Origin of the sequence: Bacillus sp. JNUCC-22 (assembly GCF_018861275.1) — a bacterium.
GTDB classification, from domain to species: domain Bacteria; phylum Bacillota; class Bacilli; order Bacillales; family Bacillaceae; genus Bacillus; species Bacillus velezensis.
In genome coordinates this window covers 941,989-1,056,129 of sequence record NZ_CP076408.1, presented here as the reverse complement: position 1 = coordinate 1,056,129, position 114,141 = coordinate 941,989, and the positions used below count along the sequence as shown (strand labels likewise).

Annotated in this window: 118 protein-coding genes and 1 pseudogene (2 of these 119 cut by a window edge); 59 read left to right on the top strand and 60 right to left on the bottom strand. The window is 47.6% G+C overall.

Annotation, left to right across the window (positions count from 1 at the left end):
- Both addA and addB read right to left on the bottom strand, forming a co-directional pair.
- Positions 1-563: the beginning of a helicase-exonuclease AddAB subunit AddA gene (addA, locus tag JNUCC22_RS05410; protein WP_216062319.1), read on the bottom strand. 3,142 nt of this gene lie to the left of the window's left edge; only the first 563 of its 3,705 coding nucleotides appear in the window; it begins with the start codon at positions 561-563; its stop codon lies beyond the left edge, outside the window.
- Entirely contained in the window at positions 550-4,050 is a 3,501-nt protein-coding gene (addB, locus tag JNUCC22_RS05405; protein ID WP_138092062.1) for a helicase-exonuclease AddAB subunit AddB, read from the bottom strand. The genes addA and addB overlap by 14 nt, the downstream gene beginning before the upstream one ends.
- A gap of 140 nt (positions 4,051-4,190) precedes the next feature.
- On the opposite strand from addB, the gene JNUCC22_RS05400 reads away from it, so the two are divergent.
- From JNUCC22_RS05400 to JNUCC22_RS05380, 5 genes are all read left to right on the top strand, one after another.
- The gene (locus JNUCC22_RS05400) at positions 4,191-4,904 is read left to right on the top strand and encodes a DUF421 domain-containing protein (RefSeq protein ID WP_082997809.1); all 714 of its coding nucleotides are present in this window, start codon (positions 4,191-4,193) and stop codon (positions 4,902-4,904) included.
- A 68-nt stretch (positions 4,905-4,972) separates the two neighbouring features.
- Positions 4,973-5,482, top strand: coding sequence for a ferritin-like domain-containing protein (locus JNUCC22_RS05395; protein WP_216062194.1), 510 nt, complete (start codon positions 4,973-4,975; stop codon positions 5,480-5,482).
- A gap of 225 nt (positions 5,483-5,707) precedes the next feature.
- The gene (locus JNUCC22_RS05390; RefSeq protein ID WP_025284527.1) at positions 5,708-6,328 is read left to right on the top strand and encodes a TetR/AcrR family transcriptional regulator; all 621 of its coding nucleotides are present in this window, start codon (positions 5,708-5,710) and stop codon (positions 6,326-6,328) included.
- Positions 6,329-6,343: 15 nt separating this feature from the next.
- Complete coding sequence (locus tag JNUCC22_RS05385; protein ID WP_007409175.1) at positions 6,344-7,540, top strand: MFS transporter; 1,197 nt, start codon at positions 6,344-6,346, stop codon at positions 7,538-7,540.
- Positions 7,541-7,707: 167 nt separating this feature from the next.
- Positions 7,708-8,865, top strand: a complete 1,158-nt coding sequence (locus tag JNUCC22_RS05380; RefSeq protein WP_025284526.1) for an AbrB family transcriptional regulator — start codon at positions 7,708-7,710, stop codon at positions 8,863-8,865.
- A 35-nt stretch (positions 8,866-8,900) separates the two neighbouring features.
- Here JNUCC22_RS05380 and JNUCC22_RS05375 read toward each other — a convergent pair whose 3' ends face one another.
- The 4 genes from JNUCC22_RS05375 to JNUCC22_RS05360 form a co-directional block, all read right to left on the bottom strand.
- Complete coding sequence (locus tag JNUCC22_RS05375; RefSeq protein WP_012117244.1) at positions 8,901-9,422, bottom strand: MarR family transcriptional regulator; 522 nt, start codon at positions 9,420-9,422, stop codon at positions 8,901-8,903.
- Positions 9,423-9,510: 88 nt separating this feature from the next.
- On the bottom strand, positions 9,511-10,989 hold the full coding sequence (locus JNUCC22_RS05370) for a monooxygenase (RefSeq protein ID WP_128974048.1): 1,479 nt from the start codon (positions 10,987-10,989) through the stop codon (positions 9,511-9,513).
- A 146-nt stretch (positions 10,990-11,135) separates the two neighbouring features.
- Positions 11,136-11,651, bottom strand: coding sequence for a signal peptidase I (lepB, locus tag JNUCC22_RS05365; RefSeq protein ID WP_003155158.1), 516 nt, complete (start codon positions 11,649-11,651; stop codon positions 11,136-11,138).
- The gene (locus JNUCC22_RS05360; RefSeq protein WP_015239532.1) at positions 11,648-12,274 is read right to left on the bottom strand and encodes a TVP38/TMEM64 family protein; all 627 of its coding nucleotides are present in this window, start codon (positions 12,272-12,274) and stop codon (positions 11,648-11,650) included. The genes lepB and JNUCC22_RS05360 overlap by 4 nt, the downstream gene beginning before the upstream one ends.
- A 153-nt stretch (positions 12,275-12,427) precedes the next feature.
- Here JNUCC22_RS05360 and JNUCC22_RS05355 point away from each other — a divergent pair, with 153 nt between their 5' ends.
- The 4 genes from JNUCC22_RS05355 (at position 12,428) to JNUCC22_RS05340 (ending at position 14,933) form a co-directional block, all read left to right on the top strand.
- A complete protein-coding gene (locus tag JNUCC22_RS05355; protein WP_012117241.1) occupies positions 12,428-12,787 on the top strand; it encodes a YhjD family protein in 360 nt (119 codons plus the stop codon).
- A 120-nt stretch (positions 12,788-12,907) separates the two neighbouring features.
- On the top strand, positions 12,908-13,108 hold the full coding sequence (locus JNUCC22_RS05350; protein ID WP_007409181.1) for a DUF3311 domain-containing protein: 201 nt from the start codon (positions 12,908-12,910) through the stop codon (positions 13,106-13,108).
- Complete coding sequence (locus tag JNUCC22_RS05345; protein WP_042635037.1) at positions 13,105-14,574, top strand: sodium:solute symporter family protein; 1,470 nt, start codon at positions 13,105-13,107, stop codon at positions 14,572-14,574. Before JNUCC22_RS05350 ends, JNUCC22_RS05345 begins: the two co-directional genes overlap by 4 nt.
- 41 nt (positions 14,575-14,615) lie before the next feature.
- The gene (locus JNUCC22_RS05340) at positions 14,616-14,933 is read left to right on the top strand and encodes a YbjQ family protein (protein ID WP_003155166.1); all 318 of its coding nucleotides are present in this window, start codon (positions 14,616-14,618) and stop codon (positions 14,931-14,933) included.
- Positions 14,934-14,965: 32 nt separating this feature from the next.
- Here the strand turns inward: JNUCC22_RS05340 and JNUCC22_RS05335 are convergent, their stop codons facing one another.
- Positions 14,966-15,235, bottom strand: a complete 270-nt coding sequence (locus JNUCC22_RS05335) for an excalibur calcium-binding domain-containing protein (protein WP_024085094.1) — start codon at positions 15,233-15,235, stop codon at positions 14,966-14,968.
- A gap of 195 nt (positions 15,236-15,430) precedes the next feature.
- Here JNUCC22_RS05335 and JNUCC22_RS05330 point away from each other — a divergent pair, with 195 nt between their 5' ends.
- Both JNUCC22_RS05330 and JNUCC22_RS05325 read left to right on the top strand, forming a co-directional pair.
- Positions 15,431-16,141 (top strand): YrpD family protein, encoded by a 711-nt coding sequence (locus JNUCC22_RS05330; RefSeq protein ID WP_216062193.1) that lies wholly within the window; start codon positions 15,431-15,433, stop codon positions 16,139-16,141.
- 156 nt (positions 16,142-16,297) lie between these two features.
- A complete protein-coding gene (locus tag JNUCC22_RS05325; RefSeq protein ID WP_216062192.1) occupies positions 16,298-17,509 on the top strand; it encodes a GNAT family N-acetyltransferase in 1,212 nt (403 codons plus the stop codon).
- A gap of 139 nt (positions 17,510-17,648) precedes the next feature.
- Here the strand turns inward: JNUCC22_RS05325 and JNUCC22_RS05320 are convergent, their stop codons facing one another.
- From JNUCC22_RS05320 to JNUCC22_RS05305, 4 genes and pseudogenes are all read right to left on the bottom strand, one after another.
- Positions 17,649-18,158 (bottom strand): MepB family protein, encoded by a 510-nt coding sequence (locus JNUCC22_RS05320; RefSeq protein WP_216062191.1) that lies wholly within the window; start codon positions 18,156-18,158, stop codon positions 17,649-17,651.
- 121 nt (positions 18,159-18,279) lie between these two features.
- Positions 18,280-18,651: pseudogene (locus JNUCC22_RS05315) on the bottom strand (iron chaperone).
- Positions 18,652-18,677: 26 nt separating this feature from the next.
- The gene (locus JNUCC22_RS05310; protein WP_012117235.1) at positions 18,678-19,046 is read right to left on the bottom strand and encodes an iron chaperone; all 369 of its coding nucleotides are present in this window, start codon (positions 19,044-19,046) and stop codon (positions 18,678-18,680) included.
- A 145-nt stretch (positions 19,047-19,191) separates the two neighbouring features.
- Complete coding sequence (locus JNUCC22_RS05305) at positions 19,192-19,770, bottom strand: competence protein ComK (protein ID WP_003155179.1); 579 nt, start codon at positions 19,768-19,770, stop codon at positions 19,192-19,194.
- A gap of 315 nt (positions 19,771-20,085) precedes the next feature.
- Between JNUCC22_RS05305 and JNUCC22_RS05300 the strand changes: the two genes are divergently transcribed.
- Complete coding sequence (locus JNUCC22_RS05300) at positions 20,086-20,319, top strand: IDEAL domain-containing protein (RefSeq protein WP_007610478.1); 234 nt, start codon at positions 20,086-20,088, stop codon at positions 20,317-20,319.
- Positions 20,320-20,349: 30 nt separating this feature from the next.
- Here JNUCC22_RS05300 and JNUCC22_RS05295 read toward each other — a convergent pair whose 3' ends face one another.
- Positions 20,350-21,207 carry an SDR family oxidoreductase gene (locus tag JNUCC22_RS05295; RefSeq protein WP_007610477.1) on the bottom strand — a complete coding sequence of 286 codons (858 nt, stop codon included), beginning with the start codon at positions 21,205-21,207 and terminating at the stop codon, positions 20,350-20,352.
- A gap of 124 nt (positions 21,208-21,331) precedes the next feature.
- Between JNUCC22_RS05295 and JNUCC22_RS05290 the strand changes: the two genes are divergently transcribed.
- From JNUCC22_RS05290 to JNUCC22_RS05265, 6 genes are all read left to right on the top strand, one after another.
- A complete protein-coding gene (locus tag JNUCC22_RS05290; protein ID WP_216062190.1) occupies positions 21,332-22,855 on the top strand; it encodes an FAD-dependent oxidoreductase in 1,524 nt (507 codons plus the stop codon).
- Positions 22,856-22,977: 122 nt separating this feature from the next.
- Complete coding sequence (locus JNUCC22_RS05285) at positions 22,978-24,270, top strand: heme-based aerotactic transducer HemAT (RefSeq protein WP_216062189.1); 1,293 nt, start codon at positions 22,978-22,980, stop codon at positions 24,268-24,270.
- Positions 24,271-24,400: 130 nt separating this feature from the next.
- Complete coding sequence (locus tag JNUCC22_RS05280; protein WP_015239524.1) at positions 24,401-24,958, top strand: biotin transporter BioY; 558 nt, start codon at positions 24,401-24,403, stop codon at positions 24,956-24,958.
- Positions 24,959-24,969: 11 nt separating this feature from the next.
- Complete coding sequence (locus tag JNUCC22_RS05275; protein WP_032866168.1) at positions 24,970-26,406, top strand: acyl-CoA synthetase; 1,437 nt, start codon at positions 24,970-24,972, stop codon at positions 26,404-26,406.
- Positions 26,394-27,485, top strand: a complete 1,092-nt coding sequence (locus JNUCC22_RS05270) for an acetyl-CoA C-acyltransferase (RefSeq protein WP_032866169.1) — start codon at positions 26,394-26,396, stop codon at positions 27,483-27,485. The genes JNUCC22_RS05275 and JNUCC22_RS05270 overlap by 13 nt, the downstream gene beginning before the upstream one ends.
- 51 nt (positions 27,486-27,536) lie before the next feature.
- Positions 27,537-28,112, top strand: a complete 576-nt coding sequence (locus JNUCC22_RS05265; protein ID WP_216062188.1) for a histidine phosphatase family protein — start codon at positions 27,537-27,539, stop codon at positions 28,110-28,112.
- Positions 28,113-28,127: 15 nt separating this feature from the next.
- Here JNUCC22_RS05265 and JNUCC22_RS05260 read toward each other — a convergent pair whose 3' ends face one another.
- Positions 28,128-29,006 carry an ABC transporter substrate-binding protein gene (locus tag JNUCC22_RS05260; RefSeq protein ID WP_216062187.1) on the bottom strand — a complete coding sequence of 293 codons (879 nt, stop codon included), beginning with the start codon at positions 29,004-29,006 and terminating at the stop codon, positions 28,128-28,130.
- Positions 29,007-29,494: 488 nt separating this feature from the next.
- Here JNUCC22_RS05260 and JNUCC22_RS05255 point away from each other — a divergent pair, with 488 nt between their 5' ends.
- Positions 29,495-30,643 (top strand): S8 family peptidase, encoded by a 1,149-nt coding sequence (locus JNUCC22_RS05255; RefSeq protein ID WP_007610454.1) that lies wholly within the window; start codon positions 29,495-29,497, stop codon positions 30,641-30,643.
- A 45-nt stretch (positions 30,644-30,688) separates the two neighbouring features.
- On the opposite strand, the gene JNUCC22_RS05250 is transcribed toward JNUCC22_RS05255, so the two are convergent.
- Positions 30,689-31,939, bottom strand: a complete 1,251-nt coding sequence (locus JNUCC22_RS05250) for a M48 family metallopeptidase (RefSeq protein ID WP_007409200.1) — start codon at positions 31,937-31,939, stop codon at positions 30,689-30,691.
- Positions 31,940-32,093: 154 nt separating this feature from the next.
- Here JNUCC22_RS05250 and JNUCC22_RS05245 point away from each other — a divergent pair, with 154 nt between their 5' ends.
- Positions 32,094-32,489: a YhfM domain-containing protein gene (locus JNUCC22_RS05245; RefSeq protein WP_216062186.1), complete on the top strand. Its 396-nt coding sequence runs from the start codon at positions 32,094-32,096 to the stop codon at positions 32,487-32,489.
- A 48-nt stretch (positions 32,490-32,537) separates the two neighbouring features.
- Here JNUCC22_RS05245 and JNUCC22_RS05240 read toward each other — a convergent pair whose 3' ends face one another.
- The 4 genes from JNUCC22_RS05240 to JNUCC22_RS05225 all read right to left on the bottom strand — a co-directional run bounded on the left by JNUCC22_RS05240 (position 32,538) and on the right by JNUCC22_RS05225 (position 36,678).
- Positions 32,538-34,079, bottom strand: a complete 1,542-nt coding sequence (locus JNUCC22_RS05240; protein ID WP_216062185.1) for a fatty acid--CoA ligase family protein — start codon at positions 34,077-34,079, stop codon at positions 32,538-32,540.
- A 131-nt stretch (positions 34,080-34,210) separates the two neighbouring features.
- Positions 34,211-34,855, bottom strand: a complete 645-nt coding sequence (locus tag JNUCC22_RS05235; RefSeq protein WP_076423836.1) for an SDR family oxidoreductase — start codon at positions 34,853-34,855, stop codon at positions 34,211-34,213.
- 80 nt (positions 34,856-34,935) lie between these two features.
- The gene (lplJ, locus tag JNUCC22_RS05230) at positions 34,936-35,931 is read right to left on the bottom strand and encodes a lipoate--protein ligase (RefSeq protein WP_216062184.1); all 996 of its coding nucleotides are present in this window, start codon (positions 35,929-35,931) and stop codon (positions 34,936-34,938) included.
- A gap of 12 nt (positions 35,932-35,943) precedes the next feature.
- Positions 35,944-36,678, bottom strand: coding sequence for an MBL fold metallo-hydrolase (locus tag JNUCC22_RS05225; RefSeq protein ID WP_216062183.1), 735 nt, complete (start codon positions 36,676-36,678; stop codon positions 35,944-35,946).
- 157 nt (positions 36,679-36,835) lie between these two features.
- Here JNUCC22_RS05225 and yhfH point away from each other — a divergent pair, with 157 nt between their 5' ends.
- Entirely contained in the window at positions 36,836-36,970 is a 135-nt protein-coding gene (gene yhfH, locus JNUCC22_RS05220; protein WP_003155209.1) for a protein YhfH, read from the top strand.
- A 233-nt stretch (positions 36,971-37,203) separates the two neighbouring features.
- On the top strand, positions 37,204-38,493 hold the full coding sequence (locus JNUCC22_RS05215) for a glutamate/proton symporter GltT (RefSeq protein WP_007610442.1): 1,290 nt from the start codon (positions 37,204-37,206) through the stop codon (positions 38,491-38,493).
- 40 nt (positions 38,494-38,533) lie between these two features.
- Here JNUCC22_RS05215 and JNUCC22_RS05210 read toward each other — a convergent pair whose 3' ends face one another.
- Positions 38,534-39,574, bottom strand: coding sequence for a M42 family metallopeptidase (locus JNUCC22_RS05210; protein WP_136396246.1), 1,041 nt, complete (start codon positions 39,572-39,574; stop codon positions 38,534-38,536).
- A 122-nt stretch (positions 39,575-39,696) separates the two neighbouring features.
- Here JNUCC22_RS05210 and JNUCC22_RS05205 point away from each other — a divergent pair, with 122 nt between their 5' ends.
- Both JNUCC22_RS05205 and fabHB read left to right on the top strand, forming a co-directional pair.
- A complete protein-coding gene (locus JNUCC22_RS05205; RefSeq protein ID WP_032866175.1) occupies positions 39,697-39,918 on the top strand; it encodes a hypothetical protein in 222 nt (73 codons plus the stop codon).
- 137 nt (positions 39,919-40,055) lie between these two features.
- Positions 40,056-41,033: a beta-ketoacyl-ACP synthase III FabHB gene (gene fabHB, locus JNUCC22_RS05200; protein WP_007409208.1), complete on the top strand. Its 978-nt coding sequence runs from the start codon at positions 40,056-40,058 to the stop codon at positions 41,031-41,033.
- 62 nt (positions 41,034-41,095) lie between these two features.
- Here the strand turns inward: fabHB and JNUCC22_RS05195 are convergent, their stop codons facing one another.
- From JNUCC22_RS05195 to JNUCC22_RS05170, 6 genes are all read right to left on the bottom strand, one after another.
- On the bottom strand, positions 41,096-43,429 hold the full coding sequence (locus JNUCC22_RS05195) for a YhgE/Pip domain-containing protein (protein WP_007409209.1): 2,334 nt from the start codon (positions 43,427-43,429) through the stop codon (positions 41,096-41,098).
- Between the two features lie 74 nt (positions 43,430-43,503).
- Positions 43,504-44,076, bottom strand: coding sequence for a TetR/AcrR family transcriptional regulator (locus tag JNUCC22_RS05190; protein WP_003155219.1), 573 nt, complete (start codon positions 44,074-44,076; stop codon positions 43,504-43,506).
- Between the two features lie 148 nt (positions 44,077-44,224).
- The gene (gene hemY / locus JNUCC22_RS05185; protein WP_003155220.1) at positions 44,225-45,658 is read right to left on the bottom strand and encodes a protoporphyrinogen oxidase; all 1,434 of its coding nucleotides are present in this window, start codon (positions 45,656-45,658) and stop codon (positions 44,225-44,227) included.
- A gap of 27 nt (positions 45,659-45,685) precedes the next feature.
- On the bottom strand, positions 45,686-46,621 hold the full coding sequence (gene hemH, locus JNUCC22_RS05180) for a ferrochelatase (protein WP_007409212.1): 936 nt from the start codon (positions 46,619-46,621) through the stop codon (positions 45,686-45,688).
- A 75-nt stretch (positions 46,622-46,696) separates the two neighbouring features.
- A complete protein-coding gene (gene hemE / locus JNUCC22_RS05175) occupies positions 46,697-47,758 on the bottom strand; it encodes a uroporphyrinogen decarboxylase (protein WP_029325967.1) in 1,062 nt (353 codons plus the stop codon).
- Positions 47,759-47,881: 123 nt separating this feature from the next.
- Entirely contained in the window at positions 47,882-50,023 is a 2,142-nt protein-coding gene (locus JNUCC22_RS05170) for a transglycosylase domain-containing protein (protein WP_020955588.1), read from the bottom strand.
- A 122-nt stretch (positions 50,024-50,145) separates the two neighbouring features.
- Here JNUCC22_RS05170 and hmoB point away from each other — a divergent pair, with 122 nt between their 5' ends.
- From hmoB to JNUCC22_RS05155, 3 genes are all read left to right on the top strand, one after another.
- Positions 50,146-50,646, top strand: coding sequence for a heme-degrading oxygenase HmoB (gene hmoB, locus JNUCC22_RS05165; RefSeq protein WP_059367301.1), 501 nt, complete (start codon positions 50,146-50,148; stop codon positions 50,644-50,646).
- A gap of 117 nt (positions 50,647-50,763) precedes the next feature.
- A complete protein-coding gene (locus tag JNUCC22_RS05160; protein ID WP_059367303.1) occupies positions 50,764-52,149 on the top strand; it encodes a hypothetical protein in 1,386 nt (461 codons plus the stop codon).
- A 69-nt stretch (positions 52,150-52,218) separates the two neighbouring features.
- Positions 52,219-53,406 carry a M20 family metallopeptidase gene (locus tag JNUCC22_RS05155; protein ID WP_069007020.1) on the top strand — a complete coding sequence of 396 codons (1,188 nt, stop codon included), beginning with the start codon at positions 52,219-52,221 and terminating at the stop codon, positions 53,404-53,406.
- Positions 53,407-53,428: 22 nt separating this feature from the next.
- Here JNUCC22_RS05155 and JNUCC22_RS05150 read toward each other — a convergent pair whose 3' ends face one another.
- The 3 genes from JNUCC22_RS05150 to JNUCC22_RS05140 are packed head-to-tail and all read right to left on the bottom strand — an operon-like array spanning position 53,429 to position 56,138.
- Positions 53,429-54,133: an EcsC family protein gene (locus JNUCC22_RS05150; RefSeq protein WP_014417334.1), complete on the bottom strand. Its 705-nt coding sequence runs from the start codon at positions 54,131-54,133 to the stop codon at positions 53,429-53,431.
- 42 nt (positions 54,134-54,175) lie between these two features.
- On the bottom strand, positions 54,176-55,402 hold the full coding sequence (locus tag JNUCC22_RS05145; RefSeq protein WP_007409219.1) for an ABC transporter permease: 1,227 nt from the start codon (positions 55,400-55,402) through the stop codon (positions 54,176-54,178).
- Positions 55,395-56,138 carry an ABC transporter ATP-binding protein gene (locus JNUCC22_RS05140; protein WP_025284506.1) on the bottom strand — a complete coding sequence of 248 codons (744 nt, stop codon included), beginning with the start codon at positions 56,136-56,138 and terminating at the stop codon, positions 55,395-55,397. The genes JNUCC22_RS05145 and JNUCC22_RS05140 overlap by 8 nt, the downstream gene beginning before the upstream one ends.
- A 490-nt stretch (positions 56,139-56,628) precedes the next feature.
- On the opposite strand from JNUCC22_RS05140, the gene JNUCC22_RS05135 reads away from it, so the two are divergent.
- From JNUCC22_RS05135 to JNUCC22_RS05125, 3 genes are all read left to right on the top strand, one after another.
- Entirely contained in the window at positions 56,629-57,066 is a 438-nt protein-coding gene (locus JNUCC22_RS05135; RefSeq protein WP_007409220.1) for an HIT family protein, read from the top strand.
- A 135-nt stretch (positions 57,067-57,201) separates the two neighbouring features.
- Positions 57,202-58,281 (top strand): 3-phosphoserine/phosphohydroxythreonine transaminase, encoded by a 1,080-nt coding sequence (gene serC, locus JNUCC22_RS05130; protein WP_216062182.1) that lies wholly within the window; start codon positions 57,202-57,204, stop codon positions 58,279-58,281.
- 120 nt (positions 58,282-58,401) lie between these two features.
- Entirely contained in the window at positions 58,402-58,920 is a 519-nt protein-coding gene (locus JNUCC22_RS05125; RefSeq protein WP_007409222.1) for a tryptophan transporter, read from the top strand.
- A 57-nt stretch (positions 58,921-58,977) separates the two neighbouring features.
- On the opposite strand, the gene JNUCC22_RS05120 is transcribed toward JNUCC22_RS05125, so the two are convergent.
- Entirely contained in the window at positions 58,978-59,169 is a 192-nt protein-coding gene (locus tag JNUCC22_RS05120) for a membrane protein YhzF (RefSeq protein ID WP_007409223.1), read from the bottom strand.
- A 117-nt stretch (positions 59,170-59,286) separates the two neighbouring features.
- On the opposite strand from JNUCC22_RS05120, the gene JNUCC22_RS05115 reads away from it, so the two are divergent.
- Complete coding sequence (locus JNUCC22_RS05115) at positions 59,287-59,643, top strand: YtxH domain-containing protein (protein ID WP_007409224.1); 357 nt, start codon at positions 59,287-59,289, stop codon at positions 59,641-59,643.
- Between the two features lie 179 nt (positions 59,644-59,822).
- Entirely contained in the window at positions 59,823-60,434 is a 612-nt protein-coding gene (locus tag JNUCC22_RS05110; protein ID WP_003155240.1) for an HTH-type transcriptional regulator Hpr, read from the top strand.
- Here the strand turns inward: JNUCC22_RS05110 and JNUCC22_RS05105 are convergent.
- Entirely contained in the window at positions 60,431-60,772 is a 342-nt protein-coding gene (locus JNUCC22_RS05105) for a YhaI family protein (RefSeq protein ID WP_003155243.1), read from the bottom strand. The two genes, JNUCC22_RS05110 and JNUCC22_RS05105, sit on opposite strands and share 4 nt — an antisense overlap.
- Before the next feature lie 210 nt (positions 60,773-60,982).
- Between JNUCC22_RS05105 and JNUCC22_RS05100 the strand changes: the two genes are divergently transcribed.
- The gene (locus tag JNUCC22_RS05100; RefSeq protein ID WP_007409225.1) at positions 60,983-61,513 is read left to right on the top strand and encodes a DUF3267 domain-containing protein; all 531 of its coding nucleotides are present in this window, start codon (positions 60,983-60,985) and stop codon (positions 61,511-61,513) included.
- Between the two features lie 60 nt (positions 61,514-61,573).
- Positions 61,574-61,792 (top strand): hypothetical protein, encoded by a 219-nt coding sequence (locus tag JNUCC22_RS05095; RefSeq protein ID WP_003155245.1) that lies wholly within the window; start codon positions 61,574-61,576, stop codon positions 61,790-61,792.
- A gap of 56 nt (positions 61,793-61,848) precedes the next feature.
- On the opposite strand, the gene yhzE2 is transcribed toward JNUCC22_RS05095, so the two are convergent.
- A complete protein-coding gene (gene yhzE2, locus JNUCC22_RS05090; RefSeq protein WP_003155248.1) occupies positions 61,849-61,935 on the bottom strand; it encodes a sporulation protein YhzE2 in 87 nt (28 codons plus the stop codon).
- Positions 61,936-62,059: 124 nt separating this feature from the next.
- On the bottom strand, positions 62,060-62,146 hold the full coding sequence (yhzE1, locus tag JNUCC22_RS05085; protein ID WP_017417375.1) for a sporulation protein YhzE1: 87 nt from the start codon (positions 62,144-62,146) through the stop codon (positions 62,060-62,062).
- A 158-nt stretch (positions 62,147-62,304) separates the two neighbouring features.
- Between yhzE1 and JNUCC22_RS05080 the strand changes: the two genes are divergently transcribed.
- Positions 62,305-63,156, top strand: coding sequence for a peptidylprolyl isomerase (locus JNUCC22_RS05080; protein ID WP_038463740.1), 852 nt, complete (start codon positions 62,305-62,307; stop codon positions 63,154-63,156).
- Between the two features lie 38 nt (positions 63,157-63,194).
- Here JNUCC22_RS05080 and JNUCC22_RS05075 read toward each other — a convergent pair whose 3' ends face one another.
- From JNUCC22_RS05075 to JNUCC22_RS05050, 6 genes are all read right to left on the bottom strand, one after another.
- Positions 63,195-63,422, bottom strand: coding sequence for a sporulation YhaL family protein (locus JNUCC22_RS05075; protein WP_007409227.1), 228 nt, complete (start codon positions 63,420-63,422; stop codon positions 63,195-63,197).
- Positions 63,423-63,537: 115 nt separating this feature from the next.
- Complete coding sequence (yhaM, locus tag JNUCC22_RS05070) at positions 63,538-64,482, bottom strand: 3'-5' exoribonuclease YhaM (protein WP_003155251.1); 945 nt, start codon at positions 64,480-64,482, stop codon at positions 63,538-63,540.
- 73 nt (positions 64,483-64,555) lie between these two features.
- Positions 64,556-67,438 (bottom strand): ATP-binding protein, encoded by a 2,883-nt coding sequence (locus tag JNUCC22_RS05065; protein ID WP_216062181.1) that lies wholly within the window; start codon positions 67,436-67,438, stop codon positions 64,556-64,558.
- The gene (locus JNUCC22_RS05060) at positions 67,435-68,658 is read right to left on the bottom strand and encodes a metallophosphoesterase family protein (RefSeq protein ID WP_216062180.1); all 1,224 of its coding nucleotides are present in this window, start codon (positions 68,656-68,658) and stop codon (positions 67,435-67,437) included. Before JNUCC22_RS05060 ends, JNUCC22_RS05065 begins: the two co-directional genes overlap by 4 nt.
- A 110-nt stretch (positions 68,659-68,768) precedes the next feature.
- Complete coding sequence (locus tag JNUCC22_RS05055; protein WP_032871100.1) at positions 68,769-70,028, bottom strand: ABC transporter permease; 1,260 nt, start codon at positions 70,026-70,028, stop codon at positions 68,769-68,771.
- Positions 70,021-70,917 carry an ABC transporter ATP-binding protein gene (locus tag JNUCC22_RS05050; RefSeq protein ID WP_160241845.1) on the bottom strand — a complete coding sequence of 299 codons (897 nt, stop codon included), beginning with the start codon at positions 70,915-70,917 and terminating at the stop codon, positions 70,021-70,023. Before JNUCC22_RS05050 ends, JNUCC22_RS05055 begins: the two co-directional genes overlap by 8 nt.
- A gap of 105 nt (positions 70,918-71,022) precedes the next feature.
- On the opposite strand from JNUCC22_RS05050, the gene JNUCC22_RS05045 reads away from it, so the two are divergent.
- Complete coding sequence (locus JNUCC22_RS05045; protein ID WP_003155259.1) at positions 71,023-71,208, top strand: YhzD family protein; 186 nt, start codon at positions 71,023-71,025, stop codon at positions 71,206-71,208.
- Between the two features lie 24 nt (positions 71,209-71,232).
- On the opposite strand, the gene JNUCC22_RS05040 is transcribed toward JNUCC22_RS05045, so the two are convergent.
- Complete coding sequence (locus JNUCC22_RS05040) at positions 71,233-72,000, bottom strand: enoyl-CoA hydratase (protein WP_007409232.1); 768 nt, start codon at positions 71,998-72,000, stop codon at positions 71,233-71,235.
- A gap of 184 nt (positions 72,001-72,184) precedes the next feature.
- On the opposite strand from JNUCC22_RS05040, the gene JNUCC22_RS05035 reads away from it, so the two are divergent.
- From JNUCC22_RS05035 to JNUCC22_RS05025, 3 genes are read left to right on the top strand one after another with little or no spacing between them, the layout of a single operon-like run.
- On the top strand, positions 72,185-72,538 hold the full coding sequence (locus JNUCC22_RS05035; protein ID WP_012117201.1) for a hypothetical protein: 354 nt from the start codon (positions 72,185-72,187) through the stop codon (positions 72,536-72,538).
- A 27-nt stretch (positions 72,539-72,565) separates the two neighbouring features.
- The gene (locus JNUCC22_RS05030; RefSeq protein ID WP_007409234.1) at positions 72,566-73,063 is read left to right on the top strand and encodes a cation:proton antiporter regulatory subunit; all 498 of its coding nucleotides are present in this window, start codon (positions 72,566-72,568) and stop codon (positions 73,061-73,063) included.
- Positions 73,064-73,070: 7 nt separating this feature from the next.
- Positions 73,071-74,285: a cation:proton antiporter gene (locus JNUCC22_RS05025; RefSeq protein WP_003155266.1), complete on the top strand. Its 1,215-nt coding sequence runs from the start codon at positions 73,071-73,073 to the stop codon at positions 74,283-74,285.
- Positions 74,286-74,309: 24 nt separating this feature from the next.
- Here the strand turns inward: JNUCC22_RS05025 and JNUCC22_RS05020 are convergent, their stop codons facing one another.
- The 3 genes from JNUCC22_RS05020 to JNUCC22_RS05010 all read right to left on the bottom strand — a co-directional run bounded on the left by JNUCC22_RS05020 (position 74,310) and on the right by JNUCC22_RS05010 (position 78,183).
- Entirely contained in the window at positions 74,310-75,599 is a 1,290-nt protein-coding gene (locus JNUCC22_RS05020; protein ID WP_216062179.1) for a lysine N(6)-hydroxylase/L-ornithine N(5)-oxygenase family protein, read from the bottom strand.
- A gap of 102 nt (positions 75,600-75,701) precedes the next feature.
- Positions 75,702-77,204, bottom strand: a complete 1,503-nt coding sequence (locus tag JNUCC22_RS05015; protein ID WP_007409236.1) for a coproporphyrinogen III oxidase — start codon at positions 77,202-77,204, stop codon at positions 75,702-75,704.
- Between the two features lie 112 nt (positions 77,205-77,316).
- The gene (locus JNUCC22_RS05010; RefSeq protein ID WP_007409237.1) at positions 77,317-78,183 is read right to left on the bottom strand and encodes a Cof-type HAD-IIB family hydrolase; all 867 of its coding nucleotides are present in this window, start codon (positions 78,181-78,183) and stop codon (positions 77,317-77,319) included.
- A gap of 383 nt (positions 78,184-78,566) precedes the next feature.
- Between JNUCC22_RS05010 and JNUCC22_RS05005 the strand changes: the two genes are divergently transcribed.
- Entirely contained in the window at positions 78,567-79,706 is a 1,140-nt protein-coding gene (locus tag JNUCC22_RS05005) for a DNA alkylation repair protein (protein ID WP_163113814.1), read from the top strand.
- 39 nt (positions 79,707-79,745) lie between these two features.
- On the opposite strand, the gene JNUCC22_RS05000 is transcribed toward JNUCC22_RS05005, so the two are convergent.
- On the bottom strand, positions 79,746-80,096 hold the full coding sequence (locus JNUCC22_RS05000; RefSeq protein ID WP_007409239.1) for a YlbF/YmcA family competence regulator: 351 nt from the start codon (positions 80,094-80,096) through the stop codon (positions 79,746-79,748).
- 85 nt (positions 80,097-80,181) lie between these two features.
- Positions 80,182-81,315 carry a DUF445 domain-containing protein gene (locus JNUCC22_RS04995; protein ID WP_015417139.1) on the bottom strand — a complete coding sequence of 378 codons (1,134 nt, stop codon included), beginning with the start codon at positions 81,313-81,315 and terminating at the stop codon, positions 80,182-80,184.
- A gap of 237 nt (positions 81,316-81,552) precedes the next feature.
- Between JNUCC22_RS04995 and JNUCC22_RS04990 the strand changes: the two genes are divergently transcribed.
- The 6 genes from JNUCC22_RS04990 to JNUCC22_RS04970 all read left to right on the top strand — a co-directional run bounded on the left by JNUCC22_RS04990 (position 81,553) and on the right by JNUCC22_RS04970 (position 85,597).
- Positions 81,553-82,644: a YheC/YheD family endospore coat-associated protein gene (locus JNUCC22_RS04990; protein WP_012117192.1), complete on the top strand. Its 1,092-nt coding sequence runs from the start codon at positions 81,553-81,555 to the stop codon at positions 82,642-82,644.
- Positions 82,634-83,992, top strand: coding sequence for a YheC/YheD family endospore coat-associated protein (locus tag JNUCC22_RS04985; RefSeq protein ID WP_007409242.1), 1,359 nt, complete (start codon positions 82,634-82,636; stop codon positions 83,990-83,992). The genes JNUCC22_RS04990 and JNUCC22_RS04985 overlap by 11 nt, the downstream gene beginning before the upstream one ends.
- Positions 83,993-84,074: 82 nt before the next feature.
- Positions 84,075-84,290: a YheE family protein gene (locus JNUCC22_RS04980; RefSeq protein WP_012117190.1), complete on the top strand. Its 216-nt coding sequence runs from the start codon at positions 84,075-84,077 to the stop codon at positions 84,288-84,290.
- Positions 84,291-84,514: 224 nt separating this feature from the next.
- A complete protein-coding gene (locus tag JNUCC22_RS04975; RefSeq protein WP_007409244.1) occupies positions 84,515-84,721 on the top strand; it encodes an alpha/beta-type small acid-soluble spore protein in 207 nt (68 codons plus the stop codon).
- Between the two features lie 101 nt (positions 84,722-84,822).
- Positions 84,823-84,948, top strand: coding sequence for a hypothetical protein (locus JNUCC22_RS19485; protein ID WP_007409245.1), 126 nt, complete (start codon positions 84,823-84,825; stop codon positions 84,946-84,948).
- 28 nt (positions 84,949-84,976) lie between these two features.
- On the top strand, positions 84,977-85,597 hold the full coding sequence (locus JNUCC22_RS04970) for an NAD(P)-dependent oxidoreductase (protein ID WP_015417136.1): 621 nt from the start codon (positions 84,977-84,979) through the stop codon (positions 85,595-85,597).
- A gap of 39 nt (positions 85,598-85,636) precedes the next feature.
- Here the strand turns inward: JNUCC22_RS04970 and JNUCC22_RS04965 are convergent, their stop codons facing one another.
- Both JNUCC22_RS04965 and JNUCC22_RS04960 read right to left on the bottom strand, forming a co-directional pair.
- The gene (locus JNUCC22_RS04965) at positions 85,637-87,658 is read right to left on the bottom strand and encodes a multidrug resistance ABC transporter ATP-binding protein/permease BmrD (protein WP_098081237.1); all 2,022 of its coding nucleotides are present in this window, start codon (positions 87,656-87,658) and stop codon (positions 85,637-85,639) included.
- Positions 87,655-89,412, bottom strand: a complete 1,758-nt coding sequence (locus JNUCC22_RS04960) for a multidrug ABC transporter ATP-binding protein BmrC (protein ID WP_015239494.1) — start codon at positions 89,410-89,412, stop codon at positions 87,655-87,657. Before JNUCC22_RS04960 ends, JNUCC22_RS04965 begins: the two co-directional genes overlap by 4 nt.
- A gap of 421 nt (positions 89,413-89,833) precedes the next feature.
- On the opposite strand from JNUCC22_RS04960, the gene JNUCC22_RS04955 reads away from it, so the two are divergent.
- Positions 89,834-90,334, top strand: coding sequence for a universal stress protein (locus tag JNUCC22_RS04955; RefSeq protein WP_007409250.1), 501 nt, complete (start codon positions 89,834-89,836; stop codon positions 90,332-90,334).
- 38 nt (positions 90,335-90,372) lie between these two features.
- Here the strand turns inward: JNUCC22_RS04955 and JNUCC22_RS04950 are convergent, their stop codons facing one another.
- Entirely contained in the window at positions 90,373-90,924 is a 552-nt protein-coding gene (locus JNUCC22_RS04950) for a hypothetical protein (RefSeq protein ID WP_007409251.1), read from the bottom strand.
- 108 nt (positions 90,925-91,032) lie between these two features.
- On the opposite strand from JNUCC22_RS04950, the gene JNUCC22_RS04945 reads away from it, so the two are divergent.
- The gene (locus tag JNUCC22_RS04945) at positions 91,033-91,617 is read left to right on the top strand and encodes a TetR/AcrR family transcriptional regulator (RefSeq protein WP_012117186.1); all 585 of its coding nucleotides are present in this window, start codon (positions 91,033-91,035) and stop codon (positions 91,615-91,617) included.
- A 41-nt stretch (positions 91,618-91,658) separates the two neighbouring features.
- On the opposite strand, the gene dat is transcribed toward JNUCC22_RS04945, so the two are convergent.
- On the bottom strand, positions 91,659-92,510 hold the full coding sequence (gene dat / locus JNUCC22_RS04940) for a D-amino-acid transaminase (RefSeq protein ID WP_014417308.1): 852 nt from the start codon (positions 92,508-92,510) through the stop codon (positions 91,659-91,661).
- Positions 92,511-92,766: 256 nt separating this feature from the next.
- Here dat and JNUCC22_RS04935 point away from each other — a divergent pair, with 256 nt between their 5' ends.
- Positions 92,767-93,615, top strand: coding sequence for a polysaccharide deacetylase family protein (locus JNUCC22_RS04935; protein ID WP_007409254.1), 849 nt, complete (start codon positions 92,767-92,769; stop codon positions 93,613-93,615).
- 33 nt (positions 93,616-93,648) lie between these two features.
- Here JNUCC22_RS04935 and JNUCC22_RS04930 read toward each other — a convergent pair whose 3' ends face one another.
- The 3 genes from JNUCC22_RS04930 to JNUCC22_RS04920 form a co-directional block, all read right to left on the bottom strand.
- Positions 93,649-94,392 (bottom strand): NAD-dependent protein deacylase, encoded by a 744-nt coding sequence (locus tag JNUCC22_RS04930; protein ID WP_012117183.1) that lies wholly within the window; start codon positions 94,390-94,392, stop codon positions 93,649-93,651.
- A gap of 51 nt (positions 94,393-94,443) precedes the next feature.
- A complete protein-coding gene (locus tag JNUCC22_RS04925) occupies positions 94,444-95,559 on the bottom strand; it encodes a mechanosensitive ion channel family protein (RefSeq protein WP_032874303.1) in 1,116 nt (371 codons plus the stop codon).
- Between the two features lie 158 nt (positions 95,560-95,717).
- Entirely contained in the window at positions 95,718-95,822 is a 105-nt protein-coding gene (locus JNUCC22_RS04920) for a YhdX family protein (protein WP_003155299.1), read from the bottom strand.
- A gap of 169 nt (positions 95,823-95,991) precedes the next feature.
- Here JNUCC22_RS04920 and JNUCC22_RS04915 point away from each other — a divergent pair, with 169 nt between their 5' ends.
- From JNUCC22_RS04915 to crcB, 3 genes are read left to right on the top strand one after another with little or no spacing between them, the layout of a single operon-like run.
- Positions 95,992-96,708, top strand: coding sequence for a glycerophosphodiester phosphodiesterase (locus JNUCC22_RS04915; RefSeq protein WP_007610342.1), 717 nt, complete (start codon positions 95,992-95,994; stop codon positions 96,706-96,708).
- A gap of 1 nt (position 96,709) precedes the next feature.
- The gene (locus JNUCC22_RS04910) at positions 96,710-97,105 is read left to right on the top strand and encodes a fluoride efflux transporter FluC (RefSeq protein ID WP_032874298.1); all 396 of its coding nucleotides are present in this window, start codon (positions 96,710-96,712) and stop codon (positions 97,103-97,105) included.
- On the top strand, positions 97,102-97,461 hold the full coding sequence (gene crcB, locus JNUCC22_RS04905; RefSeq protein WP_151295580.1) for a fluoride efflux transporter CrcB: 360 nt from the start codon (positions 97,102-97,104) through the stop codon (positions 97,459-97,461). Before JNUCC22_RS04910 ends, crcB begins: the two co-directional genes overlap by 4 nt.
- A gap of 13 nt (positions 97,462-97,474) precedes the next feature.
- Here the strand turns inward: crcB and JNUCC22_RS04900 are convergent, their stop codons facing one another.
- From JNUCC22_RS04900 to JNUCC22_RS04890, 3 genes are all read right to left on the bottom strand, one after another.
- Complete coding sequence (locus JNUCC22_RS04900) at positions 97,475-98,863, bottom strand: hemolysin family protein (RefSeq protein WP_061581862.1); 1,389 nt, start codon at positions 98,861-98,863, stop codon at positions 97,475-97,477.
- A 230-nt stretch (positions 98,864-99,093) separates the two neighbouring features.
- On the bottom strand, positions 99,094-100,338 hold the full coding sequence (locus tag JNUCC22_RS04895; protein ID WP_042635016.1) for a beta-ketoacyl synthase N-terminal-like domain-containing protein: 1,245 nt from the start codon (positions 100,336-100,338) through the stop codon (positions 99,094-99,096).
- 32 nt (positions 100,339-100,370) lie between these two features.
- Positions 100,371-101,555: a pyridoxal phosphate-dependent aminotransferase gene (locus JNUCC22_RS04890; protein ID WP_216062178.1), complete on the bottom strand. Its 1,185-nt coding sequence runs from the start codon at positions 101,553-101,555 to the stop codon at positions 100,371-100,373.
- 179 nt (positions 101,556-101,734) lie between these two features.
- Between JNUCC22_RS04890 and JNUCC22_RS04885 the strand changes: the two genes are divergently transcribed.
- The gene (locus tag JNUCC22_RS04885) at positions 101,735-102,160 is read left to right on the top strand and encodes a Cu(I)-responsive transcriptional regulator (RefSeq protein WP_007409263.1); all 426 of its coding nucleotides are present in this window, start codon (positions 101,735-101,737) and stop codon (positions 102,158-102,160) included.
- A 61-nt stretch (positions 102,161-102,221) separates the two neighbouring features.
- On the top strand, positions 102,222-103,556 hold the full coding sequence (locus JNUCC22_RS04880) for a hemolysin family protein (protein ID WP_007409264.1): 1,335 nt from the start codon (positions 102,222-102,224) through the stop codon (positions 103,554-103,556).
- Positions 103,557-103,601: 45 nt separating this feature from the next.
- Here JNUCC22_RS04880 and JNUCC22_RS04875 read toward each other — a convergent pair whose 3' ends face one another.
- On the bottom strand, positions 103,602-104,201 hold the full coding sequence (locus JNUCC22_RS04875; protein WP_007409265.1) for a lysophospholipid acyltransferase family protein: 600 nt from the start codon (positions 104,199-104,201) through the stop codon (positions 103,602-103,604).
- 240 nt (positions 104,202-104,441) lie between these two features.
- Here JNUCC22_RS04875 and sigM point away from each other — a divergent pair, with 240 nt between their 5' ends.
- The 3 genes from sigM to JNUCC22_RS04860 are packed head-to-tail and all read left to right on the top strand — an operon-like array spanning position 104,442 to position 106,277.
- Positions 104,442-104,933, top strand: coding sequence for an RNA polymerase sigma factor SigM (gene sigM, locus JNUCC22_RS04870; RefSeq protein WP_003155312.1), 492 nt, complete (start codon positions 104,442-104,444; stop codon positions 104,931-104,933).
- Complete coding sequence (locus tag JNUCC22_RS04865) at positions 104,923-105,999, top strand: anti-sigma factor (protein ID WP_087920756.1); 1,077 nt, start codon at positions 104,923-104,925, stop codon at positions 105,997-105,999. Before sigM ends, JNUCC22_RS04865 begins: the two co-directional genes overlap by 11 nt.
- The gene (locus JNUCC22_RS04860; protein WP_003155315.1) at positions 105,987-106,277 is read left to right on the top strand and encodes an anti-sigma-M factor; all 291 of its coding nucleotides are present in this window, start codon (positions 105,987-105,989) and stop codon (positions 106,275-106,277) included. Before JNUCC22_RS04865 ends, JNUCC22_RS04860 begins: the two co-directional genes overlap by 13 nt.
- Positions 106,278-106,313: 36 nt before the next feature.
- Here JNUCC22_RS04860 and JNUCC22_RS04855 read toward each other — a convergent pair whose 3' ends face one another.
- From JNUCC22_RS04855 to JNUCC22_RS04840, 4 genes are all read right to left on the bottom strand, one after another.
- Entirely contained in the window at positions 106,314-107,669 is a 1,356-nt protein-coding gene (locus JNUCC22_RS04855; RefSeq protein ID WP_012117177.1) for a sodium-dependent transporter, read from the bottom strand.
- Between the two features lie 114 nt (positions 107,670-107,783).
- Positions 107,784-109,187: a branched-chain amino acid transporter BcaP gene (locus JNUCC22_RS04850; RefSeq protein WP_007409268.1), complete on the bottom strand. Its 1,404-nt coding sequence runs from the start codon at positions 109,185-109,187 to the stop codon at positions 107,784-107,786.
- A 333-nt stretch (positions 109,188-109,520) separates the two neighbouring features.
- Positions 109,521-110,390 carry an SDR family oxidoreductase gene (locus tag JNUCC22_RS04845; protein WP_007409269.1) on the bottom strand — a complete coding sequence of 290 codons (870 nt, stop codon included), beginning with the start codon at positions 110,388-110,390 and terminating at the stop codon, positions 109,521-109,523.
- Between the two features lie 79 nt (positions 110,391-110,469).
- On the bottom strand, positions 110,470-111,573 hold the full coding sequence (locus JNUCC22_RS04840) for a citrate synthase/methylcitrate synthase (RefSeq protein ID WP_032866195.1): 1,104 nt from the start codon (positions 111,571-111,573) through the stop codon (positions 110,470-110,472).
- 109 nt (positions 111,574-111,682) lie between these two features.
- Here JNUCC22_RS04840 and JNUCC22_RS04835 point away from each other — a divergent pair, with 109 nt between their 5' ends.
- Complete coding sequence (locus tag JNUCC22_RS04835) at positions 111,683-112,558, top strand: transcriptional regulator CitR (RefSeq protein WP_007409271.1); 876 nt, start codon at positions 111,683-111,685, stop codon at positions 112,556-112,558.
- A gap of 68 nt (positions 112,559-112,626) precedes the next feature.
- On the opposite strand, the gene JNUCC22_RS04830 is transcribed toward JNUCC22_RS04835, so the two are convergent.
- Entirely contained in the window at positions 112,627-113,451 is an 825-nt protein-coding gene (locus tag JNUCC22_RS04830) for a C40 family peptidase (RefSeq protein ID WP_007409272.1), read from the bottom strand.
- Between the two features lie 459 nt (positions 113,452-113,910).
- Here JNUCC22_RS04830 and JNUCC22_RS04825 point away from each other — a divergent pair, with 459 nt between their 5' ends.
- Positions 113,911-114,141 carry the start of an alkaline phosphatase PhoA gene (locus JNUCC22_RS04825; protein WP_108725077.1) on the top strand. The gene runs 1,149 nt beyond the window's last position, so 231 of the gene's 1,380 nt are visible here — the first part of the coding sequence; it begins with the start codon at positions 113,911-113,913; its stop codon lies beyond the right edge, outside the window.

Genomic DNA, 114,141 nt, shown 5'->3' with positions numbered 1-114,141 from the left:
GAATACTCGTACACCCGTTTGACAAGGTCTTGAAGATCCAGATCATGCCTGTCTGTCGTATATCTGTCCGCAAGCTCAAAAAACGCCTGATTCCCTTTTGCGTATTCATCTTCAAACAGCTCATCAAGCACTTCGTCTCCGAGCAATTCGCCTTCCGTCTGGTCAGCCATCCGAAAACCGGGGTCAAGATCAATCATATAATAATATTTTTTAAGCACTTGCAGACAGAAAGAGTGAAGCGTCGAAATGCTCGCCCGATTCAAGAGAGAGAGCTGCCGTCTGATATGCAGAGATCCCGGATTTTTGGCGAGCTCTTTTTCTAATGCTTCCGCGATCCGATGCTTCATCTCCGCTGCTGAGGCGTTTGTAAAGGTCACCACAAGGAGCCTGTCAACATCAACCGGATCTTCTTCCGCGGTTATCTTTCTGATCATCCGTTCCACGAGCACGGCCGTTTTACCTGATCCGGCTGCGGCAGCGACCAGAATATCGCGGCCGGAAGAAACGATGGCGCTCCATTGGTCATCCGTCCATATGCTGTCTTTCGGTTTAGGAATTTGCATCATCATCCGCCTCCTTCTTCAGCCAATCCAGTATGGTGCCGTCTTTTTCCGCTTTCAGGCTGCGGTATTCATTTTCCTTAAGCGACTCATCAAACTGGCACACCGATTGAAACGCACAGTACGTACAAGGCGTCTTATCTTTCAGCTTATACGGAGTAATGGACACAAGCCCGTCCGTTATCGCTTCGCCCGCCTGTTCAAATGTCCGCCGCACATGGTCTGTCAGCAGATGAAAGTCCCGTTCGCTGACCGCGGCTGAGTCGGATCTTAAAGAACCGTCCTTTTTCAAACCGGCATTGACGATATTTGAACGCCCTTCCTCCAAAGTCGTGTCCATCAGGCTGATCGCCTCCCGGTCACCGAGGAGAAGGCCTTTCATTTTAAATTTCTTAAAAATTTCCTGCTCGATTTCATCAAGCCCCATCGGCAGACTGGCCTGAATCATCGGATCGTGGATATGGAAATACAAAACGCCTGCCGGGGTCGCTTTCATGCCGAGCCAATCTTCGGAATGTGTAATCGATAAGTCAAGATATGTGAGCATTTGCAGAGCGAGCCCGTAATACACCTCAGCCAGATCAAGCCCCCTGTCGCTTGATTTATAATCAACGATTCTCAGCAGCAGGCCTTTTGAACTTTCCGCTTTATCCACGCGGTCGATCCGTCCGACGAGTTCCATCGTACAGCCGTTTTTCAGCGTGAAAGTGAGCGGCGGCAGCGGCCCGCTTCCGCCGAAACCGAGTTCAAGACCGACCGGGACGAAACCGCTCGCCTTCGCATGCTCGCTTAATATGCCAGAAACACGCGTGACGATCTTCTGCAGTTTTTCCTTCACATAAAAGTGTCTGTTTGAGCTGAGCAGAATCTCTTTTTGCAGCTTTGGCGCAAGCCGTTCCACCGCTTCATAGGAGAAATTCCGGCACTGATCTTTCGTCAGATCGCGCCATTCCAGCTTCTGCTCACGAAGCCGGTCTGAAATCAGCTTCAGGCTGGAGTGAAACAGCTGGCCGATATCCGGCGCGTCCAGCTTGAAAAACTGCCGCTCTTTTAATTGAAGCCCGTGAGATGCAAAATGAGAAAACTGGCAGGCATTAAACGCCTCCATCCGGGAGACGCTTCCTTTAATATGCTCGCCGTAAAGCTGGCGCGAAACAGGCCGTTCAAGACGCTTCGCCTCATTGCGGAAAAACAAGCTTGAAAACAGCTTTTTCGCACGCCGGTGATCAGGCTCTTTCATCAGCACATTGTATGCGCTCCACCATACGTCACTGATCTCGTACTCTCTTGTCCACAGCCTGAGCTGACTTGCCGTATATGTCTGAGCCACCTGTTTATTGACGAGATACTGAAGCTGCTCTTCTTCGCTTACCTGCTCGGGATCAGCCGCTGACAGCTTTTCCTGATGATCGGGAAACAGCTCGCCAAGCCGGTTTACAACGATTGACGGCAGGAGCGTTTTTCCTTCCGCATCGGCAATCGGGTATGACACATAAAGACGGTCAGACGGACTCGACAGCGCCATATAGATGAGAAAATGCTCATCAAGCAGCCGCTCACGCCCCGCGGAAGACAGCTCCACTCCGACTGCTTTCAGCCACTCCCGGTCATCATCAGACAGCACGCCGTTTTCATCCGGGCGCGCCGGAAGAACGCCGTCATTGGCCCCGATGACGAATGTGCAGGACGTGCCGTACATTCTTGAGAGATCCATATTCCCTACAAATACTTGGTCAAGCGCAGGCGGAATTAAAGAAAAATGAAGCGATTCCGTTCCCGTTTCAAGCATTTGCTGGAACAGCGCCAAAGATATTTCATCTTCACCCATCATGCCGGCAAACTCCTCGAGAAGCTGGATAACGGCATCCCACGCCTGGCCGTGCTGCTGCGCTTCGATCATGTTTCCGGCCTCTTCGGCCCGCTGCCTTTTCCGGTCCAGCTTCAGGGGAACATCGGTATCTTCCAAAAAGAGATAAAGAGCCTCCGCCATGCTTTGAACCGTTTTCGCTTTTTTCATCCGGTTTTGAAGCCGGACAAGGGGCGCGGCCATCCACTCTTTCGTCTCATTCAGCATGTTCTCCATCTCTATTTCCTGATCCGTCTGCGCGAAATCCTCATCGAGCGATACGAAGCGCCTGTATACAAACCGCTCGCCGCTCGTCCAGCGCTCCCCTTTAATGCCGTAGGCGATACAGTAATTTTCAAGCTGATCAACCTGCTCCCTTATTTTCTGCTCCGGCTGATCAAGCGGGAATAACAGTTCGGTTTTCGCACAGCGGAACACCGCTTCATATCTCCAGTTCCCCTTCACGACATCCAGGCTTGAACGGATGAATTCAATAAGCGGGTGATGCTGCATAGAAGCTTTTCCGTCAATAAAATAAGGAAGCCCGTAATCGGCAAACACTTCCTTCAGCAAATCTTTATAATCTTCCGGCTGACGGATGAGAATCGCCATATCTTTGTACCGGTATCCTCCGTCCCGGACAAGTGATTGAATTTCCCGGGCAATACCTTCAAGCTCAGCTCTTCTGTTTTGCGCCTGCATGACGGTAAAAGCTTCCTGTCCGCCGGTATACGCCGCGGCGGGACGCACATCGTACTGCGACTCTATACAGGCAAGCTCCGGCGCATGCTGATGCCGCTTCGTGCCATGCAGTTCCTTGCAGGAAATATCGGCATTCAATTCCTTTGCCGTCTGATAAAGCTTATAGTATGTGCTTCCCGTCATTCTGAACAGATCGAGCTCATCCGGTGCCTGTTCCGCCGAAGGGCTGTCCGCCGTCAGCGAGAATGTGACATGTTCAGCATGCATGATCAGCTGCTCCAGCACCCTTAATTCCTGCGGCGTAAATTGATAGAATCCGTCGACGTAAACACGGGCGCCTTTTACAACGTCCGCCAAAGGAATCTGCTGAGCGAGCAGCGTCAAATAGTCCTCTGAATGCAAATAGTGTCCGGCGAGGCTTCTTTCCATCTGCTGATATAAAATGCCTAAATCATGAAGTTTTTCAGACAGCATCCGCTCTCCGCGATATTCTGACGCCGTTCCGCTTTCCGCCATGCGGCGGACATCTTCAGGCTCAATACAGTACCGCTTAAACTCTGTCAGCATCCGTTCCACCTGCTCAGTGAACCCGGTTTTGTCACTCGCTTTTTGATACACTTTAAACTCGTGCTTATATTCTTCAATCAGTTTCCTTAAAAGCATCTGCACACCCGTCGTCGTCACAAACGGGCGGTTCATGCCCCCGGTATGCTGAAGCACGCGCCACGCCAAACGCGAAAAACTGAACACTTGAGCGCGTATCATGCCGCCGATATCCGGCGTTTTAGCAAGCTCATATTCCATTAAAAACGTCATTTGATCCGGGACTAGAAAAATGATAGGTTTCCCGAACGGCTCCCGGCGCAGTTCATCTTGAATGCTGTCGATAATCAGCCTCGTTTTCCCACTCCCCGATCTGCCTACTAAAAACTCAACACCCAAATTAAAAGACCCCTCTCTTTTTATCTTTCTACATTTTATCGAAAGTTGACGAAAATGACCAATCTCATCTGCTGGTAAAAACGGGATGACTGTTTTAAAAAATTTCGTTTTTGACCAAAATAAAGAAAAAAGGACTAATGATGATGTCAGAATATCCCGAAGTAATTGTACGGACGGCTCTGTCGTTCAGCATTCTGTTTATCGGCGCCCGGATACTCGGTAAACAAACCATTTCACAGATGACGCTTTTTGATTTCATTGCGGCCATCTCGCTCGGCGCCATCACGGCAAATCTGTCGTTTAATACAAAGCTGCCGATTCATTATCATGTCATTGCCTACATTATTTTCGTGGCAATCATTTACCTTGTCGCATATCTTTCTATGAAAAACAGGGTCCTTAGGGGTTTCTTTGCAGGCAAACCGACCATTATCATTCAAAACGGTAAAATACTTGAGCATAATATGAAAACGATGCGTTATACCATCGACTACTTGAACCAGCAGCTGCGTGTAAATGACGTATTTGACATTTCTCAGGTTCAGACTGCCATCATTGAAACAAACGGCAGCATGTCAGTGGAGGTCAAACCGGAATTTGCGCCCGTTACAAGACAGGATCTCGGCATCTTTGCCGGACATGAAAAGAACTTTGCCGTTGAGCTGATTATGGACGGCCGGCTGGTGGTGAAAAACCTGGAAGAAAACCACGTATCGGAAAAATGGCTGAGAGAAGAATTGGACAAGAGAAACCTCAAACCGGAAGACGTTGTATACGCTGTGCGCGGAAGCAACGGCCGGCTTTTTGTCGACACATACGACGACCATATTACATCGCCGCTAGATCAAGAATAAAAATGACATCCGCACATGTCACGGGCTGCCGCCGTATAATACCCTATAAACATCCGGGGGTGAGTCCAATGCACGAGAATTTTTTTCATTATACAGCCATCTGCAGTGACGATTCTGTGCTTATCAAGGATCTGGTAAAATCCATAAACGGTGAATACAGCGCTGTGATTTGCTACTCAATATTAGCCGAAAAAGCGCCGACCGCAGAAATCAGAAGACGAATCGAACATATCAGAGAGGAAGAAGTGCGCCACCTGCACGCTTTTTCTTCTCTGTATACGTCAATTACCGGAAAACAGTTGACGCCGAAACAGACGGAGCATTGTCCGCACACATACAGAGAAGGAATGAGGGCGGCGTTTTATGATGAGCAGAAAACGAATGATTTTTATTTGCAGGCATCCGATAGAGCGGTGCATCCGGAAGCGAAGCGGTTATTTGCCCGCACGGCATTTGACGAGCAGCGTCACGCCGTCTGGTTTTTATACGATATGGCCCACTCTCCTTTCCACCATACAGGGGGAACGGTATCAAACGCGCCGAATACAAGCTACACCGAGGTAAATACCGGAAAATAACGGTTCAGGCAGATCACGCTCCCCCGCCGGGAGTCTTCAGACCGCAGACAAACCCCGTTCTTTCAACATGAGAGAATGGGGTTTACTTTTCGAGCTGCGTGATACTCTCTAAAAAACGGATAACTTCTTCATTGTATAATCAGCAAAAACCCTTTATAATAAAATAAACCAACCGGTCGGTTTTTAAGGAGCCGAACCTCATTTGGCGGAAAGGATCTGTGTGAAGTGACAAATACAAAAGGCGGCGCCGGAAAGAGCGAAAAGACAAAGAACAGGCTCGTATCCGCTTCGCGTGACTTATTTGCAAAAAAAGGATATTCAGAAACATCGATTCGGGATATTTTAGAGGCGGCCGAAATCAGTAAAGGCAATCTATATCACCATTTTAAAGGAAAAGAGTTTCTGTTTCTTCATATCATGGAAGAGGATCACCGCGTGATGATCGAGACGTGGAGGGAAATGGAAGCTGATCTGAAAGATGCTGCCGAAAAGTTGACGGGCTTTGCGGAGCTGCTCAGCCGGATGAGCATCAATTACCCGCTTATGAGAGCAAGTGAAGAGTTTTATGCGAGTGCGTTTACGTCAGAGGAGGTCGTAAAGCGGCTCAACAAAATTGATATTGAATATGACGATGTGATGAGAGAGATCTTAGAAGAGGGAAATCAAGACGGCAGCTGGTCCATTCATCATGTCGAATCAAAAGTAAAAATCCTGCTATCCGTCTTCTACGGTTTAGATGTGTTATATAAAAACGATACCATTCAGCAAAGAATCGAATTGCAAAAAGAAGCCATCTCCGTGTTTATTCACGGGTCGATCAGCGCTGATAAACAGAATGACAGCTGACAAAGGAGAAACAACATGCAAAAACCGATCAGAGAACAAAAGGCTGTACTCATCATCTTATTAAGCAACATATTTATTGCGTTTTTAGGCATCGGATTGATCATTCCCGTTATGCCGCTGTTTATGAATGTGATGCACTTGACGGGCAGCACAATGGGATACCTTGTCGCTGCCTTCGCCGTTGCGCAATTAATTGCATCCCCCATTGCGGGGAGATGGGTTGACCGCTTCGGCAGAAAAATCATGATTCTCGCCGGACTGTTTTTGTTCGCATTATCCGAACTGACCTTCGGATTGGGCACACATGTCTCCATTTTATATTTCGCAAGGGTGCTGGGGGGCATCAGTGCCGCTTTTATCATGCCCGCTGTTACAGCGTATGTCGCAGATATTACGACGGTGCAGGAAAGATCGAAGGCGATGGGCTATGTATCTGCCGCCATCAGCACAGGGTTTATCATCGGGCCCGGCATAGGAGGATTTATTGCCGATCACGGCGTTCGTATGCCGTTTTTCTTTGCGGCGGGAATTGCATTTATCGCAGTGATTTCCTCTGTCTTTATGCTGAAAGAGCCGTTAACTAAAGAAGAACGCGCAAAGCAGCTGGAAAGCGTCAAAGAATCAACCTTCTTAAAAGATTTGAAAAAGTCGATTCATCCAAACTACTTGATCGCCTTTATCATCGTTTTTGTTTTGGCATTCGGACTGTCGGCGTACGAAACGGTATTCAGCTTATTTACAAACCATAAATTCGGCTTCACGCCAAAGGATATCGCCATTATTATTACGTTCAGCTCCATTGTGGCGGTCCTCATTCAAGTACTCGCGTTCGGAAGACTTGTCAACTTCCTCGGGGAGAAAAAAGTCATTCAGCTTTGTCTGATCATCGGCGCTGTGCTGGCTTTCGTTTCTACGGTGATGTCAGGATTTTTGCCCGTGCTCGCTGTCACCTGCATCATTTTCCTTGCGTTTGATTTACTGCGCCCGGCACTGACTACTTATTTATCGAAAATCGCAGGAAATCAGCAGGGGTTTGTTGCCGGTATGAACTCAACATACACGAGTTTGGGCACCATTTTCGGCCCGGCTCTGGGCGGTATTTTATTTGATATGAATATTCACTTCCCGTTTCTGTTCGCAGGTGTGGTTTTATTTCTCGGTCTGGGATTGACCTTTGTGTGGAAAGGAAAAGCGGGCGAGGTTTCGGAGTAGGGTGCACTCACCCATCTCCGGAGCTTTTTTTGCGTTTGCGATAAGAAAAATGAATGGATTATGAGAAATAATTCATTATTTATTTATCTCAAAATCTATACTATAGTAATAGTAAGGTTAACGAGCTTAACAATTTAATATGAATGTTTCAGGAAGAAGGGTTTTCATTGAAGAAAGACAAACATCTCCTTACGGATATCTGGTTTATTCTCATCAGTGCGGCAGGGGGGTTTCTTCTTTCGCTTACAGGGATGTCGATCGCCTGGATGCTCGGAACGCTGGCCGCCGGCTGCATCCTCTCCATGACGAGGCCCCGCTGGCTGTTCATGGCGCCTGACAGAAGAGGGATTCACCGCAGATGGCTTGCAGCGGGTCAAATGATCCTCGGCATCGAACTCGGCCAGAAACTGAACCTGTCCGTTCTGTCGGTTTTACGGGAGCATTGGCTTCCGGTAGGCTTCATGCTGATTTTCTCTATCGTGATGGCGCTTGTTTCCGGATATGTGCTCTTTCGGTTCAGCCGGACGGACATGATGACAAGCTTTGTAGGCACGGCGCCGGGCGGTTTATCCGCCATGCCCGGTATCGCCCAGGAAGTCGGCGCAAACACCGCGATTGTAAGCCTTATTCAGCTGACGCGCGTCCTTTTGGTCGTCATGACAATACCGTTTCTCGTCATTTTCTTATTTACCAAACAAAACGGTGCAGCTCAGACATCAGCCGGAGCCGTTTCGGCAGGAGCTTCACATCCGGGCCTTACTCCCGTCTTGTTAACGGCCGGATTTATTTTGGCTGCCTGGCTTGCAAGCAAAGGCGCAAAACGGCTGAAATTTCCCGCCCCTTGGCTGCTCGGCAGCATGATCGGCGTTGCTGCTGCGGAAATCGGCGTGTCCGCCTTGGCGGGCAAAGACATGCTGGCCTGGTGGCCGCCGGAAGCGAACCAGCTGTCACAAATTTTTCTCGGCGCCACAATCGGATCAAAAATGTACAAAAGCATGTTCACCGGTGTGACGAGAGTGCTGACCGTCGGATTTATTTCTTCCGTCGGATTAATCGCCGCCATGATTCTGAGCGCGGTTGCGGTTTCTAAATTAACGGGCATCTCCATGATTACATCTGTTCTCGCCTTTTCTCCCGGCGGGATCGCCGAGATGGCGGCGACTTCGATCACCCTGCACGAAGACTCGACTTTCGTCGTCGCGGTTCAGGTCATCCGGATCGTTCTCGTCATCGCCATGCTTCCGCCTTTCTATCGGCTGCTGCACCACCTTTCTCAGTTGAAACGGGCACACGGCGAAAGAGGCCGGGCAGAAAGAGGAACATGATCTGAATAAAAAACACGCATATGGATGCGTGTTTTTTATTTGAACAGCTCTCCGCCGCCATTTACAGACCGCCAGTTTGCTGAAAGATCACGGAACAGCCGTTCAGCAAATAACAGTTCTTCATCTGTATAGCGGTCTAAAAACGCCAAGAGCCGCTTTTTTATCAATTCATGATATTCATGATGTAGGGAATGCAGCTCTTTCCCGGCAGGAGTCAGCCGGAAATAGACTTCTTTTTTATTGTCGCTCAGCCGGGTCCTGCGCAGAAAGCCGGCTTCCAAAAACTTCGCGCAGCTTCTCGACACGGTCGGCTTTGTCGTCTTCATTTTTTCCGCTATTGACGTGACATTGATCGGTTCATGATCTCCGATACACGACAAAATGTGAATTTCCGTCAAGGTCAGCTGTAATTTTTTTCCGTTTTCTTCACGGAGTTCGTCCATCCGTCCGGCCAACGACGCCCTGATGTCCTCCTGACACCTCTCCTGCTCGTGAAAAATATCTGTCAGCCCTTCAAGAATCATGTGTTTTGCATGGTCTGGCTGTCTTCTGTCCAACTGCTGAATCACCCTTCCGTATTGATTGTTTCTTTTACTATAACGTTTTGTTACACAAGAAACAATCACACAGGCGCATAAAAGGGTATCAGATGAATCCCCATCTCTCCAAACCGGCCAGAACAGCTTCTTCCGCTTCACGTCCCGAGCCGCCGGCTGCCCATGCCGCGTGGCCGTCCGGCCGGATTAAAACGGTGTGGACGTCATCCCAATCGGCACGTGTTTCAGCAAGCTCCGCCCTGACAGCTGCCACGCTGTCCGTATCAATACCGGCATGAATGCTCCCTCTTAATGATAAAAGCACAAAGGCGCCCTTATGAAGAAAATCATACAGCCGGGCCGGCCGCCCGTCATGAAGGATCAATTCGATATCCGGCAGGCGTTTTCCGTTCAGGATATGCGGCGGCAGCTCCGCATCCGGTTCATAATGCAGATCAAGCGCGGATACTTTTCCCGCCAATAAACGGTTGGACTCCTGAAAATCCAGCAAAGCGGTCATCGTTTCTCTTAATGCCATCCCCGACTCGGTAAAATCCATGAGCTTTATCTGGGTTTTTATATTGTGCAATACTTCTTTTCCTGTGCTGTGCCTTTCCTGATGATAGCTGTCCAGAAGATAAGGCGCCGCTTTCCCCTTCATTTGCGCCGCCAGCTTCCAGCCGAGGTTGAAGGCATCCTGAAGCCCCGTATTCAGGCCTTGGCCGCCTGCGGGAAAATGAATGTGCGCCGCATCACCGGCCACAAAAACCCGGCCTGATCGGTATTGTTCGGCCTGACGCTCGGCATTGCCGAACCGCGACATCCATACCGGATCACCCAATCCGAAATCAGTGCCGCATATCCGCCGCAGGTCTTCTTTCAGCTCATTTTCGGTGACCGGCTCTTCCTTCCGCTTTTGCGGAGCGTGCGGAGAAACGATGAGAACGCGGAAAAGTCCGTCCGTAAGAGGGACAATCACAACCGATCCCTCCAGGCGGCACGTTGAAAAAAAGGAAGATTCGGGCGGATGTTTCAAAGCGGCATCACAGAGCGTTCCTGTTAAGTCGGCATCAGTGCCCGAAAAAGCGATGCCCGCCTGTTTCCTGACAATGCTCCCCGCTCCGTCTGTACCCGCGGCATATAAGCTGTGAAGAGTGCGGATACCGCTTTCGTCCCGGAACACCGTCTCCACTCCGTCATCCGTCTGGGTGACAGCCATCGCTTCCGCCCCGCGGATGATGTCTGCGCCGAGACTTGATGCATACTCCTCCAAAATCCGCTCCGTTTCTGCCTGAGGCAGCATTAACGAATAATTCTGCTTCGTATCCAGCCGAGAAAAATCCAGCCGTGTATCCAGCATGGAAAAATGGCCGGAAGACACCTTCGTCCCTTTTTCCAAAAAGCGTTCCAATATGCCTCTCATGGCAAAAAGCTCAAGTGTTCGCGGATGCATAATAAGCGCTTTGGAATATGGCACCGTCTTCTTCAATCGTTCAATAACAGTCGTTTTCACTCCGGCCAGCGCCAGTTCTGATGCAAGCATAAGCCCGACCGGACCTCCCCCGATAATGGCAGCCTGTGTTTTCATCTCATCAGCCCTCTTTCATATTTTTTGTTACACGAGTAACAAAATCACCAAAAAATAAAACGCCTCCTTTTTGTTTCGCGCGTAACAATTTTCATTATAGTCTTCCCTCTGCTTTTTTACAATCATTTCCGAAAAAAAGACGCCGTTTACTTGGCGTCTGATTCACTGATGACTCCGACAATGTCTTTATCCTTAATCGGACCGAAATGACGGCTGTCGAGGCTGTATATGCGGTTGTCGCCAATAACAAAGTATTGTCCCTTCGGTATGCTTTTGCGCCCGGTCGTTTCCTTCAGCGTATAATCACCGGTCACATGGCTCCCGGCGGACAATGATGACTTTAACGGTTTTAAAAACGGTTCCGCCACCCGTTTTCCATTCACATACAGCTGATCCTCCCTGTATGCGATTGACTCGCCGGGGAGCCCGATGACACGTTTGATCAGCACTTTGCGGTGCGGGCCTTTAAACAGGACAATATCGAAACGGCGGATCGTTTTGTAACGATGGGAAAACTTGTTGACCATCAGCTCATTTCCTTGTTTAAAGGTCGGATTCATGCTGATTCCTTCGACTTTATAATCAATAAAAATGGCATTCTTTAATTGTATGGCCAAAACAACGATAAGCACGCCGGCTATAAACCAAAATCGTTTTTTCAAGATTCCTGTCTCCCTCCGTCTTTCTCATGCTGACTGATTCTCGTCTGTAAACGCCGTTCGATATGCTTTCCGGCATACCACAGCACCGCGATCACCGTAATGGCGCCCGCCATCCTGAAAGGCTGTGTCATGAGCGCGTGTAGATCATATCCGATAAAGCTGATCATAAAAATCATGACCATTTTCCCCATAGCGGCTGCTGATATAAACTGCAGCGCCCCGACCCGTGACAGGCCGGCAACGATATGAACCGCAGCGGACGGCGTAAAGGGGAAGCAAAGCAAAATAAACAGCGGACCGAAACCGTGCCGCTCAACCCAGAGCATCATCCGCCTTATGGTCTGATGCCTGCGGATGAAACCGAAAGCTCTTTTCTGTCCGAAACGGCGGACGGCATAAAACATCAGCATCGATCCTGCCGCAGATCCGAGCCACGACAGAAAAAAACCTTCCCATAACCCAAATGCATTCGTATTCGCCACCACAAATACAACAAGCGGCAAAAACGGAAGAAACGCTTCAATAAAAGGCAGTGCAACCGCAGCCGCCGGGCCGAAAGCTCTATAGCTTTGGAACCATTCCGTCAGCTGTTCCTCAGTCAAATATGATAAAAATTGCTCCAACGTTTATACTCCTTAACGAGTTTGTCTATCCTTATTCTACACATTATCTCCAAAAAACGAAAATGTTTACGAGATTTTCCGACTTGAAATATCGTGTAAGCGAGTATAAAATAAGAACAAACGTTCTCTTTTTTTAAGAAAGAAGGAGTATTTATGCCTGACATCCGGAGCGGCACCCGCGATCTCATCGAAAAAGGGCTGTTTCTGCCCATGGCGGCTGCCATCCTGAACCGGGACCTCGAAGCGCTTGATTCGTGCCCGTTCAAATTAAAACAACCCTATAAACAGCTTATCAGCTGCTCTTTAAAATTAGCACAAAAGGATTTGAGTGATGTTCGAAAAGAGTTAAGAAAGCGTAAAATTAAAATATACGAAGCGGAAAGAGACGAAGCATTTACGCTTTATATATGCACCATTAACGGCTATGAAGAAAAACACCGTTATTTCAACCCGAGAATACGGGAACAGGTAACCGCCTTATTAGAATATTACCTGTCTCTTGCGACCATTTAAAAAGCAGCCGGGACTGCTTTTCCTTTTCAACTGATAAATTTCAGACTATTCACACTATACATTCGACATGATTTTCTTTATAATCGGGACACGCTGTTTTCAATGAAAAGGAGGAATGTTATGAAACTGATTCATGTTCTCGCCGCCCTGCCCTTTTTCGGAATTCTCGCCGGCATTCCATTTGCCAACCGGGTGACGCCTTATGTTTTCGGAATGCCTTTCATTCTCGCGTATGTCGTCATCTGGGCGGTGCTGACTTCCGTTCTGATGGCCGCCGTTTACAAATTGGACAAAGAAAACAAGGCGGGTGAGGCGGAATGAACGCAGCATTTCCCGTAATGGCCGCCGTGCTCCTGTTTTGTGTATATCTCGGAATCCGGGCCCGAAAAGGAAAACATATGGACCTTGAACAATGGACGGTGGGCGGGCGCGGCTTCGGCACGATGTTTGTCTTTTTATTAATGGCGGGAGAAATATACACGACCTTTACATTCCTCGGCGGAAGCGGATGGGCTTACGGAAAAGGAGGCCCCGCCTTTTATATTATCGCGTACGGCTGCCTTGCCTACATTTTGTCATATTGGCTTCTGCCAGCCGTGTGGACTTACGCCAAACAACACAAACTGATGTCGCAATCAGATTTTTTTATTTCAAAATACAACAGCCCGCTCCTCGGCATTCTCGTATCGCTCGTCGGCATCGCATCCCTCATCCCCTATCTCGTCCTGCAGCTGAAAGGGCTCGGATTAATTGTTTCAGCAACGTCATACGGACAGATTCCGCCCTCAGCCGCTGTCTGGATCGGCGCTGTCTCCATCACGATTTATGTGATGATATCAGGAATCCACGGTTCAGCGTGGATATCAGTCGTTAAAGATATCATGATTTTAGGCATCGTCCTGTATTTAGGCATTTATCTGCCCATTCATTACTATGGCGGATTTACGGAGATGTTCAAACAAATTGACGCCGCAAAACCCGGTTTTCTCACGCTGCCGGAAACCGGACAGAGCGTTTCCTGGTTCAGCTCAACGGTTTTGCTGACCGCCCTCGGCTTTTATATGTGGCCCCATACATTTGCCGCTTCCTATTCGGCGGAGCATCCTCGGGTGTTTCGGAAAAACGCAATCATCATGCCTCTTTATCAGCTCGTCCTGCTGTTTGTCATCTTTACCGGATTTGCGGCGATTCTGCAGGTGCCCGATTTAAAAGGGACGGACACGGATCTCGCGTTATTAAAGCTGTCTGTGAAAACCTTTGATCCCTGGTTTGTCGGACTGATCGGATCGGCGGGCATTCTGACGGCGCTTGTACCCGGTTCAATGATATTAATGGCCTCAAGCACGCTGTTCGCCAAAAATGTGTACAAAGCCATTCTGCCCGGCACGACTGACGAAAAAGTCTCACGGCTCGCAAAATACGCCGTACCCGTCATCGCGCTGATATCCGTATATTTTACGCTGAAAGGCGGAAATACCATCGTCACCTTGCTTTTAATGGGCTACAGCCTTGTCACCCAGCTTTTCCCCGCCCTCTTATTCAGCCTGCCGAAGCGGCGTTTCATCACAAGCCACGGCGCTTTTGCCGGCATAACGGCCGGGGTCGGAACGGTGGCCTTCATTACGCTGACCGAATCAACCATCGGAACCCTCTTTCCGTTTCTTCCGCAGATCGTTAAGGATATGAATACAGGCATCATCGCACTGGTTCTGAACATTGCCGTCATGTTTGCAGTCAGCGCCGCAGTCAGAAAAAAACAAATCAGCGCAGCCGAAAAGGCGGCTTAAATGGTAAGATAGCGGTAAGATACACGAAAGGGGAAAAACGCATGATCATGACAACGACCGAAACCGTCGCCGGAAAACAGATTACGGAAGTGAAAGGCTTGGTGACAAGCAGTATCGTCCAGTCCAGACACATCGGCAAAGACTTGCTTGCAGGCTTAAAATCTGTCGTCGGCGGCGAATTGAAAAGCTATACTGAAATGCTGGAAGACTCCAAAAAAGCGGTGAAAGAGCGGCTGATCAGAGAGGCGGAGCAGCTCGGAGCGAACGCCATCGTCGGCCTGCGGTTCGAACTGACCGCAGGACAGAACACATCCGAATTAATCGGATACGGAACCGCCGTCACCGCCGAATCCATTTAAAAAAACAAGCCTCTTTAAAGAGGCTTGTTTTTTTATTTCTCACATGCGATATAGTCTTTATCTTGGTCAAGTCTTTTATTTGCATTGTAAAGCGCTTTTGATACATACGGCTTGTACTTTGTTCTGCCGCCCTTGTTTTTCACTTTCGACGATTTGGCCACTCCGCCCTTATACACCTTATTCAGCGCCTTGCAGTTTTGATACGTTTTCACCTTTGTTTTCGCTTCTGCCGTCTGCCCCGCTCCGTATGAACATCCGAACACAAGACCGAAAGACAAAAGCACAGCTGCCGTCTTTTTCATTTCTATCCTATCCCCTCTCCTGAGTTATGCGGTATTGCTGAACATATCATAGTTCAAATAATATCCATTTACAAGATAAATAGGAAAATAGTTTTAATTTACGTCCGCCCGTATATCTTTTATGGAATTTTTCCCAAAATCTTTTATAATATGAATTGATAGCGCGATCTGACTATGATGATAGGAGGAGAAATGATGATGAAAAAAGGGCTTTTTGCGGGTGTGCTCACTACAGCCGTTCTATTCGGCACATGTACGGCGGAAATTCCGGGGTTGATCAATCCCAATACGGCGGAAGCGGCGTCCCAGCTCAGCAAAGGAATCGGCGGAAGGGCCTACCTGAATAGCACGGGTTCTGTACTCGTCACGAAAATTCAGCTTCCAAGCTCAATTCAGGTGTCAAATGGGACAGCCTATATTTACTCAGGATTTACCGGAGGCACAGAGGCTGATATCGGACTTCAGTACAGTGACACCTATCATGTATGGAAACCGATCATGAAAGTCGGTTCAAAGGGACAAGGCCAGGTCAAGTATCTGGAAGGAGAAAGCCAATTCACCTATACGAAAGGCTTTCGGCCCGGCAGCACCGTACAGCTGACCATCTACAAAAATCTGAACGGCAATACCCGCGCCACATACTGGGGCACGAATAATGACGGATACACCGGCCGCATCATCTCAGAACTCGCCCAAACAAATGTAGGCTCTGTCTCAAAATGGAAAGCGCTCGCCACCGTCGCGGTCACATCAGAGGATCAGCGCCCTTACATCAAATCAAACTTCTCAACAGCCTTTACGAACATCACGATCGACAATAAAGCAGTCACACCTGTGATTGATACACAGGATTTTGCCAAATTGACAGTGTCAGGCAGCAGCGTCAGCATGTCTGTCATCAAATAAAGAATTTTGAACGCACGATTTCTGTCATCGTGCGTTTCGTTATGTCAATACTGCCGCCGGGTGAAAAATTGGAAACGAGGCGGATTTTCATGTACACTTTATGTAAACCACAAAAATGATTGACGTTCAGTCATTATTCATACAGGAGCGAAATTTATGAACAGAGAAAAAAGGCTTGAATTAAAGAAAGTCAAACCGAAACATTTGCAGCAATTTAATCAGCTGCTCCGATATGTTTTCCAAGTCACGAACAGTAATCTGCATGAAGTGGGATGGAAGGAACCCGAAATCGCCTCCGCAAAACTCCCCGTTTTGGAACAAGCGCATGTATTGGGCTGGTTTGACAAAGACAAACTCGTTTCACAGGCGGCCGTTTATCCATTTCAAGTCCGGATTTTTAATAAAACGTTCGAAATGGGCGGTGTGACGGGGGTCGGAACATATCCCGAGTACGCCAATATGGGATTAATGGCGAAACTGTTATACAAAGCATTAGTTGACATGCGTGAGCGCGGTCAGTCCGTATCCTATTTGTTCCCCTACTCCATCCCTTACTACAGAAGAAAAGGCTGGGAAATTATCAGCGATAAAATGACGTTTGAGGTGAAAGACTTTCAGCTCCCGAAAATGAGCATCGTTTCCGGTGAAGTGGAACGCGTCGAGCCGGAACATGAGGTCATTAAAGAAGTATACAGCCGATTCGCGCATAAAAGCCATGCGGCCATGATCAGAAATGAACTGGCATGGGATGAATATTGGCGCTGGGATTTAGAAGAGCTTACGGCTGCCGTGTATTATGACCAATCCAGACAGACGAACGGTTATGTTCTTTACTGGATTGCAGATGAAGTTTTTCATATTAAAGAAATGGTATATGTAAATGAAGAAGCGCGAAGAGGCCTGTGGAACTTTATTTCGGCTCATTTCTCCATGGTGACAAAAGTCGTCGGCGACAATTATTCTAATGAACCGATCGCCTTTCTGTTAGAAGATGCTGAAATTGAGGAAACGATTTCTCCTTACTTTATGGCCCGGATTGTCGATATTGAGCAATTTATCAATCAGTATCCCTTTAAACCGCAAAAAGAGAAGCGGACATGGTCTTTTACACTGGAAGATCCGCTGCTTGAATGGAATCAGGGCGTCTTTACAGCGGAGATTTCGCCTGAAGGAAAAGCCGTTTTAAGCCCGGGCGGCGATGCTGATGCGGCGAAACTGGATATTCAGACGATGACGGCATTATTATTTGCATACCGGAAACCAGAATACCTACACCGCACGGGCCGGCTCGAATGCAGCCCGGACACATTGGAATTCATTGAGGATTTGCTGGAAACGCAAACCCCTTATTTCTCGGATTACTTTTAATAAAATGACTCTGGTAAATTCAAATGTCGATTTCTATATAACAATTAGAGGAACCTCATTTGTTGAGGTTCCCCGTTATTCTCCAACTCATGCACCGGTTAACTTCACATACTGTCAGCCGGCTCAGGGCTGTCCAATTTTAGTTAGAATATAGCTTTAACAGGTCTTGTGCCGGAAAACGATCTGCATCGTTCGCCTCAACAAAATATGCCAACTGCCATTTTTGTGTTTCAATAGCTTGTTTGCTGGTGGGATTTTCCCATTCAGGGTAAACTCTAATTGCCATTTTTCCTTTTGCAGCGGCTGTTTTAAGGATGTTTTGCTTTACTAGAACTTCTTTTGGAAAAACAAATTGTCCAAAATGATTATTACTGGCAAAAGTATTGATAACCAATAAATCAGCAGCCTTTTCATATGAGAAGGCTTGGTTTTTACCATCTCCATCTTTTTCCCAAAAAGCAACAAACTGTCCTATCTTGTTAGGCGTTATTTTTGCGACTCTGAATCGAACTGATGTTGAATTCAGCTGAAACATACCGGCCCCATACTCTGAGTTTTGAGCTTCTTCTTGAATATCATGTATCGTTAAGTGATTTGGTTCATAAAAAATTTTATTTACATATGTTAACGCCTTATAAAATTCATTCACTGCTTCGTACTCCTTATTTTTTATAGTACGTCATCCATTGCTTCTTGATTAAAATGGGCTGATCATGTGTTTCCAATAAAAAAACAGCCCTCCTCAGGGTTGTTTTTTAACATTTCTTTCATTATTTCCGCCAAAATGCTGAGCAGTCCGCCTTATCCTGAATATTGAATTGAATCATGCGTTCAAGCAGCTCTTAATGCACCGGTTCAGTCCATTGAATTCTGAACAAACGGGAAGTAGCGCTGTAGCCGGCACGGGCAATGTCGTCGGCAAAATGCGCAATTCCAGCTTCTTCGGGGGAAACACTTACATGATGCTTTGCTGCCGCAAAGCCGATAATAAAGGTGCCGTGATCGGTAAACATCGGCGTGTTCCACTTGATCTGCGCTTCTAAGTTCGGAAATTGGTCAGCCGTCCACGAGAGGATTTCCTCCATTCGCAGACGATGATCAGGGCTGTCGATACTTGATAAATAGTCTTTGAAAACGTCCATGTCTTCCTCCTTCAACATCACGTCCGCTAGCGCCAAAACCCCGGATTTTCAGCTTTTTCCTTGATGTTAAATTCGATGATCTTCTTAAGCAGATCATAGTGCACCGGATCAGTCCATCGAATTCTGAACAGACGCGAAGAAGCGCTGTACCCAGCCTGGGCGATGTCATCGGCAAAATGCTCCATCGTCTCTTTTTCAGGCAAAATGCTCAAATGATTTTTTGCCGCGGCAAACATAATGATATAGGTGCCGTGATCGGTAAATGTCGGTTTGTTCCACTTGATCTGCGCTTCTAAGTTCGGAAATTGGCCAGCCGTCCACGACAAAATTTCCTCTGCTTTGAGACGGTGATCCGGGTTATCGATTCCTGATACATATTTTGCAAACACATCCATGCCCATCTCTCCTAAAATGAAATATCATTACTCTTTACATCATCATAGCCAACAGACGGACACGATACAACTCTGCCCGGGCATGTAAATCGAAAAAAGCCCTCCCCAAAAGGAGAGGACCCGTCCCTTCACATCACAGCTTTCTCTAATATCTCTCCCCCAGCTCCCGCAAAATAAAGTCATAGATCATTCTTGTCCGCTCTTCTTTCGGATACAGCATGAATTCCTGCCGCTTCGGGATATGACTGCCCATCCTGTCCTGAAAAGTGGTTCTGAGATAGGCGGTTCTGTAAACCTGATTTTCAAAAGAATGATAGGATACTTCCAGTTCCATCGTTTTGCCGTTTGAGAACGTGACCGCTGTGTCATCAAATGCCGTCGGTTGAAAATCTTTAACGTGCACATGCGATATCCAGCCGCATTGAGGCCTTGCAGAAGAAAGTGTAGGGAATAAAAAGATGTGATTTGAAGGGTCCACCATAATCGGCGGCTTGTGAGAAATTTTAATCGCTTCATATGTTCCCGCTTTTCTCCCGGCATAGCTGGAGCCAAAGTAGCGGCAGCTTCTGTCGATGATGTGAATCGGCTTCATGCTGACATACAGAATGCAGTCTTTTTCAATGACCTTCGACCCCATTTTACCGTCTATTTCCTCAGGCAAAACAGCGATGGTTGAACGATTTACTTCATAGCTTTCTAAGGGTGCGTGTGTTTTCTGGCACATGATGTGCAGCCTCCAATCCTTTTCTTGAAAATTTATACTAATAATCTATCATCTGTCATTGAAAAACGACAGGTTTTTTTTGAATATAGCTAAAAATCACCTTTTAAAGATGTAATTTAGTCTTAAATTACTATTTAAATATTATTTTTCTTTTTCATTTCACCTCATTTATACAACGATCATTTTCGTTTTTTCGTCAATTTGCAGGATATGTCGATATATTTCCAAGTATTAGTTGTCTAAAGATTATAAAAATTAATTGATTTTTCCGGCCGTTATCCATATACTATAAAAAAGGCATTGGGGGGATTCTTTATGAAAGAGAAAAAGTCGTACACTGAGCTCATGAAGTCCCGCAACACGCAAAAAGCAAACGAATTCGATGTGACAATGGCCGATATTTACATTCAAATGGTGCTTGATGAATCCTTGTATAAACGCCGGATCGCCATGCTGACAATGCAGATTAATAAGGCGCTTGATGATAAAAATAAAGAAGCGTTCCTCACGCTTTCAAAAGAATATGCAGCACTCAAACAGAGTGAATAAGCCAATCCATATGGATTGGCTTTTTTTACATTATCCGTTTACGATGGTGCCGCCGTTCACATGAATCGTCTGACCCGTGACATAGGAAGAATCATCGCTTGCTAAGTACAAATAGCTCGGCGCCACTTCAACAGGCTCTCCCGGGCGCTGCATCGGCACGTCTGAGCCGAAGACTTCCACTTCCTTCGCCGAGAAGCTTGCCGGGATCAGCGGCGTCCAGATCGGCCCCGGCGCCACTGCGTTTACCCTGATGCCCTGAGTGACAAGAGATTGGGAAAGAGATCTTGTAAACGTGACGATCGCTCCTTTTGTCGCTGAATAGTCAATCAATGTTTTGTGGCCTTTATAGGCGGTAATGGAAGCCGTATTAATGATTGAACTTCCTTTTTTCAGGTGAGGGAGCGCGGCTTTCGTTAAGTAAAACATTGAAAAAATATTCGTCTGAAACGTTCTGATGAGCTGGTGGCTCGTGATTTTCTCAATCCCCGGCTGTACGTGCTGCTCACCTGCGTTGTTGACCAGGATGTCAATGGAAGGAAAGGCTTGGCCCGCCTGGCGGATGACATCGTTGCAAAAGGCTTCGTCGCCGACATCCCCTGCGATCAGCAGACACTTCGCCCCCTCTTTTTCTACATATTGCTTCGTCTCTTCGGCATCCTGATGCTCATCAAAGTAAACGATGACCACATTAGCGCCTTCCTTCGCGAATAAAACGGATACGGCGCGGCCGATCCCGCTGTCTCCGCCCGTGATGATCGCCGTTTTCCCTTCAAGTTTTTTCGCCGCTTTCGGTTTGTCAAAAACGGGGCGCGGGTCCATTACATATTCAAAGCCCGGCTGCCGGTTTTGATGCTGCGGCGGCAAGGTTTTCTTCTTCTGATTAGCCATTTTGATCACTCCTTTACATTAATTACTATATTATGAGTAATTTGAGCATCTTATACGAATTTCATGTATGAATAGAGTCTTATTGGAAAAATTAAGAATATACAACAGAGGAGGTAAATCTGAATTGACTACTTTTTCAAACGAGGAACCGGCTTCCTATTGGAAAGCAACAGCTGACATTCCTACCTTTCCCGCCCTCACTGAAGATACGGAATGTGACGTTGCGGTTATCGGCGGAGGAATTACGGGCCTGACAACGGCATACGAACTGACGAAAAGAGGTTTCCGTGTCGCTGTCATTGAAGCAGACCGGATTTTAAACGGGACCACCGCGGGCACGACCGCAAAAATCACCGCCCAGCATGATTTCATCTATGCCGATCTTATTCAGCAGATCGGCCTGACCAGCGCAAGGCTGTATTTCGAAGCCCATCTCCGCGCCATGGAAGACATGAAGCAGATTATGAAGGACCTTTCGATTGAATGCAGACTGGCTGAACAAGACGCATATCTTTACACCAATACAGAATCAGGCGTCAAAAAAATCCGCAGTGAGCAGGAAGCTTATACCAAGCTCGGCATTGAACACGAGCTTGTGAAAGAACTTCCCGTCCCCGTTGATTGCAGGCTCGGCCTCGCCATGAAGAATCAGGCGCAATTCCATCCGCTTTTATATGGTGCAGCGCTCGTCAAAGAGATCGTTAAAAACGGGGCGCGGATTTTTGAACAGACGGCTGCGATCGACATAAAAAAAGAACCGCAGCCGGAAGTGGTCACGAAAAACAGACACGGCATCAAGTGCAGCTACATTGTCTGCTCTTCCCACTTTCCTTTTTATGACGGAGGCGGGCTTTATGCCGCCAGAATGTATGCCAGCAGATCCTACGTACTCGCGGTAAAACCGAAACAAGCGTATCCGGACGGGATGTATCTCAGCATAGACAAGCCGTCCAGATCACTGCGATACACCGATTTGAACGGTGAAAAACTGGTTCTTGTCGGCGGCGAAAGCCACAAAACAGGCCAAGGAAAAGAAATGTCCGAGCATTACGAAGCGCTGAAACAATTTGCGGAAAACACAATCGGGGTTGAAAGCATCCCATATCATTGGTCTGCACAAGACCTTGTCACCATTGACAAAATTCCGTTCATCGGTCCCATCTCAGGCGATGAAGAACATATTTTGGCGGCGACCGGTTTTAAAAAATGGGGCATGACAAGCTCAGCGCTCGCCGCGAAGCTTTTGGCTGATCATATTCAAAACAAAAAGAACCCGTTTTCCGGCCTGTTTATTCCGTCACGCTTCCACGCAGATCCGGGACTGAAAAAACTGATTTCTTATAATGCCGACGTGGCCAAACACCTTATCTCAGGCAAACTTGAGAGGCCGGACGCTTCACCTGAGACTCTTCGGCCCGGGGAGGGAAAAATCGTAACGGTAAACGGCAAACGGGCCGGCGCCTATAAAGATGAAAAAGGCTGTCTGCATCTTGTCGATACGACATGCACCCATTTAGGCTGTGAGGTTGAATGGAATGACGGCGAACGGACGTGGGACTGTCCTTGTCACGGGTCCCGGTTCACACCTGACGGCGGGGTTGCCGAAGGTCCCGCCATCAAGCCGCTGAAACGCCTCAGCCAAGATTGACTAAACCATTCTGTACGAATGGTTTTATTTTTTTCTGCATTAAAATATTTTTATCAGATTCCTTCATTCAAGTTCCTTCCATACCGATAAAAAGAAAAAGAGAATATCTGGGGGAACTTATATTGTTATTTAAAAAAGACCGCAAAAAAGAAACAGCTTATTTTTCAGAAGCCGATGGAAAAAAACGCATCGCGCTTTCAAATCAATATGCAGATGTCCAAAAACAGCTGAAAATGGTCAGGCTCGGAAACGAAGAACTTCATGTGCTTGAAGAGCTGCAGCCGTTAATTAAAGAACATATCTCAACAATCGTCGATTCCTTTTACCGAAACCTGGATCACGAAAAATCATTAATGACGATCATTAACGACCACAGCACGGTCGAGCGCCTGAAAAAAACATTACGGCGTCATATCCATGAGATGTTTGCCGGCACGATTGATGATGAATTCATTGAAAAAAGACAGCGCATCGCTTCCATCCACTTGCGGATCGGCCTTGAACCGAAATGGTATATGGGAGCGTTTCAGGATCTGCTTCTGTCGATGATGAACATATATGAAGCAGCAATCCCGGATTTGCATGAACTTTTAAAAGCGATCAAAGCGACGACGAAAATATTGAATCTTGAACAGCAGCTCGTCCTTGAAGCATTCCAGAGCGAATATAACTGCCAGCGTGACGAACAAGAGGAAAAGAAAGCCCGTCTTCATCAAAAAATCCAGGAAACATCCGGATCACTCGCTGATTTGTTTTCAGAAACGAGCAGAGCCGTGCAGGAGCTGGTCGATAAATCCGAGGGCATTTCCGAGGCGTCAAAAGCCGGCACCGTCACTTCCGTACATGTCGAAGAAAAATCAATCGGCGGGAAAAAAGAGCTTGAAAGCCAGCAGCAGCAGATGAATAAAATCGACGCCAGCCTTCTGCAGATTGAAGAAGAAATGGACAAGCTGAATGACATCGCCCAGCAGATCGAAAAAATCTTCGGCATCGTGACGGGGATCGCCGAGCAAACGAATCTCCTGTCACTCAACGCTTCAATAGAATCCGCGAGAGCCGGGGAGCACGGCAAAGGGTTCGCCGTTGTGGCGACGGAGGTAAGAAAGCTTTCAGAGGATACGAAAAAAACCGTTTCCACCGTATCAGAGCTCGTGAACAATACCAATACACAAATCAACATCGTGTCCAAACATATTAAAGATGTAAACGGACTTGTAAGTGAAACGAAAGAAAAAATGGCGCAGATCAACCGTCTGTTTGATGACATCGTCCAAAGCATGAAAACGAGCAAAGACCAGACAGGCAAAATCGACGTTGATTTGCAGGCCTTTCTCGGCGGCCTTCAAGAAGTCAGCCGCGCGGTTTCCCACGTTGCATCATCCGTTGATTCACTTGTTATCCTTACAGAAGAATAAAGATAAACCGACCGGCCTTTTTCATAAAGGGCCGGTCTTTTTAATGTTAACTCGAAATATAATAGAGTTGACATATATAAAGACTCGCTTTATTGTATAAACATATTTTGATAAGCTGGAGGAATACATAATGAAATTGACAGAAATGATGCAGATTGCCGTGTTTACCGCCATTATGGGACTTTTGGGGCTGCTCCCGCCGCTTTTCTTATCCTTTACGCCGGTTCCGATTACGCTCCAGACGATCGGTGTGCTCTTATCGGGAAGCATCCTAAAACCGAAAGCGGCGTTTTTAAGCCAATTGCTGTTTTTGCTGATTGTGGCATGCGGAGCGCCTCTCCTTTCAGGCGGCAGAGGCGGATTCGGGGTTTTTTTCGGGCCGAGCGCCGGATATCTCATCGCATATCCGCTGGCGGCATTACTGCTGAGCCTCAGCATCCAAGGCCTTCGCTCAGCTGCTGTCCCCCATCTGTTTATCAGACAGTTCTTGTTCGGCGTGCTGTTTTTGTATGTCATCGGCATTCCCGTTCAGGCTTTTATGATGCACATTGATATCTTGACTGCCGTAAAGCTCAGCCTCATCTATGTGCCCGGAGATCTGCTTAAAGCGGCCGCAGCCTCATTCGCAGCCGTAAGAATCAGAAAAACTCTTCAAGCAAGCCGGCTTTTGCCGACGAAAGGAAGCTGATTTTAGTCATCATGATTACATCATCATATTCAGATACAGCCGGACAAGCGCCGGAACAGATCGCAATTCAGACAGAAACAGAACAGATCACCTATCAAACTTGGAACAGGCTAGTTAACCAAACCGCAAACTGGCTTGGCAGCCTTTCAGGTAAGCCGGAAAACATTGCAATATTACTGCCGAACGGCATCCCTTTTTTACAACTTTTCGCAGGGGCGGCGCATGCCGGCTGCACGGCGGTTCCGTTAGATCCCCGCTCGGCAGCGGCGGAACTCGCGGACCAGCTGAACATCAGCAAAACCGGCCTCGTCATCTGTGACCGCCGGCTGAGCGGCAGACTGGACGGCGTCAAAACGCCTGTCATCCTGTGGGATGAATGCAGGCCTTTGATCGAGGCGGAAAAAACGGAAGGCGCTTTTATCAAAAACGCCGGCCTGCCCTTTTATACCGGATTCACCTCGGGATCGACCGGTAAGCCGAAAGCCTTCACCCGCTCTCACCGTTCGTGGCTGGAGAGCTTTTCTTGTACGAAACGTGAATTCGGCATTTCCCCTGATGACAAAGTGCTGGTACCGGGCACGCTTCGCTCGTCACACTTTTTATACGGCGCCGTCAGCACTTTGTTTATCGGCGGAACCGTCATCCTTCAAAGAAAATTCAACCCGGCCGGAATGAAAGACCGGCTCAGACAAGCTGACGTTCTATATACCGTTCCGACAATGACGGACGCCCTGCTCTCACTAGAGGCGTTTCCGGATACACCGCTCAAGGTGATTTCTTCCGGTGCAGACTGGCCCGCTTCGTCTAAACAAGTGCTGTCAGAGCGCTATCCCCATTTGCGGTTATACGATTTTTACGGAACGTCTGAGCTGAGTTTCGTGGCGTTCTTATCGCCTGAAGACAGCGCCCGAAAGCCTGACGCCGCGGGCCGCCCGTTTGAAAATGTTACAATCGAAATCCGCCGGCCCGGCGGAGAACGCTGCATGCCGGGCGAAACGGGGAAGATTTTTGTGAACAGCCCGATGAAATTTTCCGGATACATCAACGGCGCAAAACCTGATGATTCCGGCTGGATGACGGTTGATGACATGGGATATATTGATCGGGAAGGCTATCTTTATATCGAAGGACGTGAAAACGGGATGATCGTATCAGGCGGCCTGAATGTATTCCCTGAAGAGATAGAACGTGTGCTCAACCGCTGTCCGGGCGTCAGAAAAGCGGCCGTCATCGGCATTCCTGATGATTATTGGGGCAGCATCGCCGTTGCGGTGATCGACGGAGATGCAAATGTAAAGGAACTGAAGAAACAGTGCCGCGAGCAGCTGGCGGCATATAAAATCCCGAAAAAATGGCTGTTTTCAGAAATACCGGAAACAGGCGGCGGAAAGATCGCCCGTGCCGCCGTACAAAAGCAGGCAAAGGACATGATGGAATGGAAGCTGTAATTACGGATGCGAAACGGACAATTTTCGCCCGGGAAAACGGCCTGTTAAAAGACTGTCTCCCAGAAGATTTGGCAGCTCCGCTGATCCGCCATTTGAGCCGGAACATGCCCGAAGACATTGATGAAGTCCTGATCGGAAACGCGACGGGCCGCGGCGGGAATCTCGCCCGGCTGTCAGCCTTGGCCGCCGGACTTCCTTTGAGCGTGTCCGGTACGACCATCGACAGGCAGTGCGGCTCCGGACTGGACGCCGTGAGGGTCGCGTGCCACTTTGCTAAAGCCGGTGCGGGGAGCACATACATCGCGGGAGGAGCGGAGAGCAGCAGCCGTTCCCCTTTCTCATCCCGGGCGCGCTTTTCTCCTGAACACATCGGCGATCCTGATATGGGCATAGCAGCAGAGTATACGGCACAGGCTTACGGCGTAACGAGAAAGATGCAGGACGAATATGCCCTTCTCAGCTATGAACGGAGCGTCAAAGCGCACGAAGACGGCTTGTACCGCCCGGAAATTCTTCCCTGTCACGGATTCGCCGCTGACGAAAACATGCTGAAAAAGCGGAACATGGAGCCTCTCATCTCCCGTGCCAAGCCCGTCTTTCAGTCCGGAGGCTCTGTCACCGCCGCCAACAGCTGCGGAATTTCTGACGGGGCGGCGGCAGTTTGTGTGATGGAAGAACAAAAAGCGCGGTCTCTCGGTTTAAAGCCGGGATTGCGTTTTATCGGAAGCGCGGTAAGCGGCGTCCATCCGCATTATCCGTCAGCAGCTCCGGTTTATGCCGTCAAAAAACTTTTGAAGGAACGGGACCTGTCACCGGATGATATTGATATATACGAAATCAACGAGGCGTTTGCCGTCAAAATATGCGTTTTTTCACAGCAGCTTCGAGTGCCGTATTCTAAAATAAATGTCCGGGGCGGCGCTCTGGCCGTCGGGCATCCGTACGGGGCTTCCGGGGCGGCGCTTGTCACCCGGCTTTTTTATGAAGCAAAAAGACGCCCGGATGCCCGCTACGCAGCAGCAGCGATCGGCAGCGGAGGGGGAGTCGGACTGGCGCTTCTCTTTGAAGTGTTAACGTAACGGCAGTATAATAGATGATATCGATAAAAAATTGATCGGAGTGGAGACTTTATGACTGCCGTTTGTTTAGTAAGACATGGAGAGACTGATTGGAACGCCCAAAAGAAGCTTCAAGGCAAATCGGATATTCCGTTAAATGCGACGGGAGAGCGTCAGGCGAAAGAAACAGGAGAGTACTTAAAGGGGTCCGAATGGGATGTCATCGTCTCAAGCCCGATGAAACGGGCCAGAAAAACAGCTGACATTATTAACGGGTTTTTAAATCTTCCCATTGTCGTCATGGAAGATTTCAGAGAACGGAGCTACGGTGATGCGGAAGGAATGTCTTTACCGGAACGGTCGAAGCGCTACCCGGATAAAAACTACCCGAACATGGAGACAGCAGAAGAGCTGACAGACAGAATGCTTGCCGGTTTAGTGAAAGTTCAGGAGCGGTTTCCTGAGCAAAAAGTACTGATCGTCGCTCACGGCGCAGCCATTCACGCCCTCTTGTCCGCCATTTCTGACGGTGATACCGACATACAAAAAGCTAAGCTTGTCAATGCGTGCCTGAGCAATATCGAACGAATTGAAAATAAGTGGCGCGTCAAAGATTACAATGTAAGCAGCCACCTGTCAGAATCATAACAAAAAGGCCCGAATTCAGTTTTGGGCCTTTTTGGCGAGCATTTTTTTCTGCAGATCATGTAATATGGCGTCCGCACCGTCAATGCTCCGGCGCTCCGTCCATACCGCCCTGTCCGCGCGGTAAACGTGTCCGTTTTTTACGGCCGTCAGCTGTTTCCAGAGGTGATTTTTTTCGGGTTCTTTCTCACCGTCCAACAGCACGATGTAATCAGGATCGATATCCAAAAGCTGCCCGGGCGTCATTTTGATAGAGTCTGATTTCCCGCCGGAATCCGTCTGGACGGCATATGTAAACCCTGCGAGCGTCAAAAGCCGGGACGTAAAAAACTGATCATCCTTTACGGAAATGCTGTCATTTGCAGCGTCAATTAATAAAATCGTGCCGCCTTCTGCATCCAGCTTTCTTTTGATGTCATTCAGCTTTTCTTCCTGAGCCGACAATTGTTTCTCTATGATGCCCTCTTTACCGACCGCCTTTTCAATAGTAAGGGCAGCGTCAACCGCATCCTGATAATCCGCATCTTCATTTTTTAAAGCGATTGTCGGAGCGATCTTTGTCAGTTTTCGGTAGATCCCCCTGTGCAGGCTTGAGTCTGCAATGATGAGATCGGGTTTTAACGAAGTGATCTTTTTCAAATCGGGATGTGACGGGGGCCCGACGGACGGACTGCCGTCGTTTCGCTCCGTCCGGTTATCCGCCGCGGCCGCCGGCTTTATGCCGAGATCATGGAGGGTGTCAATAAAGCCCTCATTCAATACGGCGATGCGCTGCGGGTGCGCAGTCACATGCGCGGTCCCCAGATCGTGCCTGACGGCGGTTTCATGTTCCTGTTCTGAGCATGCCGTTATGAAGAGAACGGATAAGATCATCAGCATACTGAAAATTGGTTTCATCTGTTCCCCCTCTTTCGTTTTTCCGCAATTATATCATTGACAATATAAGTATCAATGATATTCATTATCATTATTTTTATAAAATGGTTTCACAGCTTTTCTCCGTCAAGAAAGCCGAAGACTGATTCATGCCGGCCGCTTTATTTCATTCCGCTTTCGTTTCCATCAGACTTCTGCATTCAACAAAAGGTGACATTTATCCTGTTTTTGCCTCAGCTTCCAAAAATGGAATCAAACCGTTCGACCCAGCAAACAAGAGAGCGATTGCGGCTGTGTACAAATACTCATGTCCTTCCATCGGTTTTTTCCATTAAAATTTAAATATTTCGGGTTCCTATTAAACGAAAGAGAGATGATATACCTAAATAGAAATAAAACAAACTGAAAAAAATTGGGTCTACTAAAATATTATTCCATGCTATACAATTAATCCACAGAATAATCTGTCTATTGGTTGTTCTGCAAATGAAAAAAGGAGTGGATAAAGAGTGAGAGGCAAAAAGGTATGGATCAGTTTGCTGTTTGCTTTAGCGTTAATCTTTACGATGGCGTTCGGCAGCACGTCTCCTGCCCAGGCGGCAGGGAAATCAAACGGGGAAAAGAAATACATTGTCGGATTTAAACAGACAATGAGCACGATGAGCGCCGCTAAGAAAAAAGATGTCATTTCTGAAAAAGGCGGGAAAGTTCAAAAGCAATTCAAATATGTAGACGCAGCTTCAGCTACATTAAATGAAAAAGCTGTAAAAGAGCTGAAAAAAGACCCTAGCGTCGCTTACGTTGAAGAAGATCACGTTGCACAGGCGTACGCGCAGTCCGTGCCTTACGGTGTATCACAGATTAAAGCCCCTGCTCTGCACTCTCAAGGCTTCACCGGATCAAATGTTAAAGTAGCGGTTATCGACAGCGGTATCGATTCTTCTCATTCTGATTTAAAGGTAGCAGGCGGAGCCAGCATGGTACCTTCTGAAACAAATCCTTTCCAAGACAACAACTCCCACGGAACTCACGTTGCCGGTACAGTTGCGGCTCTTAATAACTCAATCGGTGTATTAGGCGTTGCGCCAAGCGCATCTCTTTACGCTGTAAAAGTTCTCGGCGCTGACGGTTCCGGCCAGTACAGCTGGATTATTAACGGAATTGAGTGGGCGATCGCAAACAATATGGACGTTATTAACATGAGCCTCGGCGGACCTTCTGGTTCTGCAGCGTTAAAAGCGGCAGTTGACAAAGCCGTTGCTTCCGGCATCGTAGTCGTAGCGGCAGCCGGCAACGAAGGCACTTCCGGCGGCTCAAGCACAGTGGGCTACCCTGGTAAATACCCTTCTGTCATTGCGGTAGGCGCTGTTAACAGCAGCAACCAAAGAGCATCTTTCTCAAGCGTAGGTTCTGAGCTTGATGTCATGGCACCAGGCGTCTCTATCCAAAGCACGCTTCCTGGAAACAAATACGGCGCGTACAATGGTACGTCAATGGCATCTCCGCACGTTGCCGGAGCGGCTGCTTTGATTCTTTCTAAGCACCCGAACTGGACAAACACTCAAGTCCGCAGCAGTTTAGAAAACACCACTACAAAACTTGGTGATGCTTTCTACTACGGAAAAGGGCTGATCAACGTACAGGCGGCAGCTCAGTAAAACATAAAAAACCGGCGTCGGGCATGGCCCCGCCGGTTTTTTTTATTATTTTTCTTCCTCCGCATGTTCAATCCGCTCCATGATCGACGGGTGGCTCCCTCTGAAAATTTTGACGAGAAACGGCGGGTTGACCCGGCTCAGTCCCGTATCGGCCAAGTCCTGAAACGTCTCAATCGCCGCTTCCCGGTTTCCGGTCAGCTCGATGCCGTAACGGTCGGCGGCATTTTCCTGATACCTGGAGACGGCATTCGTAATCGGATCAGAAGCAAAACTGAGAACGGATATGAGCAGTAATAACAGCGGGAGGGCGGCCAGATCTTCAGGCCCCTTTATATGAAGCATTCGGCCGAAGAATTTGGACAGCCGCTTATAAAGCTTGTCAATGATATAGAACCCGGCTAATGACAGCAGCAGATACCCGGCCAGTCCGATGTACACGTGCTTCATCACATAGTGCCCCATCTCATGCCCCATAATGAACAAAATTTCCCGATCCTTCAGTTTGTTAAGCGTCGTATCCCACAAAACGATTCGCTTATTCGAACCGATTCCCGTCACATACGCATTCAGCGCATTTGTTTTCTCCGACATATTTACTTCATAAACATGGCTGGCCGGAATGTCGGCCTTGTCGGCAAGCGACAAAATTTTGCTTTCCAGCTCCTTATCTTTCAGCGGATAGAAATCATTGTATAAAGGATCAATCACGACCGGCTGCAGGAAAAACAAAAACAGGGTAAACGGCACAGTAAGACACCAAGCGTAAAACCACCATTTTTTTGTATGCTTTGTGATCAGCCAGTAAAACACAAGCACACACACGGCAAACAGCGGAAAACTGATCCAGAAATCAATGACATGGTCTCTTATCCAGCTTGCTGTTGTCTGCGTCGAAATATGATACGCAAGCGAAACCCGATATCCGATCCACTCAAGCGGAAGCGAAGCCGCCGTAACGATGAGTGAAATCACAAATACGAAGCTTACGATTTGCAGCACCCGAAAGCGCACCGCTGCTTCCAGCCAATGCTTTATTTTTTTGGCAAGCCCCGTAATGAGCAGCAGAAAAAATAAAAACCAATCTAACGGCGCTCCGATGAAAAATAAAAAATCCTTTACATTTGAAAAGTTTTCAGCGGCTGCCAGGCGGCCCGGGTCCATAAACGAGGACGGATCGGCTTTCGTTCCCTTTACGGCCTCCGGGACGGCGGAGTCTCCTGTCATAAAGAAATACCAATAGAAAAAAAGGCCGTACAGCACATAGGCAAGCCCCGCTGCCGCTATCCATTTGCGCATGGAAGTCTCCCTCCTTAGCCTTATGACTTACTCCTATTGTAAGCATAAATGCAAATAAATAGAACCAAGCCTCCGAAACGGATGTTAATCTTTTCACAACAGAAAAGAATGGAACAACAGGAAGCGGGAAAGACTAAAAGACGGAGTGATGAATATGAAAAAAATAATCGCGTTTATTGTCGTAATCGCCCTTTTGGTTATTGCTTTCTTCTATGTATACAGCCGGACCGGCGATGTGTTTCCATCAAGCAACGCAGATCTGATTATTCTGTCTGAGCACGGAAATAAAGAAATCAAAATTAAAGACAGGCAGAATGTAAAAGATATGCTCGATATCTTGAACCAAGGAAAACAAGTCAAACTGACCAAAAGCGTATCTCCCGATTATGACGGAACGGTCAAATATCATGAAGACCGTTTTGATTCATTCAGCATGTGGCTCGAAAGCGGCAATTATATGATGTACAAGTATAAAAACACGTATTACAAACTGACCCGGCATGATACGAAGCTTGTGCAAAGCATCATTAAGGAAGAATCACAGAGCTGACCGGATCAGCATGTAAAAGCGAAGCCGGGGGGCTTCGCTTTTCGTCCGTCATTTCGGAAGCATGTCCCGGACCGCCCGTCTCAGCAGCTTCCCGGTCGCGTTCTTCGGAATCTCATCAAGAAAAATCACTTCCGCCGGCCGTTTATATTTTGCCAAATGTGTTTCACAGTAATCAAAAACCGCCTGCTCTGTCAGCTCACCGTCCCCAGGCACTATATAAGCATGCACCGCTTCCCCCGTTTTGGCGTCAGGAACGCCGATGACCACGGCTTCTTTAATGCCCTCATGGCTGTAGAGCACTTCTTCTACTTCGCGCGGATAGACGTTGTATCCGCCGACGAGAATCATATCTTTTTTTCTGTCGACGATATAAAAATAACCGTCTTCGTCGCGCTTCGCCAAATCACCCGTGTACAGCCAGCCGTCTTTCAGCGCGTGCTCCGTCTCCTCGGGCATCTTGTAATAGCCTTTCATTACATTCGGCCCTTTCACGATCAATTCTCCCACTTGATGGTCGGGCAATTCGCGTCCGAGTGTATCGACGACTTTATTTTCGACATGTAAAATATTCGTCCCGATCGAGCCGGGCTTTCTCCCCCGGTCAAACGGATTAAAACAAGTAACCGGAGACGCTTCAGAAAGTCCGTACCCCTCCAGAATGGTGACGTCAAAGGTTTGTTCAAACGTCTGCAACAGAGCGACCGGCATGGAGGCCCCGCCTGAAATGCACAGTCTGACGGACGCAAAATCATCCGCCTTGCCGTGCTCGTATTGATACAGATAGTTATACATCGTCGGAACGCCGGCAAAAATGGTTGCCTGACGGCTTTTAATCAGTTTAAACACAGAAGCCGGGCTGAATTGCGGCTCAATTAAGACACACGCTCCGCTCATCAGAGGCGCATTCATACAAACGGTTAAACAAAAAACGTGAAACATCGGCAATGCCGCCACAATTTTGTCTTTCTCATTCATTCCTAAGTATCCGGCGACATCATTTGCATTGGAGAAAAGATTCTGATGGGTGAGCATGGCGCCTTTCGGTTTTCCGGTCGTCCCTGAGGTGTATAAAATGACGGCAGTATCATCTTTGGACAATGTCGGATAAGTTCTGCTGCGCTCCGTCGGGCGGAGCATTTTTGTAAACGTTGTCATTTTTAAGCGCAATTGAGGGTCTTCTGTCGATGGAGCGTTCTCTGCTGTCTGGCTGATAATGATATGCTCCAGCAGCGGCAGCGAGCCGTGCAGGCTTTCAAATACGGGAATTAAAAGGTCGATGCCGGCGATCGCTTTGACATCGCCGTTTTTCAGCATGTATGCGATTTCTGAAGGTGTATATGCCGGATTAACAGGTATGACGACAATTCCCGCTTTTAACGCGCCGAAAAACGCAATAACAAAATCAGGCGTATTTCCGAGCAGCAGCGCGAGATGATCCCCTTTTTTCAGTCCCCTGTCCTCCAAGCCGTTTGCAAATGCTTTGATTTTACCTGCCAGCTCCTCATACGTCATGTACTGATCTTGAAACAGACAAGCTGGTTTTTCCGGTTTCTGCGATGCCGTTTCTTCCAATTTGGAAACCAGATTCATTTTCCCACCCCTTTAAAAAAGTAATGAATGAATAGTCATTCATTTATCCGGAATAAACGTTCACTTTTATTATAGAAAAATATAGAAAAACACTCAAGGGCAAAAAGCCCCGAGTGCCGTAAAACCGGAAACTATAATTGTTTCAGCGCTTCACTGACCGGCGTGCCGCCCGCCGTCAGATCGAATGCTTTTTCATACGTATTCGGTTCATCAAGGGATGCGATAACGGTCTTGGCGACATCGTCTCTTGAAATGGAGCCTCTTTCTAAATCGGCCGCGGCTTTGATATTTCCCGTGCCGGGATCATTTAATAACCCGCCCGGCCGGATAATCGTATACGTCAGACCGCTCGCTTCAAGAATTTTATCCGCATAATGCTTTGCGGCGTAATACGGCTTCAGCGCTTCATTCCAATTGTCGCGGTTATGAGCCTGAAGGGCGCTTACCATAATGAACCGCTTGATGCCGGCTATCTTTGCCGCTTCTATCGCTTTCGCGGCTCCGTCAAGATCAATCAAAAGCGTCTTATCGTATCCGGTGCTTCCTCCTGATCCGGCGGTAAACACAATCGCGTCACAGCCTTCAGCGGCTTTCGCGATGTCTTCCGGGCTTCCTTCCAAATCTGCAAGAACGGCTTCTGTTCCCGCGGCTTGAAGCGCTTCTTTCTGCTCTTGTTTCCGGACCATCGCCCGCAGCGTATGCGTGCCGTCTTTTTGAAACAGCCCGGTCAGCCGCTGTCCGATCTGTCCGTTTGCTCCGATGAGAAATACTTTCATCATGATCCCTCCCCATTCATTATGGTTCTATCATTTCACAAAAACGGGCGCTGATTCAAATCATGCGTTCGGCAAATGTTCTAATAAATCAGCTCGAGGAAATCTTCCAGCTCTATTTTGCCGAAATACTGTTTCAGATCGATTCCGGCCAGCGCCTCCTTGATACCGGTTCGGTCATACTGTTTTCCGGTCAGCGCCTGTTCGACTTCACTCACATCTTTCGCACCGAAGAAATCACCGAAAATTTTGCAGTCCTGAATGATTCCTTTTTTCACTTCAAGACGCAGATCAATCGATCCGACCGGATAACGTTTCGAATGCTGAAGGTTAAATGCGGGCGACCTGCCGAAATTCCAGTCCCAGTTTTGATAGCGCTCTTCGGAAATCTTCCGGATCGCTTTCCAGTCTTCATCGGTCAGTTTATATTCCGGCACTTCGGAAAGATCATTTGTATTAAAAATATGGTGAAGCAGGTGCTTTTTGAATTCATCCGCCGTCATTTTGTCATCAAGAAACTCGCTGATGTTGGCGACACGGCTTCTGATCGACTTAATGCCTTTTGATTCGATTTTGTCTTTTTTCACTTTCAAGGCTGACACAACATGATCAATGGCGGAATCCAGCATTAATGTTCCGTGGCTGAAAATACGCCCTTTCGTCGAAAATTGAGCGTTGCCGGAAATTTTTCTGCCGTCCGCCACGATGTCATTTCGGCCGCTTAATTCAGCTTCCACACCGAGCTGGCGCAGCGCCTGAATAACGGGTTCGGTGAATTTTTTAAAATTGTGAAAGCTGTCGCCGTCATCCTTCGTGATAAAACTGAAATTCAGATTCCCGAGGTCATGGTAAACCGCACCGCCTCCTGACAGCCTGCGGACGACGATAATTCCGTTATCTTCTACGTATTTCGTATTGATTTCTTCTATTGTGTTTTGGTTCTTCCCAATGATAATCGACGGCTGATTGACATAAAACAGCAGGTATGTCTGTTCAGGGTCGAGATGCTTCACGCAATATTCCTCGATCGCGAGGTTGATCCTCGGGTCGGTTATGTTTTGGTTGTCGATAAATAACATGGTGCTCCTCCTTTATTTCTCCCACTTCAATCCGGAAGCGGCGATTGTCACTTCGCCCCCGAACACGGATTCCGCTTCTTCTTTCAGCTTCCGGTGCTCGCCGAAATGAGGCAGATGCGTGAGAATCAGCTCCCCCGCTCCGGCCTCCTTCGCGATACGTCCGGCTTCCAAACTGTTCATATGGCCGGCTGACGTGCCGTCCTGGTCTGCGTAAAAATTGCACTCGCAGATCAGCAGATCGGCATTTTCCGCAAACGGGATAAACGCGTCCTGGTAGCTTGAATCAGCCGTATACACAACAGAAGCTGAACTGTCAGTAATCCGCATCGCATAACAAGTGACCGGATGCACTGTTTTCAGAAAGGTAATGGTGAACGGACCTAGAGAAAGCGGGCGGTCCGGCTGATAGGCCACTCCCTTTGTATGCGTTTTATATGTAAGGCGCTCAAACTGTTCTATATCAGCATCATGCCCGTAAATCGGCAGTGCATGCGTCCCTTTTCCGAGAAAGGAGCCGACCTGTTTGGCAAATTGAAGCGGCCCGATATCAGCGATATGATCATGGTGATAATGGGACAAAATGACGGCATCAAGCTCTTCTGCCGGAACATAGGCAAACAGCTTTGATAATACGGCGCTTCCGCAATCGACGAGCAGAGAATAACCGCCGGACTGAAACAGATAGCCTGAAGTTGCTTCGTTTGCGGCCGGAAACCCGCCGCAGCATCCAATAACTGTAACTTTCATATAATCCTCCGAATGTTTATGATAAAAAGATCCTTTCCTCCAATATACCTATTTTTCGTACAAATTGCATGTTTTAAACATTGTGTCAAAACAGCCGTTGATTTTCCAAAACTGTTATAATACAATGTAGAGACAAAACAATGAAAGAGGGATGGGTATGTTGGAAAAGATGTCGGATTTTTTCAGAAATTTACCCGGTAAGAAATGCGAAGAATGCGGAAATGAGATTGTTGAGCAGTATGAGTGTCACATTAATCTGTGCAATGACTGCTTGAAAATTAAGGATATGTGACAATAGGGCGCCGCACAATTCTAAGTTGTGCGGCGCCCGTTTTTTCGGCCGTCATCATACTTTCTGAATAGGGCGTTATTCACCATTATTAGCAATTATCTGTACGTTTTAAAAGATTCAGTATTTTCAATCTATATTTTTCTATAGACGGATTGTTTTCTTTTCTATTATAATTTGTTCTAATAGCTATCTTTTTAGATACTTATTGCACTTTTTTCTTCGGGAGGTAATCTATGAAAAAATTACGCTTTGGACTAGCGACGCAAATTTTCGTCGGACTCATACTAGGGGTTGTAGTCGGTGTCATCTGGTACGGCAATCCCGCCATTCCAACATATTTACAGCCTATCGGCGATTTGTTTTTACGCTTAATCAAAATGATAGTGATTCCAATTGTCGTCTCCAGCTTAATCATCGGCGTTGCCGGCGCGGGAAGCGGAAAACAAGTCGGAAAATTAGGCTTCAGAACGATTTTGTATTTTGAGATCATTACCACTTTTGCCATTATTCTCGGGCTGGCTTTGGCGAATCTGTTTCAGCCGGGAGCAGGCGTTAATATACATGAAGCTCAAAAGACAGATATCAGTCAATATGTTGAAACAGAAAAAGAACAAAGCGGTAAATCCGTTGCGGACACATTCCTGCATATCGTACCGACAAACTTCTTCCAATCATTAGCCGAAGGAGATCTGCTTGCCATCATCTGCTTTACCGTGCTGTTTGCACTCGGCATCTCGGCAATCGGTGAAAAAGGAAAGCCCGTATTGGCCTTCTTTGAAGGTGTTTCTCATGCGATGTTCCATGTTGTGAACCTCGTCATGAAAGTTGCGCCGTTTGGTGTTTTTGCGTTGATCGGTGTTACCGTTTCCAAATTTGGGCTCAGTTCCCTGCTTTCACTCGGTAAACTGGTCGGTTTAGTATATGTAGCTTTGGCTTTCTTTCTCATTGTTGTATTCGGAATCGTCGGAAAGCTTGCCGGTTTAAACATTTTCAAATTCCTCGCCTATATGAAGGATGAAATTTTATTGGCGTTCAGTACGTCAAGCTCCGAAACCGTACTCCCCCGCATCATGGAGAAGATGGAGAAAATCGGCTGTCCGAAAGGTATTGTTTCCTTTGTTGTGCCGATCGGATATACCTTTAACTTAGACGGATCTGTGCTGTACCAATCAATCGCCGCTTTATTCCTCGCTCAGGTATACCACATTGACTTGACCATTTGGCAGCAGATTACCCTTGTGCTTGTCTTGATGGTCACTTCCAAAGGAATGGCTGCCGTGCCCGGGACTTCTTTCGTCGTCCTGCTTGCGACACTCGGCACAATCGGCGTTCCTGCAGAAGGCCTTGCATTCATCGCCGGTGTTGACCGGATTATGGACATGGCCCGTACGGTCGTCAATCTGACCGGAAACGCGCTGGCATCTGTTGTGATGTCAAAATGGGAAGGCCAGTATGATCCCGTTAAAGGCGCGAAGGTCATGAGCCTCGCCAAAACAGAACAAAACACAACCATCTCAGGTTAAAATGAAAACCCTGCACGGAATGATTTCCGCGCAGGGTTTTTTATGCCATCGGCGATAAAACGTACCGGTGCAAAAGCTTCGCCGTATTAAGAAGCGATAATTCATGCGTGCGTTCAAAAGCGTGTGAAGCGTCAATTCCCGGGCCGATCAGCCCATGGACGATGTCATGGCCCGAACGGATGGCTGCTGAGGCATCAGAACCGTAATACGGATAAATATCAAGCTGATAATCAATGCCATAGCGCTCCGCAAGCCCGGCCAGATGTTTTCTGAGCTGATAATGGTACGGGCCGCTCGCATCCTTCACGCAAATGGAGACGGTATATTCATCCGTAGACTGGCCGTCGCCGATCGCCCCCATATCAACAGCCAAGTATTCAACGGTCTCAGGAGGAATGTTGGAATTGCCGCCGTAGCCGATTTCTTCATTATTAGAAATCAGAAAATGCGTCGTATACGGAAGTTCGATTTTCTCTTCCGTGATGCAGCGGATTAAATTCAAGAGCAGAGCCACGCTCGCTTTGTCATCAAGATGCCGGGACTTAATAAAGCCGCTCGGCGTAATCTGCACGCGCGGGTCAAATGAGATGAAATCGCCGACCCTGATGCCGAGATCGGACGTCTCTTCCTTCGTCCGGACAGGCTCATCAAGACGGACTTCCATATTCTCCTGATTCCGCTCTGCCTTGCCGGCGTCCTTGTAGACGTGCACTGAAGTCTGATGCATTAAGATGGTGCCTGTATAGGTTTTGCCGGAAGAAGTTTGGATCTCGCAATATTCCCCTTCAATCGAGTGATATCGGAAGCCGCCGATCAAGTCAATCTTCAGCCGGCCGTCCGCCTTTATCTCCTTTACCATCGCGCCGAGCGTATCGACATGCGCCGTCAGCAATCTGTGTTTCTTGTCATCACGGCCGGGAATTGTGACAAAAAGACCGCCTTTGCGGTTTCTGTAAGAGGAGACGCCCCATTCTTTTAAAAGACTTTCTGTATAGGCGATAACCTCGTATGTATTGCCCGTCGGACTCGGAATCGACACCAATTCTTTAATCAGTTCCATCGTATGTTTCATATTTTCCACAGGTCATTCCTCCTATCAATTATATTCTTCTTAAAATATACTCTTTTGATCCACAACCCGTCCAATCTTTTCCTTCTCTTTTTTCATAGAATGAAGGGAGCATGAGCATAGGAGGGAAATGTATGATCAGCCGTAAACCGCACAAGCGGAAAAGATTTCATAATGATTGGTTTGAGGATTGGTTTGAGGATGATTGGTCTGGTGCAGCCTTCTGGGGCTGTAAAAAAGAAGAAGATCACTGTAAAAAGAAAAAAGAAGACCCTTGTAAAAAGAAGAAAGACAAAAAGAAGAAAGACAAAAAGAAGCATCATCATTCATGCCGCCGCTGCTGCCGTCATTGGTAATCGTTCACACAAGCCCGTTTTACAAATAGATATCTCATGCTCCCCAAACAGCGGATGCTGCTTGGGTTTTTTTATTAAAATTAGTACCAAGTAATAATATCAGGTGTTATAATCTGATATAAAGGAGTGATTTTTTCATGTCAAAATCTAAAATTACAGCAATCGGTACATATGCTCCGGCACGCCGATTAACAAACGCGGATTTGGAGCGCATCGTCGATACATCTGATGAATGGATCGTCCAGCGCACCGGTATGAAGGAAAGACGCATTGCCGGCGAACATGAATTCACATCGGATTTGTGTGTGGAAGCGGTGAAAAACCTTGCAGAACGATACAGCGGAACTCTTGATGATGTCGATATGATCCTTGTCGCCACAACGACGGCGGACTATGCGTTTCCAAGCACCGCGGCACGCGTGCAGGCTTACTTCGGCTGGCCGCACACGGGGGCGCTTGATATTAACGCCACATGCGCCGGACTCACTTACGGCCTTCAGCTCGCAGACGCATTAATTACCGCCGGTTCCCATCAAAAAGTGATTGTCATTGCCGGTGAAACATTATCAAAGGTAACGGATTATACTGACCGGACGACCTGCGTTCTTTTCGGAGACGCTGCAGGCGCCCTATTGGTGGAACGCGATGAATCAGCGCCGGGCTTTTTGGCAGCCGTGCAAGGAACAGCGGGAGGAAGCGCGGACGTGCTGTATCGCACGGGACTGAGCACAGAATTAAACGGCGAGCCGCTTAAAGGTGGAGGAAACATGGTGCAAAACGGGCGCGAAGTATATAAATGGGCGGCCAGAACCGTGCCTGAGGAATGCAATGCCCTTTTAGAAAAAGCCGGCTTTTCAAAAGACGATCTGGATTGGTTCGTTCCTCACAGCGCCAACATGCGGATGATCGAATCCATCTGCGAAAAACTGCCCTTCCCGCTTGAACGGACGTTGACAAGCGTTGAATATTACGGCAACACTTCATCGGTTTCTATTATTCTCGCATTGGATGAAGCTGTGAAAGCAAAAAAACTGTCGGAAGGCCAGACGCTGGTATTATTCGGGTTCGGCGGAGGATTGACGTATACCGGACTGTTGGTGAGATGGGGATTTTAATAGTACGACGATTGAAATCTAAAAAAAAGAGGCCCTGAGCATCTGCTCAGAGCCTCTTTTTCTTATGCTGTTATTTCTTCTTCCGTTTTGTGTTCTTTTTTGCTTTGCACCGTAAAATACACGATGGTCAGCGCGATCATGACAACGGCGATGCCCAACAGAATGGATGCCTGCTGCCACATATAGCCGTAATCGCCATTTGAAATGACGGCGCGGAACCCGTTGATGCTGTAAGTCATCGGCAGTGCCCCGTGAATCACTTGATAGAATCCCGGCAGGAGTTCAAGCGGGAAGGTTCCTCCGCTTGCCCCGAGCTGGAGCACCAGAATGATGACAGCGATAAAGCGTCCCGGATTCCCCATCGTTGTCGCCAATAATTGAATCATGGACAGGAACGCGATGCTGGTAATCATCGTAAAGAGATAGAATCTCCACGTGCTTTCCACATCAAGCCCGATTCCTTTTAACAGAACCGTGGCGACAATAACGGATTGAATCAGTCCGACAAGCAGAATAACACTGAATTTGCTGAGGAACCATTCAAAACCGTTTCTCGGACGCCCTGAAGCTTCACTCAGAGGGAATACGACCGTCAGCATCAATCCGCCGACATACAAGCCCATAGAGAGAATATAAGGCGTCAGTCCGGTACCGTAGTTAGGCACGGAATGAATCGCGTTATCGTCCGTTTTTACCGGATCGGCAAACATGCTGTACGTTTTGTCATCTGTCTTAATGTCCCCGGTTTGATCGGCCGCATCTTTCAGCTGGCTGGACAATTGTCCGGTGCCGTCTAAAAGCTTGCTTAAACCGGTGCCGAGAGACGCTTGACCCTGCTCAATTTTGGACGAGCCGTCATGGATTTTGTTTTGCGCGTCCAGCAGTTTCGTTAAGCCGCCTGATACTTGGCCGCTCCCTGACACTAACGCTTCTGATCCTGATTTGAGCTGTCCGAACTTGCTGTTGTATTCGCCGATGCCGGCTGTCAGTTTGTTTTGGCTTTCAAAAACGGTCTGCGCTCCGCTGTATAATTTATCAGTTCCCGCTGTCAGCTGGTTAATCGCGTCTTGTACCGCCGCTGCGCCGTTATACAGTTTCGATGTGGACTGAGGCAGTGCTTTCAGCTGATCAGCCTTCGCTTTTACATCTTTGAGCGCGCTTTTTATGACTGACATATCCGGAAGCTGAATATCTCCGCCGGACGGAAGCTGGCTGACGATATTGTCTAAATCCGGAAGGTCAGCCTTCGGAAGCTTCTCATTCAGAAGCTGAACAAGTTTCGCTTTTTGCTCATCCGTTAAGAAATCACTGTCCTTAATCACCTTTTTGACCGCGTCATCCCGGGCATCCAGACTGTTTTTCAGATCAGAAAGCTTCTTCTTAAACTGCTGCAGGTCCTTTTCAGTCTGTTCGAGCTGCCCAACCGCGTTTTCAATGTCTGACAGGTTGACTGAATTGATCGCATCTTCAAATGCCGCCGCTTTTTGCGACACTTCCTGCGCCTTGCTGTTTAACGCGCTTAATCCATTCGTTAAATCCGGAAGCTTTTGCTGGAGCTGCTTTTGTGCGTCAAGGCTTGTTTTCAGCCCGCTGGCCACTTGGCCTCCTCCTGAAGCAATCTGTCCTGATTTATCTTGAATTTCGGCGCTTGCGCTCTGAAGTTTTGCGATAGAGCTGTCAAGCGTTTGAATTCCGCTTGTCACTTTCGCCGCGCCGTCTGCAAGCTGCTGTGTTTTATCGCCGATGGTGGCGGTGCTTTCAGTAAGCTTCGCTAAATTTTCCTTCAGCTTGGCGCTGCCGTCTTTCGCGTTTTTCGTGCCGTCGTCTATTTTCTTGGCTCCGCTGCTGGCTTTGCCGAGCCCTTTGGCAATATCTTTAAAGTTATCAAAAATGACTTTTGCGTATTGCTCTGTCACTTCTTTCGACACGGAGGCTTTCAGTTTGTCGATCGCCTTTTCCCCGATTGTCGCGCCGACATAGTTTGATCCGGCATTCGTATGATATTTCAGATCCAGCTTCTTCGGATTTTTATCCATTACCGTGCTGGCGTTTTTAGAAAAATCTTCAGGAATCTCGACCAATAAATAATATTTAGCATTTAATAAGTCCTTTAACGATTGATCAAGATCGCTTGAAAAATGCCAATCAAAATTATCATTTTTCTTTAACTCTTTCACAAGATCGTCACCGATCTGAAGATGTTTCCCTTCGTAGTCCGCCCCTTTATCCTGGTTGACAACGACAACCGGCAGCTGATCCACCGTGCCGTACGGGTCCCAGTACGCCTTCAAAAACACTCCGCTGTAGATCAGCGGAACGAATAATATGGCAATGATGGGGATTAACAGTTTCTTGTTCGTTACAATGTCTTTCCACTGGCTTTTTATTGTATTCAACCCTGTTGCCTCCTTCCGCAAACTGACTCATTTGACAAAACGGTCACGGCACCTAAAAAGTGAAGGATCATCTATTATTTAGATAATCCTTGACCAACATACATTTCCAGCAATTCAGCGATCGTCTCTTTTTCAAGAGGCGGATGGTTTTTTTCCCAGTCAAATATCAGCGCGATGTAGAGCTTGAGCATCACAAAAGCGGTCAGTTCCGGATCACACGGTTTAATGCTTCCGTTTTCAATGGCTGTTTCTATCTTTTCTTTAATGTATGACAGAATGGCCCGCTCCATTTTCGCAATGACATCCTGAACGGCTATTGTACCAATCTCGGCGTTCTCCTGAAAAATTTTAATAGTCAGCTGGTGTGTTTTTCTGAATTCCAAAATCGCGACAAGCGCCCGGTGGACATTTTCGTGAAATGAAAGCTCCGGTTTCATCGCTTCGTCTGCGTGTTCCTTCATTTCTCTTAAAATAGTGGTGAAAATATCATCAAACAGTTCTTCTTTGTTTTTGAAAAACGTGTAGATGGTTCCCTTCCCCACATTTGCAAGCTTTGCCACCAGATCCATTGTCGTTGCTTTGTAGCCGAATTGTGTAAAAGACTTCGTTGCCGCTTCCAGAATGAGCTTTTTCCGATCGACGGACATGTTTCCCACCTCGTTAAATTGACCGTTTGAACGTTTTAGTCATTTTGTACATAAGATAACTTATCACAGTCGCAAAGAAGATTCAAATGTTTTCTCTCTTTATTGGTGTTCCCTCTACAGAACGGGAACATGCAAAAAAACCTCCGTTTTACGATAACGGAGGCTGGTACGTTTCAAATAAATAAGCCAGTGAATCGTATACGGCGGCTTTTCCCTGGTCGATACAGTCGGGGATGCCCACCCCTTCGAAAGACGCGCCCGTCGCGTATACGCCCGGATAGGAAGCTTTCAGCGCATCTCTGAACTCTTTGATGCGCTCCTTATGGCCGACATGGTATTGCGGCATGCTTTCGTTCCAGCGGGTCACACAGGTCATTTCCGGTTCGCCATTTATTTTCATTACTTTTTTCAAATCTTCCATTACGATTTTAATGATCTCGTTATCTGAAAGATCTACGATGGATTCATCTCCGGCCTTTCCGACGTACGCTCTGAGAAGCGTTTTGCCCTCCGGCGCCGCGTGCGGCCATTTTTTATTCGTCCATGTGCAGGCCGTGATGGAGAAGTCGCTGTTTCTTGAGATAACAAATCCCGTACCTTCATGCTCCATCTTGACGGCACCCTCAGGAAAACCTAAGGCAACATTGGCAACGGACGTAGAATGCATGTCTTTGAGACATGAAACCGCCGGCAGATCAGAAAGCATTTTCGCCGCGGCTTTATGCGGGGCTGTCACTATGCATCCTTCCGCATAGAGCACTTTGCCGTTATCAAGCGTCACGGAATATCCTTTCTCCTCGCGGCCGATATGGGTGACTTTCGTGCCTTTCATCACCTTTGTCAGTGTAAGCTGCTTTTCCAGCTCCTCCACCAACGTTTGAAGCCCTGTCGTCAGCGTTAAAAACTGGCCCTGCTTTTTGGCCGTCAGCTGCTGTCCCGAAGGCTGCGGACGCGATTTTTTCATACCGAGAATCAGGCTTCTGTGCTTCTGCTCAGTCTGATAGAATTGCGGAAACGTGGACATGAGGCTCAGCTTATCAATATCTCCGGCATAAATCCCTGATAATAGCGGTTCTATTAAATTCTCAACGACTTCGTCACCGACGCGTCTGCGGAAAAATTCACCCAGAGACTGATCTTCCTTCGGTTTGCTCGCAGGCAGGACAAAGTCAAGCGCCGCCCGCGCCTTTCCGGGAACAGAAAATAAACCGGTGGAGATGAACGGAGCGATTTTGGTCGGAATGCCCATCACCGCGCCCTTCGGCATCGGATGGAGCGTCTCGTTGACGAGCACGTAAGACTGGCCGGTCGCATTGTTGACGAGCAGATGCTCAAGCCCCAAATCCTTGACGAGCTGCGGCGCGCTTTTTTTCCTTTCCAAAAAAGAATCCGGCCCCCGCTCAATGATGTAGCCGTCTTTATGCGCCGTCTGAATTTTGCCGCCCGCTCTCGGGCCCGCTTCAATCAGAGTGACCTCAAGCGGCAGCTGTTTTTCTTTGATTTCTTTTTCCATGTAGAAGGCGGCGGCTAATCCCGTTATGCCGCCGCCGATGATGACCAGATGTTTTTTATCGCCACTCATTTTTATCGCCTTCTTTACCGTTTAATTCTACTTGTCCAGCTCTTTCAGCACGACCGCTGCAAGCGCGTCGATAAATTCAGGCTGTGCGTTCGGCATAGCCGGACGATAGTAGCTTGCGCCGACTTCTTCGGTCACAGCTTTGCATTCATAATCATTATCGTAAAGCACCTCTAAATGATCGGCAACGAAGCCTGCGGGCACGTATACAAATGCTTTATAAGGATGCTTTTGGTACAGATCGCGCGTGAGATCCTGCACATCCGGCCCGAGCCACGGATCAGGGGTATTCCCTTCGCTTTGCCAGCCGACTGCGTAATCGGTAATTCCGGCGCCTTCGGCAATCAGTTTTGCGGATTCCTCCAGCTGGTCAGGATACGGATCGCCGTATTCTTTTATTTTTTCAGGAAGGCTGTGCGCTGAGACGATCAGCATCGCGTCATCCCGTTCTTCTTTCGGCATTGATTCATACGTTTTCTTCACCTGGCTGACCCAATAATCAACGAATTTCGGTTCATCATACCAGCTTTCAACAGACTTGATGGTCAAGCCGCCGAGCTTCTCCGCTTCTTCTTTCGCGCGTTTGTTGTATGACTGGACGCTGAATGTTGAAAAATGAGGGGCGAGCACAAGGCTGACAGCTTCTGTAATGCCGTCTTTATGCATGTCCGCCACCGCGTCTTCAATAAACGGTTCAATATGTTTTAATCCGATGTACACTTTGAATGTTACGTCATCCTGGATTTCATTTAAACGCTGTGCGAGCTTCTCCGCCTGCTCCTGCGTAATTTTTGCAAGCGGAGAAATGCCTCCGATCGCTTCATATCTGTCTTTTAAATCTTGAAGCATATGAGGCTCCGGCTTTCTTCCGCGTCTGATATGCGTATAATAACGTTCTATGTCCTCTTCTTTGTAAGGCGTTCCGTAAGCCATGACAAGAAGTCCCATTTTCTTTTTGCTGCTCATTTTGTTACACACCTCTTTTGATGGTCTGTCCACCTTGATTTTGACAGGAAAATCTTCTTATAACCAACGATCTGCTCAGGAAGATTGTTCCGTTTTTTTGGCCGCGGAATATTCATGTACAAACGCCGTCAGCTTTTTCAGCGTTGCCGGATTGACATCAGGGAATACACCGTGCCCTAAATTGAAAATAAACCCGTCCGTTTTCATGCCTTGATCAAGTATCGCTTTCGCTTTTTTCTCGATGACTTCCCAAGGCGCAAGAAGAAGCGACGGATCAAGATTGCCCTGAACCGTTTTTGTAATGCCTTGTTTTCTGGCGTCATCTATGCCGAGTCTCCAATCAAGACCGACGACATCAAGAGGAAGGTCATGCCAATCCCCGGCCAGATGGCTTGCGCCTACGCCGAACATGATCAGCGGAACTTGCTCTGCTGAAAGCTCCCGGAATATTCTGTCCATCACCGGTTTTATAAACTGCCGGTAATCTTCGCGGTTCAGCGCGCCGACCCATGAATCAAAGATCTGAATGGCTTTTGCGCCGGCGTTAATCTGTGCTTTCGCATAAACGATAATCATGTCCGCGAGCTTGTCCATCAGCATTTGCCACGCTTGCGGCATACTGTGCATAAACGCTTTTGTTTTGTTGTAATTTTTAGAAGGCCCGCCTTCAATCATATAACTGGCCAGCGTAAAAGGCGCTCCCGAAAAACCGATGAGCGGAACATTCAGCTGTTCGTTTACGAGTAATCGGATCGTTTCCAGCACGTAAGGAACATCCTGTTCGGGATTCAGTTCGCCGAGCTTTTCAATATCCGCAGCAGAGCGCACCGGCTGATCGATCACCGGGCCGATTCCGTTTTTTATTTCAACATCCACTCCGATATAAGGAAGCGGCGTCATAATGTCTTTATATAAAATGGCAGCGTCCACTCCGTACTGCTCGACCGGGAGCCTCGTCACATACGCGCACAGCTCGGGCTGATGCGTAATTTCGACTAAGCCGTACTTTTCCTTCAGCTTGCGGTATTCCGGCTGAGACCTCCCCGCCTGTCTCATGTACCAGACAGGGACGTGATTTGTTTTTTCTCCCCGTGCCGCTTTTAAAAACGTATCATTAAACGCTTCTCGTTTACTCATCTGAATTTCCACCTTTCCTCCTGCAACCATACGTTCGTGTTCTTCGCCCATTACACTATACCTTGTTTTTTCAAAAGCGTATAGAATTGAGGCTTAATGTTCAAAAAATCGCCGAATTCATGATTAAGAAGAAAAAAGCTTCGGCTGAACGTATTCCGTTCCCTCTCCTTCTTGATCCGTCTGTGAATTATATGGAACGACTTTGTATGAAGCCCCTGAAAACAGATTGGCGTACGGTATGTCAAAGCTGCCTTTTCCTTTCACCGAATCCAGAAGTTTGTCTTTTCCGTCTTTCTTCTCATATATTCGGTAAACAACCCGATCATCCTTTTGAATATCCCATTTTAATTGAACCGTAATCAGTCCCATCGCCTTAAATGTATAACGGGCCGACAGGGACTTTACCGCCTCCAGCTCAATCGGGCTGCCCAGTTCCTTCACATTTTCAGGCTTTTTGAATGTCCGGCCGTTTTCCCCCGCTTTTGTGACGATATCTTTAAAGAGTCTGACCGGGTATTGGCTTCCGCCTTTCAGGTAATGGGTTTTATCCGTTTTGTCATAGCCCATCCAGACGGCTCCCGTCAGTCCGGGAGTGTATCCTGCAAACCAGGCGTCCTTTGTCGCGCCGGGGACGCCGGGAAATGTGGTCGTGCCGGTTTTCCCCGCCAGGTCACCTTGATAGCTGCCTTGTGAAGCGGTTCCTTCTTTTACGACCTGCTGAAGCATTCTCGTCATATTCCATGCCGTCTGTCCGCTGAAGACGCGCGTTTTGCCGTTTTTAGGCCCGGATAACGTTTCTCCGTCTTCGTCCGTGATGTTCTCTATAAAAAATGGCTTCGTATACATTCCGTTTGCCGCAAAGGTATGATAAGCTCCGGCAAGCTGAAGCGGGGTGACGCCTTCTGACAGACCGCCAAGCGCAATCGCGAGTCCGTTGTCAGAAATGTTCATGCCGTTTTTCTCAAGATACGATTTTCCCGTATCTACGCCGATCTGCTTCAATGTCCAGACAGCGGGCGCATTTATGCTGTAAGTGATCGCATCCTGCATCGTCACTTCCCCCTTGTACTGTCCGTCATAATTTTTCGGTTCATACCCGTCGTAGGACGTCAGTTTGTCTTGGAGAAGCGAATACGGTTTGAACTTGTCTTCCTGCATGGCGGGCCCGTATACGGCAATCGGCTTAAACGTTGAGCCCGGCTGCCGCTTCGCCGTAACCCTGTTGTATCCTTTTGTCACGTAGTCGCGTCCGCCGACTGCCGCGCGCACGCCTCCGGTTTTATTATCAATAAAGACGGCGCTTCCCTCTGCCGCCTGATCCGTCCCCGGAAAATAGCCGCTTTCCTTCATGAGGGTGTATGCCGTTTTCTGCAGCTTGGAATCAAGTGACGTCCGGATCGTATAGCCGCCTTGAAGCAGCTGTTCACCTGACATCGAATAACGGGATTCCGCCTCTTTGATGACAAGATCAATATAACTGTCAAACCAAGGCGTTTCTGATGTTTTCTTGACATTAAGCCCCAATGTCCGGCCCTGGGCTCTGACGGCTTCCTTGGCGCTGATATAGCCTTGGTCGTTCATCATTGCAAGAATCGTATCGCGGCGTTCTTTATTTTTATCCGGATGCTGAATCGGCGAATAAAGAGATGGCGCCTTCGGAATCGCTGCCAGAACGGCTCCTTCCGCAACGGTTAAATCTTTTACTTCTTTATTAAAGTAGTAGTGGGACGCGGCTTGAATGCCGTAAACGCCATGGCCGAAATAAAGCTGGTTCAGGTACATTTCAAGCAGCTTGTCCTTGCTGTAATCACGCTCAAGATTGATGGCGATAATGACTTCCTTCGTCTTGCGCAAAAATGTTTTATCATGAGTCAGAAAAATGTTTTTCGCCAGCTGCTGGGTGATCGTGCTGCCGCCCTCCACCTTGCCGCCTGCTAAAACATCCCGGAACACCGCCCGGCCGACAGACTTCACATCAATGCCGTGATGTTCGTAAAACCGTTTATCTTCAACGGCGATAAAGGCATCTCTCACATCTTCCGGAACCTGCTGAATGGATACCGGCTCGCGATTTTCCGTATAGAGGCTCGCGATTTCATCACCGTTTTGATCGACGATTTTTGAAGATGCGTGCAGTATTAATTTCTTTTCATCGATGACATAATGGCCGAGAAATATAATGATAATGTATCCGATTAACGCGAGAAAAGCGGTTGCCGCCGCAATTACAGCCGGAATAAAGAATCTTTTTTTCTTTTTCAGCATAAGTCACCTCGCCTTTCTTAACTTGTAGTATGGGAAATATTGTTTCGAATTATGTCAGAATGAGTCGCCAATAGAAACTTATACCACTCTTTTGATATACTAGCAAGCAGGAGGTGGCTGATATGAAGGTTTATATTACATACGGGACAGCCGATTTTTTAAAGACGATTGCAAAGAAACACCCGAGTGAGAATATGGTGCTGATGCAAGGGGGGGATAATGCGGTTTTAATTCATGAAACAAATGGAGAAACCGTTTTTCAGGCGCCCCATTCCTATGAAAGCATCGACAGCGTCGGGGAAATCAAAAATCCGGGCTACGCCGTCCTCAACAACATCGCCGTTACCCAGGAAGGCCGTCCGCTGTTTGAAAACCGGTTTAAAAACCGCGCCGGCAAAGTGGAAAATGAACCCGGTTTTGAAGCCATCCGCGTATTAAGACCGCTCGAAGGCGATACGTATGTCATTTTGACCCTGTGGGAAGAGGAAAAAGCCTTTCAGGGCTGGCAGCAGTCAAACTCTTATCAGGAAGCTCATAAAAAACGCGGAACATCTGCAGGCATCGACACGACGTCTATTTTCTCCCGCCCGTCTTATGTAACCGCTTATTACGCAATAGACTGAAAACCGCCGGAGATTCTCCGGCTTTTTTGATGTCCCGATTTTACGCATCCTTCTTTGCACCTTCCGCCCGCCTATGAATAACCTGTAGCAATCCTATTTATAAACGGAGTGGTTCAATTGGGGATCGGCGTCTACTCGGTACATCTGCTTTATGTTGCTTTTATCGCGGCCATTATCGTTTTTATGCTCCTCAGGAAAGATACAACCTTTATTTCACTCGCCGGCATTTTTGTGATTGCGCTATGGACGACGCATTCATTCTCCGCTTCGGTCAGCAGCCTGTTTCACAGCTTCACGTATGCCGCCGGAGAATTGCTGCCGACGATTTTTATCATTTGTTTTATCGTGGCGATGAGCGGCATTTTGACCAAAACCGGTATTAATGAAGAGATGATTTCTCCGTTTGCAAAGCTGATGAAGGGGCCGGCAGTCGCGTATTGGGTTATCGGCTGTCTGATGTTTGCCATCTCTCTTTTTTTCTGGCCGTCACCAGGGGTGGCGCTGATCGGCGCTGTGCTGCTTCCCGCAGCGATCCGGGCGGGCCTTTCTCCGATCGCCGCGGCTATGGCGATGAACCTGTTCGGCCACGGATTCGCTTTATCGGGGGATTACGTCATTCAGGCGGCCCCGAAATTAACGGCCGATGCCGCGGGCATTCCCGTGAGCGATGTCATGCAGGCAAGTATTCCGCTCGTTTTGATCATGGGGTTAACGACGACAATCACCGCTTTCTTCCTCATCATGCGGGATCGAAAAAAAACGAAGGCCCCCCTCTCCTTGGACAGCTCCGGTTCTTTGGACACAAGTATGTACCTGCCGAAAAAACTCAGGGTGATCCTGGCGGTTTTCATTCCGCTTGTTTTTCTCGCCGATATTATCTGTATGATCGTATACCGTCTGCAAGGAAACGATGCGACGGCACTCGTCGGAGGAACCGCGATCGGTATTCTCCTGATCATTCATTTCATTGTATATAAAGAGCGGCATTTAGAAAAGATCACCGAGTATTTTATCGGCGGTTTTCAATTCGGCTTTAAAGTATTCGGCCCCGTCATTCCGATCGCGGCCTTCTTTTATCTCGGTGACGCGGGGTTTAAAAGTATTTTGAACACCCCGCTGCCGAAAGGATCTGCGGGGATCGTCAATGACCTCGGATTGGCCCTGTCCCATTCTTTTCCGATGTCCGGAGAATTCGCCGGCATCGCCCTGGCCGCAGTCGGTGCCATTACCGGGCTCGACGGGTCAGGGTTTTCCGGTATATCTCTTGCAGGCTCGATGGCAAAGCTGTTTTCCGCCGCGCTTCATACGGACCCGGCCGTTTTAACGGCGCTGGGCCAGATTTCAGCGATCTGGGTCGGGGGCGGAACATTGGTCCCTTGGGCACTGATCCCCGCTGCGGCTATTTGTAAAGTTGACCCGTTTGAGCTTGCCAGGAAAAACTTTATCCCGGTTGCGGCCGGGCTAGTCGTCACAACGATCGCCGCCATCATCATTCTCCCGTAGCAAAAGGATTGAAATCTTCTGACATTTTCTATACAATCATGGGAAAAGCAGACGAGGGGGACATCGCTTTTGACGTTAACGACACTTCAAAAAAGCTTAAACGCTCAGCTTGACGGGCTGTATGAGGAAATGGTTGAAATCAGGCGTCACCTTCACATGAATCCCGAGCCATCCTTTAAGGAGAAAAAAACGCCGGCGTTCATCGCCTCATTTTATGAAAAGCTCGGCGTTCCCATCCGGACGAATGTCGGGGGCAACGGTGTCACAGCCTATATTGAAGGGAGTGAACCGGGACCGGCCGTGGCACTCAGAGCTGATTTTGACGCTTTGCCGATACAGGATGAAAAAGATGTGCCCTATGCTTCACAAATTCCCGGCGTCATGCACGCCTGCGGGCATGACGGACATACGGCGGCTCTGCTTGCGGTCGGAAAAGTGCTGTACCGCAACCGGGAAAAACTGAAAGGGTCATTTGTGATGATCCATCAGCACGCCGAGGAATTATCTCCCGGCGGAGCAAAAGCAATGATTGAGGATGGCTGCCTCGAGCATGTCGATGCCATTTTCGGCACTCACCTTTGGGCGACTGAACCCGTCGGGACGGTCTTATGCCGCCCGGGCGCAGTGATGGCCGCCGCTGACGGCTTTACGATTAAAGTCATCGGCAAGGGCGGCCACGGCGCGATTCCTCACGATACGAAGGACGCCGTTTTAATCGGCTCACAAATCGTCACGGCTCTTCAGCATATCGTCAGCCGGCGGGTAAATCCGGTGCAGCCGGCCGTCATCTCAGCCGGCTCGTTCACCGCTGAAAATCCGTTTAATGCGATTGCCGATCAGGCAGTCATATCAGGCACCGTCCGCTCGTTTGACGAAAGTGTGCGCAGCCTGCTCGAAGCAGAAATAGAAGCCGTCGTAAAAGGAATCTGTTCCATGCACTCCGCTTCCTATGAATATCGTTTCAAGCGCGGTTATCCCGCCGTCGTTAATCATCCCGAGGAAGCGGCGCACGCGGCGGCAGCCGCAGCGGAAACAGACGGCGTCACGAAGGTCATTGAAGGAGAGCCGCAGATGGCCGGAGAGGATTTTTCCTATTATCTGCAGCATACAAAAGGCGCATTTTTCTTTACGGGCGCCGCTTTAGAAAACGCGGAAACCATTTATCCCCATCACCACCCGAAATTTGATTTTAATGAAAAAGCGATGCTGACGGCCGCCAAGGTGCTTATCGGCGCCGCGGTAAGCTACCCCCGATAGGGCATAAAAAACAGCCGGTACATTACGTACCGGCTGCTGTGATTCTTAAATGAAAAACGTGCCTTGCCGTCTCACCGAGCTGTGACAGCAGTTTATAATTGGCCGCTCCGCCCACGGCGGCTCCGACGACCGGCAAAAGCTGAAACAATTTCACTACGTCCAGATAATCGCGGTATTCCTGCTGAAAAACTCTCCAATCGACATCATGCTTTTTCGAATCCCATTGTTCAATCATTGAGTATATGCGTTTCCGCTGTTCACCGCTTGAGAAAGCCAGCTGAAAAATAAACAGCAAAAACAATCGCTCATCCCTGTCTTTCACATCATAGCCGTAAATGGAGGCAAGATCGAACAGACATTTCATTTTAATGGATAACAGCAAAGGGAAATCAGCCATCCCTAAAAAAATTCCGCCGGCCCCCGTACCGATACCTTCGGCTGCCGCGACCTTTTGGTACGATGCGACGGTTTGTCTGGCGAGGGCATCTTTTTCAGCAAGCGTCATACCGTTTGTATCCCGCTTGCTTTTCACCAGATTTGAACCCGCCATTGTTGCTTCGGTCATTTTTTTAATGCTTTCTGTGATGACGGCATGAATTTTATCGGGAATCCGCTCATTTATTTTCGCCTGCATTCCTTTAGAAAAACGTTCAAGCATAGAATCTTTGCGCAAAAAACGCGCTTTCCATTGCAGTGCTTCCTGTATCAGCTGCTGATCGTCGGTCATCTGTGTCTCCTTCTTTCATTGAGGTTTCAAAAACCCGATTGATTACAGCTTGCCGTACTTTTTCAATCTTCCGCCCATATACGAAGGCATGATCACAAAAATCAGAACGGCTGAAGCAACGGCCGCATACAGCGCCCCGCTGACTCCCGCGGCATAGGCTGACGCTGCACAGAACAGCAGCGCCTGCACGGTTAATGCCGATTTCATCAGCGAAAAGAAACTTTGCAGCTTCGCTTTCTGATTGACCGGGTAAAGCTCCTGCAGAGAAAGATGATGAAAATGCCCGAACAGCGGGAGAAGCTGTATTCCCGTAATAAAGACGGTAAATACGGTTAACGCCGCCGTTATCCACGGATTGGCGGAAACGAGCATAATAATCAGGATAAAAATAATCGTGAGCCTGACCTGAATGCCGAGATAATCATTTGAACGCAGAAAAGCCCGCGCATACATATAGGAGAACGTTTTCCGCTGTTCGAACGGAATCATTCTGAGCAAAAAGTCGAGATACGCCCGGCGTTTTGCCTGTTTTTTCAGGTGAGGCACATCGGTAAACAGATTGGCGATTCTGTAAAACCGCTGCTTCCTTCTTAATTCATATTCAATATGGGCTTCCCATTTTAATGATTTATGTTTTGCGGCCGATGTGAAATACACATAAAGGCCGGCCATCACAATGTAGACGGCGGCAGCGTACACATAAAACGACTGTAAGACGAAGTATAAAAGCAGCATATTGCAGATAAAGCGTATGACCGCATCCATCATTTTCATGCTTCTGTCATTCATAAACGTCATCCGCCACTCCATGGCCTGATTCCACGCTTTTACCGCCAGCATCTGAATAAATACGGCGGCATACGACGCAAGCGACGCCCCCGGACTTACAGCGAAAAACAGAGGCATGCATACAAGCGACAGAGCAATAAGCGGAAACAGCTGTGACAGATAGCTGTACTTAAATGAATGCTTAAAGTATGTCCCCATTTTCGGTTCAAGCGGCAGCAGAAACACGAGGTCCGCTTCCTTTAGCAGCGTCCGGACGTATGAACCGGTCAGCACAAATGAAAAGAGCACCGCCATCACCCAAAATGACGGAAAATGAACGGGAATGTCTTTGACCCACTTGCTGTACCAGCTCGCCGCGCCGGCAATAAAAAAGATCAGCACAATGACGAGATGATCATTGAGCATATATTTCATATACATTCTGGTTTCCTTTATATGCTCTTCAAGCCGGGACTGCCAAATCGTAGACATATTATTCATGGCCGGCGTCTTCCTTCGTCAGTTCAATATACAAGTCATCAAGAGCTGCGTCTTCCATGCCGAACTGCTCTCTCAGTTCTTCCAGTGTGCCGCTTGCCCGCACTTCGCCGTTATGTAAAATAATGAAAGCGTCACAGTAGCGCTCTGCCGTAGCCAGGATATGCGTTGACATCAGCACGCTTGATCCGGCTTTTTTCGCGGCGTCCATCCGCTCCAGCAATGCATTGATCGCAAGCGGGTCAAGGCCGAGAAACGGCTCGTCAATGATATAAAGCGAAGGCTCCGCGAGAAACGCGCACATGATCATGACTTTCTGCTTCATCCCTTTGGAAAAGTGAGCGGGAAACCATTTCAGCCTTTTTTCCATTCTGAATTCTTTCAGAAGCGGAGGAAGCCTTTTTTCAAGCGTTTCTTTGGAAAGGCCGTACGCCATGGCCGTCAGCTCCAGATGCTCTTTGAGCGTCAGTTCTTCATACAGCACCGGCGTTTCGGGGATGTACGTAAATTGCGAGCGGTAGCTTTCCTTATCCTCCGAAAACGTCTTGCCGTTCAGCTCGATCGAGCCTTTATGCGGGTCCATTAATCCGATAATATGCCGGATCGTCGTGCTTTTGCCCGCGCCGTTTAATCCGATGAGTCCGACAATCTGGTTCGGCTCAAGGGTGAATGAAACATTTTTTAAGACCGGGTTTCTCGTATAACCGCCGGTTAAGTCTTTTACCGATAGCAGAGACATAATTTCTCCCCTTCTGATTCGTTTTTCTTCATAGTACCAAAAATAAAGTCTGATTTGAAACGATTCCCTTTTTTTCTCACGTGAAAAGTGTGCATAGTTATCGTTTTGGCGGACATCATAATGTATGTAGAAGGAAACAGCTTTAATCAACTGAAAATGAGGTGTTTATAAAAGACGTCTTAGAACAGTTGGATGAAAATCAACATGTCCTGTGCTTACAATTTCTTCACACACTGCTTTGATGATGTTCTTCATTCATGATGAAATAATCAAATGAGGTGTTTGTCCCAGGAATGATTAAGCAGACCCATAAGTCTTCATTTTAAAAACAAATGAGGTGCTTACAAAAGGCATATTCAATTTTCTGTGATAAAGCTCGTACTTCTGCATCAGGGTGAACGCGCAGCCGTTCATCCTGTTTTTTGTTTTGGCCGTTTTTGTGGTACGATGAGAATATACATATATTTCTTTTCAGGGAGGAAACCCATCTATGCACAAAGCGGACGATTGTATTTTCTGCAAAATCATTGCCGGTGACATTCCGTCTTCAAAAGTATACGAAAATGAACACGTCGTGGCGTTTCTTGATATCAGCCAGGTCACAAAAGGCCATACGCTCGTGATTCCGAAAACACATATCGAAAACGTGTACGAGTTTACGCCTGAACTTTCTAAAGAATATTTTGAAGCGGTGCCGAAAATCGCACGCGCCATCCGCGATGAATTCGAGCCGATCGGGCTGAATATTCTCAATAACAACGGTGAAAAAGCGGGCCAATCGGTGTTCCATTTTCACATGCATATCATTCCGCGTTACGGAAAAGGCGACGGTTTCGGGGCTGTCTGGAAGACCCACGCCGAAGACTATACGCCTGACGATCTTCAGGAGATCGCTTCAACCGTCAGAAAACGGCTTGCCTCATCTTAAAGATGAGGTTTTTTTGCGTCCGGAAACACAAAAAACATAAATTATATTTTTTTATATCAAAAAAATCAAAAAATTGTGATAGGATAATTGTATTATTTCTTACACTAAAGCGGAAAACAGGGAGAGATCGTAAACATGGAACGTACAACGAATTTCAATGCAGGACCCGCAGCCCTTCCACTGGATGTGCTGCAAAAAGCACAAAAAGAATTTGTCAACTTCAAGGATACCGGCATGTCCGTCATGGAGCTGTCCCACCGGAGCACGGAATATGATGCGGTGCACCAAAAAGCAAAAAGCCTTCTGAAAGAACTGATGGATATTCCCGACGATTATGATATTTTATTTCTTCAAGGCGGCGCAAGCCTTCAATTCTCCATGCTGCCGATGAACTTTTTAACACCGGAAAAAACGGCGCACTTCATCGTAACGGGCGCATGGTCTGAAAAAGCACTCGCCGAGGCGAAACTGTTCGGAAACACATCCGTCACGGCAACAAGCGCAGATTCAAACCACAACCACATACCGGAAGCGGACCTCTCAGGAATCAAAGACGGCGCCTACCTGCATATTACGTCAAACAACACGATTTTCGGAACGCAGTGGAAAGAGTTCCCGAATTCACCGATCCCGCTCGTAGCCGACATGTCAAGCGACATCCTGAGCAGAAAAATTGATGTCAAAACGTTTGATGTCATCTATGGCGGAGCCCAGAAAAACCTCGGGCCGTCCGGCGTCACGGTCGTCATCATGAAAAAATCATGGCTTGAAAACGAAAACGCCAACGTCCCTAAAATGTTGAAATACTCCACTCACACAAAAGCCGATTCACTGTATAATACGCCGCCTACATTTGCGATTTATATGCTGAGCCTCGTCCTTGAATGGCTGGCTGAAAACGGCGGTGTCGAAGCGGCTGAACGGCGCAATCAGGAAAAGGCCGACGTCCTGTACGGCACAATCGACGCAAGCGGCGGGTTTTACGCGGGGCATGCCGCAAAAGACAGCCGCTCTCACATGAACGTCACGTTCACCCTCCGCGACAGCAGTCTCACGAAAAAATTCGTTGAAGAAGCGAAAGCGGCTAAAATGACCGGACTCGGAGGCCACCGCTCAGTCGGAGGCTGCAGGGCGTCTATCTACAACGCCGTCAGCCTGGCTGATTGTGAAAAACTGGCTCAGTTTATGAGAAAGTTCCAGCAGGAAAACGAATAAATTTCTTCTAACATAACGGTTCCTTTGATATACTGTTTGCATATCAATTTTTCCGGCCATCGCAATAAATGACGAGCATATTATTGGATGGCGAAAAAGCTTAGCAGAGGAGAGCTTAGTATGAAAACAAAAGAATTAGTCATTATGGCCCTGTTTGCGGCAATCGGAGCGGTGCTTCATTCCATTATGCCGCCGGTATTATTCGGAATGAAACCCGATATGATGCTTGTGATGATGTTTATGGGTATTCTGTTATTCCCCCGTGTGCAGAACGTGCTGATGATTGGGATTGTAACGGGAATCATTTCCGCACTCACGACATCTTTTCCGGGCGGACAGCTTCCGAATATCATTGAAAAACCGGTAACGGCGTTTCTGTTTCTCGCGCTGGCGCTTTTGGTGAAAAAGAGCGTGAAAACAGCGCCCGCCGCCGTCATTACGATAGCCGGCACCTTCATCTCCGGTTTGCTCTTTTTGGCGCTGGCCCTTCTGATTGTCGGCCTGCCGGGCGGATTCACCGCATTGGTGCTCGCGGTCGTCCTTCCGGCGGCTGCGCTGAATACGATCGCCATTATCATTATGCATCCGATTGTGCAGACGATCTTAAAACGGTCCAATATGATTGAAACGGTGAAATAACCGCATACCGAAACCTCTTCCGGCCGGAAGAGGTTTTTTAATGTGTTTCAGCATGTTTTATACGAGAAGTTTTGTGAAAAAGATAAGGAACAATGCGAGGGCGGTTCCTGCTGAGCAGACAATGGCCTTTTGGCGGACGACCCGCTTCGGCGGATAAGAAGCGGCCTGACCGAGCAGTTTCAGGTAATAAACGGCGCCCGCCGCAAAGACAAGAGCCATACAAGATAAAACAATCATAAAGACAGACAACCTTCTCCCTCCTTTTCCCTTAAAAAATATGCTAAAATAAAGCAAGCTATGTATAGAAGTTTATTCTTCTGAACAAAAATGATAAAAGTTATGAGAAAAAAAACGGGGTGATTTCAAATGGCTGACGGACGTTCCCTTTTAACAGGCCTTTTCGTAGGCGGATTGATCGGAGGCGCAGCGGTGTTACTCTCGGCTCCTTCATCCGGAAAAGAGCTGCGGGGCAAAATCAAAGCGAATTGCAATTCAATTGAGGACACAATCAAACGGTTAAAAAAAGACGGAATGGCGCTTAAGGACCAGCTTGTCCAAACGGCGAAAGAAAGCGCAGAAGTCATTAAAGACGTAGGCGGAGAGCTTCAGACCAGCATTAAAAGGTGGCAGGAGGAAATCAAACCGCACCAGCAGGATCTCCAGAAGGAAATCGCTGATATTGAAGAGAAAATCAGACAGCTGGAGAAAACCTTACAAAACTAATATCCTATACAACCAAAAAAAGTGCGGACATATTGCGTTCCGCACTTTTTTTTGCGGTTTAAAGCCTTTCCCAGCAATGGATGAAGAATTTATTATAAAATTCTTAAATTTTCATCTTTATTAATCTTTATTTTATTGGCATAATAGAGGAAAAGAAAATGTGAAGCAGGTGATCTGTATTGAATCGTGTTGAACCGCCTTACGATCTAAAAGAAGCTTTAATCTATACCCAAAAAATGGCGCAGCTGTCCAAAGCGCTGTGGAAATCTATCGAGAAAGACTGGCAGAATTGGCTGAAGCCGTACGACCTTAATATTAATGAGCATCATATATTATGGATTGCCTATCAGCTTAAAGGAGCTTCTATTTCAGAAATCGCCAAATTCGGCGTTATGCACGTATCAACTGCATTTAACTTTTCAAAAAAGCTTGAAGAACGGGGATATCTGAAATTTTCCAAGCGGCTGAATGATAAACGGAACACGTACATTCAGTTAACAGAAGAAGGGGAAAATGTATTCGAAAGCCTGCTTGAGGAGTTTGATCCGTCGAGAAACGCTGTGTTTAAAGGCTCACAGCCGATCTACCACTTATTCGGGAAGTTTCCTGAGGTTGAAGAATTAACCTGTGTCATCCGCCACATTTACGGCGAAGATTTTATGGAGATATTCGAGAAATCATTGACAAACATAAACAATGATTTTGATAGTGAAGACGGAAGGCTGAAGAAAAAAACGGACGAATCGGCTGTCCATGAAACGGCTGAAGAGCTGGAACCGATCAACAGTTAATCAAAGTGCTTCATAATCTCAATAAATTCTTCCATCAGCGCTGTATAAAGCCCCTGCTCATACAGAGCAAAAATCGTTTCATGAACATCTAATTTTTCGTTCAGCTGTCCCGCAAAAAGCGCAAGGAGCTTGTCAAACGTCACAAAGCCTTGCGCTTTTTGCGACTCCAGCTCGTCCTCCAATTCGCGGCAGATCCGCCCGACCTCTTCTCCTTCTTCTTCGGTCAGCCCTTTTTCAATCATCATCGCATAAAAAGGGTACTTATCCATATCCACCGTTTTCACCAGCAATTGTATGTAATATTCTAAACGCCCGATACGCTGATCCATTGAATCCATCCGTTTCACTTCTTTCTATCTTTAATCTTATTTTAGCTGATAATGAATGGAGAAGAAAGGTTAAACCGTACATTTCCATGTTTCACCGAGCTCTTCTGTTCTTCTCTTTCCAGGTTTATTTTTTTCTTTAAAAAAGGATTGATTTTTTCTCCTGAAGAGAGTAAATTATTTTGAGATTGTATTCCATCTTTGTACGGAAGGATGACTCTGATGAATTGCTGGAAAACCATTAATCTGATCAAAGATTATGGTGCGGTTCGTTTATTATTGACTGCTGTAGGTTTTATGATCCTGTTTTTTATATGCAACTTCTTGGCATTCGGGCTGCTGCGTCCGAATATCAGTTTAAGTGACGGGCACGTGTTTGCTTTTTGTGTTCTGCTCGTTGTTACTTTATTTGTACATAAAGTCATACATGTCCTGCCGATGATCTGTAAAAAAAGAAAAAAGGAAATGAAAATGTACTTCTTGCGGATGCCGACATGGAAAGGCATACCGAAAACGACGATGCTGATTTCAACGATCAGCCCGTTTTTATTCATTACGCCGTTATTGTTTTATGCCGGACTGGCATTTCCGAGACACGCTCATTACTTTTATATGATTTCGAGCATCCATGCGGGGTATTGCCTGCCTGATCTTCTGTTTGCCCTGCATCTGGTCAAAGCGCCCAAATCATGTCTGATTGACCAGGAATCCGACGGTTTTGATATTTTAGTAAAAAAAGTGCCGGAGTCTTGATGTCCCGCTGATTTTTCAGGTTACATTCTATCTTTTTTAATAAATATTTGGTAATGTAATATGGGAGCAGTTCAGAGAGAGGGGGAATCTCCCATCATTTTATTCTATTTTATCGTGGCTGCCCTGTTTATTCTTTATTTCATAAACAGGCTCACAAATACATTATGCCTTGTCAGAGAGATTCCTGAAGACCGGCAGGATAAGGTATTCCGTTTTATTAATGTATCTATTTTAATTTTACTGATCTCTTCATTCGTCGAGATCTCCTTTACTGTGTAAACAGGCAAAAAAATATGGCTGACGGAGGTCTGACCCCCGACAGCCATATTTTTTTCTTAATAAAGCCAAGAAGCGCCGATGATGATCAATAAGATGAACAGAACAACCAATAATGCAAAACCGCCTGCAAATACTTCACCCATCTCCAAAAGCACCTCCTACAAAACGTTTTATTTTTCCAATTACATCATATGCAATTTACTTCTGAAACGATTAGGCGCCCGGGTAAGAAAACGGACCGCTTTTAGAAAAAGCGATCCGTTTCGCTTAACAAATGTAAGCTGCACCTACGATGATAAGCAATATGAACAGTACTACGAGCAGTGCGAAACCGTTTGAATATCCTCCGCCCATGGTTCATTACCTCCTTTTCATGATCAATATATTTGTATGTATCAGGAAAAAGTTTGACTAGACGAATGCCCTTTATTTAAAATCTTTTTACAGAAAGCCACAATATGTTATGATACGCATATGCAATTTAATTTGGATGATTAGGAGTGTTTAAAGGAATGAAGAAAATCGCGATAGCAGCTATTACGGCAACGAGCGTCCTGGCTCTCAGCGCTTGCAGCAGCGGCGACAACGACGTGATTGCCAAGACGGATGCCGGAAATGTAACAAAAGGCGAGCTCTACACGAACATGAAAAAAACCGCGGGCGCAAGTGTGCTGACACAGCTCGTACAAGAAAAAGTATTAGCAAAAAAATACAAAGTAACGGATAAAGAAATCGATACCAAGCTGAAAGAGTACAAAACGCAGCTCGGCGATCAGTACAGCGCCCTTAAACAGCAGTACGGCGAAGATTACCTGAAAGATCAGGTGAAGTACGAACTGCTTGCACAAAAAGCGGCGAAAGACAACATCAAAGTGACTGACTCCGATACGAAAGAATATTACGATGGCTTAAAAGGTAAAATCCGCGCGAGCCACATCCTTGTCGCTGACAAAAAGACAGCTGACGAAGTGGAGAAAAAGCTGAAAAAAGGCGAGAAGTTTGAAACGCTTGCGAAAGAATATTCAACTGACAGCTCAAAAGACAACGGCGGCGACCTTGGCTGGTTCGATAAAAAGTCAATGGATGAAACATTCAGCAAAGCTGCATTCGGCCTGAAAGTCGGACAAGTCAGCGATCCGGTCAAAACAAAATTCGGTTATCATATCATCAAAAAGACAGAAGAACGCGGCAAATATGATGACATGAAAAAAGAATTGAAAGAAGAAGTTCTTAAACAGAAATTAAACGACAACTCAGCTGTACAGGCGGCAATTCAAAAAGTCATGAAAAAAGCTGACGTAAAAGTGGAAGACAAAGACTTAAAAGACACGTTTAACACTTCAACTTCTTCTGAATCTAAATAAAAAAACTGTGCGGGCTCTCGGCGAGCCGCACAGTTTTTTTATGCGATGGAATGATTGGAGTTTTCTTCCGCATCCGCGTTTTCACTTGCGGGCGCCGCCATACGGCGCTCGCGTTCCTGTTCCATCCGTTCAATATACACCCTTCCTTCTTTTTCAATAAACGACTGGTCAAGCTTTTCCTCTTCTTTAGCTGTTGTGAAAAGCTTATAAGCGCTGAAAATAATTCCGATAATGCAAAGGTATACCCACCAAGGAAAAAATAGCACGTCGGTTTCCTCCCTTTTTCACCCAGAGTCTTTATTCTAAGCTATGCTTGATAAAGACAAGTTATGAGAGCTGAACGTAAAAAAGACCGATCATAGAGAATCGGTCTTTTTTATCTTATTGATGGAAAGTCGGTTTGTAGAAAGAACGGTTTTCAAGCGCAAATACACGCTCTGTGTATTCGCCCGGCTTCACCCGTTCCAGCGCTCTGTCCATCATGATCATTTTTGCATCCAGATTGTCAATGTAGTGCAGAATTTCCGCTTCTTTCACCATCGGCGGTTTCGGGCTTCCCCATTCCGCTTTTCCGTGATGGCTTAAAATCAAATGCTTCAGAATCAGCACTTCTTCAGCGTCAATCTGAAGCTCTTCGGCTGCTTTTGAAAGCTCTGTCACCATGATCGAAATGTGCCCGAGCAGATTCCCTTCCACGGTGTACGTTGTGGAGACGGGGCCTGAAAGCTCTTTTACTTTGCCGAGATCATGCAGAATGACTCCGGCATAAAGTAAATCCCGGTCAAGAGACGGATACAGATCGGCTATCGCTTTTGCCAGGTTCAGCATGGACACTACATGATACGCGAGCCCGGAAACGAACTCATGGTGGTTTTTAGCCGCCGCCGGGTAATCCATAAACTCAGCCGCATATTTTTTGACCAGATGTCTTGTGATCCGCTGGATGTTTGGATTTTTCATTTCAAAAATGTATTGAGTGACGGTTTCCATCATTTCATTTTTCGGAATCGGCGCCGTTTCCAGAAAATCATCAATGCTGACATTTTCGTTCTCGCCGGCCGGCCGGATGTTTCTCAGCTTAAGCTGGTTTCGTCCGCGATAGTGATGGACATCTCCGATCACCTTCACGATCGTCTGCGCCGCGTACGTTACTTCATCAGTCGGCTTGGCATCCCACAGCTTCGCTTCGATATCTCCCGATTGGTCCTGCAGCATTAACGTCAGGAATGGTTTTCCATTGCTTGCGATTCCTTTAGTCGAAGATTTAATCAGAAAGTATTGATCGACCTGCTCGCCGACCTCGTGCAGCATAATACCTTTTGCCATTCTATTAAAAGCTCCCTCCATATCTTACATAATACCAGTATAGCACATACCTCTTTTTTGAAAATAAACTCTTTTATGACAGGAGCCGCATGACTTGTCCGCTGTGAAAAGACCGGCTGACATGCTCATGGCAGGTGAAATAAAGTATCTGCCGCCCGCCTTCTGAAAGCTGATTCAGCACATCAAACAGCCGCTGCAGCCGCTGCCTGTCAAAATGGACAAAACTGTCATCAAGTAAAAACGGCAGTGATACCGCAGATTCCCTCTCTGACGCAAGGGCAAAACGAATCGCCGCATAAAGCTGCTCGCATGCCGCCTGTGACAGTTCGCCTGCAGAAAACACCGTTCCGTCTTTCCGCATGACCATAATGGAATCATCAGCCTCGGAAAAATACAATTTGTGATAGCGTCCGTCCGTAAGCGGCCCGTATAATGCACCGGCGGTTTCTAACAGACGGGGAAGCGTCACTTTTTTATGCCGCTCCATTTTTTCCCTGATAATGTGTCTGACCGTCTGTAATGCGGCCCACTCTTTAGCGGTTTTTTTCACGCGCTCCTTCTGCATTTCTGTCTGCTGTTTTAAATCGGATACAAGCCCCGAGGACTCCAGCTGCTCTTGCTTCACCGTTAATAAAGCGGTTTGCTCACGGAGCTGGGCGCTTTTTTCCTCAAGCGTTTTTTTCTCTGTTTCCTTCTGAACGACTGTATGTTCAAGTTCGGACACTGTGCGGCTCATGTACGGCTCCAGCTGTTTTCCGCCTATGCCGGACAAGTGCGTTTTGATTTCGCGCAGCTGCCGCTCTGTTTCCCGGCGGCTTTCAGTCAGCCTGGCGAGTTCACAAAAGTGTTCGCGGTTTTTTGCGCCTGCCGCCATGAAAAGCTGTTTGACCTGCTGTTCGTAGTAATGAACTTCTTCATTTAATTCACGCATTTGCTCTTGTGCATGCAGCAGATCCGTTTCGAGCGCCTGTTTTCGTTTTGCTTCCTCACGGGCCCGTTCCGCCTGCGCCAGCAAAACGTGCAGTCTTTCTTTTACGGACAGCTCCCTTCCGTCTGAAGGACTCAGCTTTTTGACCCGGTCCTCAAATGCTCTTTGCAGCTTTTGCAGCCTGCCCGCTTCAATGGTCAGCTCATGCTTGTTAAGGATTTCTTTTTTGACATCTTTCATTACATGATATGCGTCAAGAAGATGGGAAGGACTTCCTGAAAACCCCAGTTCATTCATAAAAAGTTCCGCCTGTTTTTCAGACGGCGCCATTTCGGCCTCCCATTCTTCATATTGGCGGATGACTCTTTCATATGCCGCTTCTTTCTGTTCAAGCACGGCTTGATCCGCAATCAGCTGCTGCCGGTGCCGGCCGTCACGCCAAAGCTCTTCCTGCAGAAGATCAGCCGTTTCTTTAGAGATCGCCGGCTTCTTTTTCTTGTGTCCGGGCCCTCCTCTTTCTGACGGCAGCGGTTTTTGCATGCCGGACAGCATATACAGCAGCAGAGCACCGGTAAAAAGGGCGGCGGGCAGCCATTCCTTTAACATAGCGAAAATCGCAATGAACAGAATGCCCGCACCGAGAAAGAGCTTTTTTTGTTTGGCGCGCTGTTTTTCCAGATGCTGAACATGTGCCTGCCATTCGTTTCCTTCTGTATCAGCCGTTTGCTTATATGATTGTAAAGCGGCTTCTTTTTCTTTCCTGACAGCGGGGTCCAAAATGTTTTCCGCCGTCACGGCATGTTTTCGTTCGGCTTCTTCCAGCTCCAGCCGCGCTTGTTCGAAAATCGCATCAAGCTGTGTCTTTCTTTCTCTAGCCTGTCCGGCGCTCTGCACGGCTTCCTGCAGCCGCCATTCATATTCATAATCGGTGTTCAGTGAAAGAATGCCGTCTTCCTCATGTCTTCCGAGCTGCTGCAATCCTGACGAAACGCGGGCAGATGTCTGCCGGATCTGTGATTGGATGGCTGCAAGCTGTTCGCCGCGCGATTCATACATATGCTGCTCGCCGGAAAGCTCCTGCAGCTGCCGCTCTTTTTGCAGCAAGTCCTCATTTGGAGCGAGCAGATCAGTCTGCCGCCTGAGTTCAGCCGATTTTGCCCGAAGCCCCTCAAGACGGGCCGCTTTCGGATGGAGATGCGATTCGTATTTTTCAAGCTGATGCATTCCGTCCTTCGGGAATTGCTTCAATGCTTCCGGATAAGAAGAAAGTTCGCTTTCCAAGGCTGTTTTTTTGTCTGCGAGCGGCTTTGCTTCTATCGCCGATTTTACTGTTTTGATTTCTTCAGTTATGTCTTTCAATCGTGCTTCGGCATCCTGCAAACGGCCGCCGACGCTTTTTTTCTCTTCCAGAAGGCTGTGATAGCCCGCTTCCGCAGCTTCCGCCTGTTTCAGCTGGGCGCTGAGCCGCTTTAATGTATCCAACTCCTGATTTAAGCGGGGGTTCCGCCCGTTCGGCTTATACATCCTGTCAAGTTCTTTTGCCAGCCGCCCGTCAAGCTTTGCCGCCGCTTCCGACCCGAATAAGCTCGAATACAGGAGAAACTCGCCGATTTTGTCCCGGTTAAAAGCTTGAATCTCCTGCAGTCCGAATACATCGAACGAATAGATCGCTTCGTACAGCGCCCGGTCTGTATCGGAGAGAAGCTGTTTGAGCCATTCTCCGTCCTTGATTTCGCCTGAAGCCGTATACACTCTGACTTTTTCGGCAGCGCCTTTTGTCCGTTCGATTTTGACAGCGCCGTGATCGCCATGCTTCAATTCCACAGTGCCGCCGTAAACCCCGCCGTTTTTCGGTTCGTATTTTTTTGATTTCGGAAAACCGAACAGCATGCTTTTGATAAAGGACATCAATGTCGTTTTGCCCGCTTCATTTAATCCGTAGATCACTTGCACGGGAGAATCTGACAGCTGAAAACTTCGGTCGGAAAATTTTCCGTATTGGTAAATATGCATCGCCGTTATTTTCATCTCTGAAGCTCCTTCATCTGGCGTCTTAAAACGGCTTGAGCCTGCCGCTTAATATCCAGTATCTCTTCATCTGTAAATGAAGCCATCTGACGCCGGTATACGGGATGACGCTCAAGAGCTTCAAATACACCGCTCATGTCTGCGCATTGTTCTATGTCCTGAAGGAGCCCTTTAAAAAACGGATCGTGCGGCACGGTTTCTGTTTCATCCGTCCGATCCTCAAGCGCAAGCGGCCAGACGAAACATTCCTCTTCGGCCTCTTCCTCCTGTAAAGCGGAAAGAAGCTCCTCCGCGATGCCTGCGGGCGCCTCCGTCCAAAAGCGGGGCGCTGCGCCGCGAAGCACCAGCCTGACACATGCCGGGCGGCCCGCCGCGCGCAAGCCGGAGAATGTATCTGATGCGGCTTTCAGAAGTGAAGTCATATGTTCAGCTCCGGAGATATCAAGATCAATTTCCTCCCATAACACATCATGCGCTTCTTTGAATTCCCAAGACATCTCACCGTTTGCCGCCCGGACGAGATAATATCCCTTAGGCCCGGTTTCTTTTAAATGCCGGGCTTGAATATTCCCGGGGTAAATGGCGGCGGGATGCTGGGCGGACAGAACCTGCCGTTTATGAATGTGTCCGAGCGCCCAGTAATCCATGCCGCTTTTTTCAAGGTCTTCTTTCGTAAACGGGCAGTACGGGTCATGCCCTTCCGCTCCTGATAACATGCCGTGGAGCATGCCGATATGATAAGGCGCGCCGGTCATTTTCCGGTAACGGGCCGCCTGATTGACCGTTACGCTTCTTTCCTGATAGCTGCATCCGTATATGCTTGCCGCAAGCTCTCCGTTTTTAAAGAAAGATTTTTCCTCCGGTGTATCCGAGGTGAATGTATGTACATTTTCAGGCCATTCAATCGGCGTCCACTTACCGCCCAAATGATCATGGTTGCCGAATATGACGAACACTTGGATATCCGCTTCCTGTAATCTCGTAAACTGTTTTCTCAAAAACAGCTGGGCTTTTAAACTTCTGTTGGCTTCGTCAAACAGATCCCCCGAAAGCAGCACGAAATCTGCCTGCTCCCGGAGTGCCCCGTCCGTCAGTCGGCGGACGCTGTGAAATGTGCTTTCTTTAATACGCGCATATACCGGTTCAGGCAGATTCGAAATGCCGTAAAACGGGCTGTCCAGATGCAGGTCAGCGGCATGAATAAACGTCAGATCAGCCATCTCGCCCTCCCCTTTCTGCAAATTGAATTACCCTTATTTTAGCACCGTTTTTATACGAATGCACGTTCTGTAAAATAAAAAAACAGCCCGGCTGTTCCGGGCTGTTTCACTTATTTTTTGGAGATGCGCAGCGCTTGTTTGATCGCTTTGAATCCGCTGGCGTTTCCGTAAATCAAAACGCCGCCTTTGTAAATTTTCGCGCCGACCGCCGCAAAGATCACGATAGTGAGCAGTGTCAGGGCGATTCCGGCCGCAGCCTGCCAAAACGGGATATCGAGCATCCCGACGCGTAAAAACATAATCATCGGCGTGAAAAACGGAATGTAAGATGTAACGGTAATAAAACCGGCGTCAGGATTGCCGATGCCGAACATGGCGATCATAAAACCTGCCACGACTAAAAAAACCATCGGCTGAATCGTCTGCTGTACGTCCTCTATCCGGCTGACAACACTGCCGAGAAACGCGGCAAGCGTCGCGTAAAGAAAATAGCCGAGCAAATAGAAAATGACAGCATAGACTATCGTCGAGACGGGAACATCCGTAAAATTGAGAAATGCACTGATCGGCGACGACGCATCATTTTGAGGGTTCAGCTTCAGTGAGAGATAACCAGCCGCAATCAGCACCGCAAACTGTGTGATCCCCACGAGCGCGATACCGAACAGTTTGGCAAACATCTGCTGAATCGGCGGCATGCTTGAAATTAAAATTTCCATGACGCGGGACGATTTTTCCGTCGCCACTTCCATCGCAATCATGCTTGCGTACATGATAACTGAGAAGTAGATGACAAACAGCATGATGTATACAAGCCCCATTACCTGACCGAGCTCTTCCTCGGATTTCGCCCCTTTTTCCAGCGCGTCTTTGCTGACTTCCGGCGGAGTGTAGAGGCTGCTGACTTTTTCTGCCGAAATGCCGAGCTTGGCGGTTTCGACAGCGGTTTTTGTCTGGGTTAAAGCCTGCTTGAGCAGTTTATACGCTGATTCATCGGAAATGGTCAGCGCCTTGTATGCTCCTGTTATCGTTCCTTTTTGATCTTGTCTGATGATAAACAGTCCGTCCCATTCACCGTCTTTGACACGCTTTACGGCATCTTTTTCGGACTCCTTCGTCTCCATTGCCTGCAGATCATTGTCTGTATCCGCCGCTTTAAGCTGTTTTGCAAACGCCGGGTACAGCCCGCCCGTTTCATCAATCACCGCAATTTGCTGCTTGCCGTCATCCGATTGAAACACGGATATAATCGATTGCAGGTTGGTCACCGCTAATACTAATAAAACGGTAATGGCGGTCGAAATAATGAATGACTTTGTCGTGATTTTGTTTTTATATGTATGGAACAGCATAATCCAAAATTTATTCATAAACGGCCCCCACCTTTTCTATAAAAATATCATGCAGTGACGGCTCTTCCAATTCGAACTTCCGTATAAAACCTTTCCCTTGCAGCGCCCAGAAAATATCCTGAGAAACCGGTTCATTCGCGACCTGCAGTCTGATCCCGTCATTTGTTTCCTTCCATTTCACGACGCCTTCATGCGTTTTTAAAAAGCTGAGGTCATCATCTGAATGAACGGTGACATTTTTTTTGCCGAAAGACCGCTTAATGTCTTTCAGATTGCCTTGAACGACGGGTTTTCCCTTCTGGAGAATGCACAAATTCTCGCAAAGTTCTTCCACATGCTCCATTCGGTGGCTTGAAAAAACGATGGAAACGCCGCTGTTTTTCAAAGAAATGACCGCTTCTTTCAGCAGCTCGACATTCACCGGATCAAGACCGCTGAAAGGTTCATCGAGAATCAGCAGTTCAGGCTTATGCAGGACGGCCGAAATGAACTGGATTTTCTGCTGGTTTCCTTTCGACAGCTCTTCGACTTTCTTATTCTTGTAATCTGTAATGCCGAACCGCTCGAGCCATGTCATGAGCTCTTTTTCCGCCTCTTTTTTGCCCATTCCTTTTAATCTCGCCAGATAGACAAGCTGGTCACTCACCTTCACTTTCGGATACAGCCCCCGCTCTTCCGGGAGATAGCCGATTTTTTCACTGATGGAATAATTGACCGGCTGCCCTTTCCAGGTGATATGCCCGTCAGTCAGGCTTAAAAGACCTAAAATCATCCGAAAGGTCGTCGTTTTTCCCGCGCCGTTTGCGCCGAGCAGCCCGAACATTTCCCTTTCAGGTATTTGCAGGTTCAAATTGTCAACAGCGGTAAAGCTGCCGAATGTTTTCGTTACGTTTTCAATTGTAAGCACGAATCCAACTCCTTCCTTGACCCATTATATACTAATAATAGGTAAAAATTAATGGAGGATTTTAAATTCTTTATCAGAATATCATTCTATAAAGGGGGTGACATGATGGGACAATATGTATTGACCGCATTCCATGCGTCGGGAGAAACGCTGCTGGATGAACGGATCGAAGCAGATAATGAGGCGGAGGCGAAGGCCGCCGGAGAGGCTTTGTTAAAGGAAAAAAAGCTTGAGAACAGTACTCACCGCTTGGTAAATGAAGCCGGAAAGCTGATTTTATTCCACAGATAACAGAAGCTTTCCGGCTTCTGTATGTTACCGGTTAAATTGCGGCGTCCGTTTTTCTAAAAAGGCGCGGATGCCCTCTTTATGATCATCCGTTTTTCTCATATTTTCCTGGGCCTTTCGTTCAAGAGACAAAACATCTTTTAACCGGCTGATATGGAGGCTCTGATAAATAGCCTTCGTTTCAATCATCGCTGACAGCGGCGCATGCAGCAATCGGTCGATATACGGTTGTGCCCCCTCCGCAGGGCCGCCGCTGAACAGCCCGTCGGCAAGCTTGAGCCGCACCGCTTTTTCAGCAGGCAATTTTTCACCGCTCCAAATCAGTTTTTTCGCTTCGATCTCACCGACGCGTCTCATTAATAAATAATGGCCTCCTCCATCGGGAACCAATCCGATGCCGATGAAATTCATCGCGAGGCGGGCGTTTTCTTCAGCGAGCACCACATCGGCGCACAGCGCGAAACTCAGCCCGAGCCCCGCCGCAGCTCCGTGGATGGCGGCTATCACAATTTTTTTCATATCATAGAGCGTCAGTGTAATGGATTCGATCATTTTCATGAGCCGTTCATATTCTCCTGAATCATGATCCGACGTCATCATCTGAATATCACCGCCCGCGGAAAATCCCCGGCCTTCCCCCCGTAAAAGCACGATAAGCGCCTCACTGTCGGCTGCCATCACGCATGCGTTTTCCAATTCCCGGAGCATTTGTTCATTCAGCGCGTTGTAACTGTCAGGCCGGTTCAGCACAATCTCCGCAATCTTTCCCTTTTCTTCATAGCGAATATACTGCATGTTTACATCCTCCTTGAATCCGCTTACATATTTTGTTCAAATGATATATTCCTTCCGCCGAAGCGAAATTCCTTTATTTTTCAAGGTCAACAGATACCGAAAAATGCATATCATTTGAAACTGAACATACATTTTTATATAGTGAAATTGATATACAAAACAAAAGGGGGGAAAAACGCCGATAATGAAATATGTGATACTCAGCTTGTTACTGAGCTTTTTTATGGTGCTGTTCCCCCCTTCGGATGTCGCTCTTCCTTCCCAATTGGTGACAGAAACAGACAGCCATGTACAAATTTCGGTTTACCCGCAGGAAACGGATTCGGCAAAGACGCCGGTTCACACCAAAACCGCTCCGCAAGGCCTGTCAAAAGGATACGGTGCGTTATCCCGGATGATCTCCCTGTTATCTGTCAAACCTCTTGATCAATTCATTGATTCCACAATGGAAAGGACATGCGCCATTCCGATACAATACCAGTCAAATTACCTCCGGCATCAGACCATTTCTCATTGCCAATCTGTATTTACGGTGTAAAAACAGTATATTCCGGAGGGATTTTTTATGAATATTAAAGAAAACGATCTGCCCGGTATCGGGAAAAAATTCGAAATCGAAACGAGAAATCATGAAAAAATGACGATCATCATTCATGATGACGGCAGGCGGGAAATTTACAGATTTGATGACCGCGACCCTGATGAGCTTCTGGCAAGCATTTCACTTGATGATGCGGAAGCAAGACAGATTGCCGCGATTATCGGCGGTATGGTGTATAAACCGCAGGCGCTTGAATCGATTGAAATGGCGTTCAACGATCTGATTATCGAATGGTTTAAAGTTGAAAAAGGGGCAAAAGCGGCAGGGCGGACGCTCGGCGAACTGGATGTGCGGCAGAACTATGACGTGACGGTCATCGCCATCATTAAGCATAACCGGAAAAAGCTTTTAAACCCGGGCGCTGATTCGCTCCTTGAAGCAAACGATACACTCGTCCTCTCAGGTGAAAGAAAGCATCTGAAAAAGCTGATCCAAGACTTCCTCTCCAGAGACGGAGTGTGATCTGTTTATGGACCATCTCGTATTTGAAGTCGGTACGGCGTTAGTTCTTGTAGCCATTGCGAGTGTCATCGCCAATAAAATTAAATTCTCGATCATCCCCTTCCTGATCATTTTAGGAATGCTTGTCGGGCCGCACGCGCCCCAAGCGGGCATCATTGACCTGACGTTTATCGAAAGCCGGGAAGTGATTGAATTTTTTGGACGGATGGGCGTCCTGTTCCTCCTCTTTTACCTCGGGCTTGAATTCTCGGTCGGAAAATTAGTCAAATCCGGACGTTCAATCGCCGCCGGCGGAACGATTTATATTCTGATTAATTTCAGTTTAGGGCTGATCTACGGCTTTATCACGGGCTTTTCCTTTTTGGAAGTGCTTGTATTGGCAGGCGTCATCACGATATCATCAAGCGCCATTGTCGCAAAGGTGCTTGTTGACTTAAAGCGCACGGCCAATCCGGAAACGGAGCTGATTCTCGGCATCATTATGTTTGAGGATATCTTTCTGGCGGTTTACTTATCCGTCGTTTCCGGGCTTGTACTGGGAGACGCGACGTCTGTCGGAGGCGCGCTGATGTCAATCGTGATCGCTTTCGGATATATGCTGCTGTTTTTCATTGCCGCCCGAAAATTGCCGCCTCTGCTGAACAAGCTGCTTGATATCCGTTCAAACGAGGTATTTGTCATCGTCATTTTCGCCGCGCTCTTTTTCATTGCCGGCTTTTCCGAAACGATTCATGTCGCTGAAGCGATCGGCGCGCTCTTGCTCGGACTCGTGTTTTCGGAGACGGCCCATTCTGACAGGATTGAGCATCTTGTCGTGCCGTTCCGTGACTTTTTCGGGGCCATGTTTTTCTTCAGCTTCGGTCTCAGCATTGATCCGTTTTCACTCGGAGATGCGGTATGGCTTGCCCTTGGCGCCGTTCTGCTGACGATTGCCGGAAACTTTATCGCCGGCATGATCGCCGGGCGCCGGGCGGGGCTTTCTCATAAAGCATCGTCTAATATCGGGCTGACCATTGTGTCACGCGGCGAATTCTCCATTATCGTCGCAAATCTCGGCATCGCCGGCGGCCTGTCCGCTTCACTTAAACCTTTCGCCGCCTTATATGTTTTGATACTGGCCATCTTCGGCCCTTTGCTCACGAAAGAATCGAAGCGGATATATCTCCTGTTGAACAGCGTGTTCAAATGGAAGACGCCTGAAAAGAAGCCGCAGAAATCATAAAAAAACTGACCTCTTCATAAGGGGTCAGTTTTTTTGAGCGGGAAGAAATTGCTGAAAAGCCGTTTTTTTATTAATGGAGAAATGCTCTTTTCCCAGAATGGTATTGATGATTTTTTGATTTCTGTAAACAGACAGCTTCAAATTCGTAGCGCCCGTTCCGTGAGCATGATCAAGATTCGTTAATGTGAAAAAATGATGCCGCCTGTCGTCCTTAAAGACAAGACGGGAATCGGCCGTCACTTTAAACCGTTTCTCATCCTCCCATTCGATATCGGGGGCAATTGCCGTAAACCATTCCGGAATATGAGGTTTAAAACCGGTCGCCAATATCACTTTTTCTGAATCGGCCGTAAAGGTTTCATCCATCTGCCATTGATGAAAGCTCAGTACGCAGCGCCCGTTTTGCTTTTCAATTTTTTCAAGCTCCGCCATCGGCTGAATATACACGTCAGGCGAACCTCCGCTGATCGATCTGTGATACAGGGCATCGTAAATGCCGGCAAGTGTGTCAGAATCAATGCCGTGGCGCAGTCCGTCCAGCTCAGGAAGCGTGTTCAGCCGTTCTTTAAAAGGCAGGCGGTTAAAATATTCCACATAATCAGGTGTAAACATTTCCTGCCCGAGCTTGGCGGTTTCTAATTCTCGGAATCCGGCGGAGCGTGTCACCCATTGCAGCCGGCTGCGGCGGTATTTTTCATCGTGCAATAAGTCAGAAAAGATCTCCGCGGCGCTCTGTCCGGAGCCGACCACTGTAATTGATTCGGCGCCGGCGAGCTCGTCTTTCCGAAACAAATATTCCGTGCTGACCATCGTGTCCTGACGCGCTTCGGCAGCAATCTCTGCGGGAATAAGCGGTTCAGACCCCGTCCCCATGACGAAATGCTTCGTTTGATAGACACTGATGCTTCCGTCCTCAATGTTCTTGACGCTGACGTCATAATGTCCGCCGGCATTTTTCACGCCGATTACCTCTGAGCCGAAACGGCATGATTTGATTTCTGAAGCCGTCCAGCTCAAATAGTCGTTAAATTCCCGTCTCGGAATATCAAATTCATTAAACGTATAAAACCGGTACAGCCGGTCATGTTCATGGAGAAAGTTTAAAAACGTGTAGCGGCTTTTCGGATCGGCGAGCGTGACCAGGTCCGCCAGAAACGCCACCTGTAAATCCGTTCCTTTAATTAACAGGCCCGGATGCCACGCAAATTCTTTCTTTTTATCGAAAAAAAGAGCGTCTGTTCCGGGTATATCCTCTAACAATGCGGCAAGCCCTAAATTAAACGGCCCGATTCCCGCTCCTATGACATCATACATATTATGCACCTCTTGCGAATAACAGTCTGATAGTCTTTTCCCGTTTTTAAAGACGGTTAAACATAAAAAAAACGGCACGCTGATTCCGTGCCGTTTTTGATATTATAATGCAGATTTGACGAACATCTCATCTAAGTATTTGATTTTCTCTTCTGTATAATGCTCGAATCGGTCATTATATGATTTCGGATCTTTCGGATTGGCGAAGTGCGTGATTTTTCCGGTTTCCGGATGAATGAATTTGCTTGCCGCGCCGCAGCCGATACCGATAATCGTCTGCACTTCTTCCATAATCATAATGTTGTAGATGCTTTCCTGACCAGGGAAGGAGTATCCGACATTTTCAAGGTTTCCGAGAATGTTTTTCTGCCGGTACAAGTAGTACGGCGTATAGCCGTGCTCTTTTGTCCAGCGGACGGCGTCATCCATCATGCGGGACACTTCCTGTCTGTCGGCAACTTTATACTTATGCTTGTTTCTCGTCATTTCTGACGCCCGTTTAAAAGAAAGCGTATGAACGGTCAAAGATTCAGGCATCAGCTTTTCCGTTTCCTCAAGACTGTGCCTGAACTCAGCCGTCCCTTCTCCCGGCAGGCCGATGATCAGGTCCATGTTGATGTTGTTCATGCCGTGTTTGCGGGAAAGATGGTATTTTTCGATGGTTTCTTCAACTGTATGATGTCTGCCGATGGCCTTAAGCGTTTCGTTTTCATAAGATTGCGGGTTGATGCTGATTCTGTCAATCTTATACTTATTTAAAACGGCCAGCTTTTCCTCCGTAATCGTGTCGGGTCGGCCCGCTTCAACGGTAATCTCCCTGATATTCGCGACATCCGGGAAAGAGCGGACCATTTCTTCATATAAAAGATCCATTTCCTCAGCGGTAATGCTTGTCGGCGTGCCGCCGCCGAAATAAATGGTCGTCACTTTGATATCATGCCGCTTCAGCCATTCTCCGATTTTCTGCATTTCATAGTGAAGCCCCCATAAAAAGGAGCCGACTCTTCCCGCCTGTCCTTGAATGGCATAAGCCGGAAACGTGCAGTAGGCGCATTTTGTCGGGCAGAACGGGATGCCGATATATATGCTGACTTCATCTTTGACCCGGTACAGATCGGGAACCGCAGCGAGCTGACGGTCGACAATCTCCTGCATCAGATTGATTTTTTCATCATGGATCAGATAATCTTTTTTCAGATCGGCATGCGCCTCTTCTTTTGTCAGGCCGCTCTGCAGCTTTTTATGAAGAAGTTTAGTAGGCCTGATGCCGGTTAAGATTCCCCATTTTTGTGTCATGCCCGTATGCGATTGAAGAAGATTTAAGTAGACGTACGACAGCGTGTTTTTCACCTGTTTAAATACTTCTTTTTCGCTCCATCCGGCAAGAAGCGGTTTCGTGTGATGTTCCTTTTCGCCGGTTCCTTTGATTTCTCCGGATACCGACACGCTGTCTGCATCTTGAGAAATGGCAAGTGAGATGACGAGATCAGAGGGTTCCTCCGTTTCGCCGTACGCAAGAACACACTCTTCAAAAAATAAATTCGCGATGTTTTGCAGCGGACGATGCAGCCTGTCATCCGTGATGCCGTCTATTTTTATTTGCAATGTGATCACCTTATTTTTCAGATTCAAAACTTTCTTTAGTGTACAGAAAGAACAGGCTAAAATCAATCCGCGAAAAAGCCGCAGACCGGCGGTTCGCGTCTGCGGCTCTTGATTACGGCCGTTTCATATGGAACTTATCGAGAAAGCCTTTGCGGTGCTGCATGCGGAAATATTCCTTAATCATATAGGCGACTCCCTGTTCATCATTTGACCTTGTCACCCAGTCCGCTTTTCTTTTTAATTCATTTGAGGCATTCCCCATCGCGACGCCGAGACCGGCCAGCTCGATCATCGGCAGATCATCTTCCTGATGGCCGATAGCCACAACCTCTTCCATTGAAAGCCCGAGATCAGCGGCGACCATCGAAAGTCCGCTTTCTTTTGAAACCCCTTTAGGCACGATGTTCAGTTTTTCTCCGTTGACGCGGATCACATCGACGGCCGGGAATGCTTTCATTATCGTATCCGTTATATCAGCCTGCAGGCCATCTTCGGCATGCACTTCAATGACGGGTGCTGAAACCGGCTCATCAAGGAGCAGGTCACTTAATGATTCGACAAACTGCACCGGATAAAAAATCGGGTCAGACGGATGAATCATCGTTTTCCCGACCAGATTGGAGTTCACTTTCTTCTTGTTTCCGATCGAATATTTTTCGTGAAGAAGCCGGATATTGCATGGATAGCTTTCCAGCACCTGAACAATATTAAACGTGTGATCTTCTGATATTTTCTTTTCAAAAAACGGCTCATCTATTTTTTCAGAAATGTATGCGCCGCTGTGGGTAATCAATTTCGCATTCAGCTTTAATATTTTCGCCACTTTTTGAGCGGAGCGAAAATGGCGGTTTGTGACCAGTGTGACGTAAATTCCTTTTTTCTTGACGTATTCGATGGCATCCTTTGTCGTCTGATGAAGTTTGCCGTTGGAGCGAAGAAGCGCTCCGTCTATATTTAACGCCAGCATTTGTTTTGACACAGAGAAGTCCCCCTCCTTGATGACTGTACTTGTCATTAGGATATGACCCTGTCTCTATGTTTAGAACAACCTTTTCTCCGCAGCAAAAAAGCCTGCCTCAAGCAGACTTTGAACTGTCGTTTTGTTGGGATACGATCGATTTGCTGCCTTCTCCCCAATGTGTATTTCTATTTACGAAATATATCAGGAACCCCTTATTTGACCGTTGATGCGCTCGTTTCACTTACTCTCTGTTGCTACCCCTTATCATACCAGGCAGTATAGGCGACCGTATCCTTAGATCATCTGTAAGTGTAGGCGCTTTCAGAGTTATTATCTCAATTATATTGTTAAAAAACAAGGGTTTTTTTAACTAAAAAAATCAGAGGAAATATCTATGCTGAATGTATGATAAAGTTGAAAGAGAACATACATTCCCATATAATAAAAGAAAAAAAGCGGTGACTGTCATGTCTCTATTAAAAGATATTTATAACGAAGAATTTGCAGAAGCACTTCTGAACAGAATCAAATCGGCGTATCCGGCTTTTGAGCGGGACAAGTGCCGGGCGCTGATGTTTCAGGAAGATTGGCCCGGACTGACGTTAAAACAGCGAATGCGCCGGATCACAGACTCTTTATATGAAACACTGCCGAAGGATTACATACGGGCGCTTGACGTCTTATATGAGACAGCTCCCCACTTCTCAGGGCTCGCCGGGATTATTTTTCCCGATTATGTCCAACAGTACGGAACGGATCACTGGGACGAATCGATGAAGGCGCTTCAGTATTTCACTCGTTTTTCCACTTCCGAATTTGCGGTCCGCCCGTATATCAGGCTTGACCGGGAGCGGATGTTCAAAGAGTTCCTTTCCTGGACGGAGCATCCGGACGAACATGTCAGAAGGCTTGCCAGCGAAGGCTCAAGACCGCGCCTGCCATGGGGAATCTCCATTCCGGCTCTTCTTGAAGATCCTTCTCCGATTCTCCCTGTTCTGGACCGCTTGATGCAGGATGACTCGTTATATGTCAGAAAAAGCGTGGCGAATAACCTGAATGACATCTCCAAAACACATCCGGATCTTCTGGCACAGATCGCAGCCGAGCGGTTCGGAAGCTGTCCGCATACGGACTGGATTTTGAAGCACGCCTGCAGGACACTGTTAAAAAGAGGAGACAAACAGGCGCTTGCGATTTTCGGGTTTGAAGACGCCTCCCGGATTTCATTGGAACGTTTTACACTGAATTCGGAAACGGCCGCCATCGGAACAAGCATACATTTTTCTTTTCAGATCCGCTCATCCGCCCGGCAAAAAGTCAGGGTTGAATACGCGATTGATTTTGTAAAGAAAAGGGGGCACCGCAGCCGCAAGGTGTTTAAGATGTCGGAGTCCGCCATGGATAACGGAGACGTAAAAGCCTTCAGCAAACATCATTCCCTTAAAGATTTAACCACCCGCAAGCATTATCGGGGAATTCACACTCTGTCTGTCATCATTAACGGAACGGTAAAAGGTTCGCTTGATTTTTCTGTTGAATAAAAAAAGCCCCTCCATTTCATAGATGGAGGGGTGTGGAGCTTATTGCGGGCTGCCGTAAAGCTCTTCAAGAGGTTTCATAATGATTTTGTTTAACTCGCCGATCAGCATGCTCATGCGCTGTTCCGCTTCCATCAGCTGAGAAATCAATTCATGCTGCTGTACGAGAGCCACCGTTTTTTGTGCCTGCTCTACCTCTTCCTGAGTGATTTCTTCACCTGACATCTGTTTCTGCTGCAGCTGCAGCTGTACATTGCGGAAGTTATCAAACATGCGTTTTGCGGATTCATCTGCGTTTACTTGATCATAAAGCCCTCTCAGACGGCTGTATTCATCACTGTTTCGCAAAGCTTTTTCAAGATCATATGCTGCATCATAAAAATGAACTGCCATAGTAACCGCTCCTTTCTTCCTTTCGGACATACCACTCCACTATAACAGACTGCGGAGCGACTTTCATCATCGGCGTATGTTTTCCTTAGAAAAGAATGACAAACAAAGCCTGAATTGCTCCGATTATCCCGCCGAGCAGACCGCCTAAATACGTTATCATCTTAAATTCTCTCTTGGAAATCGACAGCACCATTTCCTCCAGCCGTTCAACGGGAAACTGATCAACCTGCTCTTTGACCACTTCCTCAAGACGCAGCCGTTTCAGCACATCCTCCAAATGAGCGGCAATACTGCCGAGTGCCGCATCAAGCAGCTTCGGCGCGTACGTTCCCGTAATCTCCCCTTCATAACGGGAAATGATGTCACCGAGCCGGCATTCGAAAAAGGGCGCGGTTTGAAGTGCGGCCAAAGCCCGCTTTTTCATGCTGAACAGCAGATCTTTCGCATTCCACTTTTCATCGGCCTCATAAAGTGTATAAGATTTGAGCTTGCCCCATTCTTGAGAAAGCAGATCAGCCAGAAGCTTTTTCGTTTCCTCATTGCGCAAAAACTTTAACAGCTCAGGCAGCACACGGTCTGCCAAGCTTGAATTGCCGAGGAACATCTGCACCATGCTGCCGAGCATCCCCCGGGAATTCAAAAAGTCGTCAATCATATTTCCGAGCCTGTCTTTCCCTTCTTCGCTCTCAAAATAATCAATGCTCCGCTTTAGAATATAATCTGCGGCCATCGGGACTTTTTCATCCAGCTTTTCCTGAAGCTCATCAGGAAGCCAGTCTTTTATGGCGCGGTGCTCATATTTCCGGTACAGGTCCGAAAGCTTTTCATCGGTAAAACGGTCAATCCAGGCATCCGTCTTTTCCTGCGGATTCCGGATGCCCGCGGCGGCCAAAGCTTCGTGCACCGTCATCTCGGAAGCGGCCATTTTTTGTGTGAATTGTTCGGCGAAAAGAAGCGCCTGGTTTTTAACGGTATCTGATAAAAGCCGCTTTTTTATTCCTTCCGGGGTTAAAAGGTGGTTCGTCACCATGAGCCCCATTTGTTTTGCCAATTCATCCCGCCTTTTCGGGATCAGCCCCGGCGTAAACGGAACCCGTTTTCCGAACAGGTAATACGGCCGGTACGGACGAAATAACATCTGAATGGCAAGATGATTCGTCACCGCGCCGATCGCGGCTCCGATCACAATCATAAATAGAAACGTTCCTGCTATGCCCATTCCTTTTCTTCTGCCTCCATCTTATGTTCTATTTTCTTGATGATATATCTATTCGTATTATAGAGGCTGGCGTGCATGCGGGCAAATGAAGAACCTGAATTGTTGTTTGTGAGGAATAAGGCAAGATGCTGTTTCGTACTCTTTACAGTAGATCATCTTTTATGATGCGCTTAGCATATTTATTGGATGGAAGGGCCGTTCCATCAGCGGCTTTTTGAATAAAGGGGGAGTAATAATATGACAACACTCGGTTTTATGTCTGTATCCCGCCGGCACGAAGAAGATTACGCCGGGGAATTGGCTGAAAGAGCGCCTCAATATAATGTGCGCTTAGCCCGCTTTACACCGTTTGATATATTTCCGGATTCTTTGCGCGTGAAAGCGCTCGTCTATCACCCGCAAAGCGGAAAGTGGAACGAAACGGAAATCGATATTCCCGAATATATTTACGACCGCTGTTTTTACGGAAAATCCGCTGAAGCGCAAAAAGCCAAACCGATCGTCGAATGGCTGAAAAAATATCGGAAAACGGAATTTATCGGCCGGGGGCTTCCTGATAAATGGACGGTCACGGATGCGCTCCAAAAGCATCATCTGATCAGTCCCTATATTCCTGAAACGGCCGAAGTCAGCCGCTATGAACAGGTGCAATCATACTTAGCCAAGGAAAAAGCATGTATACTTAAGCCCGCTTTCGGCGCGGGAGGCAGAGGCATCATCCTGCTTGAAACAGGCAAAAAATCAATTACGGCCACTTACTATATCGGAAAAAACAAACAAACAAAATCATTTTCCAATCACGTGTCTTTTAAGTCTTGGTGCAAAAAAGTGCTGCAGCACCGCTATTTGCTTCAATCCTACTTAAATATCCAGGATAAAGAGCGGCATCCGTGCGACATCCGCATTTTCATGCGCAAAACTGAGTCAGGCGTTTGGGAAACGGTCGGAAAAGCGGTCAGAAGGGGTTATCAGAACGGTCTTTTATCTCATTTGCCCGGAGGATCAGAACCGATTAAGTTTGACACATGGTTTGAGGAAATTCCGAGAAAGCAGCAGGCCGTTTTATTGGATGATGTCTTTTCGATCACCCAATCCGTCCCTTATTTCCTTGACGAACGGTTCGGACCGCTGTTTGAGCTGGGGCTCGATATTTGTTATGCCAAAGACGGACGCATCTGGCTTTTGGATGTCAACTCAAAGCCGGGACGGAAAGCTATTTTAAGCGTGGCTCCGGAGGCGAAAGAGGATTTGTATACGAGTCCGCTGAGACGCTTCCGCGAACTTCAGTCACAGGAAAGCCGGAAAGGAGTATTACCGCGTGAATCATAAAGGGATGATTGTCGGCATCGATAAAAAAAGCAAAAATACGCTGTTTCTCCCCTCCTCCATGAAACGGGAAGGGCTTTTATCCGCTGCCTTCGGGACCAAAGTTGTCAAATGCCGTGTAGCCTTTTCTCAATCACTTGAAAAAAGCGCGCTCCTTTCTGAAGATTTGTTTGAGGAGCTGTTAATACCGCATAAAAGCCGGGCTGACTTTCTCATACACGGCCAGACGGTGCACATCGGACCGCTGATCGGCGTTTTCACAGCCGGGTTCACATCATCGCCGTCCCGCCCGTTAAGAGACCGTACAGCCTTCTTTTCCAAGATGCTCTCTCTTCATGAACAGGCGAACGGATATTGTTTCGTTTTCGGGGCCCATCAGATCAACTGGGAAGAAGGCACCGTCCAAGCGCTGATTTATAAAGAAAACAGCTGGAAACGGACGGCCGTCCCGCTTCCGAATGTCGTATATGACAGGCTCCCGAGCCGAAAAACGGAAGAAGTTCCGCTTTTACAGCAGACAAAACAAAGGCTGATGAATGACTATCAGATTCCGTGGTTTAATCCGCAATTCTTTAATAAATGGGACATTCATAAGCTTCTGGAAAAAAACAGTCTCACCGCTTCACTTCTGCCAAAATCTGTCCTGCACCCGAATGCAGAAGCGTTAGAAACGTTATGCAGCACGTTTGGCACCGTCTATATCAAACCTGCAGACGGCGCACTCGGCACGGGGATTTACAAGGTGGAAAAAACAGATGCCGGCTTATCTGTCAAACACACGAATGAGGAAAAAACGGTGGTGACGGCAGAGTATTCAGATGCGGCATCCTTCATGACATCATTTAAAGAAAACAATGACCCGTCCGCATTTTTAATTCAGCAAGGCATTGACCTGATCCGGCTGGATGGGCGCCCCGTCGATTTCAGGGTGCACACAAATAAAAACGCCGAGGGGAAATGGACAGTGACGGCCATTGCGGCAAAAATTTCCGGTGAAAACAGCATCACGACGCATCTCGCAACCGGCGGAGAAGTCAGGACGTTAGCTGAATTATACGGCGATCCGAGAGAGAGAGTCGGCATGATGCGGAAACTTTCAAAAGCCGCCTTGGCGGTCAGCCGCGTGTTAAATGAGCACATTGAAGGCTTTATCGGCGAAATCGGTTTTGACCTCGGCGTCGATCATTCAGGGAAAGTTTGGATGTTTGAAGCCAATTCCCGCCCCGGGCGCAGCATTTTTTCCCATCCGAAGCTGAGATCGGTCGATTACCTGACAAAACGGAGAAATTTTGAATACGCGTCGTATTTATCAGAACGGTCCATCACCGCCCCGGAAAAACTTTGGCGGTGAGGCTGTCTTTTTTTAGGTTTACCCGGGACAGGCATTGAACGATGAGCTACAATGAACAAGATCAACATTTCCCATAAGGAGCGTGAACGTCATGATTTCGCACTTCAGCTGGAAACCGTTATTCAAAAAAGAGAAACTGCCCGGATGGCGGATTTCATTTTACTGGCAGGGTACGCATTACGAAGGGATTTATCATAAGTCCGGAGACATTGAATGGGGACACACACATCCGGGAAAAGAAGAGCCGGCTCTCGTAAAAGAGCTGCATGAATTAATGCTTTATCACATATATGACTGAAAGCTAAAAGCTCAGCCGCACCAGGCTGGGCTTTTCTTTTTCCTTCCGCTATTTACCACACCGTTTTCCGAATGAGATGCCGTTTGATTCACCATAATACGTAGTACAAAGCGGCAAACAGCATTGGGTGAAGCCGAGCTGGCAATGGTTTTCATTCCGAAAACCATCGGCTGGTGCAATTCCAGCAAACCCAACCATACTACTTTATAAAGGAGATCATACAAATGGCAAACAACAACTCTTCAAACAACCTAGTAGTACCCGGCGCTGCTCAAGCAATCGACCAAATGAAATACGAAATTGCTTCTGAGTTCGGCGTAAACCTTGGCGGAGAAACAACTTCTCGCGCAAACGGTTCTGTCGGAGGAGAAATCACGAAACGTTTAGTATCTTTCGCACAGCAGAACATGGGCGGCCAAGGCGTACAATAACTCAATAAATGGCTTACAGAAGGCGCGGGATACCGCGTCTTCTTTTATGCCGTCACCCTTTTTTCCTATTCCACATACCCTAGGAAAAAAGGAGGGAAAACATGTCATTCATTGCCTCAGTCAATTGGGAGCTGATTCAGTTCGTAAGTGTCTCTTTGGTCAATGAATATGTTGCCCACCATTTCCCGTTTATTCACAGGTATTCTTTTCCCCGCTGCTTTGAATGATATAATGAGCGGCGAGGAGGTTTTTTACATGAACATCGCTTTACTCGGAGCAACAGGAAGAGTCGGACAGGCTTTTATAAAAGAAGCGCAGAAACATGGACACATGGAGATATTCGCTCTTGTCAGATCAGCCGGAACAGTCCTTCCCATTCCTGAAAAACAAATCATAACAGGGAATGCGAGGCGGCGGGAAGATGTAAGCCGATTGATTTCCAAAGCGGACACAGTCGTGAGCTGTCTCGGCACGGACGGTGACGATACCCTTTCAGCCGCTATGACCCATATAATAGACAGCATGAAACGGCATCATGTTCAGCGTCTGATTACGATCGGCACCGCGGGTATCCTTCAATCACGGCTTATGCCTGATCAATACCGGTTTGAATCGGCAGAATCAAAACGAAAATCAACAAGAGCCGCAAAGGAACACGCCCGCGTATACGAAATGCTGCTGGCAGAGGATCTTGACTGGACGATCATCTGTCCCACCTACCTTCCTGACGGAGACGCTGCCGGAGTTTACCGGTTCGAACAGGATCGCCTTCCTGAAGACGGCGCTGAAATCACCGTCGGAGACACGGCGCACTTTCTGTACCGTGAGCTGATCAGCCCGCAGTTTGTCAGAAAACGGGTGGGACTGGCTTACTGAATGAAAAAAAGGGCGAATCTTTAGATTCACCCTTTCCGATTACACCGCGGACTTCGCCGTTCCTTTCTGCAATTCATACATTTGATGGTACTGCCCCTTTTGCGCCATTAATTCGTCATGGCTTCCCTTTTCAATAATGCGGCCCTTTTCCAGCACGAGAATCTGGTCTGCGTGTCTGATCGTGGAAAGCCGATGGGCGATAATAAATGTCGTGCGCCCTTCTTGAACGACTTGCAGCGCTTTTTGAATGACTGCTTCTGTTTCGGTGTCAATGTGCGCCGTCGCCTCATCCAAAATTAATATGGCCGGATCGAACACAAGCGCTCTTGCAAAAGAAATCAGCTGACGCTGGCCTGAGGACAGTGTGCCGCCTTTTTCGGTGACGGGCTCTCTGATGCCCTTCGGCAGGGATTGCAGAAGACTTGCGGCGCCGACTTGGCGAAGCGCTTCTTCCGCCTGCTCCAAAGAAATACGCTGATCATCGAGTGTCACATTGGAGCCGATCGTGCCCGAGAAAAGATACGGGTCTTGCAGCACAATGCCCATATGCGACCTCAGCTCCTGCCTCGACATGCCGTATATGCTTTTATTATCCAGCAGGATATCTCCTTTTTGGGCATCATAAAAACGGAACAGAAGATTCAGGATGGAGCTTTTGCCGGACCCCGTATGGCCGACGAGGGCGACCGTCTCCCCTTTTTCAGCTGTAAAGCTGATCTGTTTCAGCACCTCTTCCCCCTTTCGATATCCAAAAGAAACATCGCGGAATTCCACAGTTCCTTCCGCCTTTCTGTCTGCGGGAGCGCCTTCTTCTTCCGTTTCCTCCTCCTGTAAAAGCTCGAATACTCTGGCGGCAGAGACACGGGCCAATTCAAGCTTTGAAAATTGGTTGACAATCCCCGTAACCGGCTGGAACAAACGGTTTAAATAATCAACAAATGCATATAAAACACCGATTGAAACAATTCCGGCCGCACTCAGACTCGCGCCTCCGAAATACCAGATCAGCCCGACAAACGCCAGATTGCGCAACACATTGACAAGACTGTGGGACATGAGGGAATTTAAGGACAGCATTTTGTTCTTATAGCGAAAATGAGCTTCATTCAATTCTTCAAATTCCTTCATCGTTTCCTTTTCGCGGCGGAACGCCTGAATAATCGGCATTCCTTGAATGGATTCGTTCATTTTCGCATTGATGTTACTGTTAATGGAACGGATTTTTTGGTTGAAGACGGATGCGTATTTGCGGTACACAACCGACCAGATCATTAATATCGGAATAATCAGCAGGCAAACGGCGGCCAGCCTGACGTCAAGCATAAACAGCGCCGTAAAAATGCCGAGCATATAAACGCCGCTTGTGATAAATGTCGACAGCACCGTTACATATAAATCCCTGACCGCTTCTGTGTCATTCGTAATGCGGGCCACGACTTTTCCGGCAGGCAGATTATCAAAGTAGCGGATCGGCATTTTCTGAATGTGTGAAAATACATCCTGCCTCATGCGCTGTATGATCCGGTTCGCTCCCATCTGCAGCAGATAATGCTGGCCGTAATGAAAACATACGGAAAACATGAGCAGTCCCGCGTAAATGGCGGTCAGCGTCAGCAATCCTTTTATTTCCGGACGGTAAAATTGAAAAATCTCCTGTCTTGATAACGTAATGGCGGGATATGACCTGCTTTCTTTACCGTTTGATATCGTCAGCCGGCCGTCAGACACCGAACGGTTTCCGTCAAAACTGACGGGACGGTCAACAAAATAGTAGCCCGCACCGACTTGATAAATGTGCGCCTCTCCGGTTTTGTCCGCCCCCGGTTTGAGCCGGTCCTCCCTGACATAATCATGCCCCCGGAACCTGACGGCGCCCGGATCGTCCGCAGAGGCTTTAACCCATGTTTTTTCAATGCCGAGAATGTGGTCATCAATCATTTTTTTTCCGATAAACGGACCGGTCAGCTCAGTGCCGACCGCAATAATGAGCAGGACGACCGCCCATATCAGCAGCTTCTTATATTGAAGCGCGTAATTCCATAATCTTCTCCCGGTCTTCATGCGCCCGTCCCCCCTTCTTCAAGAGAGGACAGCTGCTGCCTCTCATATTGTTTACGATACCAGCCGTTCTGCGCCAATAGCTCCCGGTGCGTGCCTCTTTCAGACACCCGGCCTTCATCCATGACGAGAATAAGATCTGCGTGTTCAACTGCCGAGAGCCGATGGGTGGTGATAATCGTTGTTTTATGCCGCCGTTTTTTACGGATGCTGTCAATGATGGCGGCTTCCGTTTTCGCGTCTACGGCAGAAAGCGAATCATCTAATATGAGAATGTCAGGATCAGTCAAAAGCGCTCTCGCAATTGAGATGCGCTGCTTTTGTCCGCCAGAGAGCGCTACGCCCTTCTCGCCGACAAGCGTTTCAAGCCCGTCGGAAAGCATGCCGATATCGTTTTCAAAATGCGCATCTTTCAGCGCGCTGCCGATTTCCTCTTCGTTTGCATCCTGCCGTCCGTAAAGCAGATTCTCTTTTACAGTCTTCGAAAATAAAATATGATCCTGCGGCACATAGCCGATCCACCCGCGGAGCTCCTCAAGCGGAATCTCCTGAATCGGAACGCCTGTAAACGTGATTGCTCCCGCACCGGGCGGATATTCACGCAACAGCTGCTTAATGATCGTCGTCTTTCCGCTTCCCGTCTTCCCGACGATGCCGAGTGTCTGCCCTTTTTCTACGGAAAAAGATACATCAGAAACCGCCGGTCCCGCTCCGCTCGGATACGTGAAAGTCACTTGTTCAAAAACAAGACGCCCGGGCTCCTTGATGCCGGCGGGGTGCTTGGGCCCGATCACGTCTGGCTCATAGGAAAGCGTCTCATTGACACGATCCAAGGAGGCATTCCCGCGCTGCATGATATTGATTAATTCTCCGATCGCAAACATCGGCCAGATCATCATTCCGAGGTACACGTTAAACGATACCAGCTCTCCCAGCGTCAGCCGGTTTTGAAAAACGAGATATGCGCCGTAGCCGAGACCGATGAGATAGCTGAGGCCGACGAGAAGTTTCACAGTCGGTTCAAAAAGTGAATCGATAAACGCCACCTTCATGTTTTTCTCATATACATCCGCCGTCATATCACCGAACCGGCTGATATCATTTTTTTCCTGTACGAAAGCCCGGATGACCCGGACGCCGGATACCGACTCCAGCACCTTGTCATTTAATGATCCGAAAGCATCCTGCGCTTCCGTAAACCGCTCATGGATCTTTTTTCCGTACAGGCTGACCGCAGCCGCCATTATCGGCAGCGGAATAATCGCGGCAAATGTCAGCTTCCAGCTGATGAGAAGCCCCATTGTCAAAAATATCGTCAGCATATACATCGTCGAATCAACGAGCGTTAAGACCCCGAAGCCCGTCGTCATACTGACGGCCTGCAAGTCATTTGTCCCCCGCGCCATTAAATCGCCCGTTCTGTATTTCTCGTAAAACGGCGGTGACATTTGAAGAAGCCTTCCCATCAGCTTTGAACGGAGAATCTTCTCCATGACATTCGCCCCGCCGAAAAGCTGATACATCCAAAAATAAGACAGTAAATAGACGGCTGCCGTTAATGCGAGAAAAACACATATGTAAAACAGCATCCCGCTTTTTGTAAACACGCCCGCCTTCATATCGTCTATCGCGTTACCGAGAAGTTTAGGCGGAAACATTTCAATGACATTCACAATCAATAACAGAACAATCGCTGTCGTATAGCGCAGCCAATAGGCTTTAAAAAACCACGCGAGCTTTTTTAATACAGTAAACAAATACCGTCATCCCCTTTCATCAATCAGCCGCCCTCAAGCTTTTCCGGATTGTTTTTCATTGTTTTCGCTAATACCGCCACATGCATCACACCTGTCTTTCTTTCATTTTTTTGTATAAAAAAAGACATGAAGCCTCAGCTCCATGCCTCTTATTATTATAAATAAGGTACAGACCCGCCGTTTATGCGCGACTGCCCCGTTTTTAAGCGAATGTTCAGAAAACGGACGCTGTATGGGAGTCACGCCGGTATTCAGCTGAAGATGAGTTGACAAGCTTTAGTTTTGACATGATCCATACCTCCTTTTTCCCTATATTGTTCCTTCATCATATAAACAAATCCTTTTTTTGTCAATGCAGGTTTTACATTTCTGCCATTCGGGTATTGTAAAACAAACCTTTTTTACTGAAAGGATGAGGCCGATGTTTCACGCGGACCGGTTGATAGCAGCTTTTGACGGAAGTGATGATAGTAAAAAAGCGCTTCAAAAAGCCATAGACCTTTCAAAAACATTTCACGCGGATTTAACGGTCGTACATTCCCACAATGCAAAAGATACCCGGACGATTGTTGATCCCCCGAGGCCGGGAGCCGGGGCAACGTATATCGGCGGCGGGATTGCAAGCGTTCCTGACCCGCTCCAGGCGGAAAGAATCTCCCCTGATCCGATGATTTATGAAGACCGTACGGAAGAAATCGTTGCGGAAGCGAGAATGCTGATGAACGACAGCCAGATTGACGGGGATATCGACATTTTAGAAGGTGATCCCGCTGATGCCATTATCGAGCATGCCGACCGTATATCGGCGGATTTGATCGTCATGGGGAGCCGGGACCAGAACAGGCTGAAAAAACTTTTATTCGGAAGCGTCAGTGAAAAACTGTCATCGAAATCCGATATTCCCGTGCTGATCGTAAAATAATTCTTTCTGTAAAGCAGCTTAATCAAAAGCTGCTTTTTTTACAGCTCCCGGCTGTTTCTTCTTTTTTTCGGCATCACAAAAAAACTCGCCATGATCAAAAAATCGATGCACAATACGACAGACCAGCCCTTTAACAGCTTGCTGAGCGCTTCGGTGCGGGAAGCGTCCTGAATGAGAAATACCGTTCCGGCTAAAAGAACGCCGCCGATGACAAACGCTAATACATGTCTCCCCCACCCTTTTGCATAATGTTTGGCATAATCCAGCCCGTACCGCTTGACCGGTTTTGCCCCTTCCTTGACCACATAATAGCGGAACCGCTCATCCGCCCATTGAATCATGCTTTTCCCGAAGGCGACAGACACTCCGATATAAATGGCCGCCACCGCATGCGCCATAGTCGCCGCCGCCCCTCTGTATAAATCAGCTGCGGCCGCCAGAAACAGTACGGCATCCAATAAAGGAATGAGAGCGAAAAAAAACATTCCGAGCTTTTGCCGCCTGAATATATAGCGCGCCGCCAATCCGAAGATGACAGCCGCCCAAAAAGCAGCCTCACAAATGACAATCAACCAAGCAATCGCGTTCAATCCGGTTCCCCCTTATCGTTTTCTAAAATGCATTGTATCACTGCTTTTTATTTAATACAACTGTATTACAAAATTGCAAGAAAAAATATTTCCTGTTAAACTGGAACCATGCCTAAAATAATCGATCATGAAAAAAGAAGAAAACAAATAGCCGAAGCCACTTGGCGGACGATTTTGGAGCGGGGAATGGAAGGAGCGACAGTGAGAAACATCGCCCAGGAAGCGGGTCTTTCTTTAGGCGCGCTGAGGCACTATTTCACCACCCAGGATGAGCTTTTAGGGTATGCGATGACACTCGTAAAAGAAAAAGCGGCCGCCAGAATTAACGAAGTTGCCATGAAAGATCTGCCGCCGAAAGAAAAAGCAGTGCGTCTGATGCTTGAAATCATCCCGACAGATGAAGAAACGATGGCTGAAATGGAGGTATGGTTCGCTTTTACAGCTTATGCCAGACATAAGGGAGAAGAGTTTCAACCCCAGCAGGACGGGATCTTGGCATATATCCGTGGTCTGATTGACTGGCTGGATGAAAATAAGCTTCTGAAACCGAATCTTGATAAAGAGATCGAAGCGGAGAAAATGTACGCCATCGCCGACGGATTGGCGCTGCATGCCATGCTTGAACCTGAGCGTCTTTCAAAAGAGAAGATCTCCCGTGTGCTCGTGCAGCATATCGAATCTCTTTTTATCTGACTGAAGCAAAAAGGCCGGATGTGTTCCGGCCTTTTTTCAGCTTATGACTGAACGCCGAGCTCCTGCTGAATGTGCGACTGAAAAGCCTCCTGAATCGTTTTGGCTACAGGTCCCGGCGCTCCGCTTCCGACCGGTTTCCCGTCAAGGGTTACGATAGGGATTAATTCAGCCGTCGTTGACGAGATGAAAATTTCATCCGCATCCCTGAGTTCGTCTTCGGTAAGAGCCTTCTCCCGCACCTCAATCCCGTTTTCTTTCATCAGCTCTAACAGTTTCATCCGCGTAATGCCGTTTAAAATCAGCTCATTTGCAGGATGCGTCCGGACAGTGCCGTTTATGACGGCGTATACATTGGAAGAGGTTCCTTCCGTGACCGCTCCGTCCCTTATCAGCACCGCTTCATAAGCGCCTGCTTCATAGGCTTTTTGTTTAATCATCACATTATACAGTAAATTCAGACTCTTAATGTCACACCTCAGCCAGCGTTTGTCTTCCGCCGTTATGGCCTGCGCTCCGGCTTTTTGTTCATTTTCCGGTTTTTTCACTGAAAAGGTGTATGCAGTCGTCTGCGGTTCCAAACCTTCGTCATACTGGTGCTTGCGCGGCGCCTTCCCTCTCGTCGTCTGTATATAGACCCCGCCGTCAATGAGTTTGTTTTCCTGTACAAGTTTTTGCAGATCCCATTCTATGTCCTCTGCGGAGAACGGCAGGGTGATGCCGATTTCTGCGGCGCTTCTGAAAAGACGGACGATATGCTCACGCAGACCGAATAAGGCACCGTTATACACTCTGATGACCTCATACACACCGTCACCGAATTGATATCCGCGGTCCTCAATATCAACTGCCGCTTCTTCACGATCAATCAACTGGCCGTTTACTAATGTCTTCATGTAAACCCTCCTCATCGTTATCTGCCGTGATGTGCATTCTCAGCTGTTATTGTCAACTATTCTATCATACTGAACGAGCCGGCTGCGGAGTTTATTTTTTTCTTAAAATCTTATTATTCGACATCTTTTCTATGTCTTTTCCAGTTTTGTTCCTGTATACTTGATTCGACATACATATGCTGTTAACTTATGGCACTTCGCAAGCCTCCGCTGTTATCGGCATTATGCAGAAACTTATGCTACTGGAGAGATTGTTATGCGCAACACAAAAGAAGGTGCTTCCCCTTCTCTGTTTTCATTGGCTTTTAAACTTACGAGTTTAGCAGTTTTGTGCGGACTGCTTCTGGTAATCGTCATAATGGGATATTCCGCTTCCGCCGCAAAAAACAAACAGGTCACCGTGACCGCAAACGGGCAGCTTCGGGATGAAGCAGAAAGCCTGCGGCTGAAAAATGATTCTCCCGACGTCTTAATGAAACATTTGCAGAGAGAGCGTGACCCAGGAAAAAAAACGGTATATTTAACCTTCGACGACGGGCCGTCTCCATATACTGAACAGCTGTTGAATGTATTGAAGGCAAATGGCGCAAAGGCCACTTTTTTTATGCTTGAACCGCGGATGAAAGCCTATAAGCATTCCGTGCAAAGAGCGAAGCAGGAAGGAATCGCGCTCGGCCTGCACGGCGTGACGCACGATAATCACCTGTTTTATCAAACACCGACATCACCGCTGAACGAAATGCAGCAGGGACGCGATACACTCGAGGCAATCACCGGAGTAAAAACGGATCTTGTCCGCACGCCTTACGGCAGTAAACCGTCATTGACGGATGCCCAGATTAAGAATCTCGAAAAAGGCGGATTCGTGTACTGGGACTGGACGATAGACAGTGAAGACTGGAAGTACAAAAACGCACGGTACGTGCCGGAAGTATTGAATCAGCTCGCATATTTGGAAAGCGTTCATACAAGCAGGCCGCATGTCATTTTAATGCACGATCTGCCTGCGACGGTGCACGCTTTGCCGAGCCTGATCCAAAAACTGAAAGCCCAGGGCTACTCCTTTGATGTTCTGACGGATCAAATGATTCCCGTCCATGAATAAGAAAAGCCGGATCTGTATATGATCCGGCTTTTCTTATGTCGCGGCGCTGATCCGTTTTGCAAATTCACCGATCTTCTCATGGATGACAAGATCAAATAAATGGTCGCAATATGTCGGCTCAAGGTTAATGATCACCTGCTTCAAACCGGGAATCCGGCCCGCATCCTCAGGGACAAACCTTGCCGGCGCCACTTCAAGCGAAGTGCCGATCACAAGAAGAAGATCAGCTTTATCAAGCTTTTCATAAAGGGTTTCAAAATGCTGAACGAGATCGCCGAACAGCACGACATCCGTTTTTAATACGGTGCCGCATACCGCATGATCACCGATTTCCGCCGTACATTCCGGCACTTCGTCCTTCAGCAGATGAGAAAGCCCGTAGCGCGCTCCGCAGCGGGGGCATGCGGCGGTCTGAATTGAACCGTGAAGCTCATAGACACTGCTGCTTCCCGCTTTCTTATGCAGCCCGTCAATATTCTGCGTGAAAATGTCTACCTGCTTTCCCCGCTTTTCAAGATCTGCCAAATACGTATGGCCGGCATTCGGCTCATAGCTTCCGCTCATTTTCATCTGAAAGAGCTGTTTGAATTTAGGCCAGAATTCACGCGGACGGCGTTCAAAGTATTCCCTGCTCATCGCTTCCATTCTGGAGGTGTCTTCAGTCCATATACCGCCCGCCGAACGAAAATCAGGAATGCCGGATTCCGTGCTCATTCCCGCTCCCGTCAGCACCACGATACGTTCCGCCTGATTGATCAATGTCATAAACGCTTCCACTCTTCCACCGCCTTTTCTTTTTATCATATCATGAAAAAAGAACGGCGCCTGTTATGCCCGTTCTTTTTCTCCGGAATGATCCTTCACATGAACCGGATCATCGTGGCTTTTCTGTTTTACGAATACATTCTGGCCCGGATAGGCGAATTCCACGCCTTCCTCAGCAAAAATATCAATAATCCGGCGGTTGATATCCTGCCGCACGTCCAGGCTTTCCGCCCAGACGATGGTCTTTGTGTAAAAGTTGAAAAACAGATTGTAATAGCTGTCCGCAAACACGTCAAAGTTAACCATAATCGTATCATCATGCACGCCTTCATGTTCACGAAGCATTTCTCTGAGCCTTGTGATGCACCGCTCTAGACGATCAATCGGCGTCGCATAAGAAACACGAACGGAAAACGTGACCTGGCGCTTCGTCATCCTCGTCCAGTTTGTGATGGCTTCCATGGACAGCGTTGAATTGGGTACGGTAACAAGCGCCCCCTGCGCCGTGCGGAACCTTGTGCTTCGGAATGTGATATCTTCAACGCCCCCCGTCACAGATGACGTCTCGACCCAGTCACCGATCGTAAACGGCTTTTCCGTAATGATGATAATGCCGCCGAAAAAATTGCTGATCGTATCTTTAGCCGCAAGCGCGAAGGCCAATCCGCCAAGTCCGAGTCCGGCCACGAACCCGTTTACATCATAATTGAATTCCTGCGCGATCACACTGACGCTGAGCGCAAGAATGACAAAGCGCAGCACCTTGGATAAAAACGGCGCCAAAATGTCATCCATATCAAGCTCAAAGCGCTGATTGACTTTATGAAATAAAAACGAAGACGCCGATGTCAGATTGCAAAGCCCCCAGGCGATCAGCGCAACGATCAGAGAGCGGTACAATTTTTTGACAATGTCCATCTGCCCGTCTAAAAACGGCGAATACTCAATCGCCAAAAACAGACCCAGCGCCGCGAAAAACCATCTGGCCGGCTTGTCAAACGCTACGGCAATCTGCTTGAATATGTCGGTTTTCGGCTTGTTCGCCAATTTGTAAATGAGCTGAAAAAAGTATTTGACAAACAGTTTTCTCAAAACGAGAAAAGCCGCTAAAATTCCGATGCTGATACTGATCTGCGAAATATGGTCAAGCGTAAAAAAGCTCTGAAATTGTGTCATCATGGCATGCTCCTTTGTCTTGTCGAAAATCTATTATACTAAAACATTCGGACATCATCTTCTTTTAATGTCTAGGCAGCCTGAAAAACCCCGGCATCAGAGCACAGCCGGGGTTTTCACACATTCGTTCATCTTTCAGCCAGATACAACAGGGTCAGGCACTATTTCTTCTTTGATTGTGTCTGTTTCAGGAGAGTCGCTTTTTGGATTTCAGCATCGGTTTCGGCCTTAATTCTTTCTTCCACTTTCAATCTCCCTTTTCCCATGATCTCGCCTCCTTTTTGCCATTATAAATCATCAATGCGGATTGTAAACCGAAAAAAGCACTATTTTTATTCCAAAAAAATACTGTTTTGCACATTCACCAGTTTGAATCGTTGTGCATATACGAATCTGATATAATAACAGAAATGCCCATGAGGGGAGCTGACAAGCTTGTATACCATCGCTCATCGCGGCGCCTCCGGTTACGCGCCCGAAAATACATTTGCGGCATTTGATATCGCTGCCGAAATGAACGCTGATTTCATTGAGCTTGACGTCCAGCTCACAAAAGACGGTCAGATTGTCGTCATCCATGATGACAAAGTCGACCGGACGACGGACGGCTCCGGTTTTGTAAAAGATTTTACGCTGAAGAAGCTGCAGTCTCTGGATGCCGGCAGCTGGTATGGGGCTGAGTTTAAAGGGGAGCGGATTCCCCTGCTCGAAGAGGTTCTGAAGCGTTATCATTCTGAAATCGGATTTTTAATTGAACTGAAGGGGCACGTTTCTCAAGTCGGCCTTGAAAAAGCAGTCGGCCAGCTGTTAAGCAGGTTTTCCTTTTCCATCCACCCTATCGTTCAATCATTCAGCCTCAAGTCGATTCAGACCTTTCACGGCATGTATCCGTCCGTTCCGACTGCAATTATTGCAAGACCCAGCTTTGGGATGTTTTCCAAAAACCAGCTGAACGCCTACAAATCAGCCGTAAATTATGTCAATATTAAATATACCCGTCTGAATCGGTTCTTGATTTCCACCGCTCACAGACACGGCCTGAAAGTATTTGCCTGGACGGTCAGAAATCAAAAGACGGCCGAAAAGCTGCAAATGATGGCAGTTGACGGCATTGTAACTGATTTTCCGGATTTTATTTCTAAGGATGGCTGATATGAAACAATACATCGCAATTTTTATCGGAGGCGCGCTTGGCGCTTTGCTCCGCTTTGAAATGAGCGCGCACATTCACAGCGGTTCTTTCCCGGCGGCCACTTTCCTCGAAAACGCGGCGGGAAGCCTTTTACTCGGTCTTATTACGGGTTATTTCATCATTCGGGCTAAACGCCCTCTTTTGACCGCCTTTTTAGGAACCGGTTTTTGCGGAGGTTTCACGACGATGTCAACCTTCGCAAAAGAAACCATTTTTCTGCTGCAATCGTCTCCCGCAGCGGCTTTTTGTTATGCTGCCGCGACTTTATTCGCTGGTCTTGCCCTTGCATACGCCGGCATTTTTTGGGGACGGCGGATTGCCCTTCACGCAGCAGGAAGGGGGCATGATACACCATGACGATTGTCCTGATGCTTATCGCAGCGGGTATCGGAGCGGTATTACGGTCTCTGCTGGGTAAAACAATTTCAGAAAGAACAAAAGGTTTTCCGATTCCGCTTGGAATGGCTGCGGTCAACCTGCTCGGCTCCTTCGGCCTCGGCATGTTCACCGGCCTGGGCCTGGATAATCCTTCCGCCGGCATCATCATCGCGACAGGCTTTTTCGGTGCGTTTACGACCTTTTCCACGTTCAGTATTGAAGCCGTGCAGCTGATGATGAACAACCGCATAAAGGAAAGCCTGCTCTACATCGCTGTTTCAGCAGCCGGAAGCCTTTTGGCGTTCTGGTGCGGCTTTGTTATGATATCCATTTAAAAAAACCTTGAGCTTATTTTTCGCTCAAGGTTGCGTTATGAAGCATGACCGTTTCAGGCACGGGCAGCTGGCGGTTTATTGTTCCCTGACCGCCCGGGCGGCCCTGTTCTTCTTTGAGTTCAAGCTGTTTAATAAACCGGCCGTCCATTTCTAATATGAGGGCAGTGTATCCCCCGATTTGTATCGACTCACCCGCACAGATGTCAATATTCCGTTTCAGCACAAGACCGCCGATCGTGTCGACTTCCTCTTCAATCCCTGCGCCGAGAAGATGATTCACCTGATCAATCCGAACCTTTCCGTCCAGCACATAATGGCGTTCGGACAGCTTTTGAATCTGCGGCTGTTCGTCCTCATCAAATTCGTCTCTGATATCGCCGACGATTTCTTCAAGGATGTCTTCGGTCGTCACAAGACCGGACGTTCCGCCGTATTCATCAGACAATATCGCCAAATGAATCCGTTCTCTCTGCATTTTTATCAGCAGGTCGTGTATCGGGATCGTCTCGATGACTTCAATCACCGGGCGGACGTAAGACGTGATGGATACCTCCGCTTTTTCATCTTCTGTCATAAACAGCAGATCTGAAAAGAGATGCTTCGTATTGATCATGCCGATGACACTGTCTTTGTCCCCGTCCGTTACGGGCCAGCGCGTATATTTGTCTTTCAGCATCATATCAAGCATTTCCGGAACGTCCATATCAGTGGAGACAGCCGCAATTTCTTTTCTCGGGATCATGATTTCCTTGGCGATCCGATTATCAAAATCAAAAATTTTATTCACAAACGTATATTCAGACGGATTGATTTCTCCGTTTTTTAAACTTTCTGACAGCAGGATCCGCAGCTCTTCTTCAGAGTGGGAGCCTTCATGCTCAGATGCCGGCTTTAATCCGGCCAAACCGGTCAGAATTCTCGCGGAGCCGTTCAGCACCCAAATAAACGGGAACATGAACACGTAAAATAACCGAAGCGGTCCGGCAATCCATAACGTCAGCTTTTCCGCTTTTTGAATCGCAACCGTTTTAGGCGCAAGCTCACCGACGACGACATGCAGAAACGTAATCAGCCCGTACGCCGCAGCAAAAGCAATCACATGCTCAGCAGAATCCGGCAGCCCCATGCCCTGAAACACAGGATGAAGCATCCGCTCAAATGCAGGCTCTCCCAGTACGCCGAGCCCGATGGATGTGAGTGTAATGCCAAGCTGCGAGGCGGATAAATACTCATCAAGATCCGTAATGATACGCTTTGCGAGCACCGCCCGTCTGTTCCCTTCTGAAATGAGCTGATCGATTCTGGATCTTCTCACTCTGACGATCGCAAATTCACTCGCCACGAAAAATGCCGTTAACGTAATGAGCACACCGATTAAAATCAAACTGTCAATATCGTCCATTTCACCTTATCCCGAATTGAAGGATAAGGACGTCACCTCCTGATTTCATCGTTTTTTCTTAAGCGAGAGGAACGAAATGGGTGATTGACTACACAGAGGGCCCCATCCTGCCACCTCCTAAGTCAAAGCATGATTGTCATTTGTATAGTTTATTGTATCACAACTCCATTCTTTCATCATTTTCAGATTTTTTATCATATAAAAAACAGCCTTCAAAAAGAAGGCTGCCGTTATCTGCTCCGGAAATGATTTTCTAAACAAAGCGCCGTATTAATCCCCCCGAATCCCATGCTTAAGCTTAACGCATGGTGTACGGTATGGGCGCTCGGCCCGTCGGTCACCCACTGAAATGAATCGTCAATCGGCTCCGTTAAGTTTCGGATCGGATGAAGCTTGTTTTCCCGCATTTGCAAGAGAGCAGCAATGATTTCCACCGTTCCGGCCGCACTCAGACCGTGTCCGGTAATCGATTTTGTCGCATTAATCCGCGCGTGCGACAGGCCGCTTTCAGAAAGCGCCCGGCATTCAGTCTTATCACCGATCGGCGAACCGGTGCCGTGCGGGTTGATGTAATCGATCTCTTTTGCTGAAAGACCGGCCCGCTCCAGCGCCTGGCGGATCACCGTCATTTCGCCCTCTGCTGAAGGATTCGGGTTGCGGTTCGCATCAGAAGCCATCCCCCAGCCCTTTAAGCCGGACCACGATCGTGCGCCCCTCTCTTCGGCAGATTCAGCGCGTTCCAGCACAATCGCCCCGCACGCCTCTCCGAATATAAACCCGTCCGTATGCCGGTCAAACGGGCGGCAGGCGGCTTCAGGCCGTTCAGCGTATGTATCAGTGCCCATCGCTCCCAAAGAACGGAGAGCATGACACTCCATGTACGACAGATCGGCCAGCGCCCCGATCACGATGCACCGGTCAAACAGGCCGCCTTTGATTCCTTGAGCAGCCTGAATAACCGCCGCCTGGCCGCTTGCCGACGCGCCGCCGACCGTAAAGGCCGGCCCTTTTATCCCGAATTGCTCCGTACAAAGCCCCGACAAATCACTATCCATAAAAGAAAGCCCGTATGTCGGATTTACAAATTGCGGCGTTTCACCGTTTTTCTCAAAGGCCTGCAGCAATTCGCGCTGCGTCATATTCGAGCCGCCGATAATCAGACCGGTGCGGCTGTGATCAGCGCCGTCTAATTGAGCGTCATGCCACGCTTCATATAAAGCGATAAGCGCCGTCTTTCCCGATAATGCGGCCCTTCGGTACAAGCGCTTCGACAGCGCGTCCGGCGGCGTTAATTCGCTAAGCTCCGCGCCGATAAACGAACTGCCTTTCTGCCGGCCGGGCCGTTTCATCACATCAAAGGCGTGCCGCCCCTCCATAAGCGCATCGAGAAACGCCTCCTTGCCTTGTCCGACCGCGGTTAAGACTCCGATTCCTGTAATGCTGATGTCTGACGTGCCATTATTACTCCTCGACATTTGTCCGTTCTCCCATCTTTATGTATTGGAAGCTATGAAGAAAAATCTTGATACAGTGCTTTGAAAATATCGCGTGACTGTCTGATCTGTTCTGAAGGCACGCTGAAAGATAATCGGAAATAGCCGCTTTTTCCAAATCCGCTGCCGGGTACGATCAATAGTTTGTATTTCTGTGCGGCATGCATGCAGAACGCCACCTCGTCTTCAATCGGTGATTTCGGAAAGACGAAAAAGCCTCCTTTCGGCATTTCAAATTCGAAGCCGGCTTCTGTGAGGATGTCCACCATAAGGTCTCTCCGCTTTCTGTAAGGTTCAGCATCAATCGAAAGATCATCCATTTTCGCCACGGCGCGCTGCATCATGACCGGAGCGTTCACAAAGCCGAGCGTCCGGTTGCAGAAAACGAACGCATCCGTCAGAAGATCGCCCTCAGGCATTTGGGCGTCTGCCGCGATATACCCGAGCCTTTCCCCCGCAATGCCGAGATCTTTACTGAACGAACTGACTAAAATCACGCGGTGATACGCCTGAAACGGATTCGCCTGCTCTTCTCCATAGATCAGCTGGCTGTACGGTTCATCAAATAAAATAAATATGCTTTGGCCGTTCCGCTCTTCGGCTTCTTTTAATAAGGCGCCTAATTCGTTAAGGTTTTTCTGGCTGAGCACAGTCCCCGTCGGATTATGCGGCGTATTAACGATCAGTCCTTTCGTACGGGGGGTGATCGCACCTTTAACCGCTTCAATATCAATCTCAAATGAGTCAGTCAGCGGGCAGATGACGGGTCTGCCGCGGTAATTTTCAACATACGCTTTATATTCCGCAAAATAAGGCGAAAGAAGGATGACTTCTTCCTCCGGGTTTAAAATGCTCTTCAGCGCGACATTCAGCGCCCCGCCGGCTCCGACCGTCATGACTGTATGCCTGGCGGAAATTTCTGTCTGAAACCGCTCTGACAAAAAGCGCGCAACCTTTTCTCTCGCCTCCGGAAGCCCCTGGTTTTGTATGTATCCGTGCCGCCCTATTTCAGCCGCTTCGCAAAGCGCCTTTTTAAATGTTTCAGGCGGCTCCGCAACCGGATTTCCTATCGAAAAGTCAAATACCTTATCGGCGCCGAACTCTTTTTTCAGCCGAGCGCCTTCATCAAATAGTTTGCGTATCCATGAACCTTTCTCCAGATTCTGTGTCACTTCCCGTGATAAACCGGCCACTGTCATCTGTCCCTTCTGTCTTTTTCTTCCGTTTCTATTTACAATGATTATGAAAGATTTACATGGCGCAGTCAACGCTTTTTCAGACAGCCCGCCGCGCCGTTTCAGGAGAAAGACGGAAAACAATAAACTTGTGCAAACTCCCCTTCATATATTAAACTATTCTCATAACTATAACGTGATGGTTGGGGAGGGATTTAGATGGGGCTGAGACTTATCGCATCAGTGAATTAGCAGAGCTTGCCGGTGTAACGAAACGCACGGTGGATTACTACACAAACCTCGGGCTTTTAAAGCCTGACAGGTCTTGTTCGAACTATCGTTACTACGATACACTTGCACTTAATCGGTTAAAGTTTATAGTCGCTTGTAAAAAGCAGCGATTGGCCCTGTCTGATATAAAAGATCGACTGGAGAACCAGTTTCCCTCTTCAGCCCTGCCTGACGATATTGGAAATCTGGCATCGGAAATTGATCACATGAATCAAAACATCTCCGTGATCTTGAATCGGTTTGAAAAGCTTGAACCAGAGGAGCGCGCCCAGCTGAAAAAAAGGCTGGCTCCTGAAAAGCTTGCAGTGCTTCAATCATTTATGCTGCTGTTAAGTTAAACCATTATCTTACTAACAGGAGGTGTTACCTTCATCTTCCCAAAAGAAGTGAAGGTTCTAATTGGACATTGTGAATTTGATTTTAGTCGCGGTTTTAATCGCGCTGACGGCATTTTTCGTAGCATCTGAGTTTGCGATAATCAGAATCAGAGGCTCACGGGTTGACCAGCTTATAGCAGAAGGAAATAAAGCCGCAATCGGTGTCAAAAAAGTGACCACGCATTTAGATGAGTATTTATCGGCGTGCCAGCTCGGCATAACATTGACTTCCATCGGTCTTGGTGTCTTAGGCGAATCAACGATTGAACGCTTGCTTCATCCGCTTTTCACAAAGATAAACGTACCAAGCTCATTATCGCATATTATTTCATTTATTCTCGCCTATGCGATCATTACATTCTTACACGTGGTCGTGGGAGAGTTGGCGCCGAAAACAGTCGCCATCCAGAAAGCGGAAGCCGTTTCAATGCTGTTTTCGAAACCGCTCATTTGGTTTTACCGCATCATGTTCCCGTTTATCTGGCTTCTGAACAACTCCGCCCGTCTTTTAACGAAGGCGTTCGGTCTTGAGACGGTGTCTGAAAATGAGCTTGCCCACTCTGAAGAAGAGCTGCGCATCATTTTATCGGAAAGCTATAAAAGCGGTGAAATCAACCAGTCTGAATTTAAATACGTGAACAAAATCTTTGAATTTGACGACAGACTTGCAAAAGAAATCATGATTCCGCGTACGGAAATCGTCAGTCTGCCGCATGATATCAAAATTTCTGAAATGATGGACATCATTCAGATTGAAAAATATACCCGGTACCCTGTCGAAGAGGGTGACAAAGATAATATTATCGGCGTTATTAACATTAAAGAAGTGCTGACCGCCTGCATCAGCGGCGAAGTATCAGTCGACTCGCCGATTACCGATTTTGTTAATCCGATCATCCATGTGATTGAGTCGGCACCGATTCACGATCTGCTTGTAAAAATGCAGAAGGAACGGGTTCATATGGCGATTCTGTCGGATGAATACGGCGGAACCGCGGGGCTTGTCACCGTTGAAGACATTATTGAAGAAATCGTCGGGGAAATTCGTGATGAATTTGATATCGATGAAATCAACGAAATCCGTAAACTCGGCGACGGCCATTACATGCTTGACGGCAAGGTCCTGATTGATCAAGTGAACGAACTCCTCGGCATCCATTTGGAAAATGACGAGGTCGACACCATCGGCGGCTGGTTCCTTACCCAGAAATACGACGTCGAACAATACGACTCGATTATCGAAGAAGGCTGTGAATTTATCATTAATGAAATTGACGGCCACCACGTCGCATATATCGAAGTGAAAAAACTGGCGTTTGATGAACTGCTGGAAACCGCCGAACAAAAAGAAGCATAACAAAAAAGCTTGCGCGTCTGATACAGACGGCAAGCTTTTTTTCATTTACAGTTGTTCAAGTTTTTTCTCAAGCTCTTTAATTCTGGCATTCAGCTCTTCTGTCATGGCCGCAAGCCTCTCCTTCGGCGCAAGATCGGAAAAGTCCTCCAAAAAAATCGGCTCGCCGATAATAAGCCGCATTTTTCCCTTTTTAAACAGCGCTTTTCCCGTAGACGGCCCTTTATATGCGGCCGGAACGAGCGGCGCTTTTCCCATTTGGGCGATGGTCACGGCCCCTCTTTTCAGCGGGACGTCTTCAGATGTTCTCGTGCCGCTCGGAAAAATCCCGACAATCTTTCCTTCCTTCAGAAGCTTAATCGGCGTTTTAATGCTGCTTGGGCCCGGATTTTCACGGTCAACCGGGAACGCGTGAATCTTCTTCAAAAAACGTCCGATCCACTTTTTCTGAAACAGCTCTTTTTTCGCCATATAATGAATCTGATGGGGCAATATCCCGACACCGAGCGTGAGGACGTCCACCCAGCCCGCATGCGTGCACGCGATAACGAATCCTTTATCAGACGGAAGATTCTCTTTATTGTACACTTTCACTCCTCCGCGCAGGGATAGAATGCATTTGATGGCATTTGCACAAAACTTATACATAACGCACTTCCTTTGTTGTAATGATCAAAAGTGTTCTCTCTCTCTATTATAACAATATTTTTTATTACCTGGTACTAATAATTATATTTTTCCTCCGCCGATCTCTATCTTTTATGACGGATTTTGGGTACTATAGAGAAATGGTGTTTGATGAGGTGAAAATGAATTTAAGCCGTTTGCATGGAACGTGCAACTTTAAACCTTTCTTATGCGTGTATAACATAGAGGGGAGAAAAGGCAGTGACGATCGATGAAATTTACCAAATGTATATGAATGATGTTTACCGGTTCCTGCTCTCCATGACAAAAGACAAGCATCTCGCTGAAGATTTGCTGCAGGAAACCTTTATGAGGGCATACATACACATTCACTCCTACGACCACAGCAAAGTAAAGCCATGGCTTTTTCAAGTGGCGAGAAATGCGTTTATAGATTATGTCAGAAAACATAAAAAGGAAGTGACCATTTCCGATGACTTAATTGGGAGCCTTTTTCAGACGGCTGTTCAAAGCCCGGCTCATCAGATTGAAATCAAGGAAGTGCTGACAGGGTATATGTCCGAACTTCCCGACAATTATCGGGAGGCCTTAACACTGTATTATTTAAAAGAACTGAATTACAAAGAAGCATCCCATATTATGAATATTTCAGAGGCTAATTTTAAAAGTGTTTTATTTCGTGCCAGACAGCGGCTGAAAGCACTTTATAATAGAGGTGTTAATGATGAATGAAGAATTTAAAAAGCGTTTTTACCAATACAAAAATGGAGAAATGAGCGACCGGGAAATGGCCGCCTTTGAAGAAGAGCTGGAAAAGCTGGAAGTCTATCAGGAGTTGATTGAAAGCGAAATGCAGGACGACCGGGAATGGGACGTCGGCATCAGCCCGGAAAAACAGAAGGCCATTTTATCATACGGAAAACGCAAATCGTATTTGCGGATTTCAGTTCTCGCCGTCATCTCCACTTTGATGATTTTGCCGCTTTGCACATTAGGAAGCTACCTCTATTACGGTCTGGGAGGAAAAGAAAGCACCGGCAATCAATTAATGGAGACCGCGGCAGTGACGGTGGCGACCACAATGCCGAACGTCCTCGTCGATACCTCCGGACTGAAAAGCCAGGTGAAGCTGTTTGGAATGAATACGGAATTTCCGCTGCAAAAGCAGATCGGCACAAAAACGAAATCGGTCGGCGGAGAACGGATTGAAATGTTTTTAGATACGGTCAAATCGCCTGCCGTTAACTACTATGATCTAGACGCGGCACAGGCAAAGCATTATTTCGCCCATCCTTCCGGCTTAAAGGAACGCACGATTGAAAAAGCCGGACAGACATTAAAAAAATTGCCTGAAGGAAGCGTGGCGGAGGTCTATCTTTCTTATGACAGGGCCTACCCTTCTTCTCAAGTATATTCGACTTTTAAAAAATACGATGTGAAGTTTTTATGGAACGCGGTCGAAACGGAGAAAAATCTGAAAGACAGTCCTTATGCCGAGCCGTTAGGATTTCCCGGGAAAGATTCCAAGATGGTGTCCTCTTTCGAAACGCAAGGACAGACAGACCGTGAACAATTTATCAATGCCCTTGAATTTATGTCCCGCCATAAAAAATGGGCGCATGCAATATCGAAACGAAAAGACATGAATCTTGGCAGCCGAATCGACTATGTTGAACATCACGGAATGAACGTATACGGCTCTGTCGTGACGGGGCCGACAAAAGAAATCGAACGTCTGCTGAAAAACAAAACAGTAAAAGCAGCAAACATCGGTGAGGTGGAATTATGGAATTGGTAAGAATTTTTAAAGAGCATAATGTTTTCGGCTGGATATCAGTCGGTACCGCGATTTTGTCGCTGCTGCTTTTGAACGTGGCAATCATCAGCAATGTGACTTTCTATTCTTATCAGATGCTGCCGTTTGCGATGGCCGCCGTGCCGTTCGGCATCATTGAGCTGTTTATTAAAAAAGGCCGGACGGGCCCGGGACTGCTCGGTGTCATTCTCAATCTGTTCGTCATTGTCTGTGTATATACGATCGTTGCCGTTGATACGAATCTGCAATTCGGTTTTTAAACATAAAAACAGGCCCTTTTACGGGGGCCTGTTTTTTTAAAATGAAAGAACGCCGATTAAATGCAGCAATACGACGATGATAGCCAGCGGCACGAGATATTTCAGAAGGAAATACCACACCTGAAAGAAACGATAGCCGATGGCGGAACCGCTTTTCATCTCGGCAAACAGCTCCTGCTTCGGTATTTTCAGCGGGACGAAGATTGATATTAATAAAGCGCCGAGCGGAATCAGCACATTGCTGACGGTGAAATCCGCAAGATCAAAAAACGTTTTTCCGAACAAATGAACATCACCGAGAACACCGTATGATAAACAGGACGGAATTCCGACTAAGAAAATGAGCAGACCGCTTGTCCACGACAGCTTCTTTCTTTTCGTTTCATCACCTTTCCCGACAGTCGCCACGATAATTTCCACCATCGAAAAGGCCGAAGTCAGCGCGGCGAAGAAAAAGACCGCCAAAAAGCTGATAAAAAACAGCGAGCCGAACGGCAGCCGGTCAAACACAGCCGGCAGCACGGTAAACAGCAGTGTAGGCCCTTCATCCGGTTTAAAGCCGAACGAAAAAACCGCCGGGAAAATGGCCAGTCCCGCAAACAGCGTAACGAGCACATTCATCATAACAATGGAACCCGCCGAACCCGGAAGATTTTGGGTTTTCGGAAGATATGAACTGTATGTCACCATGACCGAAACACCGAGCGTTAATGTAAAAAACGCCTGTCCTAAAGCATATAGGATGGATTCCGGCGTCAAATCTTCAAAGTGCGGAACCAATAAAAATCTAATCCCCTCAACGGCATGATCGAGCGTGACTGATCGCAGCACAAGCAATAGAAACAGCACGAATAAAATCGGCATCAGCACCGCACTGACACGTTCAATCCCTTTCTGCACGCCTTTTGCGACGACCGCCACCGTCATGATCATAAATACAAGCTGCGCAATGAGAGTCTGGATCGGATTTTCAATGACCGTCCCGAACACCGTGCCGTACTGCTCCTGAGTGAGCCCGGATAAAGAACCGGTAACGGCTTTTAACACATAAAGCAAAATCCACCCGCCGACAACACTGTAAAAAGACAAAACTAAAAAACAGGCCGCCACACCCACATAACCCGTAAGGTGCCATACCGACTTCGGCGCGGCTTGTTTGTAGGCATCAATCGCATTTGTCTGGCTCCGTCTTCCGAAAATAAATTCACCGAGCAAAAGCGGATAGCCTAAAAGCACGGTAAAGAGGACGAATACAAGAAAAAAAGCGCCTCCCCCGTTCGTACCCGCTACGTAAGGGAACTTCCAAATGGCTCCCAGGCCGATCGCCGAACCGGCAGCGGCCATAATAAATCCTATTTTTGAGGCCCATTGAACCCTTTTTTGGTCAGACACGACTTTCCACTTCCCTTCCGCCCTATATTATCCCTTATTCGCTGCGATAACTTAAGCCCATTTCAATATGTTTCATTATTCCGAAAAATAAAAAGGAGCGGCGGGTGCCGCTCCTTACAAATCCCCGTTTAATTTCGAATGCTTTCTCGAATATAAGAAATAAATCACCAGGCCGATGATCAGCCAGATAAAGAAACGGAATATGGTGGTGGCGCCAAGGTTAATAATCAAAAACACGCAGAACAGAATGGACAATATCGGAATAAAGGGAACCCCCGGACATTTAAAAGCCCTTGGCAGATCAGGCTGTTTCTTTCTCAATACGATAACCGCCACGGAAATCAGGACAAATGCGGCAAGCGTGCCGATGTTCACCAGCTTCGCCAGTTCATCAAGCGGGACGAGCGAGCCGAGTAATGCTGACAGGATGCCGAACACCCATGTCACCACGTGCGGCGTTTTATGCTTCGGATGGACTTTTGAAAGCGCTCCCGGCACCAAACCGTCACGGGACATGGCAAACATCACCCTCGTCTGGCCGTACAGCATGACGAGCATCACCGTTGTCATCCCCAACACTGCGCCGATATCAATAATCCCGGCCACCCAATTCTGTCCGGCCATCTGCAGGACGAGAGACACGGGATGGTCAACGCCTTCAAAGCGGGCAAACGGAACGACGCCCGTCATAATCGCCGATACGGTCACATACAGCACGGTGCAGACGATTAATGAAAAGATAATTCCTTTCGGCAGATCCTTCGCCGGATTTTTCGTTTCTTCAGCGGCGGAAGAGACGGCGTCAAAACCGATAAAAGAGAAGAAAACGAGCGCCGCGGCACTGAAAACACCGCCGAACCCCATCGGTATAAACGGCTGCCAGTTGTGAGGTTTGACATATACGGCCGCAACGGCGATAAACAATAGAACAACCAGAACCTTTAAAATGACCATAATATTATTGACCCGCTTCGATTCCTTAATGCCTAAATAGAGGAGGAATGTAATCGCAAGCACGATAACAAATGCGGGGAGATTAAAGAATGTGACCGTGCCTTTAATGGATCCCGGCGCGGCCGTTAATGCGGTCGGAAGATGAATGCCGAAGCCCGCCAAGAATGATTGAAAATAGCCGGACCACCCGACCGAAACCGCGCTGACGGCGAGCATATATTCCAAGATTAAATCCCATCCGATGATAAACGCGAGAAGTTCACCCAGTGTCGCATAAGTAAACGTGTAGACGGAACCCGAAACCGGGACGCTTGAAGCAAATTCGGCATATGACAGAGCCGCAAATAAACACGCAAGAGCGGCGATGACAAATGAAACGGTCAGCCCCGGCCCCGCCGTGACAGCGCCTGTTCCGGTTAATACAAAAATCCCCGTTCCGATGATGGCCCCTATCCCCAGAAGGGTCAAATCAAAGGCCCCTAACTCTCTTTTCAGCGACTTTTCCCCGCCCGTTGCGGCAAGCAGGTCCTGAATGCTTTTCTTTCTGAATACGCTCCCCTTCATCTGCTTCACTCCTTGTAAATTAATATATGTTAGAATATTCAGATAACAATAGCAATAATGACTAAATTCTTATTTTTCGCATGAAATGTTTCAGCACATCATCCCTTTCTCCTATGTCATATTATAGCGAAAAATATAAAAATGAAAATAACTTTTTTGAAAATTCTATATATTATTTTTAGTTTTCATAAAACAGAACTCAGCGGATTCTCCACTGTGAAATATTAACATTAGTGATTCAGCTGGCGACTTCCATTTTTTGAAAATCGTATTCGTATGTACGTTCAAATAAAAATCCCGCCCTTTTTAAAAGCGCGGGATAAGACTTGCGTATTATGTTGAAATAAATCTGCCGCCATTTACGTGAATGGTCTGCCCCGTCATATAGGAAGATTCGTCTGAAGCCAGAAGCACGTAAGCTCCGGCGTGTTCCGCAGGCTGTCCCGGTCTTCCCATCGGAGTGTCCAGACCATGCTTTTCCACCTTTTCTTCAGTAAACGTTGCCGGAATCAGGGCGGTCCAGATCGGGCCAGGGGCCACCGCATTTACTCTGATCCCCTGATCGGCCAATGACATCGCCATTGAACGCGTAAAGGAAACGATGCCGCCTTTCGTGCACGAATAGTCGATCAATGATGTGTCTCCCTGATAAGCGGTAATAGACGTTGTATTAATGATGGCGCTCCCTCTTTGCAGGTGGGGCAGCACGGCTTTTGTCATATGAAACATAGAAAACATGTTTGTACGGAATGTCTTCTCCAGCTGTTCAGCTGTAATATCAAGAATCCCGTTTTGCGGATGCTGCTCAGCCGCATTATTAACGAGAATATCTATTTTTCCGTAGTGATCTAAGACTTGCCGGACCGCCTTCTGACAATGCGCCTCATCACCGACGTCTCCCGGAATTAACAGGCATTCGGCCTGGTATTCTTCCGCACGCTTTTTCGTTCTCTCGGCATCGGCATGTTCGTCTAGGTACAGGATGGCAAGATCCGCCCCTTCCTTCGCGTAAGCGATCGCAGCCGCTGCGCCGATGCCGCTGTCTCCGCCCGTGATGACGGCGACTTTTCCTTTTAATCTGCCCGACCCTTTTACATCCGGGTCCTCCAAGAGCGGTTTCGGCTCCATGTCTGACTCAATGCCGGGCTGGCGCTTTTGCACCTGCGGCTTTTGTCCTTCCGTCTGTCTGTCCATCGGATTCATATTCTCACACTCCTGCAATTGGTATTACTGAGACGATACCACGCAGTGCGGGGAGTTAAACGGACAAATATGCCGGTAATTAAAGCTGCTGAGCCGTTTCGGGAAAAGCGCCGGTGTATTTCGCAGACGGCCTGTAAATCATGTTGTCAGCGGACTGTTCAAGCACGTGTGCGCACCAGCCTGCCATTCTGCTTGCTGAAAAGGTCGGCGTAAACAAATCATTGTCGACATCAATGGCCTGCATCACAGCCGCTGCGTAAAACTCCACATTCGTATACAGCTTCCGTCCGGGCTTATATTGCTCTAACAGGCGGATGGCTTCCTTCTCCACATAAAGCGCCAAGTCAAGCGACGGATCATTTCCCGCCACCTCTTCAGCCTTTATGCGCAGCGCTTCCGCCCGCGGGTCTTTTGTTTTGTACACCCTGTGCCCGAAGCCCATCAGGCGTTCTCCCCTCATAAGCTTCGCTGCCAAATACGCTTCTGCATTTTCTTTTGTCCCGATGTCTTCAAGCATTTTCGTGACGCCTGAAGGCGCGCCTCCGTGCAGCGGCCCTTTCATCGTACCCAGTGCGGCAGTGACGGCAGACACTAAGTCCGATTCAGTCGAAACGGTGACTCTCGCCGAAAAAGTCGATGCATTCATCCCGTGCTCCATCGCCAGAATCATATACGTCTCAAGCGCTTTCTTTTGGGCTGCGGACGGCTGCCTGCCTGTCAGCATATACAAATAGTTTTCAACGTGTCCGTATCGCGCCTCAGGTGACAACGCTTCCTGCCCTTGTTTACGGCGGTATCTGTACGCAATAATCGTCGGTGTGACGGCAATCAGTTTAATCGCTTCTTCCGGCTTGGGCGGATATGTAAATGAATCTGTGCCCAAACCTGAAACAGCCGTTCTCAGCACCGCCATGTCATCCATTTCATCCGGAAGCGTTTCCAGTAAGTCGATCAAATGTTTCGGAAGCCCGCGCTCGGCTGCAAGTTCTTCCTGAAACGCAAGCAATTGCCGCTCATCAGGAAGCGCCCCGTTCAAAATGAGATACGCCGCTTCTTCAAAACTGGATTGCAGCGCGATATCCTTCGCGTCATAGCCGCGATATATTAAATGCCCCTTTTCTCCGTCAATGTGGCTGATCGCCGTTTCTGCACAAGTAATCCCTTTCAATCCACGATAAATCAATTTCATTCCCCCTTATCCTCTTTCTGTTATTATAGTAAATATAATATTTAAAAAATAATGAATATTTTTAAGGGAATTAATTAAAACTTTTAATCAGAGGAGTGCATCTATGGATTTTAAATGGCTTCACACCTTCGTCACCGCGGCAAAATATGAGAATTTCAGAAAAACGGCGGAAACGCTTTTTTTATCTCAGCCGACCGTCACCGTTCATATAAAATTATTAGAGAAAGAAATCAGCTGCAAGCTGTTTCAGCGGAGCGGCCGGAAAATACAATTGACCGAAGAAGGAAAAGCATACGTGCCGTTTGCCATGAGGCTTTTGGAAGACTATGAAAACAGCATGGCGGAACTGCACAGGGTGCGCCAGGGCTACTCGCACACGCTGACACTCGCTGTTTCGCCGCTTATCGCCGACACCGTTCTCCCGTCTGTCATGAAGCGTTATACAGAGGACAATAAAGAAACCGAAATGACGGTCACCATTTTCGAATCGGAAGAAATCGCCTCTCAAATCAGAAACGGCTCAGCCGATATCGGACTGAGCTGCTTAAAGGTGCAATCATCTTCCCTCACTTGCCGCCCCCTGTACAATGACCCCGTTGTCCTCGTCGCGCCGCCCGGCCGAAAACCCGGAACAGGGAAGGCGGATGAAGTGAAAGACCTGTTCGGACAATATCTGCTTTTGACCCATAACCATCCTGACTATTGGGATGATTTGCTCCGCCAGGTCAGAATACAGTTCCCTTTCGTCAGGACAATGAAGGTGACACAGACGCATATTACGAAACGATTTATTAAAGAGGGGCTGGGTGTCTCATTTCTGCCGCTGTCAGCGGTACGGGCCGAACTCGCCGCAGGCAGCATGATTGAAATTCCGTGCGAATTCGCCCAGATGCCGAGCGCGGGCGCATACGCCATCGCCCTCTATGAAAATGAAAAAAAGAAAACCTTTTTAGATTTTTTATCACATTTTCATTTTTAGGTGAAACAAATGGAGCTCTGTCCCGTCTAAATAAAAAACCCGTTCTGATGAACGGGTTTCTATCGCTGCTAGAATCTTTTCGCGCCCAGGTAGCGCGGTTTCCAGTAGCTGTTATTCAGATCACTTGTTGTGACGCCGTCAGAACCGGCATGGATGAACTTGTTGTTTCCGATGTACACACCCATGTGTGAAGGGCCGGCCTGATATGTTGTAAAGAAGACGAAGTCTCCTCTTGACGGGCTGGACACGCTCTTCATTGAGCTCCAGTATCCCGCAGTGCTCGTTCTGCCGACACTCGTCTGTTTGTTTAACAGGTACCAGATAAATCCGCTGCAGTCAAAGCCGGAAGTCGTTGTTCCGCCCCATACATACGGCGTGCCGATTAAAGATTGCGCATCAGAAATCAGCTTGTTTACATTCAGGCTCGTCTGTGCAGCATTATGGCTGGATGAAGGCTGCTTTGATGACGAAGATCCTGAAGACGTTGAACCGGAAGTTGATCCCTTTACTTTAAGAACTTGTCCGATGCGGATCAGGTCCGTTTTTAAACCGTTTAAACTTTTTAATTGGTTTACCGTCATTTTATATTTATTCGCAATTTTCCAAAGGCTGTCGCCTTTTACGACTTTATATGTAGACGATGATGACTTGCTGCTTGAGCTTGAACCTGAGGATGATTTACCGTTAATCGAAAGCGTCTGACCGATGTAAATGATATCCGATTTTAATTTGTTCTCAGATTTAATGGAATTAATTGACGTTCCGTACCGATTTGAAAGTCCCCATAATGTATCGCCTTTTTTTACCTTAATCGTTTGCGCAGATGCCGCGCCCGCAAACAAAGTCGTCCCCAAAACCACTGCCGTTGTTGCTGTAACAAGTTGCTTTTTCATATTTTCCTCCCTGAATGATTCTATCTATTTTATGTGTCTCTTTTTTAAAGTTTTTATCTGTTTCCTATTATAAGGTTCAATTTCCACTAGAAATAGACTTGACTTCCCGTGACAAATTTCTTACTAATTCGTTTTAGAAAAAAGTTTTTAAGGGTATTAAATATTTCAATTTGATTTCAAACGTGACGAAAAACGAGTCAATTTGTCATGTTTTTTTCCTGTGATCCTCGTATTTTGGAAAAACAAAGCAGTTTATTTTCCAAATAACCCCTTGTTAAAAAAATCCTCGACTTTTTCAAAAAAGTGAATGGTTTTCACTCTTTCTTGAAAACATAACTTTACACCGGAATTTACATTTCTAACAATGTTTCACCTGAAATTTACAGGAGAAACAGGCGCTCTTTACAAACACCCCCTACCATTAGACATGCAGACACGATTAAAGGAGGACGAGTGAGAATGAGTCTATTTAAACAGGTTCGATCAAAACTTCTGCCGGCGGCAGCCGTATCCGTGCTGACAGCCGGTCTGATTGCGGGCGCGGGGCTTCAGCACTCCGAACAGGCTGCGGCAAAAAAACAGCCTGACAAAAACGAAATCAGAAACGTCATCTTCATGGTCGGCGACGGAATGGGCGCTCCCTATATGAACGCCTACCGTTCGGTCATTAACAAAGGAAAGCCTTCGGAT

Excerpts from the sequence above, each read along its gene's own strand:
- JNUCC22_RS05400 (WP_082997809.1), top strand. The coding sequence starts at position 4,191 with ATGATGTCAGAATATCCCGAAGTAATTGTACGGACGGCTCTGTCGTTC.
- JNUCC22_RS05395 (WP_216062194.1), top strand. The coding sequence starts at position 4,973 with ATGCACGAGAATTTTTTTCATTATACAGCCATCTGCAGTGACGATTCT.
- JNUCC22_RS05385 (WP_007409175.1), top strand. The coding sequence starts at position 6,344 with ATGCAAAAACCGATCAGAGAACAAAAGGCTGTACTCATCATCTTATTA.
- JNUCC22_RS05370 (WP_128974048.1), bottom strand. The coding sequence starts at position 10,989 with ATGAAAACACAGGCTGCCATTATCGGGGGAGGTCCGGTCGGGCTTATG.
- JNUCC22_RS05355 (WP_012117241.1), top strand. The coding sequence starts at position 12,428 with ATGCCTGACATCCGGAGCGGCACCCGCGATCTCATCGAAAAAGGGCTG.
- JNUCC22_RS05350 (WP_007409181.1), top strand. The coding sequence starts at position 12,908 with ATGAAACTGATTCATGTTCTCGCCGCCCTGCCCTTTTTCGGAATTCTC.
- JNUCC22_RS05345 (WP_042635037.1), top strand. The coding sequence starts at position 13,105 with ATGAACGCAGCATTTCCCGTAATGGCCGCCGTGCTCCTGTTTTGTGTA.
- JNUCC22_RS05340 (WP_003155166.1), top strand. The coding sequence starts at position 14,616 with ATGATCATGACAACGACCGAAACCGTCGCCGGAAAACAGATTACGGAA.
- JNUCC22_RS05335 (WP_024085094.1), bottom strand. The coding sequence starts at position 15,235 with ATGAAAAAGACGGCAGCTGTGCTTTTGTCTTTCGGTCTTGTGTTCGGA.
- JNUCC22_RS05330 (WP_216062193.1), top strand. The coding sequence starts at position 15,431 with ATGATGAAAAAAGGGCTTTTTGCGGGTGTGCTCACTACAGCCGTTCTA.
- JNUCC22_RS05325 (WP_216062192.1), top strand. The coding sequence starts at position 16,298 with ATGAACAGAGAAAAAAGGCTTGAATTAAAGAAAGTCAAACCGAAACAT.
- JNUCC22_RS05310 (WP_012117235.1), bottom strand. The coding sequence starts at position 19,046 with ATGGATGTGTTTGCAAAATATGTATCAGGAATCGATAACCCGGATCAC.
- JNUCC22_RS05305 (WP_003155179.1), bottom strand. The coding sequence starts at position 19,770 with ATGTGCCAGAAAACACACGCACCCTTAGAAAGCTATGAAGTAAATCGT.
- JNUCC22_RS05300 (WP_007610478.1), top strand. The coding sequence starts at position 20,086 with ATGAAAGAGAAAAAGTCGTACACTGAGCTCATGAAGTCCCGCAACACG.
- JNUCC22_RS05295 (WP_007610477.1), bottom strand. The coding sequence starts at position 21,207 with ATGGCTAATCAGAAGAAGAAAACCTTGCCGCCGCAGCATCAAAACCGG.
- JNUCC22_RS05280 (WP_015239524.1), top strand. The coding sequence starts at position 24,401 with ATGAAATTGACAGAAATGATGCAGATTGCCGTGTTTACCGCCATTATG.
- JNUCC22_RS05275 (WP_032866168.1), top strand. The coding sequence starts at position 24,970 with ATGATTACATCATCATATTCAGATACAGCCGGACAAGCGCCGGAACAG.
- JNUCC22_RS05270 (WP_032866169.1), top strand. The coding sequence starts at position 26,394 with ATGGAAGCTGTAATTACGGATGCGAAACGGACAATTTTCGCCCGGGAA.
- JNUCC22_RS05265 (WP_216062188.1), top strand. The coding sequence starts at position 27,537 with ATGACTGCCGTTTGTTTAGTAAGACATGGAGAGACTGATTGGAACGCC.
- JNUCC22_RS05260 (WP_216062187.1), bottom strand. The coding sequence starts at position 29,006 with ATGAAACCAATTTTCAGTATGCTGATGATCTTATCCGTTCTCTTCATA.
- JNUCC22_RS05250 (WP_007409200.1), bottom strand. The coding sequence starts at position 31,939 with ATGCGCAAATGGATAGCGGCAGCGGGGCTTGCCTATGTGCTGTACGGC.
- JNUCC22_RS05245 (WP_216062186.1), top strand. The coding sequence starts at position 32,094 with ATGAAAAAAATAATCGCGTTTATTGTCGTAATCGCCCTTTTGGTTATT.
- JNUCC22_RS05240 (WP_216062185.1), bottom strand. The coding sequence starts at position 34,079 with ATGAATCTGGTTTCCAAATTGGAAGAAACGGCATCGCAGAAACCGGAA.
- JNUCC22_RS05235 (WP_076423836.1), bottom strand. The coding sequence starts at position 34,855 with ATGAAAGTATTTCTCATCGGAGCAAACGGACAGATCGGACAGCGGCTG.
- lplJ (WP_216062184.1), bottom strand. The coding sequence starts at position 35,931 with ATGTTATTTATCGACAACCAAAACATAACCGACCCGAGGATCAACCTC.
- JNUCC22_RS05225 (WP_216062183.1), bottom strand. The coding sequence starts at position 36,678 with ATGAAAGTTACAGTTATTGGATGCTGCGGCGGGTTTCCGGCCGCAAAC.
- yhfH (WP_003155209.1), top strand. The coding sequence starts at position 36,836 with ATGTTGGAAAAGATGTCGGATTTTTTCAGAAATTTACCCGGTAAGAAA.
- JNUCC22_RS05215 (WP_007610442.1), top strand. The coding sequence starts at position 37,204 with ATGAAAAAATTACGCTTTGGACTAGCGACGCAAATTTTCGTCGGACTC.
- JNUCC22_RS05205 (WP_032866175.1), top strand. The coding sequence starts at position 39,697 with ATGATCAGCCGTAAACCGCACAAGCGGAAAAGATTTCATAATGATTGG.
- fabHB (WP_007409208.1), top strand. The coding sequence starts at position 40,056 with ATGTCAAAATCTAAAATTACAGCAATCGGTACATATGCTCCGGCACGC.
- JNUCC22_RS05190 (WP_003155219.1), bottom strand. The coding sequence starts at position 44,076 with ATGTCCGTCGATCGGAAAAAGCTCATTCTGGAAGCGGCAACGAAGTCT.
- hemY (WP_003155220.1), bottom strand. The coding sequence starts at position 45,658 with ATGAGTGGCGATAAAAAACATCTGGTCATCATCGGCGGCGGCATAACG.
- hemH (WP_007409212.1), bottom strand. The coding sequence starts at position 46,621 with ATGAGCAGCAAAAAGAAAATGGGACTTCTTGTCATGGCTTACGGAACG.
- hemE (WP_029325967.1), bottom strand. The coding sequence starts at position 47,758 with ATGAGTAAACGAGAAGCGTTTAATGATACGTTTTTAAAAGCGGCACGG.
- JNUCC22_RS05170 (WP_020955588.1), bottom strand. The coding sequence starts at position 50,023 with ATGCTGAAAAAGAAAAAAAGATTCTTTATTCCGGCTGTAATTGCGGCG.
- hmoB (WP_059367301.1), top strand. The coding sequence starts at position 50,146 with ATGAAGGTTTATATTACATACGGGACAGCCGATTTTTTAAAGACGATT.
- JNUCC22_RS05150 (WP_014417334.1), bottom strand. The coding sequence starts at position 54,133 with ATGACCGACGATCAGCAGCTGATACAGGAAGCACTGCAATGGAAAGCG.
- JNUCC22_RS05145 (WP_007409219.1), bottom strand. The coding sequence starts at position 55,402 with ATGAATAATATGTCTACGATTTGGCAGTCCCGGCTTGAAGAGCATATA.
- JNUCC22_RS05140 (WP_025284506.1), bottom strand. The coding sequence starts at position 56,138 with ATGTCTCTGCTATCGGTAAAAGACTTAACCGGCGGTTATACGAGAAAC.
- JNUCC22_RS05135 (WP_007409220.1), top strand. The coding sequence starts at position 56,629 with ATGCACAAAGCGGACGATTGTATTTTCTGCAAAATCATTGCCGGTGAC.
- serC (WP_216062182.1), top strand. The coding sequence starts at position 57,202 with ATGGAACGTACAACGAATTTCAATGCAGGACCCGCAGCCCTTCCACTG.
- JNUCC22_RS05125 (WP_007409222.1), top strand. The coding sequence starts at position 58,402 with ATGAAAACAAAAGAATTAGTCATTATGGCCCTGTTTGCGGCAATCGGA.
- JNUCC22_RS05115 (WP_007409224.1), top strand. The coding sequence starts at position 59,287 with ATGGCTGACGGACGTTCCCTTTTAACAGGCCTTTTCGTAGGCGGATTG.
- JNUCC22_RS05105 (WP_003155243.1), bottom strand. The coding sequence starts at position 60,772 with ATGGATTCAATGGATCAGCGTATCGGGCGTTTAGAATATTACATACAA.
- JNUCC22_RS05100 (WP_007409225.1), top strand. The coding sequence starts at position 60,983 with ATGAATTGCTGGAAAACCATTAATCTGATCAAAGATTATGGTGCGGTT.
- JNUCC22_RS05095 (WP_003155245.1), top strand. The coding sequence starts at position 61,574 with ATGGGAGCAGTTCAGAGAGAGGGGGAATCTCCCATCATTTTATTCTAT.
- yhzE2 (WP_003155248.1), bottom strand. The coding sequence starts at position 61,935 with ATGGGTGAAGTATTTGCAGGCGGTTTTGCATTATTGGTTGTTCTGTTC.
- yhzE1 (WP_017417375.1), bottom strand. The coding sequence starts at position 62,146 with ATGGGCGGAGGATATTCAAACGGTTTCGCACTGCTCGTAGTACTGTTC.
- JNUCC22_RS05080 (WP_038463740.1), top strand. The coding sequence starts at position 62,305 with ATGAAGAAAATCGCGATAGCAGCTATTACGGCAACGAGCGTCCTGGCT.
- yhaM (WP_003155251.1), bottom strand. The coding sequence starts at position 64,482 with ATGGCAAAAGGTATTATGCTGCACGAGGTCGGCGAGCAGGTCGATCAA.
- JNUCC22_RS05065 (WP_216062181.1), bottom strand. The coding sequence starts at position 67,438 with ATGAAAATAACGGCGATGCATATTTACCAATACGGAAAATTTTCCGAC.
- JNUCC22_RS05060 (WP_216062180.1), bottom strand. The coding sequence starts at position 68,658 with ATGGCTGATCTGACGTTTATTCATGCCGCTGACCTGCATCTGGACAGC.
- JNUCC22_RS05055 (WP_032871100.1), bottom strand. The coding sequence starts at position 70,028 with ATGAATAAATTTTGGATTATGCTGTTCCATACATATAAAAACAAAATC.
- JNUCC22_RS05045 (WP_003155259.1), top strand. The coding sequence starts at position 71,023 with ATGGGACAATATGTATTGACCGCATTCCATGCGTCGGGAGAAACGCTG.
- JNUCC22_RS05040 (WP_007409232.1), bottom strand. The coding sequence starts at position 72,000 with ATGCAGTATATTCGCTATGAAGAAAAGGGAAAGATTGCGGAGATTGTG.
- JNUCC22_RS05035 (WP_012117201.1), top strand. The coding sequence starts at position 72,185 with ATGAAATATGTGATACTCAGCTTGTTACTGAGCTTTTTTATGGTGCTG.
- JNUCC22_RS05030 (WP_007409234.1), top strand. The coding sequence starts at position 72,566 with ATGAATATTAAAGAAAACGATCTGCCCGGTATCGGGAAAAAATTCGAA.
- JNUCC22_RS05025 (WP_003155266.1), top strand. The coding sequence starts at position 73,071 with ATGGACCATCTCGTATTTGAAGTCGGTACGGCGTTAGTTCTTGTAGCC.
- JNUCC22_RS05020 (WP_216062179.1), bottom strand. The coding sequence starts at position 75,599 with ATGTATGATGTCATAGGAGCGGGAATCGGGCCGTTTAATTTAGGGCTT.
- JNUCC22_RS05005 (WP_163113814.1), top strand. The coding sequence starts at position 78,567 with ATGTATGATAAAGTTGAAAGAGAACATACATTCCCATATAATAAAAGA.
- JNUCC22_RS05000 (WP_007409239.1), bottom strand. The coding sequence starts at position 80,096 with ATGGCAGTTCATTTTTATGATGCAGCATATGATCTTGAAAAAGCTTTG.
- JNUCC22_RS04995 (WP_015417139.1), bottom strand. The coding sequence starts at position 81,315 with ATGGGCATAGCAGGAACGTTTCTATTTATGATTGTGATCGGAGCCGCG.
- JNUCC22_RS04990 (WP_012117192.1), top strand. The coding sequence starts at position 81,553 with ATGACAACACTCGGTTTTATGTCTGTATCCCGCCGGCACGAAGAAGAT.
- JNUCC22_RS04975 (WP_007409244.1), top strand. The coding sequence starts at position 84,515 with ATGGCAAACAACAACTCTTCAAACAACCTAGTAGTACCCGGCGCTGCT.
- JNUCC22_RS19485 (WP_007409245.1), top strand. The coding sequence starts at position 84,823 with ATGTCATTCATTGCCTCAGTCAATTGGGAGCTGATTCAGTTCGTAAGT.
- JNUCC22_RS04970 (WP_015417136.1), top strand. The coding sequence starts at position 84,977 with ATGAACATCGCTTTACTCGGAGCAACAGGAAGAGTCGGACAGGCTTTT.
- JNUCC22_RS04965 (WP_098081237.1), bottom strand. The coding sequence starts at position 87,658 with ATGAAGACCGGGAGAAGATTATGGAATTACGCGCTTCAATATAAGAAG.
- JNUCC22_RS04955 (WP_007409250.1), top strand. The coding sequence starts at position 89,834 with ATGTTTCACGCGGACCGGTTGATAGCAGCTTTTGACGGAAGTGATGAT.
- JNUCC22_RS04945 (WP_012117186.1), top strand. The coding sequence starts at position 91,033 with ATGCCTAAAATAATCGATCATGAAAAAAGAAGAAAACAAATAGCCGAA.
- dat (WP_014417308.1), bottom strand. The coding sequence starts at position 92,510 with ATGAAGACATTAGTAAACGGCCAGTTGATTGATCGTGAAGAAGCGGCA.
- JNUCC22_RS04935 (WP_007409254.1), top strand. The coding sequence starts at position 92,767 with ATGCGCAACACAAAAGAAGGTGCTTCCCCTTCTCTGTTTTCATTGGCT.
- JNUCC22_RS04925 (WP_032874303.1), bottom strand. The coding sequence starts at position 95,559 with ATGATGACACAATTTCAGAGCTTTTTTACGCTTGACCATATTTCGCAG.
- JNUCC22_RS04920 (WP_003155299.1), bottom strand. The coding sequence starts at position 95,822 with ATGGGAAAAGGGAGATTGAAAGTGGAAGAAAGAATTAAGGCCGAAACC.
- JNUCC22_RS04910 (WP_032874298.1), top strand. The coding sequence starts at position 96,710 with ATGAAACAATACATCGCAATTTTTATCGGAGGCGCGCTTGGCGCTTTG.
- crcB (WP_151295580.1), top strand. The coding sequence starts at position 97,102 with ATGACGATTGTCCTGATGCTTATCGCAGCGGGTATCGGAGCGGTATTA.
- JNUCC22_RS04900 (WP_061581862.1), bottom strand. The coding sequence starts at position 98,863 with ATGGACGATATTGACAGTTTGATTTTAATCGGTGTGCTCATTACGTTA.
- JNUCC22_RS04895 (WP_042635016.1), bottom strand. The coding sequence starts at position 100,338 with ATGTCGAGGAGTAATAATGGCACGTCAGACATCAGCATTACAGGAATC.
- JNUCC22_RS04890 (WP_216062178.1), bottom strand. The coding sequence starts at position 101,555 with ATGACAGTGGCCGGTTTATCACGGGAAGTGACACAGAATCTGGAGAAA.
- JNUCC22_RS04875 (WP_007409265.1), bottom strand. The coding sequence starts at position 104,201 with ATGTATAAGTTTTGTGCAAATGCCATCAAATGCATTCTATCCCTGCGC.
- JNUCC22_RS04865 (WP_087920756.1), top strand. The coding sequence starts at position 104,923 with ATGATGAATGAAGAATTTAAAAAGCGTTTTTACCAATACAAAAATGGA.
- JNUCC22_RS04860 (WP_003155315.1), top strand. The coding sequence starts at position 105,987 with ATGGAATTGGTAAGAATTTTTAAAGAGCATAATGTTTTCGGCTGGATA.
- JNUCC22_RS04850 (WP_007409268.1), bottom strand. The coding sequence starts at position 109,187 with ATGAAGGGGAGCGTATTCAGAAAGAAAAGCATTCAGGACCTGCTTGCC.
- JNUCC22_RS04845 (WP_007409269.1), bottom strand. The coding sequence starts at position 110,390 with ATGAATCCGATGGACAGACAGACGGAAGGACAAAAGCCGCAGGTGCAA.
- JNUCC22_RS04835 (WP_007409271.1), top strand. The coding sequence starts at position 111,683 with ATGGATTTTAAATGGCTTCACACCTTCGTCACCGCGGCAAAATATGAG.
- JNUCC22_RS04830 (WP_007409272.1), bottom strand. The coding sequence starts at position 113,451 with ATGAAAAAGCAACTTGTTACAGCAACAACGGCAGTGGTTTTGGGGACG.